The following is a 108,959-nucleotide window of genomic DNA, read 5'->3' as shown; positions in this document are numbered from 1 at the left end:
CATGTCCGCGACCGCCACCGTGACCCCGCCGACAGGATCGGTGATGATCTGCCATTGGCCCTTTTCGCCCGTCATGATCCGGCGCACCACGCCTTCGGTCGGACCGGTCCCGCAGCGCCGGAACAACGGCATCAGGTCCATCGGCGAGAGGACCACCCGACCGGCGACGATCTCCTCGCCACAACGCACCAGGCCGATGCCGGTCATGATGCGGAATTTGCCCGCCGCTGCCCAGCCAGCGACGTCGGCGATGTTGCAGCCCCAACGGGCCGTGACTTCTTGAAGGGTGTAGAAAACGCGCGGCGGCAGAGCCATGACAAATCATCCTCACATGAACCGAGGACGGGCCGAACTCATACCGCCTGCAGCCCGTGCCGGGGCGGCACGGGTTAAGTGATCGGGCGCAACGACACGAGAGGCGCCAAGGCACCTTCGGTCAGAGCGACTGGTGTTCCGATAGACCTGTTATGCTTTTGGTTGAGGGCTGCTCTCCTCAAGGATGCACCGTGACGCGGGCTTCGATTCGGAGCAAGGGGGTGGCCAGCACGATACTGTGGACAAACGAGGTGAAGTAGATGGACGGTCGTGCTGGCTACCTTGGAACGTTCGGCCTCAGTGCTCCTGCCGCGGATTCCAGCCATCGCCCCATCGACAAATCCGCCTTGCTGCTGTCGTTTGCGGTCGGCTTGCTGACAGCTGCTCACGGCTCGGCTCCTGCGTCAGCCATTCCATGGGCGCAAGAACCTTCGCCCCACTCAGATGCGCTTCGACGGTTTCTGCGCCTAGGAGGAACCGCTTTTGCCTTTCCGGCATGTTCATTTGTCCTATGGCGGATCTGGACTCATCTGATGCATGTCTGTTGCCCGCAGAAGGTGCCGGCGCCTTGGCTATGCCGATCCCCTGCAAGGCATAGGTCCGCTCGAGCCATGGTACGAGGGTCGGACTTTCACGCATAATCGCAGACCGCTGCAATTCCAGCATCTGCTCCCAGGAGACCACTGGGGCGTTTCTTGAAAGCGCGGTAGCCTCGTTCACCATGGTCGATCCGACAAGGAAACAACCGACCTTGCGCTCGATGGCGCGCATGGAGCCGAGACGGGTGTAGGCCCGAAGCTTGCTCGCATCCTTTTCGGTCGGACGAACCTTGGGGCGCTTCACTTCGAATGCTACAAGTCCGGGTCCCAGATCATCTTCAAAATGCAGAATGATGTCCGGGATGAGGAATCGACCATCAACGCCCGGGAAAGAGCCGACTGTGATAGCTTCCTCACAGGCGTATGCCCACCTGACCCGGCGGAGGTTCCTCACCTTGTGCCCGCACGCTGCAAGGAGCGGGGCGAAGCTCTCGGGAGACTCGAGAACTGCCCAGTTCTGGAACAGAACTGGCGTCATGTTGTCTTCCGTTCCCCACCAGTAAAACCCGCGGCCGCGTTTGGTCGTGTTCATCGTGTGGTCGGCCCAGATGCGGCGCAGCGCGTAGTATTCTTGGCTGGCGCGCTCGGGCAGGGCGGGAAGGAATTGCCACCAGTAGGTCGCTTCGGGGATCAACTTGGCATTATTCGGTGTCATTTCTTGTCCCTTGGTCCTGTGTTTCCCCGAGCGACTGAGGATGCTGAGCGGATTTCCAGGAAGCCATCAGCCGTTCCTGCGCCGCGATTGCTTCAATACGGCGTTGTTCCACCAGATGGACGGCTTGCCGCCGAAGTGCTGCGGCCTGGTTGAGCAAGGCCTTGTGGATCCGACCCTTGTGAAGGGCGGCTTCCACATTGAATGCGTTTGTGCGAACTGGACTCAGGAGTGGTAAAGCCTTCCCGTCCGCATCGTGAAATGCGTCTTCCCAGAGGTTGCCGGTCGGCGGGAGCACGAGCCCGGGACGCTCAGTCCACGGTTCCCCATCAAACGGGGACCACGGGCAGATCGCCCCTTCGCCGTCAAGTGCGTGATCGCCAATCAGCCAGTGGTGCAAGTGATCGACCGACATGCGGTAATAGACCACGTAGTCACCCCCGGAATTGAGAACTCCTGGGTATTCGACGGGATCGCATTCCCAGGAGTAATCGTCGCCAGGACCGGCTATTTGATGATCCAGTCGATCCTGATCAGGATCGAACTCCAGCTTGATCCGTCGCCAGCCGCCGTCATGCAGAACTTCCTGCTGGACTGCCAATGTATCCAACCAGTGGAGTGTGCCGAACACCATTGACACGTGCGGCGACGATGACGGGATGCGCAGCCCCACAAGGCCCCGCGACATCAGGACTGGACCAACTTCGCGGTCGTTCAGCGGAGCGATGGTCAGATGGATGTCTCGGTATTGGATTATCCGCGCCTCACGACGCATGAAGATGCCGTCCCGACGAGCGGCGCCAGGCTCCGCCGCGATGCAGGCTCTGCCTTCTTCGATTCCGACGGCGAGGTCGCCCCATGCGAGAGGAATGCGCAACAGCGGTACCGACGGAAAAGGAAAGGTCTCGTCGATATTGATGTCGAACAGTGGGGATCGATCGACTGGACTAAAGTCGCGAGCGAAATTGCTGGTCGTGCCAAGTTGCAAGCGCTGCTCGAGGTATCGCCACGTTAGCGGCATAGAATAGAGACGGCGGAAGACATCCATCATGCCGGTTTGTACTGCGACCCCCTGACAGACTGCTGTGAGCATATGGTGCAGTCGGCTGATCGCATCCCAGTTGTCCTCAGCGCTATCGGGAAGCGGCTCGTCTTTCCACATCCGGGCGGCCTTCAGAAATGAGATGAGTGAGTTCTCAATATCTTCACCAGCGAACTCGGCGAGCGCTTGAATGGCGGAGAGATAGTGGATCAACGACTTCTGAGGGATTGACCGATATTTCGGATTTGACCTGACGGTGGTGTCGACCTGTTCAACTCCCTTCGGCAACTTCCACTTCGCCACATCAAACGTCTCGGTCCTGTGGCCGTATTCATCCAGGATTTCTATCACGCGGCCTTCAAAGGCACTCCGCCCACCTTTCACTTCCCGAATGATCGCATTGTATCGCTTGCCGAGCTCGAACGCTGCGTCGAACCGCTGGCGTTCCCGGAGCGTGAAGCCTTGCCGGGCATCTCCGAGCACCGCGCGGAGGCGTTGCCGGTCGTGGTGATGCACCTGCTCGGAAATGCCTCGCTTGGCTTCGCTCATTTCATGCCCTCTTGGATCGGGCGATGGCCGCCCTGGACCGCACGGGATAGGCAGTGACGACAGATTGGCTGTCATCGCTGACGATGACCGCGTAGCGTGAAAGTCGCTGGTCAAGACGCTCGCGGGCGGCATGGGACCGGCTCACTCTGATCAGGCGGCAATTGTTGCCAACGTGAAATTCAAGATCGGCATGGAACAGAAGGTCACGAAGCAAGTCGTGCCTGATGCCGCGTTGCTGGCATCGCACTGAGGCATGGTGGCTGAGCATGTTGGTTCTCCCGACGTTTCCTCAGTGATACCGGCGGATGGCCGTTCGCAGGAGTCTTGGCAGCATCAAAAGCCAAACTTCTCAAAAGTAAATCGGAGAGTCTTGCAGACTCACTGATAGCATCGTGCTATCTTGTGACCGTCCGTCTGTCTCTTGCTTTATGTGCTGCGGTGCTCGCTGGCCAAGTGATGGTTGCTCGGTGCCTGCCTCGGTCTGGCCTGACGGCTGAATATCCGTATAGGAAGAGGTGATCCGTGGCTGCGAGGATTGATGGCTGAACGCAACGATATTTCCGGCCTTTTGGCCTTCATCGGCCGAGAAGGTGACTGGCGCGAGCGGCTGCAGGATGTTGTCGCCGAACACCTGATGCCCGCGCTGGAGGAATTCGAGATCGATCAGGAAGGCTTGGCCGACCTGCTAGGCGAGCAGTGGTCAGGCGTCCTCTGGGGCTGCGGGTTCGAGGATTTCCTTGGCCAGCACTATGAGGACGGCAACATCGTCGATCTCTACCTGAAGCGGCGCGGCTGGAAGGAAACGGCCTTGAACCGGGCATATTTCACTGCCCTGCGGGATGCGCCGGTCAGCCTGTACGAAGTGAGCGAGGTCCAGCCGGGCACATCGATGGTGCTGCGCGATCTTCTGTCGGATGCCGCCCCGGTCACGGTGCGCGAGAAGTCCGCCACGCGCACGTTGAAGCAATGGGACCGGATTGCCGTGCGGGTGGTGCCCGAACGCGATCACCATGTCATCTCAGGAGCGCTGTTGCCCTTCCGCACTGAAGCGGTGGATTTCCTGTTTGCCGGGTTGCGCGACGCCCTGAAGCTGAAGAAGCCGGATGCGCTGCGGCTCACCCGCGACCAGCTGCTGGGCTGTGCACCCATCTTCACCTCCGCCTGGCTGTTCATCGAGATCGACCGCGCCCTCACCCCGGCGCAACCGCGGTTCACCAATTCGGACGGCGATGATGTGCTGTTCCACGACCTGCGCTACCCGCTTGCCAGCGGCGTCACGCAGATGGCTGTGGCCGAGCGGCTGGACCGGGTGAAGGGCTTCCTGCCCGAGGGACCGAAGTTCTGGAACTGGCTTGCCGCGCGAAAGGCGCGCGGCGGCAAGGCAGGCGGCGGCATCATGCTGGACACGCAGATGGAGGGGGCCACTGTTCTGGGTTCCGTCGAACTGAAGGGCAAGACGCTGCTCGTGACCGTCAATTCGGCCGAGCGGGCGGCGAAGGTCCAAACGTTGATCAGCGCGGCCACCGGGGATCTGCTGAGACCGCCTTTGACGACGATCCGGACGGTGGATCAGATGCGGGCCGACCAGCGGCGTGATGCGTCACGCGAGGCGACCGACGAAATCCCGCCAGAGATCGCGCGCCAGCTGATGCGAGATCATCTTGACAAGCACTACCGCGAGACCCTGGATGCGCCGATCCCCGCCTTGGGCGGCAAGTCGCCACGCCAGGCGGTGCGGACGGCGGCGGGACGCGACAAGGTGATCGACTGGCTCAAGATGCTGGAAAACCGCAGCGCCGGGCAGGGGGAAGGCCCGATTGCCGAGTACGATTTCGGCTGGATGTGGGGTGAACTTGGGCTCGAGGGACACCGAAAATGATGCCTGAGGCATGGAGAAATGTTTATACTCGGCCAGTGATCCGTGCGGGCTACATCAACACCACATCAACCTGCGACTGCGTTCTTCGCGCTGTTTTTGCGCGTCTATGCACGCGAATGCTGACGGATGCGAGGGAAAAAATCACGCGGAAACAAAGGCTTGCGCCGTAAGTGGCTGGAATTGCTGACTATTCGGTTTTGCCCGTCCATGGGCTCATAACCTGAAGGTCGCAGGTTCAAATCCTGCTCCCGCAACCAACGATCCCTGCGATAGCAGGTTGTCCAGAGCCTCGGCCTCCGAAAGGAAGTCGGGGTTTTTCTTTCCTGCAGCAAAGCGCAGGATGGCACCCAGATCTCCACGCAGCACAATGGCAAGTTCGCCGTCCTCCGGGATAAGGGTCACCTGATCCACAAGGGAACGAAACACCTCGGCAGCTTGTGCTCTCTCTTCTTCGCGCTGGAGATTCTCATAGAGCTGTCTAATTCGATCCTGGTAGATCTGCGCCATGTTCGGGTGCAGCAACGGCGGTGGCTCGTCGGCATTGGCCAAGAGTTCGGTTAGTTCGGCTTTGCGCGCCTCAAGCTTCTCGGCCTTGTCCTTCAGCTTGGCAGGCGGAAATCCCTGCAAAATGGCATCCACCATTTTGTCCAGCTCCCGATCAGTGCGCTCCAGCTCGCTCTTCCATACTTCCAGATCAGCTCCGCGTTCCATGCGAAGGCGGTTTACCTCCTTTGTGAACTCGGCACAGAATTCCTTGAACAGTTCAGGTTCCATCAGATGCTTCCTGAGGCCGTTCAGAATGGAAGCTTCCAGTGCATCGCGTCGGATGTTCACTCGGTTGTCACAAGTGCCCTTGTTGCGGGCTGTTGAGCACCCCATGAGGTCTTTCGAGATCATCGAGTACCCCCCTCCGCAGCAGCCGCACTTTATCAGCCCCCCGAACAGGTGCTTTGGGCGACGCCGGTTGTTCATAGGGTTTGAACTCTTCTCGGATTTGTCAAAGGCAAGGCTGGCTTGCCGCGCCTTCACGGCATCCCATAGGGACCGGTCAATGAATGCGAGCTCCGGCACCTCCTGAATGACCCATTCGCTCTCCGGGTTTGGGCGCGAGACGCGCTTGCCGGTATCCGGATCCTTCATGTAGCGCAGGCGATTCCAGACCAGCTTGCCGATATAGAGCTCATTGTTCAGGATACCTGTGCCACGCTTGGGGTTTCCGTGGATTGTGGAGGGCCCCCATTCTTTGCCTTGCGGCCCAGGGACGCCCTCACGATTCAGCGTCATGGCAATGGTGCGGGAGGACTTGCCTTCAAGATAATCCTTGAAGATGCGCTGGATGGTGCTTGCCTCGGCGGTGTTGATCTCCCGGTGACCGCGCTCGTCCGGATCGGCGGTGCGTACGACGTTATATCCGTAGCAGAGACCGCCTCCGGATTTTCCGCTCTCAACCCGGCCGCGCAGGCCACGGCGAGTCTTGTCGGCGAGATCCTTGAGGAACAGCGCGTTCATTGTACCCTTAAGGCCGACATGCAGATGCGTGACCTCGCCTTCTGAAAGGGTAACGAGCTTCACATCAGCATAGGACATGCGCTTGAAGATACCGGCGATATCTTCTTGGTCCCGGGAGAGTCGGTCCATCGCCTCTGCGAGGATCACGTTGAAGCGGCCGTGTGCGGCATCGGAGATTAGGGCTTGAATGCCTGGTCGGAGCAGTGAGGCGCCCGAGATTGCATGGTCCGAGTATTCCTCGACGATCTGCCAGCCCTGCTTCTCGGCGTAGAGCCGACACATCCGGAACTGATCTGCGATCGAGGCATCGCGCTGATTGTCAGACGAATAACGAGCGTAGAGCGCGACCTTCATACGGCGGCCTCCTTACTTGGGGAGGCGGTCCTGTTCATGATGAGCCGTCTCGGCGTTGACAAAGTCGCGGGCGGCCTGGCGGGCCAAGAGGCGGACCAGATCGCGGAGGCGGGCATCAGGCTCGGCGCCCGCGAGACACGCGGCGTCGGTGTCCGCCGCTTCGACGGAGAGATGCAGTGTCTCCGCTTTGGTTTGTCGCTGTCGTGCCAAGAGGTCGCCATCCGTTTCTCGCGCGTTGAGGTGCGCAAGACAAAGAATGACATTTCGAAGTGATTGCTCAAGGGAAAATAGTATGTAAAAACAGCGTGTTGCCTGTGTTTCTGGCGCATTGCGTCGTGCCGGATCGTAGAAACGGATATAGCCTCGTCGTGAATAACGGCGGGCAAAATCTCTATTGTCTGTTTGATCGCGATGTACATCTAACCCATGCTGCCTTGACGCCGGACCCTGTGGCACATTTCGGGCACGCGTCCAACTTGGCGCGACTGCTTGCTCTTCGGCACGGCAGTTGAAAAGCCAATGTTTCTTGGTATATATATCCTGATATAGCATGGAGATCGGCGATGAGCAACGCTGCACAGAAACGAGCGATCAAGAATTACCGCGCGCGCCTGACACAGCGCGGCTTCAAACGTTTCGAAGTCATGGCTCTCGAAACCGACCGCGAACTGATCCGCTCGCTTGCTCGCCGTTTGGCCGAAGAGGGGCCAGAAGCGGAAGAGGCGCGCGCCGCAGTGAAGGCTGTCGTGGCGGAGGAGCCGCCGAAGTCCGGTAGTATTCTGACCGCCTTGCGCCGTTCGCCCCTGGTTGGAGCCGAAGTCGAGTTCTCGCGCTCGCGCGATGAAGGGCGAAGGGTCGATCTGTGAGCCGTTACCTTCTAGACACCAACATCATCAGCAATATCGTCAAGCCGAAGCCATCTGAACCTCTGATGAAATGGATGGCAGCTCAGCGGGATGAGGACCTCTTCATCGCATCGCTGACCATAGCCGAAATACGACGCGGCATTCTGGAAAAACCACGTGGCAAGAAGCGCGATGCACTTGATGCTTGGTTTTCAGGGCCGGAGGGCCCGCAGGAGTTGTTCATGGACCGAATCTTGGCCTTTGATGACAAGGCTGCCTTGATATGGGCACGACTTATGGCGGACGGGACATCTGCGGGCCGCCCACGGAGCACGTTGGATGTGATTATCGCCGCCGTCGCGGGAGCCAACGATTGCGTGGTGGCAACAGAAAACGAAAGAGATTTCTCCGATATCCAGTTCATCAACCCGTTACGCGGTACTGACTGATGTGCTGCCGGAACGATGAATGCGCGGGAGGCCGACATGGCTGAAACACAGATTGAATGGACAGATGCCACGTGGAATCCGGTAGCGGGGTGTTCGATCGTTACAGCCGGCTGCACCCATTGTTACGCGATGGAAATGGCCAAGCGGCTCGAAGCGATGGGTGTCCAGAAATATGCAGGACTAACTCGCAAGACGGGTCGGAGGACCGTTTGGAATGGAGTCGTGCGTGAGGATCGGCAGGCACTGACGATTCCCCACAGATGGCGCAAGCCCCGAAAGATCTTCGTTAACTCGATGAGTGACCTCTTCCATGACCAGGTGACTGATGAATTCATATTGGACGTTTGGCAAGTCATGCGTGAAACGCCACGCCATAACTACCAGATTCTGACCAAGCGTCCCGAGCGTATGGCAGAGTTGGTCAGCGGCCGCATCGGAGAGGTCCTGCCCAACGTTTGGCTTGGTACGAGCATCGAAAACGCTGAAGTCGTTGATCGCATCGAAGACCTCCGCCGGTCACCTGCAGCGATCCGCTTCATTTCTTTTGAGCCGCTGATTGGTGCCGTTGGTGCAATTGATCTTCAGGATATTCACTGGGCGATTGTGGGCGGCGAAAGCGGAAAGTCCGCCCGTCCAATTCGCGAAGAATGGATTGATGAAATACATGCCCAATGCCTTACGGCAGGGACGGCATTTTTCTTCAAACAGTGGGGAACTTGGGGCAAGGACAACAAGAAACGCTCGAAGAAGGCCAACGGGCGAGAATATCGTGGACGCACCTGGGACGAAATGCCTGCCGCCCCGCAAGCGGTTGTGTAAGAGTTTAGAGATAGGCGGGGAGGCAACATGGTCGAAAAAAGATACGAATGGGCAGATGGCGCGAAGCTCGAAGAGCATTCGCGGCGCAAACACAAGATTCTTCGTGAGTACGTCTTTGATTATCTTACCGTTCGCTGCAAATTACCCCAACAGGAACGTTTCAGGCTTGCAATAGTCGATGGGTTTGCTGGTGGGGGACGTTACCAGTGCGGAACGCCCGGGTCCCCGCTGATTTTCATTGAAGAACTCAGGCGCGCGACTGAAGCGGTCAACACACAGCGGGCGGCGCAAGGTTTGGGCGCTATTGAGGTCGAGTGTCTTCTCATTTTTAATGATGCCAGTCGGGATGCGATCGAACTATTGAAGACCCATGTCGCGCCACTGCAGGCAGATATCGCGGAAACATGCCCGAAGCTGCATCTTCGCGTGGAGTACCTGAATGAGTTCTTCGAGAAAGCTTACCCGAAAACCAGGGCGTTGCTGGAGCAGGGCCGTTATCGAAGCGTATTGTTCAACTTAGACCAATGCGGGGATAGCCACGTCGAGCGTGACACGATCGTCGACATCATGCGGACCTATCCAGCGGCTGAGATCTTCTACACGTTCATGATCAGTTCTCTGTTGGCCTTTTTGAAAAAGGACCAACCAGATCAACTCACTGCCCGATTGGACTATCTTGGGCTCAAGACCGCCGATATCGGTGAACTGAACGGGGTCATGAGCAAGAATGACTGGCTCGGCACGGCTGAAAAAATCGTTTTTGACGTGTTCCGGAGATGCGCTCCCTATGTAAGCCCGTTCTCGATTAATAACCCTGGTGGCTGGCGGTATTGGCTCATTCACTTCGCCAACGCTTGCCGTGCGCGGCAGGTCTACAACAACATCCTGCATGACAATGCAACGATGCAGGCACATTTCGGTCGGTCCGGCCTCAACATGCTGTCTTATGATCCGCGGCATGACGAAGGCATGCTCTATCTGTTCGACAGTGATGCCCGTGCGTCCGCGAAGAGCCAACTCCTGGGAGATATTCCGCGTCTTGTGACTGAGACAGGTGATGCGATGCCCGTTATGGATTTTTACGAGAGCATCTACAACGTCACACCTGCTCACGCCGATGACATTCATACGGCGATTATAGAGAACCCGGATCTTGAAGTCATTACACCTGCAGGCGGTGAGCGACGGAAAGCAAACACGATTGGGGTCAATGACGTCATCAAGGTGAAGACACAGCGCAGCTTTTTCCCGATGTTCCTCGATGCCGGTGCGGACGGAAAGCGTCGCAAAAGATGAGCGCCAGCGAAGCCCAAGATCCTGAATGGCGTGAATTCGAGCGTCTGGTTGCGAGAATAGAGGCTGATGCAGACCCCGGAAATGTGACTGTTACCTCTCCTGATCGTATCAGATGCAAGATTACAGGTCAGCTGCGAGAGGTCGATGCAAGTATCCGTACGTGGATTGGCTCCGCCGAAGTCCTTTTGACGATCGAGTGTCGGCGAAGGACTGCAATTCAGGATGTCACCTGGATCGAGCAACTGGCCGCGAAGAAAAAGGCGATTGGTGCAGATCGTACAATCGCGGTGAGTGCGTCAGGCTTCACCGACAGTGCCCAGAAGGTCGCCGAGCAATGTGGTGTTTCTCTTCGAAAGCTCTCGGAGATCGGGATTGAGGATGTCAATTCATTGCTGCAGGTAGACTTCGTGCTCTTCTGGCACAAAGTGTGCGTCATCTCACGAGTCGGAATTCGAAAATTTCGCTCGCTAGATTGGAATATGCCAGAACCGTCGGATGTTGACTGTACGCTACCCGAGGATACGGACCCTTTTGCATCCATCTTTCGTAACGAGGAGACCGGCGCGACCTGGTCTTTGAACGATCTTTGGCTCCAGCTTCAGGAGGCAACTGATCCGTTTGAAGGCATAGAAAAGGCCCAGTCACCCGTTTTCCGAACGGTGTGCTTTCCCTATCCCGGCGAGGTGACCGTCACGACTTCCGACGGACCCGTTCGGTTGGGAGACGTGATACTCACCGTTGCTCTCTGGGTAGAGGCGGAACACATTCCTTTCGATGAGGCCAACAGGGTCGAGTATTCATCCGGCGATATCGATGCCATCCAGCGCGTAGAATTTTCTTCGCAGCGGCGGATGGGAAAGAATCAGCGCATCTCCTTGCAGCTGCCTAAGCACTCGGAAAGTAATCGTGACCTAAGAGCAGGATTTTTTCAGCCTTCCAACGAAAAATAGCGGAAATTATCTCGTAGGTTCTCCTCTACGTGTTGGCCCGTGGCCAGCGCAGTTTCCCACGGCCGACGCGCAACGCTTCCACCAACCTAGTATTGCCCTGCAGCCGCCCCGAGAACAGGCTGGGCTTCGGATCAAGTGCCGATTTCTTGAATGCCGCCACCCGCTGATAGTCAGGCGTCGCCATCCAGGTCCGCCCATCTCCATCGTCTGTGACAATCCGATAGAGGCCGGCAGGGGGGGCGGTCGCGGTGTCGAGCAGGCGCTTGTAGTGTTCGACCGACCATTTCTGAATGCCGCCACTCAGGGCCTCCGTTCGGAACCGCGCCCATAGCGCTGCCGTGTCGGGGGTCGGCCAATCACCAGCATCGGTGTAAGCTGTGATCTCGTCGGATTCGAGCCAGGCCCTCATCTCCGCGGGCGTGACGAAGGCTGGCTCGGCATCCTCGATTGCCGCCATGGCTGCGCGCCGTGATGGAAGGCCCGCGCGGATCAGCATCGACATCATGAATTGTGGAACGCCGGTTTCGACCGCTGCTGCGGCGCCCCCCACCACTGTTTCTGGAGACCAGCCGAGGGACATGCGGCGGGTACGAACAGCTTCCAAGGCCCAGACCAAACGATAGGTGAAGGCCTCTTCGACAGCCCGCATATTCTGAGGCCCAATATTGGCGACATCGTCGCCAGACACCCAACGGCGCAGGATGTCCTTCCAATTGGTCGGTAGCGCGTTCGTCTTGTCGGGAATGAAAGGCCGCATGAACAACAAGCGTTCCCCGAGACCACAGAGGGCGTCGACAAGTTCGTCTACATCGCCACTCAGCGCAGCAGCGTCGGCTTGATCGAGGAGATCGGCCAATTCGTCTGCCATGGCATCAATGGCGAGCCCAGCCTCGAGCCCGACACCCATCGCGAAATGTCCACGCCGCGCATCCATTGTAGTGGACTTCCATATGAGTTCAGCGCGCGCCTCGAACACCTTCTTGTGCAATGGCGCGATGTCCTCGTCCTCTCGGGCTATCTGGCGGGCCCAGAGCGACCCTTTGAGCGCCTCGTCCAAGAGCGTTGGCAGATCCGCCCGGTCGGCGTCCAGCGCTTCGATCAATCCGAAAACAGTCGCATCGAGGCGTTCAACGATTTGCGAAAGCGGTTCCTCGTCGATGGTCTCCCCCTCGTCATCACCGCCTTCATCTTCACCGCCATCTGCGTCATATTCCGCGCCGGCCGCCAAGCGCTCGGCGACTGCGGCTTCCTCCGCTGGCGATCTCCAGGCTTCGCGGGCGTTGGCGAGATATTCCCATGCGTCATCGCGCTCCAGAACGCCTTCACGAGCCAGGCGCTCAAGGATCTCTGCGACGATTTGGATGAGGCCGCTCTTCAGTGTGCGGGCCTTGGCGGAGGCAACCAACTCACGCCACTCTCTTTCTCGCCATCTGATCTTGTCGAACATCACGTGAATGATGAGGCCTTCGACGTCCACGAAAGCGCGACCGGCTCGCCCGGCGACATTTGCGAACTCCTCGCCTTTGATCTTCTCGCCTCTGCGGACCAGATACGGCACCAGCATAACTGCAGCGTTGAGATTGAGGCCTTGGGAGAGCGTCGGCGATGCAACGATGACCTTCAAGACGCCCTCGGACAGCAGCGTTTCCAATTCGCGCAGGAATGGGCTCGGAAGCCGACCGTGATGGATCGCGATGCCTACCTTCAGACTGGCAACGGCGGGGTGGTCTTCTCCCAACCACTCCTTGCCGACCTCAAGAGCGCGGGCAATCGGTGCCTCATCCTCCAGCAGTGAGCCCAAATATCCACGCTTGCAGAGGTCCACGACTTGTTTGCCGAAGCCTTCGACCCAATTGGCTTGGGTTGAAAAGATCAGCGTCCTCTTTCCTTGGCCGGCGAACTCCCATGCAGCGAACAAGGTGAGATGCGACGTCTTGCGTGGGTAGGGTAGTTTTTCTTTGCCTCTAGCCGGTTTCTGCACGACAAATTTATCGATGAACGGACCATTGCGATTCAGATCGAGGCGAAGCAGTGCGTCTTGGCCCCGCCAAGTAAGCGTGCCAAATCGTTGTCGGGTCGGACGCCAGTCTGAGAGCACCGGCGCGCCGGGTTCGTCGGAGCGTATCCATGCCGTAAGATCGTCTAGCTCTTCGCCGCTTGGCAGGATGGCGGACAGACAGACAATCCTACGGCTCTCCGCGTCTGTGCGCCGAAGCAGGCGTTGGACCAGCGTCTCATAACGGATTTCACGCTCGCTCGGACCAATCATGTGGCCTTCGTCGAGGACGATGAGACCGACATCGTCTATCAGCGATGGGTCGCTTCGCAATGCGAAGTCGAGCTTCTCAGGTGTCGCGATGATGATTTCGCGAGTGCGCAATGCGTCTTCATCGCCTGCCGAAAGGCCGCTGGCACCGTAAAGTGAGGAGACGCTGAAGCCGAGAGGCGCGAAGGTTTTTCTGAAGGATCGCTCGGTTTGTGCGGACAGCGCGCGCAGCGGCGTGACAATCAGTACCCGGCGCGCCGACGAAAGGGTCATCAACGCTGCAATCTCGGCCACTCGCGTTTTACCTGCGCTGGTTGGTAAGGCGACAACCAGATCGTCCGTGACGTCGGTGGAGCGCCGGGCTGCTTCGCGCTGCGATGGCCACAACTCCACCTCGGAAGTTTTGCGAGCATAGAGCGATGAGATGAATAGCCTGCGCAGGTCCGGGTATTTTTCCTCCGTTCCTTCCGGTGGCTCGGTCGGCAGATTTTCGTGCAGGGAATGCTGCCACAGGTCATCGATAAGGTGACGACAGAGGTTCGAGATCCACCACAGGGGGACATTCTCCGCATTGTCTGCAAGACTGACCGCGACGTCGAGCAATGCCCTTGCTGTCTCGATCGGCTCGGTTTCGCCCGTCTCAAGCGCGAAATCAAAATACGCCAGCGCCCGGCAGATCGTCGTGTTGAGGATGGTCGACAGAGCTTCATCGACATCGGGCTCTTCACCCCGCAGAGCCTCCGCGATCTGCTCATCCTTGTGATCGTCGTTGTCCAGCCAATCGCGAACGAAGCCGCGCAATTGGCCGAGATCGCGCAGGATCAGATGTTGGATCGCTGTTTCGCCGGGTGAGGTGTTCAGGTCGCCCGCGGTCTCGTTGAAGAGCGAATAGGCAACGGCTGAAAATCCGGCGAGATGATAGGCTGCGGCAGCGATGGTGCGGCGGAAGCCTCGATCATGCGATTCCAGATCACCATTGCGAACAAGAGCTTCGAAGGCATTGGCGGAGCGCTCGAACGCCTTGCTGGTCAGGTCCGAGGTGCCGACCTGAGCACGAAGCGCCATTGCGCCCCTAAGCAGGGCGAAGCCGTGTTCCGCAAGATCCGTTTCGATCGTCGCGCCGAGCGGCGGCGCATTCGGCGGCAGTACACCGTTTTCGCGCATCAGCGACCATGCCGCGCCGCGATACAGGAGGCGTCCGAGGATGCCATCGACGGTCGCGTCCGTCAGGAAAGTTGTCAACTCGTCAATCGTCTCCAAGATCTTCCGCCTCCTGATACATGGCCGCGATGAAGTCCTGGTGGTCTTTGACGTGAATGTTCACGACATACTGGTCTCGATTGGTGCCGGTCGCCTCGAGATCCTGTTTCAACGAAGCGTGTGGACCGTTGCCCGATATAGTGAAAAGCATGTGATCGATGCGATCCGCCCGGAGAGACTTCAGGCCCACCTCGTCGCGAAGGCTGCGGCCCAGTGCGTTGTCGTCCGGGTCGTTGCTTTCCAGCAGGCGGTTTGCAACGAACAGCAGCGAGTCCGGCGTACACCGACCGCTATCGCGGTTGAGCACCTTGCGTGCGCTCGTGACCGTGGCCTTACCGAGCACCTTGTTGCTTTTGGCTTCGCCTTTCAGGAGCCAGAGCTTCTCGCCTTTACTGTCATACCCGGCACCGATGAAATCATCTCCGCGCATGGCCATGTTGCGCCCGTCCTTGTAGCGGAGACGGCGCACAGGGACACGCAGGCCAATCTCCTCCTCGACGAGCTCAGTCGCGAGAATTTCGCCGAGATCGCCGGAACGACCCTTGGACGTCTGAGGCATCGCCTCGCAGAGGATCTCGGCGGCGACCTTGTATCCGAGCCGGTCCACGTCCTCCGCAATGCGTTCCAGTCGGTCGTAATGCGAACGGATCGTTTCAGCCAAGTCCCCTTGGATTTCATCGCGGCCACCATGCTTCTCGACATAGGTCCAGTAGTACTTGCGTTTGTCTTTTTCTCTCGTGGCGTCGCACCACCTCTCATACAGGCTCACGGAGGCCTCCCACGATCATTGCATCGCGAAGGTTGATCAGTCGGCAATCTTTGCACATCCGCTCAACTCCACAGACAGGACAATGGCGCCGCAGCCAGCCGGTCACCAAATGGCACAATATCCGTGCTGTCATACAGCACGGTGCCAAAAGCAAAGCGGTCTCCGCAGGCTTCGGCCAAGGCGCGCAGCCCAGCGAAATCGCCGGACTTGACCGTGGCGCTCGCTTTCACCTCGATGCCGGCGATCATGCCGTCGTCACGCTCCAGCACGATGTCGACCTCGCGCATGTCGCGATCGCGGAAGTGATAGGGTGTCAGTCGCAGGTCCGAGGCTGTCGTCAGCTTGAGCACTTCCGAGAACACGAAGCTTTCCAGCAGGGCGCCGAACGTCCCGCGATCCGCCTTCACCCTGTCGAAGGTCAGGCCCCGCGTGCTCGCCAGCAGGCCGGAATCGAGGAAATGTAGCTTCGGTGTTTTGACGATGCGCTTCAGCGCGTTGGTGAACCAGGGCTGCAGCGTCGCGATCAGAAAGACCTGTTCGAGCAGCCCGACATAGCGCTGTCCCGTCTTGTGGCTGACATTGATGCTGGCTCCGAACTGCGAATAGTTGACCAATTGGCTGGAATGCTCGGCCAGCAACCGCACGAATTTCGGGAGCTCGGTCAGCTTCTCGACCTCTGCGATGTCCCTGAGATCGCGGGTGAGAACCGACGTGAGATAGGATCGCGCCCAGTCCTGCCGGCGCCGCTCGCTCTCACGGGCGATCGCCTCGGGAAAGCCGCCGAGCAGGACGGAGTGGACGAGATCGTCGCCGACGATCGCTTTGCTTGGCTTTTGCAGCTTTCCCTCGAAGAGACGCTCCAGAAAGGTCGGCGTCCTGCCCTCGATCTCGGCCCGTGCCAGCGGCAGCATCTCGAGCGTTTCCATCCGGCCGGCGAGACTATCGGCGACCCGTGGCAAGGTCAGCACATTCGCTGAGCCCGTGAGGAGAAATCGGCCCGGACGATAGTCCTCGTCGACCGTCTTCTTGATCGCCAACAGCAGGTCGGGCGCGCGCTGAATCTCGTCGATGATGGCCCGATCCAGTCCCCGGATGAATCCGGCCGGATCGGACCGCGCAGCCTCCAGCACGGTCTGGTCGTCCAGCGTGATATAGGTGCGGCCGGCTTCCCCCATCTTCTTGACGAGCGTGGTTTTGCCAGCCCGCCGTGGCCCTACAATGAGAACCACGGGCGTATCTGAAAGGGCTTCCTCCGCCCGGCGCTCTACAAACCGCTTGAACATCCCGTCCCCTAGTCTCCGATAATTGGAACTATCTACCTCGGCTGATTGGGAGTCAATGGGCCGCTAATTGGAACCAAGAGGGTCGCGATCTGGGAGGGGGTAGGAGGGGAAAGCCTTCCCCCTGGTCGGCACTGGCGTTGCCGACGCACCCCCATCAGCGGGGAGACCCCCAGGCTGTGCAGAAACTCAGCGAGCACGCAATGCGGCAGCGATGACTAGAACCGAATAGAGCGGGGTTCTCAGCCACGCGACATCAGCGCTCCGGTTCCGAAGGCGTTCGAAGCGCGGATAATGTTGAATGCCAGGACCGACAGGGCCGCTTCGGCTTTCACCCGTCGCAAACCGCGGGTCAGGAAGCGGCCTCCGCCAGACATTCGCTTGATGGTGCCGAAGGGATGCTCGACCGTGCAGCGCCGGATCGTCATAAGATCAGGGTTCTCGTGAACCCGACGTTCCATCCGATCGAGCGCGCCCTGATCCACGAGCCTGTGAATGGTGCGCTGATATCCCGGCGTACACTGCTGTTTGATCTGGCAAGTCTGGCAGGCGGGCGTTCTGTAGCGGATCGCCCGATTTCGGGTATGCTTGCCCTTGGGATACATGGTTTCACCAGCAGGGCAGCGGATCGTGTCGGTCTGCTCGTCATGGACGAATTGCACGGGGCGGAAGTATTGCGCGCTCATGGCTCCGCGCTTGATCGGGGCCGCCACGCGGACACCGTCCTGTTCGCAACGCGCGACTTCCTGCGCGTTCGAGTAGCCTCCGTCCGCCAGCACTTCGAGCTGGTCGACGTCGAGCACTTCTTTTGCCGCTATCGCCATTGGATGCAGCAACTGGCTGTCGTTGGCTTCGTTGGCGACATCGTTGTGAATGATCAGGCCGCTTTCAATATCGACGACACTCTGGAGATTATAGGCTGGGAACTTCGGCGCCCGGCCATATCCCATTGGTCGTGCATCCGGTTCTCCGAAGACCACGACGTTGGTATCATGCTCACCAAGTTCGGCTTGTCGCTTTTCCAAGCGCTGCTTACGGCGTTCGAGTGACGCGATTGCGCTGGCAAACGCCGCGCGATTGACCGTCTGATCGCGCGCGCCCGCCGAGTGTTGATCTGCTATGTTGAGGCGGTCGAGATAGTAGGCGATTTCTGTTGCGGTATGAGCGATGTCGCGTGCCAGACGATCCGCTCCTGCAATATTCTTCGCACTGGCAACCGCCCGCATCTTTGTTCCGTCCAGCGCCACCTTGCCAGGAGTGACCAAGCCGTTCTCGCGACAGAAGCTGATGAATGCGGCCCCCGTGCGGATGATCGCTTCGGGATTGTCATGCCGGAACGCTGCAATGGTCCGATAATCCGGGGTCATTCGCCGCATCAGCCAGATGGCCTCCAGGTCGCGTTGGCAGGCGCGCTCCAATTGTCGCGATGAACGCAACTGGTTCAGGTAGCCCCAGATGTAGAGCCGCAGCATGTCGCCGGGGTGATAGCCTGGTCTTCCCGTTGCGGCGGAGACAGTGCGCTCAAATCCAAGCGCCGTGAGATCGAGCGTTTCGACGAAGGCATCAACGACGCGGACGAGAGATTCCTGCGACACGTAATCTTCAACATAGGCGGGCAGCAGTGAGGTGGTCCCCGGAAACCGGACATCTTGCTAAGCTTGCCACCAACGATGACGAGGACGAACAGCGTGGCTGGCAAAAGAAAGAACTACGGCGCGGAGTTCAAGGCGAAGGTGGCCCTTGAGGCCATCCGTGGCGATCTGACGGTCGCCGAGCTGGTGGCGAAGCATGGCGTGCATCAGACCCTGATCAGCACTTGGAAGCGCCAGGCACTCGAGGGCATGTCCGGGATCTTCTCCGGCAAGGCCGAGGCGAAGTCGGCCGAGAAGGAGGGCGAGATCGAGAAGCTGCACGCGAAGATCGGTCAGCTCGTGGTGGAGCGGGATTTTTTAGCGAAAGCCTCCGGCCGGTGAGCGTGTCGCGGAGGCGAGAGATGATCGAGCCGAGGCATCCGGTGCTGTCGATCACGCGGCAATGCGCGTTGATCGGGATCAGCCGGTCCGCATGGTATGGTCCGGCCAAGGCAGAAAGCCCGCTGAACCTCGCGCTCATGAAGCTGATCGATGCGCAATTCATGGAGACGCCGTTCTACGGCAGCCGCCAGATGGCGCGGCACTTGCGCAACCAAGGCTACTGCGTCGGGCGCAAGCGTGTCCGACGGCTGATGGCGAGGATGGGTTTGCGCGCGGTCTATCAGCGACCTCGCACGACGGTGCCCCATCCGGAGCACCGCAAGTATCCCTATCTGCTCAGGGATCTGGTGATCGAGCGCCCGGACCATGTTTGGTGCGCGGACATCACCTACATTCCGATGCGACGCGGCTTTCTCTACCTCGTCGCGATCATGGACTGGGCGACGCGCCGGGTGCTGTCCTGGCGACTATCGAACACAATGGACACAGAATTCTGCATCGAGGCGCTGGAGGAAGCTTTCCGCCGGCATGGGCGGCCCGAGATCTTCAATACGGACCAAGGCAGCCAGTTCACCAGCCCCCGGTTCACACAGCTCTTGCTGGATGCGGCGGTGAAGGTCTCGATGGACGGTCGGGGGCGCTGGATGGATAATGTCATGATCGAACGTCTATGGCGGTCCCTGAAATACGAATGCGTCTACCTCCAGGCCTTCGAGACCGGGTCAGAAGCCCGAGCAGGCATCGGCAGGTGGATCGACTTCTACAACACCGAGCGCCCGCATTCGGCACTCGGCGGCAGAACACCGGTCGAGGCCCATCAAGGCCCTGACCTTCAGGCGGCAGCATGATCAACAGGCAAGCTTAGCAGCGCCGCAAATCTGTCCGGGAAATGGGGACCACCTCAGCAGTAACGGCTGGCTGCGATCATATCCCTCAATAAAACGTCCCATTTTGCCCCCGTCCAGCAAGTAATGGAGTATAGCATTGGCGGGCGAATAACCCCAGTAAATGCTTGGCAATACGGGCGATTTCTACTGTGGCAAGCTTCAGAACATATTGCTCGCACCAGTCTGGTGATAGACAAGGAGGCTTCGGGGAACGCCCACGCTGTCGCACGCTCGGGGTGCGGACTATGATGAGGTTCAGGCAAGGTGGAATTGGATGCGCTCTGGCTCGCGGTAGCCATCTTCCTCATCGCGCTGATCTATGCGTCGGTCGGTCAGGCCGGGGCATCCGGCTACATCGCGATCATGGCGCTGCTCGGCTTTGCGCCGCTAGCGATGAAGACGACTGCGCTCGCCCTCAATCTTCTAGTGGCGGCAATTGGGACAGCCATGTTCCTGAAGGCTGGAAGGCTGTCATGGCGAAGCGTGTGGCCTTTTGCGATCCTTGGCTTCCCATTCTCTCTGCTCGGCGGCGCTGTCCAGCTACCAGCGGATATCTATTACCCGGTCGTTGGGGTGGTTCTCGTCCTGTCGGCCGCTCAGATGGCGAGGACGGCCCTTCGTAGATCTGGAGTATCTGCGGACCTGCCAACCGATCCGCCGTTCATACCGGCGCTGGCCACGGGTGCGATCATCGGCTTCATATCCGGCACGACAGGGACCGGAGGGGGTGTATTTCTTGCGCCGGTGATCCTCGCGATGAACTGGGGAACAGCACGCCAGACTGCCGCGACAACCGCCGTCTATAACCTGATGAACTCGGCGGCCGCGCTGCTCGGAGCCTATGCCTGGTGGGATCAGATTCCGAGTGCGCTACCGGCCTGGCTGATCGACGTCGCTGTTGGCGGCTCGCTCGGGGCCTTCATCGGCAGCCGTTACCTGCCCGAACTATGGCTGCGCATTATTCTGGCTGTAATCCTTTTTGCCTCAGGGGTAAGGCTGTTGTTCGGGTGACAGCCAGCTTGCCTGTCGCAGCCGAGCTTCAGTGACCCCCCGCCGTCACGCGATTATCACGTTTACCCGACGAGGCGGAAACTACGGACCATTGCCACCTAGACTCCCGCCCATATGTCGATTAGTCTCGACATATGGAATCAGATGACGCCATCCTCGCTTTCGCCGCGCTCGCGCAACCGACCCGCCTCGACGTGTTCCGTCTCCTGATGGAGCATGAGCCGGATGGGTTGCCCGCAGGCGAGGTCGCCCGCAAATTAGATGTCCCCCACAATACCATGTCCACACATCTGGCGACGCTGACGCGCGCCGGCCTGATCGAGGCGGAGCGGCACAGTCGGTCTATCATCTATCGGGCAAGGCTCGACGCCGTGCGGGCGCTCGCCAGCTTTCTCGTCAAGGATTGCTGCGGCGGTCGACCCGAGATCTGCGCGCCGCTGATCGCCGACTTTTCCCCTTGCTGCCCGCCGCAAACCCTCGCCACCAAAGAGGCCGCCCATGACTGACCGCATCTACAATGTTCTGTTCCTATGCATCGGCAACTCGGCGCGCTCGATCCTCGCGGAGAGCATCCTAAACAAGGATGGCGAAGGTCGTTTTCGCGCCTTCTCTGCTGGGTCGCAGCCCAAGGGGACGGTCAATCCCTTCGCGCTGAAAGTCCTGAAGAGCTTCGACTATCCCTTTGAAGGTTTCCGCTCGAAGAGCTGGGAAGAGTTCGCCGACCCCGACGCGCCTGTCATGGATTTCGTCTTTACCGTCTGCGACAACGCCACTGGCGAAGCCTGCCCGGTCTGGCCCGGCCAGCCCATGACCGCCCATTGGGGTATCGAAGATCCGGCGGCCGTCGATGGACCGGATATCCAGAAGGAAGCCGCCTTCGTTGCGGCCTTCCGCTACATGAAGAACCGCATCTCGGCCTTCACGGCCCTGCCGATGGCCAGTCTCGACAAGGCGTCACTGCGCACGAAGCTGACCGAGATCGGCCAATCCAATGGCGCTTCGTCTCCTCGCAACAGTGCAGCGTGAGGCAGGCCATGGACGTCATCATCTATCACAATCCCGATTGCGGCACCTCGCGCAATACGCTGGCGATGATCCGCAATGCAGGCGTCGAGCCACATGTCATCGAGTATCTCAAGACACCGCCGTCTCGGGACATGCTCACCCAGCTCATCGCGCGCATGAGTATCCCCGTCCGCGCCCTGCTGCGCGAGAAGGGCACGCCCTATGCAGAGCTTGGTCTGGGCACCACGGCACTGAGCGACGAGGAGTTGCTTGATGCGATGATGGCCCATCCCATCCTGATCAACCGGCCCATCGTCGTCAGCCCGAAGGGCGTTCGGCTTTGCCGACCGTCCGAGGATGTGCTCGACCTCCTGCCGCCGCAGCACGGCGCGTTCGTCAAGGAAGACGGCGAGCGCGTGATCGATGAACACGGCCGGCGCGTCGCAACGGCCTGAGGGGATCCTATGTCTACCTTCGAACGCTACCTGACCCTCTGGGTCGCCCTGTGCATTGTCGTCGGTATCGCACTCGGCCATTTTCTGCCCGGTGTGTTCCACGCCATCGGTGCGGCAGAGATCGCCAGCGTCAACCTGCCGGTTGCCGTGCTGATCTGGCTGATGGTCATCCCCATGCTGCTCAAGATCGACTTCGCAGCATTGGGCGAGGTCGGGCACCACTGGCGCGGTATCGGCGTGACGCTGTTCATCAACTGGGCCGTAAAGCCCTTCTCGATGGCGCTGCTGGGCTGGTTGTTCATCGGCTGGCTGTTCCGGCCATATCTGCCGGCGGACCAGATCGACAGCTATATTGCCGGCCTCATCATTCTTGCCGCAGCACCTTGCACGGCCATGGTGTTCGTCTGGTCGAACCTGACCAAGGGCGAGCCGCATTTCACGTTGAGCCAGGTCGCGCTCAACGACGCCATCATGGTCGTTGCCTTCGCGCCCATCGTCGGCCTGCTGCTGGGCCTGTCAGCCATCACCGTGCCATGGGGCACGCTGGTGCTTTCGGTCGTGCTCTACATCGTCATTCCCGTCATCATCGCACAGATCATTCGTCGCCGGCTTCTGGCGAGCGGCGGGCAGACCGCGCTTGACAGGCTTCTTGCAAAGCTCGGTCCGGCGTCTCTCGTTGCGCTGCTGGCGACACTCGTTCTCCTGTTCGGGTTTCAGGGCGAGCAGATCATCGCGCAGCCGGCAATCATCGGTCTGCTGGCCGTGCCGATCCTGATTCAGGTCTATTTCAACTCCGGCCTTGCCTATCTGCTGAACCGATTGGCCGGCGAACAGCATTGCGTTGCCGGTCCCTCGGCGCTGATCGGCGCATCGAACTTCTTCGAACTGGCGGTCGCCGCCGCCATCAGCCTGTTCGGCTTTCATTCGGGTGCGGCGCTCGCCACGGTTGTCGGCGTGCTGATCGAGGTGCCGGTGATGCTCTCGGTCGTCTGGATCGTGAACCGCTCCAAAGGCTGGTATGAACGCGGCGGCAAAGTCTCCAGACTGGCGGAGGCGCATCGCTGATGCCGGACGAGCTTCCCAATCTTGATGCCGGTTGCGCTGATATTCCCGGCATTGACCGGCTGCGCGCAGCAACGCCCTCGACCCATCCACCGCGTATCCTGCTGCTTTACGGCTCGCTCCGGGAGCGATCTTACAGTCGCTTCCTGACATTCGAAGCCGAGCGTCTGCTGAAACATTTCGGGGCGGAAACACGCATTTTCGATCCGCACGGCCTTCCGCTGCCCGATGGGGCTGACATCAAACATCCCAAGGTTCAGGAACTGCGTGAACTCTCGCTCTGGTCGGAAGGTCAGGTCTGGACCAGCCCCGAACGGCATGGCGCGGTGAGCGCGGTCATGAAGGCGCAGATCGACTGGATTCCCCTCTCGGTCGGCGCGGTAAGGCCGACGCAGGGCCGGACACTCGCCGTCATGCAGGTCTCCGGCGGCTCGCAGAGCTTCAATGCCGTCAACCAGATGCGTGTGCTCGGCCGCTGGATGCGGATGGTCACGATCCCCAATCAGTCCTCCGTGGCCAAAGCCTTTCAGGAGTTCGATGAAGCTGGCCGGATGAGACCATCGTCATATTATGATCGAGTGGTCGATGTGATGGAGGAACTGGTGAAGTTCACGTTGCTGACACGCAACGTCTCTACCTACCTCACCGACCGCTATTCCGAACGCAAGGAGAGCGGCGAGGCCCTCATGCAGCGGGTCAATCTGACGGCTGCAACCTGAGAATCAATTCCGCGCCGATCACACGTCATCGCTCGCAAGAATGCCCAAACCAACAAGGTCTCATGAATGGATGATAGCCCGCAACAGTCGCAAGGAAGCGTCTCCGAAGTATTCAGCGCGTTCCTGAAGCTGGGACTCACCTCATTCGGTGGACCGATCGCGCATCTGGGCTATTTCCGGGACGAGCTGGTGACGCGGCGAAAATGGCTGAGCGAAAGCGCCTATGCCGATCTGGTGGCGCTATGCCAGTTCCTGCCCGGTCCGGCCTCAAGCCAGGTTGGCTTTGCGCTTGGTTTGACGCGAGCGGGATGGCTCGGCGCGCTTGCCGCTTTCCTCGCCTTCACGCTGCCATCGGCTCTGGTCCTTCTCGCGCTCGCCATGACGGCTACGCGGCTGGAAAGCCCGCTTGCGCTCGGTGTCCTGCATGGTCTGAAGATCGTGGCCGTCGCCATTGTGGCGCAAGCTGTGTGGGGCATGGCGAAAAACCTCTGCCCCGATAAGGAGCGCGCTACGATCGCGGTCGTCGCCGTGCTTCTGCTTGCCTGGGCGCCGGGCGCCATTGGAATGATGGCCGCCATACTACTTGGCGCAATCGCCGGGCTGGTTCTCAGCAAGGGACAGGTCGCGGTCGGCGACCATCTGCCGGTCCCGGTTTCACGGACAGCCGGACTGACGGCCTTTGCGCTGTTCGCTGCCTTGCTGATCGGTCTCCCGCTCCTCGCCGGACAGGCGCAGGGATGGGCGCTGGCCGATAGCTTCTACCGCGCCGGCTCGTTGGTTTTCGGCGGCGGGCATGTGGTGCTGCCGCTTTTGCAGGCCGAAACCGTCACGCCGGGATGGGTGTCGGATGACGCCTTTCTCGCGGGCTATGGCGCGGCGCAGGCAGTGCCGGGGCCACTGTTCACCTTCGCGGCCTGGCTCGGGGCGGTCATGGGACCGCAGCCGAACGGCGTAGCCGGTGCCGCAATCGCTCTTGCCGCACTTTTCCTGCCGGGCTTCCTGATCCTGATCGGGGCGCTGCCCTTCTGGGATCAGTTGCGCCGCACGACATGGGCGCAGTCGGCCATGCAGGGCGCCAATGCTGCGGTCGTCGGCATTCTCGGAGCGGCCCTCTATACGCCGGTCTTCACCAGCGCGATCGGCAGCATGCCGGACTTCGCCCTGGCCTTGATTTGTTTCGTGGCGCTGATCGCCTGGAAAGCTCCGCCATGGGTTGTCGTATTGTTGGCGGCCGTGGGCGGAGTTGCCCTTGGCTTGGTGACGTAAGGCGGTTTCGAAAAACTATCGGGCTCACTCTGTCAAACCCGAGTTAGCACGAAGCTGAATCGAGTCGCGCCGCGCCACCGCTAGCGGGCGAGATCCAAGCCCAGCGACATCAGAGCGAGTTTCTGCACAGCCTGCCCCGCAACGCCCCCTGAGAGTGAAAGTGCGGGCGGGTTTTTCCGTGACGGGTTGAGGGCTGGAGGAGAGGCCTCCGGCGCCCGTCGCGGAGATCATCCCGATGACTAGTGAGCATCACGCGGCCCGCAAAAGCGGCCCGCGCACCAACTTTTATGACGACATCACCGACAAGATCATCGCCGAGCTGGAGGACGGCCGGCTGCCCTGGGTCCAGCCCTGGGGGACGGCGGCGGTGCAGGCGCCGCTCGCCATGCCGCGCAACGCCAGCACGGGTCGGCAATATTCCGGGATCAATGTCCTGATCCTCTGGGGCGCGGTCATCCAGCAGGGCTATCCAACGCAGCACTGGCTGACCTTCCGCCAGGCGCTGTCACTCGGAGGCAATGTCCGCAAGGGCGAGCGGGGCACGACCGTCGTCTATGCTGATCGTTTCACGCCTGAAGACGAGAAGCGCCGCGCCCGGGAGGCCGGGGAAGACGCCAACAGCATCCCGTTCCTGAAGCGCTTTACCGTGTTCAACGCGGCGCAATGCGAGGGTTTACCCGACGACATCGCCGTCGAGGCACCGCCACCGCCGCCCGGGCTGATCGAGCCGCGGGTCGAGGAACTGATCGCCGCGACTGGTATCGACTTCCGGATCGGCGGCAACCGCGCCTTCTATGTCCCCGCGCTCGATCATGTTCAGGTGCCACCTCCGCAGGCCTATTTCGAGCCGATCAACTGGCACCGGACCGCCCTGCACGAGATGGGGCACGCGACAGGACATGCCTCACGGTTGGGGCGGGATTTCTCGGGCGGTTTCGGCACGAAAAAATATGCCTTCGAGGAACTGATCGCCGAGATTTCGAGCGCGTTTTGTTGCGCCTCGCTCGGGATCATGCCGACCGTGCGCCACGCCGATTATATCGGCTCCTGGCTGGAGGTGATGCGCGAAGATTCTCGCGCCATCGTGCGTGCAGCCTCGCAGGCCAGCAAGGCGGCCGATTGGCTGCTGGCTCATCTGCCCGACGACAGCACCGATGTTGATCGGCAAACTTCGACGGCAGGGAGGGCTGCGGCATGATCCTCCTGACCGGCACACAACGTAACCGTTTGCTGGCGAATGGCCGCGATCGCGATCAGGATCACATCCCGGTCGTGAAGTTCTTCAATCCCTTTGGCGCCGGTGTCTGGCTCGCGACCGCGCTCGATGAGGACGGCGACATCATGTTTGGCCTGGCCGACATCGGCTACCCCGAACTTGGCTCATGGAGCCTCAACGAACTGCGTTCCATTCGGCTGCCCTTCGGCATGGGCATCGAGCGGGATCTGCTATTCACGGGGGACTTCCCGATCTCGGTCTGGGCCGAGACCGCCCGCGAAACCGGCAGCATTCGCGATGCCGAGCGCTTGCTTTATCGCTCGGGCCGCCTGCCAGGCGGGACACGCCTCGACACGGAGTCCCCCCGTTCCTGAGGGGTTCTGCAGCTTCCACGCCGCGCTCTTCGAAGGAAGAGGGCGGCGCTTCTCCTCGTGACGCGGTGAAAGTTCGGCGCCCGGCCGGCTGCCCGTCGGAGAACAGCACCATGACACGAAACACGAGAACACCCGCCATCGAACCGCAGCCGCTGCGGTTCTCCGCCCAAGAGCAAGCCGTGGTCTACGAGGCCCGGCAGATCCTGCTGCGCCACCTCAATCAAAACCCTGTCCTGTCGTCCTGGCAATCGGTGCTCGATTATTGTGCCCTCACCATCAGGGGCGATGTGGAGCGCTTCCATGCCCTCTATCTCGACCGGAGGAATCGGCTGATCTCAGACGAGTGCCTCGCCATCGGCACCATCGATCACGTCCCGGTCTATCCCCGGGAGGTGCTGCGGCGCTGCCTGGCGCTCAATGCCTCGGCGCTGATCATCGTCCACAATCATCCGGCCGGCGATCCCGAGCCCTCGGCGGCCGACCTCGCGATGACCAAGGAAATCCGAAACGCCTCTGCGTGCCTGGGGGTGATACTGCACGACCACATCATCACCGGTGCTGGCCGGGAGACCAGCCTGCGCGCCCGCGGCGAGCTCTGATGGGGCCGCGCGTTACGCCGGCCCATAAGAGGGAAAGGTGGGTGGGGGTTTCGTGACGGGCTGGTTGCCGGAGAGAGAGGCTCCCCGGCGTCCGTCATGGAGACCCTGACATGGCCACTGCCACGCAGAAAATCACCCTGTCGTCCTCGCGCGACATCCCCTTCAACAAGCTGGTGCTCAGCCAGTCCAACGTCCGGCGGGTGAAAGCCGGGATCTCGGTCGAGGAACTGGCCGAGTCCATCGCCCGCCGGGGGCTGATCCAGTCCCTGCATGTCCGCCCCGAGCTCGACGCGGAGGGCAAGGAGACCGGCCTCTTCGAGGTGCCGGCTGGCGGCCGCCGCTACCGTGCGCTGGAACTGTTGGTCAAACAGAAGCGCCTCAACAAGACCGCGCCGGTGCCCTGTGTCGTTTCGGAGGCCGGAGACGATATCCTGATCGACGAGGTGTCGCTGGCCGAGAATATCGAGCGTGCGCCGCTGCATCCGCTCGACCAGTTCCGCGCCTTCCAGGTCCTTCGTGAGAAGGGCATGAGCGAAGAGGAGATCGCCGCCGCCTTTTTTGTCGACGCCAAGGTGGTGAAGCAGCGTCTGCGCCTGGTCTCGGTCTCGCCGTCGCTGCTCGAGACCTATGCCGAGGACGGCATGACACTGGAACAGCTCATGGCCTTCACCGTCTCCGACGACCATGCCCGGCAGGAACAGGTCTGGGAGGCGATCAAGGATAGCTGGCAGAAGGAGCCCTATACCATCCGTCGCATGCTGACGGAGACCACGGTGCGCGCTTCCGACAAGCGGGTGCTCTTCGTCGGCATCGAGGCTTACGAGGCGGCGGGCGGCTATGTGCTGCGCGATCTCTTCCAGCAGGACGATGGCGGCTGGCTCCAGGATCCGGTGCTGCTCGACCGGCTGGCGGCCGAGAAGCTGAAGGCCGAAGCGGAGACCATCGCCGCCGAGGGCTGGAAGTGGATCGAGGTCGCGGTGGATTTCCCCTATGGCCATACCAGCGGCTTGCGCCGTCTGGCCGGCACCACCATCGACCTGACTGACGAGGAGCGTGCCGAGCGCGAGAAGCTCCGCGACGAGTTCGACGCGCTGGAGGCGGAATATGCCGAGGCCGACGAGTTCCCCGACGAGGTCGATGCGCGCCTCGGCGAGATCGAGGAGGCGCTGGAGGCCTTCGAGGCCCGGCCGATGGTCTACGACGCGGCCCAGATGGCCCGTGCCGGTGTCTTCGTCAGCATCCGCCATGACGGCCAGCTTGCCGTCGAGCGCGGTTATGTCCGTGCCGACGACGAGGCGATGGAAGGTCAGGTAGGGCAGGGGGTCGATGGTTGTTCTCCAGAGGGCGGCGAGTCCGGTGGTGTACAGCGCGCTGTCATCATGGTGGGTGGCACGGCAACCGAACCCGAGGAGGACGATGAGGTCGAGACCATCCGGCCTCTGCCCGATCGCCTCGTCAGCGAGCTGACCGCGCATCGCACGCTGGCGCTCCGCGATGCCGTGGCGGCGAACCCGCATGTCGCCATGACGGCGCTGCTGCATCGGCTGGTCACCGATTGCTTCCTGCCGCACTCAACAAGGGGGTGCCTGGAGGCCCATGTCCGGGAGGTTCACTTCCCGGCACAGGCCGACGACCTCGGCGAAAGCGTCTCGGCGCGCGCCATCGCCGACCGCCACGAACGCTGGGGCGATCATATCCCGGCCGACGATGCGGCACTCTGGGACTGGCTGGTCGATCAGGACGACGACACCCGCATGGACTTGCTCGCCCATTGCATCAGTTTCGGCGTCAACGCGCTCTATGAAAAGCCCAACCCTTACAGCGGCACGGGCGTCAGCCAGCACGGGCTCGACATTCGCCTGTCGCAGGCTGACCGGCTGGCGCAGGCGACGGGCCTCGACATGGTGGCCGTGGGGTGGCGGCCGACCGTCGGCAACTATCTCGGTCGCGTGACCAAGCCGCGGATCATCGAGGCAGTGCGCGAGGGCGCAGGCGAGCGGGCCGCCCAGCTCATCGACCATATGAAGAAGAGCGACATGGCCAAGGAGGCCGAGCGGCTGCTCGCCGAAACCGGCTGGCTTCCGGAGCCGCTGCGCCTGGTCGATCCCGATGCCGTGGTCGATGCGGATGCCGGAATCGACGCGGAGGCCAACGATCTGCCCGAGTTCCTCGCCGGAGACGGCGAAGAGGACGAAGCCGCCGGGGACGAAGACCCGCAGAGCATGGTCGCCGCGGAATGATCCTCACGCGGGGCGGTCCCGATCGCCCCGCAGTTCTTTCCTCAGCTTCAGGACGTCCCCATGACTTTCAAACGCGACACGTCCACTCGGCGCATCGTCTTTTCCTATCTCGTCCCTGTGCATGTCGAGGTCGAGGACGGCATCGTCGCCGATGTTGTCGTCATCGACGAAACCCCGATCCGCGATCCCACGCTGATCGAAGGTGACGGCGACCTGCTTGCCAAGGCCGTCACCGACGCCAATGACGGACAGGCATGGCCGTCCTGGCGCTTCGGCTACTGATCCCGCTTTCCGTTTCCGCAACTTGCCGGTCCCCGTGACCGGGCTTTTTCTTTGGAGTAACCCGATGCCCGCAACGATCGATATCGACCGGATATTCCGTGAGAACCTCGCCAGTCCGCCATCCGAACGCACGCTGCCCTGGGAGGAAACCCGCGACGGCATCACAGTGGTCGTGGAGCCGAAACCGCATTGGGCGGATGACATGCGCGCCTTCCGTCTCGAAGCCCGCGCCTATTGCCGTTACGCCGATTGGACAGCGAACGGAGGTCATGTCCGGTTCTACGGTCATATCGGCACCTCCGGCGATGAGGTGATGATGAAAGCGCGCGCCATGATCGCCCGCGAGATCGCCGATGGGCTCTGGGGCTGAAGGCACGTTCACGTCTGACGATATTCGCCACCGTCGTCCTGTCATCGGCCTCCATGGCTCCAGTTCCAGCTTCACCACGGTGCCGCTCATCATGTTCGGTATTGGATTCCGTCCCCCGCCTGGAACACGCTTCTGATGCCGGCGTGCCGGCAAGGCTGGCAGGGCGAAGCATCTGCAAGGGGGTATCCGGCGCCTGTCGGATGCAAGACACCACCCCGCTTCCATTCGCTAACCTTGGTCTGATCCGTCTCTTTGACATTCAACCCCGGAGGGGTCGGCTTACGCGCGCGTGCCGCCCTCGGGGATTCGGAGCTAGTCCGAACGCCCGAGGGTGAGTGCAGATCCGGTCAGACACGTCGGGCGCCTGTCGCGCGGGGGATGGTCCCCCGCCTCCAGAGACAGGAGCCAATCCCGATGTCCTATGCAGATGCCACCGCTTTCGCCGCCACCCTCGCCACCACTCTGATGGTCGTGATCGTCGTGTTCCAGGCCGGGGACGGAACCCACGGCGCCATGCCCGCCGACGAGTTTGACGGCGATGAGGACATGGTGAAGCTGGAACTGGATCCATGGGAGTAAAGCGCGAAAGCGCCTCATCCCCGACGGCCCGAGCGCGGTAGCCCGCGCTTCGGGCCTTCAGCCTTGCGATGATCCCCATCGTCGGCAGCGGAACTGGGAACAAGCCCGGTCAGAGAGGAAGAGTGCGGGCCTTTCGGCCGTGACGGGTTGAGGGCCGGAGAGAGAGGCTCACCGGCGCCCGTCATGGAGTGATCCCGATGACCTTTGCCCGTTCCGAAACCTTCCGCTCCATCGGCCAGAGTCTGGCGGCCGATGTTCTGCCCGCGCTTTTTCGGTCGCAAAAGCTGCCGCTGCGCATCTCTTGCCTCGGCGTCGCCAGCTATGACGCCAGTGACGCGGCGAATAGCTTTGATCGCGTGATCCCGCTTGGGGAATGCCCGTCACCGGAGGAGGCCATCGAGGCCGCAGCCTTGCGCGTGTCGCGCGGTGATATTTGCACGGGGCCGAATAGCTTTCCGTATTTCCAGCCGCGCATCATGCTCATTCAGGACCGCGATCAGCGCCTGGTCCTCGCCGGCACAATCCGCGGCGGCATTATCCTCTGGCAACAGCCGGTCGCATCCGATGCCGAGGCACGCAGGATCGTGACCAAGGCCAGCCGACTGCGCGGCATGGCATTCCGAGCCTCCGAGCCAGGTGATGCGAGACGGCTGCGTTACCGCGCCGCTGCGCTGGAGGCACGGTTGGTCGATCCCTTCTGGCGCGAGATCGCGGCCGATCTGCTCCGCCTGCCGCAGGCCGCCTGAGTTTCACCCTTTCCATCCCATTTGGCTCGGTTCCGCGCCGGGCCATGTCATGCCCGGAGACCATCATGGCCGACTATTTCACCCATTTCTCCTGCTTGCTCGATGTGGGCACCCCCGAGCAGGCCGCCCGCGCGCTCGATCTCTACAATGCGCTCTCGGATGAGAATGCCGCTGGGGATCCGCCTTCGGACGGGTTTCTGCTTTCCATTCAACCCGAGCATGGCGGAACCCAGCTCTGGATGCGCGATGATGGCACCGGCGATCCTGAGCATGTCATCCAATTCGTCAAACGCTGCGCGAAGGAGTTCGGGCTGACCGGCCTTTGGGGGATGCAATACGCCAATACCTGCTCGAAGCCGCGTGTGGACGGGTTCGGCGGCGGGGCGCACGTCCTTGATCTCGCTACCGGCGAGACGGTGGACTGGATCAATACCGATGGTTGGCTTTCCATCGTTCTGGAGGGAGGCAATCCCTATGAGTGAGGTTATCGAGATCACTGTCTATCACCTCGAAGAACTTTCCGATGCAGCCAGGGACAAAGCCCGCGCCTGGTATCGCGAAGGTGGCTTCGACGATGACTGGTACGATGCCGTCTATGAGGATTTCCAGCGCGTCGCCGAAATCCTCGGGCTGAACCTCAAGACCCGCACCGTCCGGTTGATGGGCGGTGGCACACGGCAGGAACCCTGCATCTGGTTCCGGGGCTTTTCCTCTCAGGGGGACGGTGCCTGCTTTGAATCGTGGTATTCCTACCAGAAACACGCTCCGCGCCGGATCAGGGAATACGCCCCCCAGGACACCGCGCTTCACCGCATCGCCGACGCCCTTCAGGCGATCCAGCGGCGCAATTTCTACCAGCTTCGCGCAGAGGCCGGCCATCGCGGCCATTATTGTCACGAATATTGCATGGGGATCTCGGTCGAGCGCGACAGCCCGTCGTATCAGGGCATGACCGCCGATGCCGAGGACATCATGATTGAGGCGCTGCGCGATCTCGCCCGCTGGCTCTACCGTCAGCTCGAGCGCGAATACGACTATTTGTCCTCGGATGAAGTCGTCGATGAGACCATCATCGCCAACGACTATACCTTCACTGAGGCCGGACGCCGCTTCGGCTGATCCTGACAAGCGCCCCACCATCCGGTCGGGGCACTTTTTTATATCACCGCTTCCAGAGTCAGAGAGGGGCCGGGACGGGTTGAGTCCCGGCGGTTGAGAGAGAGAGCGCTGTCCGGGCTTGTCCCTCCCGCTCTCCGAGGATCCCCGACATGAACATCTCGTCTCCCGTGACCGATCCGGTCACGCCGCTGGCGGCCGCGCCCGCGATTCTGGCTGCCGCCAATCTCATCCTTCCCCATCTCGAACGGGGTCAGCGCGTCGATGCTGCGATCCTGCGCGGTGCGATGGAAACCGCTTTCGGTGCATCCGACGCCAGCGGCGCCTGGGACTGGAAGCTCGCCTATGAGGCCTGCGAGGTCGCCACGGTTCTGTTCCTGCGCAAGTACGGAAAGGCGCTGTTCCGCAATGCCGGTTCTCCGGTTTCCCGGCTCGATCCTCTGGCGAAGATCGCGGGGTTGCTGCCCACGCAGACCCGCCGCTCCGAGGAAAGCCAAAGCTTCCAGCAGTTTTCGACGCCTCTGCCTCTCGGCCTTGCCGCCCTGACGGCGGCCGCGATCAGGCCTGATGACGTGGTGCTGGAACCTTCGGCGGGCACCGGCCTTATGGCGATCCTCGCCCAGAGCGTCGGCGGTTCGCTGATCCTCAACGAACTCGCCGAGACCCGCGCCGATCTTCTCTCTTCCCTTTTTCCGGCCTTTCCCGTCACCCGGTTCGACGCCGCCCAGATCGACGATCATCTGGCCCCGGATGCTGTGCCGTCCGTCGTGCTGATGAATCCGCCATTCTCGGTCATGGCCAATGTCGAGGGACGGATGGCGGATGCAGCCTGGCGCCATGTCGCCTCGGCGTTGGCTCGCCTTACTCCCGGCGGACGGCTGGTCACGATCACCGGGGCAAACTTCGGACCGGAAGCGCCGGCCTGGCGCGACGCCTTCATCCGCCTGCAGGACCGCGGCCGCGTGGTCTTCACTGCGGCCATCGACGGGGCGGTCTTCGCCAGACATGGCACCCGCATCGACACGCGGCTGACGGTGATCGACAAGCTGCCCGCCGACGATCCGTCCCGCTTCCCGGGCTCTCCGGGGATCGCGCCTGATGTTACCACGCTGATGGGTTGGATCGAGGCGCATGTCCCGAAGCGTTCGCCGGTATCATTGCCGAAGATCGTCGTGCCCGCTTCGACCATCGCACCGAAAACCGTGCGAGGCTATTTGGCCCGCGCGACAGCGGCGCGGCCTGCCGCTGCTCCTGCCAACGATCCCGAGGGCGTCGAACTCGCCTATGAGACCGTGGACTGGACGCCACCGGAGGGCGCTCGCCTGTCCGATGCCATCTATGAGGAATATGCGCTGCAATCGCTTCGCATTCCCGGCGCCGCGCCGCACCCGACCAAGCTGGTGCAGTCCGCCGCCATGGCCTCCGTCGCACCTCCGAAGCCCTCCTACCGGCCGATGCTGCCCGCCGACATCCGTACCCGACTCTCCAACGCCCAACTTGAAACGGTGATCTATGCCGGTGAAGCCCATGTCGATCATCTCGCGGGTGCCTGGATGGTGGATGAGCATCTCGACAACGTGAGCGCCGCCGCCGAGGATGCTGCCAGCGCTGTCCGTTTCCGCCGGGGCTTCATGCTCGGTGACGGCACCGGTGCCGGCAAGGGCCGCCAGTCGGCCGGCATCATCCTCGACAACTGGCTGCGCGGGCGGCGCAAGGCGGTCTGGATCTCCAAATCCGATAAGCTGATCGAGGACGCGCAACGCGACTGGTCGGCGCTCGGCATGGAGAGGCTGCTGGTCACGCCGCTCTCGCGCTTTCCTCAAGGCGCAAAGATCACGCTCACGGAAGGCATCCTTTTTACCACCTATGCCACGCTACGCTCCGACGACCGGGGCGAGAAGGTTTCCCGCGTCAAGCAGATCGTCGAATGGTTGGGGTCCGATTTCGATGGAGCCATTATATTCGACGAAAGCCATTCCATGCAGAATGCCGGTGGCGGAAAAGGCGAACGCGGTGATGTCGCCGCCTCGCAGCAGGGACGTGCGGGCCTGCGGCTTCAGCACGCGCTGCCCGATGCCCGTGTGGTCTATGTCTCTGCGACCGGCGCCACCACGGTCCACAATCTCGCCTATGCGCAGCGCCTCGGCCTCTGGGGCGGTGAGGATTTTCCGTTCCAGACCCGCGCAGAGTTCGTCGAGGCGATTGAGGCCGGCGGTGTGGCGGCCATGGAAGTGCTGGCCCGCGATCTGCGATCTCTCGGCCTCTATACCGCCCGCTCACTCTCCTATGATGGCGTCGAGTATGAACTGATCGAGCATCAGCTCACGGATGAACAGCGGCGCATTTATGATGCCTATGCCGGAGCTTTCGCCGTCATTCACAACAATCTCAATGCGGCAATGCAGGCCGCCAATATCACCGGCAGTGAAGGCACGCTAAACCGGCAGGCCAAATCCGCCGCGCGGTCGGCCTTCGAGAGCACCAAGCAGCGCTTCTTCGGCCATCTGCTAACATCCATGAAAACCCCGACGCTGATCCGGTCCATCGATGCCGATCTGGAAGCGGGCCATGCGGCCGTCATCCAGATCGTCTCGACCGGCGAAGCCCTGATGGAACGACGGCTGTCCGAAATCCCGACCGAGGAATGGAACGATATTTCCGTCGATGTTACGCCGAGGGAGTACGTCGGCTCGTATTTGCAGCATTCCTTCCCGGTGCAGCTTTATGAGCCGTTTACCGATGGCGAGGGCAACCTGTCGTCACGCCCAGTCTTCCGCGACGGTCAGCCGGTGGAATGCCGCGAGGCGGTAGCGCGGCGCGACGAGATGCTGGAGCAGTTGGGTTCGCTTCCACCAGTGCCGGGGGCGCTCGACCAGATCGTCCAGCGTTTCGGCACAGATATGGTGGCGGAGGTCACAGGCCGTTCGCGTCGGATCGTGCGCAAGGGCAACGGGGCATCGGCCCGCCTTGCGGTCGAGAACCGAGCGCCTTCCGCCAACCTTGCCGAGACTTCGGCCTTCATGGATGATCAGAAGCGCATTCTGGTCTTCTCTGATGCCGGTGGCACCGGCCGCAGCTACCACGCCGAACTCTCAGCGCGAAACCAGCGACTGCGCGTGCATTACCTCCTGGAGCCAGGCTGGAAGGCCGATGCCGCCATTCAGGGGCTGGGGCGCACCAACCGGACCAATCAGGCACAGCCTCCGCTGTTCCGACCCATCGCCACGGATGTCAAAGCCGAAAAGCGCTTCCTCTCGACCATCGCCCGCCGCCTCGACACGCTGGGCGCGATCACCCGCGGCCAGCGCCAGACCGGCGGTCAGGGGCTGTTCCGTCCGGAGGACAATCTTGAATCCGCCTATGCTCGCGACGCGCTGCGCCAGCTCTATTTGGCTGTAGTGCGCGGCAAGGTCGAGGGATGCTCGCTCGAGCGGTTTGAATCGGCCACCGGCCTGAAGCTGATGGATTCTACCGGCATCAAGGACGAACTGCCGCCGATCACCACCTTCCTCAACCGCCTGCTGGCGCTGACCATCGAATTGCAGGGCATCCTGTTCTCCGCCTTCGAGCAGCTTCTGCAGGCGCGGATCGACGGGGCGATTGCATCCGGCACCTATGACATGGGGCTGGAAACACTGAAGGCCGAAAGCTTCATCGTCACCGACCGGCAGGTCATCCACACCCATCCGGGCACCGGCGCGGAAACCCGGCTCCTGGCGCTCACTGAGCGCAAACGCAATCAGCCGGTCACGCTCGATGCAGCCCTGGCGGAACTGGATGATCCCCGCGCAAGATTGCTCATCAACGAGCGATCGGGACGTGCCGCCGTTCAGATCCCGACCACCAGCGTCATGCTGGATGATGGCGAGATCGAACGGCGCGTGCGGCTGATCCGGCCCATGGAGGCGATGAACATTCCGGTTCGGGCGATGGGCGAAACCCACTGGATCGAGGCCGATCGTTCCGCCTTCACCGTGGCCTGGAAGGCGGAACTGGCCGAGGTGCCGGAGTTCACCGACAGCATCCTGCATATGGTGACAGGGCTGCTTTTGCCAATCTGGAAGCACCTGCCGCAGGAATCCTCCCGCGTCTATCGGCTCCAGACCGACGAGGGCGAGCGCATCATCGGTCGCCGGGTCTCGCCGGCATGGGCCGCCAATGCCTCTACCAGTGGCGTTACCAGCAGCCTGACACCGGATGCCGCCTATGCCGCGCTGATCGAAAGCCGCACGATCCTTGATCTGGCTGAGGGACTGCAACTGCGCTGCGTCCGGGTCATGGGCGCCAACCGGATCGAACTGACCGGCTTTACTGACGCAATGCGCGACCGGTTGCGGGCCTATGGCCTCTTCAGCGAGATCATCTCCTGGAAGTTGCGCTTCTTCGTGCCGGTGGGTGCAACGGGACCGGAGATCATCGGCAAATTGCTTGACCGCTTCCCGGTTGAGCGTATTGGTGAGCGGGAGGCCGCATAATGGCGCGTCTCAACGCTTCCGAACTGGCGCAGCGTCTCGGCCGACAGGCCGAGGCGGTGTGCCGCCACTATCTGTCGAATGGTCGCAAACAGGGCAATTACTGGCAGGTCGGCGATGTGCAGAACACTCCCGGCCGCTCCATGTTCGTCCGTCTGACCGGGCCGGAGTCTGGCAAGGGCGCTGCCGGCAAATGGGCCGATGCGCAGAGCGGGGAACATGGCGATCTGCTCGACGTGATCGGCGAAAGCCTCGGCCTCATCGATTTTGCCGACGTTGCCGAGGAAGCCCGCCGCTTCCTCAGCCTGCCGCATCCCGATCCGGAGCGACAGCCGCGCACGTCCCGAACACCGCCGGCACCATCCGGATCGTCCGAAGCCGCACGCCGCCTCTGGCACATGACCCGGCCATTGATCGGCAGCCTCGCGGAGACGTATTTGCGCGGACGCGGCATTACGGATTTACGCGGAACCGCAAATCTGCGTTTCCATCCGAGCTGCTACTGGCGACCCGAGGGCGATGGGCCGACAGAGGCATGGCCCGCCATGATCGCCGCGGCGACCGACCTCGATGGCAAGATCACCGGCGCGCATCGCACCTGGCTCCTCCGCGACGGCTCCGGCAAGGCACCGCTCGATCCGCCGAGGAAGGCGATGGGCGACCTGCTCGGACACGCCGTCCGGCTCGATGAGGTGCAGGATGTCATGGCCGCAGGGGAAGGCATCGAGACCACCCTGTCGCTCCGGCAGGCATTGCCCAGGATGCCAATGGTCTCGGCACTTTCCGCCGGGCATCTCGCCGCCATCCTGTTCCCGCCGCATCTGCGCAGGCTCTATATCGTTCGCGACAACGATCCGGCAGGCAACGGCGCGCGCGATGGCCTGGTGGACCGGGCGCACGGGGCCGGGATCGAGGCGATCACGCTCTCGCCCATTCTGGGGGACTTCAACGACGATCTCGTCAGCCTCGGACTGGAGGCGCTTCGGGCCGGGATCCGGGTGCAGGTCGCCCCCGAGGACGTCGGCCGCTTCATGGCCCTGACGCCATAGCCGGCACGGGATCGGGATCGGGAAACTCTGATCCAGTCATGCGCGGAGGGCTACATCCTGTCATCGGCAGGAGGACCGCGCCTTGGCCTTCTGAGAGGGCGAGCGGCCCACAAACGCTCCGGCCCGGCAATGGCGGCGCCCGACTGATTTCCGTCGGCGGCCCGCCACCCCACGCGACAGGTCGCGCGGGGACCCCGTCTCCCCCGCCTTTACAGCGCGAAGCATATGTGGACACCCCCTTCGTCAAGTCTTTCCTCAAAGCGCGTCGAATCCGGTTGGGTGCTTGCATATGTCCGGCCTCGTAGTGCGGCCGGTTGGCCGCGGGCCCTGATGATATCCGCGGATCATGGTCCCTATCAAATCATCGCGCTTTCGGGCGCTGTCTCGCGAACGGGTTTTCCTGATCCCCGGCAAAACCGGTAGTCATCACGCTTCTTGGGCAGACCCTCCGAACTGTTGTGACGCCAGTGCGTCGGAATTTATGCGGCTGTTTCCCCGTAGATGGTCTTGCGTGCCATCACCGCCCAGCAGATCCGTGCCATCTTGTTGGCCAAAGCCACGGTGGTCAGGCGTGCTGATTTTGCCTGCAGGAGCTTTCTGACCCAACTCAACAATGGCCCCTCGTTTGAGCGCCTCGAGAAGCCGACGACAGCGGTCGCCCCGATGACCAGCAGGGTTCTCAGATATCGATTGCCGGCCTTTGTGATCCGTCCAAGTCGCTCTTTGCCTCCAGATGAGTTGGATCGGGGTGTCAGGCCGAGCCATGCGGCAAGATCTCGTCCCGATCTGAAGGCAGCAGGGTCCACTACACTGGCCGCCATTGCGGATGCGGTGATCACGCCGACGCCGGGGATCGTCGCCAGCCGTTGGCTGGCTTCGCTCGTGCGGTGCCATTCCAGGATTTTCCTCTCGAGCTCCTTTATCTCGGCATTCAAGGAGTCGATCTGTCGGGCAGAGGAAAACACGATGTCACGCACGAGTGGCGGCAAGTCAATCTCGTCAGCGCCGTGTGCAAGCACCCGCTCGACGAGATCGGCATGCCGTCTGATCCCCTTTGGCGCTACGACGCCCATCTCGGTGAGATGGCCTCGCAGGGCGTTCACAAGCATTGTTCTTTGGCGGACCAAAAGAGCGCGGGTTTTGTGGACCATGAGAATGGCCTGCTGCGATTCAGATTTGATCGGGACGAACCGCATGGTCGGCCTCGTCACCGCCTCGCAGATAGCTTCGGCGTCGACCATGTCGTTTTTCTGGCGCTTGACGTAGGGTTTCACATAGGACGCGACCATCAACCGGACTTCGTGGCCTAGGGCAGAAAGCTCTCGCGCCCAATGGTGCGCGGAAGGGCACGCCTCCATTCCAACCAGACACGGATCCAACCTCGCAAAGAACTCGAGCATCTGGGAGCGCCGCACCTTTCGTGTGATGACGACTTTTCCGTCTGCATCGACTGCGTGGACCTGGAAAACGCTCTTCGCGAGATCGAGGCCAATGATCATTCCGGACATATCCAACCACTCCTTCTTCCCGGAGAACCGTTGAAACCAGATTCGACGGTTGGGGTGGGGGTGTCCACATCATCAAATCAGCCGCCCCCCGTCCTCCTCCACATGCGTTCCGGCCCCGAAGGCGGGGTGAAGGGGCGTCCCCCGTGACGGCTTCCGCAGCCCATGAAGGCCGCGCGGGATGACGCGCGGACGAGATAGGCCCGGAGGCAAGAACCGATGACGATCCACACCCACGACGACGCGTTTGAACCCGCCCACACCGCATCCCAGACCGCCCATGCGCTCGACGAGCTGCAGCTCTATGGCTACCGCCCCTTCGACGAGCCCGATCCGCGCCCGATGCCAGATGGGCAGCGCCTTGCCGTCGCCGTCGCCGACATCTTCGATGCCCTCGTCGCGACCCTGGAAGACACCCGCATGGAACCCGACCTCGAAGAGGTGCTCTGGGGCCAGGTCAACCTCTTCCACCGCGCCACGGCCCGGATCGAGCGGTCGCTCGATGAGAACGAGCAGGCGCAGCGCCGCCTCCAGCGTGAGCAGGACGGCTCCGAGGTGAAATCCACCGAGCTCGAGCGCCTGACGGCCGAAGGCCTGACGCTGATCGAACGTCGGAACTGCATGGACATGATGCGCGATCACGCCGCGACCGAGTTCGTCCATCACACGGGCTCCACCTGGCGCCCCCGCACCGGCTCGATGGTGAACCGCCAGCACATGACCGCAGCCCTCATCGACAGCCGCGATTTCCTGGCCGCCAAGCGCCGCGCGGAAACCGAGGTGATGCTCCCCGCAGGCCCCAAGGTCGCCCTCACCGGCGGGACCGACTTCAACGATCACCGTCTGATCTGGGGCAAGCTCGACCAGGTCCGGACCAAGTATCCCGACATGGTCCTCTTGCACGGGGGAAGCCCCAAGGGCGCAGAACTCATCGCCTCCAAATGGGCTGAGGCTAGGGGCGTGACGCAGGTCGCCTTCAAGCCTGACTGGACCAAGGACGCCAAGGCCGCCCCCTTCAAGCGCAACGACGCCATGCTCGATGTGCTGCCCGTGGGCGTCCTCGTCTTCCCGGGCAATGGCATCCAGGAGAACCTCGCCGACAAGGCCAAGAAGCTGGGCATCCCGGTCATGAAGTTTGAGAAGGGGGCGTGAGCCCCCAACTAGTTCAGACACGTCTTCAGTCAGTCGGTTGGCTGCACTTAATCGAAAAGTTGGGCTCTTCTATTCAGTGCTGCCTCCTGAACCCACGAAGCATGATCCGGACTGTAACATCCCCGACATCGGATGGAACACTTGGCAGCGGCACTACGACCTGCGCAATAGGTCCCTGTAGCTTAGTGTAGCGCCCGAGGCGTTTGTAAGGATAGCCTGTTAGTACTGCGACAAGGGTCGGAAGCGCCCGGTCCAATTCCTCCCTGTCGACCAGCCATCGCGAAGCAAGGTTGGCCTTGAACCGTGCCACATCCCCGTCGGCTTCCCCGAAGCAGTCCGCTGCCTCCTTCCACATAGAAAGGAAGTCTTCACGAACATGGACGCCAGCGATGGCGAGGTTGCCCCCGATCAGGACTTCGTTGAGGAACTGGAGCAATTCGGTTTCTGCCCGCTTCACGGTTGGCCCATGCGTATTGAGCTCCCGTGCAAGGCCTTCGGTCGTGATGCGGACTTCCACCGGGTGGGACGTTCGGCGCGCGAAGATGATCGGTGATCTGCCTACCGGATTTCCGATCTCAAGCAACTGGGTCAATGCGGGATTGAGCATCTGAAGGAATGTCTGGGGCGTGCCGTTCCTTTCATCGGGCAACACGGTGGTTCCCGTTTTGGCGAGGTAGTTGTCCCAATCAAGTCCTGTGACATCGTCAAGCCCACCTTCAAGGCATGTCAAATGATCGATGGCGGCACGGAAGTGACTTCCGCTTGCCCGGGAGATCGAACCTGTCCGGATCGCGTCGACAAATTGTCCGAGGGTTGCAATCCCATGGCCTTCGAGCGTTCTGACCGCCTTGCCGATCTGAAGCCTTCGCAGGGGCAAGGTGGCCGTCGTAACCGGGAGGTTCAGGAACTCCTTTCCGAGGCGGACACCGTCCCCGAGTGATCTTCCGGACGGAACATCGCCGGTCATGATCGTGATGATGAAGGGAAGGTGATCAGTCAGAAGAGCTGCGTCGACCTGCCATACCTCCGCTAGGCCATCGAGAAGGGCCGAGTTGGAAATCTCGTCCGCTCCCGAGAACCTGTCCGCCGCCGCGCGCCAAAAGCTTGCAAAGGAGGGCCGGAAGTGGACATCGAAGTTGCTGTAGTCATCGTCCAGCAGGGCGGCGACCATCCACTTCAAAAAACGGCTCTCTATCTGCCGCACCCGCTCCCTCGTCAAATTGACCCCGTCGGTGGTGCCCACTTCCTCAAGCGTCGCGCGCAGATGCGGAAGGCGTGACAGTCTTCGGTCGATGATGAGTTTCAGCACGTCGTCATCGAGCTTTTGCCCGATCTCCGCGATCACATCCGAGAGGCCGGCGACAAACGAGTTTCCGTCGGCGGGATCGCCTGCCTCGGGCAGCAGCGGGATTCCTGCGCCATAGCAGTATCGCCCCCAGTCGACATCACCATTTTCCACCTGTGCCCCGGCAAGAAGGTGGATTCGTGTTTCCATCATGTTAACCGTCGCACGACCGATCCCGGAGAGGGACAGGAGTGACTGGAACGCGTCTGCTGCCTGCCCGATTGTCCGGATGCCATGGGCTTCGAGAGTCGAGGTCTTCGACCCGAGATGAAGGACACCGAGATGAAGCGCGCGCGCTCTCTCTCCAATGTCAAAAGTTGGCTGAAATTCTACTTCGGAAATTGGCACCTGCCCTGCAAGAGGAAAGCGGGCCGAAAGGATCTCAGCGGAAACCCGACCCTCCCGGAGGTCCCTTATCAGTTTAACGATTGTCTCAAATAGTTCGGACCACTTCTTGGCCCCCATCCCCGGCACTTCCGGAAGGCCCTCCCGCAGACCCTTCGCCAGACACCCGAGTGTCGCGTATCCGGCCCGTTGCAGCATGGCGCCGGCGTTCCCGAAGTTCGACTTCCCTATCCCGCAGACAGGGTTTTCCGGTGTGAATTCCTCGAGTTCTGGACAGGTGAGGAACCGGTGATGGAACTGATGGTCATTCCCCGCCCAATAGGTCAGCCAGTCGACGTCCCGGGGGCCGCAAACTGTGGCCAAGCCCTCGAGGGCTGCGATCGCCGCAAGGCCCTCCTTGGTCGGGTAACGTTCCTTTCCCAGTTCAGCGACCAACAAGGTGATGCTCATGGCTCCGCGCCGCCGGAGCGCGTCCGTTGTCAGCTCGTCCAGTTGGAGGTGTTCGATCTTGAGTTCACCAAGCCGAGTAAGCAAGTAGGGGAAAGACATCCGCCTTTGTCCTCAGTGAACGCGGCGCCAGCCACGAAGCTGAATCCGCGCCGAAAGCTCGCGGTCATCCGGACGCCCATACTCTGCCTTAATGACCGACACCGTGTAAACTGAGCTACCAGTCTCCTTCGCGATTTCGAATACGTCCCCTTCCTTCGCACGTGCGTTCCGGAACCACGCTGTCATGTATGTGATGCGGTATTCATTCCTTGTGCCCCTCGGGTCATGGAGCTTGTTGTTGTAATAGACGAACCTGAATCTGTGCGTGCCACCATGAGGATCCGTGCAGCTGAGCCAAGCATCGGGGTTTTTCACAGAAGGATCGAGATGCGGCAGGAAATCGAGCAGGTCCCTTTCGCCCTTCGGGATAAGGACGCCACCTTGGTGGCCGCCGGTCGTCCCGACGTCGTTGGCGCTGAGTGTCTTGCGGAATGCGGTTCTCGTCATCTGCTCACCGGTTCAATGCTGAGGGCACGCCTCAGGTCTTCCCCGTCGCGAGTCGAGACGGGGGTGATCTCGTTTCCAAGCTCTTGTTTCCATTTCGATCTGTCCAGCATGACCCGCTCGACGGTATCTTCGTAGAAGAGCCGGTAGACGGTCACGGGCAACGTCTGACCCCGCCGGTGCGCCCGTGCACTGGCCTGGTCCTCGAGGGCGGGGTTCCAAACAGGTGTGAAGTGGATGACGACTGTTGCAGCCGTGATGTTAAGGCCGGCCCCCGCCGCTTTGGGGTTCAGGACAAGACAGCCAGGCCCGTCATGTTCCGAGAACCTGTCAATGATGGCTTGCCGTTCCGCTTGCGGTGTCGAGCCGTTGATGGCGTCCCAAAATACACGATTGCCTGGTGCGCAGGCCTCGCGGAACAGGTCGCCGAGACGGTTGAACAGCGCGAAGACGATGACTTTTCTGTCATTTTCGAAGGCTTCCCTGAGGATGCTCACAAGCCGTTCGATCTTCGGTGTCACAAGAGGTGTGTGCTCCCCGCGTTCTAGATCTGCGTCCTCACCGTCCCCATCCGATGGATCCCTGAGGCGGAGCCACGGGTGGGCACAGAACAACTGAAGCTGGAGGGTGGCGACCAGTGCACCGGCGACCGGGTAGCGCGCCATCGTGTCTGCGCGCACTTGGCGATACTGCTGGACGAGAGTCTCATCGAGCTCGATCGGGAGATCAATGTCGATGCGCTCGGGCAGATCCCCGGCGACGTCCGCCACGCGGCGCCTGAGGATGATCGGATCGGCGATCGCGTTCAGTGCCCTGGCGGCCTCGACAGTATCCGGATAGGCGGCCTCGAACTGGCTGCGGGTTCCGAGCAGCCCCGGAACCGCGAAGTCCACGAGTGACCAGAGATCAAGGAGAGAGTTTTCCACCGGCGTCCCGGTCATGGGGATCGACTTCCGGCGCGGGATCGTGCCGATTTCCTTTCGGCGGTTCGAGTCCGGATTCTTGATCGACTGCGCCTCGTCGCAAATGACCCATGACCATTCGAAGGCGCTAAAGAGGGCTACGTCATTCACCATGGTGTCGTAAGTCGTGACAACCACGTCCGCCGTCTGCAACCCGCGGAAGACGCCGGTCCTATGCGGCCCCCTGTGGACGAGCACCGAGAGCGAGGGGGCGAACTTTTCGATCTCGCGGACCCAGTTCGCAATCAGGCTCGTCGGGCAGATGATCAAGGCGGGAGAGGCCGTTCCGGGAGGATCGAGAAGCAGCAGTGCGATGACCTGCAAGGTTTTTCCCAAGCCCATCTGGTCGGCGAGGATCAGGCCTCCCGTCCGGGATGCCGTCCGGTGCATCCATTGGATGCCGCGCGCCTGATAGGGGAAGAGGGTCGCGTTCAGACCGGGGATGTCGATCACCTCAGGGAGGCCCTCGGCCGCATCCTTGCCGGCTTGCCGGAAGCGATCGGTCGCGAAGACCGGAAGTGGTCCGGTGGAAGACAGGAGTGATATCGCCTTGCCATAGGGCAAGTCGGCCGGATCATCGCCACCGAGCAGCTCGGCAAAGATGTCCGGGACATCTCTCGAGACCGGCCGCAGCACGGAGCCGTCTGCCACCCATGCATGCCGCGGGGAAGGGGTCGGCAGGATCCTTCTCTGCCCCCTCAAGACCCGGACACCCACGGTTTCGGCTACGATCCGACCTTCGACCCGGTCCAGCCTGACCTCACAGTCAATCACCTCGTCAGCCCGCGTGTAACCCGCTAGGGGCATGTTCGACAGTTCTTGGAAGCTGGCCGGGAGCGAGACGAATTCATCCATCCTTCCGCCTCATGATCTCTGCCAACTCCTCCGGGGTATGCGGAACCGGGCGCTTTGTATGGACAGCCCTGTGGCAACAGGGGCAGAGCGGGACAAGATCGCTGACAGGGTCGTATGGTCGCGGGGAGGAGAGCAGCGCAAGCGGCTCAAGATGGTGGACCTCGATGATGCTGCCCGCATCACCATAGACATCATGTGGATCGGCGCGGCAAACCGCACATCTATGCCCATGCAACCTGATGCAAAGAAGCCGGTTGCGGAGGTTCCGTTCCCGCCGGTTTACAACCACCCGGCTGAGCATGCCCTCGAATTCCGGTGCGGTATCCGGCACGGGGTCATTGACCGGATCGTAGCCGATGAGTTCCGCCATGGCCGCCATCATCGGGACGATGACTTCCCGGCAAGTGGCGACGATCGCCTCCTCGGTGTCAGGCTTGTGCCTGTCGTGACGGTAGAGGGCTGTCGCCTCGAAACCTCCGTCAAGGACCAGCCAAGACAAGGGATCCTGCCCCCTGATCTCCACCTTGCGGTCCGGGGATATGGAACGGAACAGGGCACGGGCCAAGGCGGTCTCCTCCTTGCCGGCCATGCGGATCTTGGACAGGGTGCTCCCCGAAAAAGAACCGAAGAACAGGCGGACAGAGTGTGACTTCAAGCCATGAGGAAGGATTTCTGCGACCGGACCATGCTTCTCGCCAAGTTCCGAGAACCATATCCGGATTCCCTGCCGGAGTTCACCCGCCACGAGGCCGACCGCGATTCCCGCCCCTGTGCCTTCGAGCAGTTCCCGTGCGATGAGTTCACGTTGGCGGGCAAGCACGTCACTGATCCCTTGGTTCTTCAGCCTCTTCGAGGTCGGCATCGGTCGGCATCGGAACCGTCCGCAGGAGCTTCTTGAGGTTCGACGAGACAACGTCCCTGATGTCCGCGAAGATCGGCTGCATCTCGGGGTTGGAGAAGTCGACCTCAGCTGTGGCGAACGCCCATAGCAAGAGGTCCATTCCCTGGACCGAGTAGCCGCTGGCGCCTGCCCTCAGGTAGATCTTCTGATAGAAATCATGGTTCTTGTTGATCCGCACGCCTGGCACATGCCCGACCTCGCCTGTGCTGCGGAAGGCAGGTTCCCACAGTTCGCCGGAAGTGATGTCGTCGACCGCGTCTACATATACCTTGTCCGCAGCGACGTTGTTCTGAACCGGCTGATGCAGCTTGATCCTCGCGCCTTGGGTGTTGCGCACAACAGCCGTCTGGTTGGCCACGTCGACCTCTAGAACCACAGGCTTCTTGGCATTGGGGGCACTCGAAATGCTGACATTGGCGGAGCCATGATCGAGCGTTACCTGTGCGGCCCTCTCCTTCTCCTTGCGGCGATAGCGGTTCTCGGCCTCACGCCGGGCGTTGCCGAGCAACTTCTGCAGGTGCTCCTCGATCGCAGGGTCGAACAGGATCCGGGACTTCTTCACGTCGACATAGAATGCCTCGTCGAGGTCGTGGCCGAAATCGAACTCGATCCTCAGGAGGGACATGTGGGGTTCGAACGAGCCGTGCGCACCGAACACCCCGAGCCATCCACCTTGGTTAATAAGGCGACCTTCGCGGTAGATGTAGAAGCCTTGCCCCCTGTTCGTGATGTTTGCCCTTTTCCGTTCCTCTTCGGTCAAGGTGTTCGAGTTGGGAAGGATCCAAGCCTTTACGGTGGCGACGCCGGATCCCTCGCCATCCGCGAGGTCCATCTCGATCCGCTGCTGCTTTTCCGACAGCACCTGTTCCGCACGTTCGGGGAAGAACGGGTTCCACGGCCCGACGGTCTCATTGTTGACAGTGATCAAGACGTTGCGCTGACGCGCATCCGTAGGGTCGAGGAAACGGTGGTAGATGAGAGCGATGTGTTCCTTGAGGCTAGACCGCAACCGCTTTATCGCCGCCTGCTCGTTGGCTCCGCCCGGTTCGTCGTAGTTTTTCGTCAGCAGACGGTCGCATTTGGACCAAACAACAAGCGTGCCTTTGTCTCCGCAGAGCTCGTCGAAGGCATCCGCCTCGTGCTGCTCGATGGGGTCCGCCCGCATCTCCCATTTTCCGGTCTCCTCGACATGGTCGAGATCCCACGCCAGCTTCGCGAGCGGGGCGTCTGGTGATTTCCGGGAAATCAGGGCGAAGCGGCGGCAGACGGAACTGGATGCGGTCTTGAGGCCGAGGCCGAATTTCCCGAGGCTGGCGAGATTGGCCCTCACCGGGGCGCCATACCGCATGGCCTTGTGGACGCCATCCTCGTCCATGCCATCCCCGTTGTCACCGAAGTAGACGAACTTGCGTCCGTCTGATGTCATCGCGATGCGGACATGAACCTCGTCCGCGTTCGCGGCGATCGAGTTGTCGATGATGTCTGCCGAAGCGGTCCGGAAATTGTAGCCGGTGTCGCGAAGCCCGAAGATCAGGCGCGAGGCATCCGGTTCGTTGATCAGGTCACGCACTTCCACCATCCTTCATTCCTGCCGAGGGAGCCAGTTTCGGGATCTCGCCGGCAACCTCTTGTTCTTGCAACCAAGATGCGATCTCGGATGCTGTCTTTTCAACCCTTTTCGCCCCGGTTGCGCACTCCCAGACGACGAGAACCCGCCAGCCGAGCAACTTGAGCGATACCAGAGCCCCCCTGTCCCGCTCGATGTTCCGGGCGATCTTTTCCTTCCAGAATGCCGAGTTGGTCTTGGGTATCCGGAAATCCCGGCAACCTTCGTGACCGTGCCAGAAGCAACCATGGATGAAGATGACGGCCCGATGCTTCGGCAGGGTCAGATCCGGTCGACCGGGAAGATCCTTCCTGTGGAGCCGGAAGCGGTAGCCGGCCCTGTGCAACGTCCTCCGGATTGCCATTTCCGGTGCCGTGTCCCGTGGACCGATCCGGGACATCATCTCGGATCGGCTCATCGGGACCTTGTCAGGCAATTTTTCTCCTCCGGGGCTGGAGCGCGACCGTATTGGTGATCCACGGCGCCATCGCCTCTGCGATCGCGATGGCGACCGGTGCCGCCACCGCATTGCCGAACTGGCGATAGGCCTGCGTGTCGGACACCACGATCTTCCATGGCTGGTTGGAACCTTTGCGGTCGAAGCCCATCAGACGCGCGCATTCCCTCGGTGTCAGCCGGCGCGGGATCCCGTTGCCCTGCCGGATCAGGATCTCGGAGCCGTCCTTGAAGTAGCGTGCGCTCAGGGTTCGCGCGATGCCGTCCGGACCGTTCAGGCCGAAGCCGAAACCGTTGCCTGCCGCTTTGTGCTTTGCTGCGTAGTTCTGTAGATACTTCCAGAGATTCGGCGTCAGCGTATATTTCGACGCGACCTGCGCCCGCTTGCCGGTGGTAAACGGCTCCTCGGCTGTCTCCGTTCCGTCTTCGGGATGAAGGATGTCCTTCAGCGTCGGCCTCGTGCCTGCCGGGATGATGACGTCATCCAGAGAAAACCGGGTCGGCACATCGCGCCGGAAACCGACGATGAAAATCCGTTCACGATGCTGAGGCACCCAGTGACGGGCGTCGATCACCTTGTGATCGACATCGTAGCCCAGTTCGTCCAGCGCGTGCTGGATCACCCTGAAGGTGTTCCCCTTGTCGTGTGACAACAGGTTCTTGACATTCTCAAGGAGGAACGCCTTCGGCTGGTGATGGCGGAGGATCCGCACCACGTCGAAGAAAAGGGTGCCCTGCGTCTCGTCAGCAAAGCCATGGGCGCGGCCGAGCGAATTCTTCTTGCTGACACCGGCGATCGAGAAGGGCTGGCAGGGAAACCCGGCTAGAAGCACGTCATGCCCGGGGATGTCCGCCTCATCGATCTTGGTGATGTCCCCGTTAATCTCATGGTCATCCTCGAAGTTCGCCCGGTAAGTCTGCTGCGAGAACTTGTTCCACTCGCTGGTGAAGACACATTGTCCGCCGATGCTCTCGAAGCCGACGCGTAGGCCACCGATGCCCGCGAACAGGTCGATGAACTTGAAGGCGGGGCGCGCGACTGTCATAACAGCTCCTATGGCTCGCAAAATATAGTTAGAACGCCGTCATCAAGGCCTGGATACCGTAAACAGACTCTGAATTTCCCTGTCGGAAAAGTCCACGCAGAAATCACTCTTGTAATGATTTGACCCCAAGTCCCGGACCAGCCTTCGGGTCAAGTTGTGGCTATAGGATCGATGCACTGATCTGGCTGGAGTGTGCATCGCCTCATTCATTGGTCGGGAGCTTGGAAAGACGATGGTTAACGACGTGGGACCGCAAGTCTAGGCGTCCGATAGTTTGACATAATCAAAATTATGCGACACCTTCTTGTAGCCGCAAAGTAGAACTGTCGCACCTGAGCAAAGTTAGAATGTCTGCGGCTCAAGGCTGGTCCAGCCAGTTCTCGACATGCAGGCCCCTCACCCGGGAAAACTCGCCCATGTTGGCTGTGACCAGAACCGCCCCGAGCGCATAGGCATGGGCCGCGATCAGGAGATCGTTGGGACCGATCGGTTTGCCAGCGGCTTCAAGTTCGACCCGTATCTTACCATACTCAGCATCGGCCGGCACGTCGAAGGCCAAGACCTGGATGCTGCCGAGAATTGCTTCGACATTTTCGAGCAGCTTGGCTGATCCCTTCCGCGCGCAGCCGTATCGCAGTTCTGCGGCGGTGATGATGCTGATGCAGATGGCCTCGGACCCGACCTTGATGATGTGCTGCGTGACCGGACCCTGCGGGTTGCGCACCAGATCGGACACGATGTTGGTGTCCAGCATGTACAGTCGGCTCAAAAGTCGACCTCGCGCGGAGGCAAGAGTGTGTCGTCGATATCGGGAAACTGGTCTTCCGGACCGAGTGGCTCAAGATCGGCCAACACGGCCAGAAGGCTCCGACGCCGAACCGGCTCGAGGATAAGGCGGTCCCCGTCGCGATGGATCATCACACGATCACCTGGCAATTCGAAGTCGGCCGGGATGCGCACGGCCTGGCTCTTGTTGTTGCGGAAGAGCTTGGCTTCCCGGCCTGGCACGTGGTCGTGGGAGTAAGCTTGCGGCATGGTGGCCTCCATTGCATATGCACAAACATATACATGCGCGTGAACGTGATTTCAAGCCGGCGCTCGGCGACACCCGTTTCCGCACCCAATTACACCCAATTGGCAGAGCGACCACGGCCTTGAGGATCACCATGATTGATGACGCAGTCTATACAGCTCGTAAGGGAGGACCGGCGACGACCGTTGCCGGACGAGTTATGTGGTACCGAGGGCTCTGCGTCTCTTCGCCGATCACGGCGCCGCGTGTTGCCCTTTCGTTTCGCTTCTGGTCCAGTCATGCAGCACGACGTTGAGCTAAGGCGGCACCAAGATGAATACCCCAAATGGCGACCTCGACCGTTGGCCGGACCCGGCCGTCGCAAACGCTCGCCGCAGCGTCTTCGCGCAGGACCTTGTCGTCGAAGGTGATGCCACCTCCAATGGACCGATCGAGGTCCAAGGCAATGTCGTTGGCTCACTGCGGGCGCCGGAGATCACCGTGGCTGGTTCAGGTCGTGTTGAAGGTTCCGTGGTCGCCCACGACCTCGTCGTGCTCGGGGTGGTTTCCGGCAGGGTCTCAGCGCGAAACGTTCAGCTCGCGCCGAGTGCGGTCGTGCAGGCCGACGTCACCCATGAGCAGATCGCCATCGAGGCCGGTGCCGAGCTGGAGGGCAGGCTTCAGCGTAAGGCCTGACAGATCTCACACCACAAGGTCTGGCGGCAGCATTTGGCCAGCAGGCAGATAGCCCCGCCGCATCTTCTGTCGAAGAGTTTGAGATGCCGCCCTCTCCGCTTCTTCCACGGTGGCGCAAGTCTCGAGTCTTGTCCGTCCGTGCGTTCCGATCCGGCCCCAGGTCCGCAAGACGGAGACGTCTCCGAACAGCGTCGCCGCAACATCGATGCAGTAGAATCGCGCCATCTTGTGCTCAGGGTCGATGCGGTGCAGATGTGCCAGAGCCAAGGCGGTCCTCCTCTGCACAGACTCCGCCTTATTGCTCTCCAAGTCTAATTGCATTTCTGAATCGATCCGGGCGGTCCGATTCAGAAAGCTGATGGGTCATGGTGACGGATCGCCCGGTGTTCCCTCGACAACCTCGACCCAGAGGACGCCACGCAGGCTTTCTTCCGGGACCAGCCACACGGTCCTGAACCGGCCATTCACGGTGCGGTGCCGTTCTGCAACGAGTTCCCGGTCTCCGCGGTCGATCCGCCACAGGCGACGATCGATGGTCGGGCTTTTGGAGCTGCTTCTAGCGACCTCTTCCATACCGGCCTCCTGTCATCCGTTGACGGCTAGCGGTCATGGACATGAACTCTGTCAGAACATATCTAACGACATCAGAAGTGGTGCTTTGCTGTCGCCACGCGAACCACGAAAGGCTTTCCTGTCGATGCATGTTCTGTCCCCCGTTCTGGCTGTTTCCGCGCTTGCGGCGATGTCTGTTCCCGTCCACGCGCTCGACGCCTGGACGATAGGTGTCGAACGTGGCCTGCCGACCTACGCGCTCACCAGCGAAGCGGGTGAGGTGCGGCTTGTCTGCGATCCGGATCGCGTCTTTGGGCCAACGCCCAACGGCGCGTTCGTGGTTCGCTTTGTCAAAGACGCCGCACCGGACATGGTCGTCGTTCTCGCAAAGTCGGGCGAACAGGCCCGCCTGCCGGTCAACAACGGCATCGCCGCACAGGCATCGGTTGACGCAGCGGACTGGTCGAAAATGGTGGCTACCTTCCGCTCGGGCGGCGAGTTCGCGCTCGTTACAAGCGCCGACAGTCTGACCTTCGAGACAGCGCCGCTGCCCGATCTTGCCTGCGAGTAACCGGAGGCAGTTCATCGAATTCTGTTGCATTGTCCGGGTCTATCTGACGCGTCGCGCCTCGATCAGCAGCGACGCAATCGCGGCGAGGAAGGCACCAACGATCGTCGCCCGGGCCTCGATCAGCCAAGGGTCATCAAGTGCCGCATGCATAGCCCGGATAGCGGAGCTTTGGGCGTAGACGGTCATCGGTTCGCCGACCGCCATGTCCGATGCTGCCATGGCAAAGATGCGCCTCGCCTCATCGACATGCGGCGCAAGATCATCTTCCGCCAAGAGCCGCCGCAGTTCGGCCCGGGCTTCCTTGGCAAAGGCGCGCAGCATGTAGGCTGGGGTCACGTCGCCCGCGCCAGGGATCTGCTCAAGCTGCTTCTCGATTGCCAGCGGCAGCCGAAAGAGGACCACCAGCTTCTCTTTCCGGGGCCTCGCCAACCCACTGGCAGCACATTCGGGCGGCGAAGCGGGGGACTGCGGCCGACCACTCTCCCCTTCCCTCTTCCCGGCAAACTCCGGGTCGGCCAAGTGCTCCGTCGTCATGTCGGGAAGCTGGGCCTTGCCGCACTCGACATTTCCTCCCTGCTCCGGCGCACGCCGTTCGGCAAGAATGCGCGACTGCACCTCGCGCGATGACCGCAACCGTGCGGCGGAGTTCTGCAGACCTGGTTCTTCCGCTGCCGGGGAGGGTGCGACACGTGCAGGAAGGCGGAAACGGCTCATGCAGGGATCACCTCGTCGATCCCGGTCAGGACAAGTTCCGCAACTACAAGCTGGCGTGTGATGGCATCCGCCACCAGCCGACCGCCGGGTGCTTTGGCGTTGGCGCGGGCCGCCGGTCCAAGGGGGCCGTGATAGCCCAGTTGTTCGAGGATTCTCGAATGCGGAACGATCACGTCGAGATGGTCGAGACGCAGGATCTCTTGCAGCACGTCTTGGTCGCGCTTTGGCAGTTGAGCCATCCCCCCTTCCCGGGTTGCGGCGTCGATGATCTTCGGCCCCGCGTCCATGACGAGGACCCGGACCGCGGGGAACCGCTCGCCCTCGGCAATCGAGGCGCGGAGGTCGTCCATCCAGAGGACGGCGCGATGGGTCATTTCCCATTCGGCGTAGACGGGGCGGGCTGGGATCAGCACCAGATCGGAGATCAGGCAGAAGTCCTCGGTGTCGGTGTGGGTGCCAGGCCGGGTGTCGATCACGACGAGATCGACGCCGCGCGCTTCCTCGGCCTCGAGGAGCGACAGAAGCCCTTCAACACTTTCCGGTGGCGAGAGGATCGCCAGGCTCTCCGGCCAGTCGGGCTTTTGCGCACTCTCCCACGTGGCCAGTTCGAAACTGTCGCGCCAACGGCCGAGTTGAGCGTTCACATCACCGTCGATCAGGGTGACGCTGCGCCCGAGGTTCAGTGCTGCAGATGCGAGAAGCATGGCGGTCGTGGTCTTGCCCGAGCCGCCCTTGGTCTGCACGATGGTAATGACTTGCATGAAATGACGCCTCCACAAACGGTACTCGATACACCTTGCACCGACGCCCGGCGTTCTTTCATGACGCTGCGGAAGGCAGTGCACCGCGGGCAAGCCAAGATCCAGCGAAGCCGTTGTAAAGGCGTCACTAATCCGACCGACGTGCGGTGCGCCGTTTAGGCATAAGGTTGCAGAAACGTCAAATGGCATGTGCTGGAAGTTGTAACACACCGCCGAAGCCTTCATGTTTCCTAAGGATTCCCGCAGCCGTGATGCTGCGGCGCGGCGTCCGAGCACTCCTTCGGCCTAGCCGCAATCGAGGCTATCTGCCTTCCGGCCCGTATGACGGTTTGCATGTCTGCATGCCTGCATAGGTGACAGGCCGCATGCCTGCGTTGGAACCTGTCCGCACGGCTGATCCGAAGGCAGGGTGACATCAGGCCTCTGTCTAGGGACGATCCCGAATATGACCCGCCAACCGGATGCATGCCGGACAATCTGCCTGCTTGCCTGTCGGCCTGCTTGCCAGTTCGCCTAGTGACGGGTTGACGCTACGCCGATCCAGCCTGTGGCTTCATGCCCAAAGCCATTCATCGTCGGCCATCTTCCGCAATGGGCAGGCCTTGAAGCATCTTGAGGCCCCTTCCCCGGCCCCCCTTCTCTTCCCGGGCAGCCCTTCCTTCAGACTGTCGTGCCCGTCCCAACAGCCCTCATGGAGGGACCGCACACTTCTGCAAAGCCCAAGGTTTCAAGGCGCTCGACCACTTTGGTCTCGCGTTGCACGGAGGCCTGACGGCCGGGGCGCAGGGACGCAGTCGGCGGGCAAGCCGCCGACCCCTGACGCCATATTGAGTCCTCACCGGCTGTCCGGTTTCCGCACGCGGGCTCCTCTTCAGAGGAGCGGAAACCGGCCGGTGAGGACGGTTGGCAGGAACGGTGGTGTGTGGTACATGATGCGCAATGACTGCAAAACACATTTAATGATGCAATGCCACGCTCACGCCTGACCTCAACTGAGACTGCAGCCATCACGGCGCGGCTCCTCGCTGGCGAGAGCGTCGCGGCCGTGGCGAGGTCGATGGGCCGTTCCCGCCAGGCGCTGTCACGGATCAAGGGCAGCCTTGATCGGAAGGAGGTGCGGCGGCTTTCGGTAAAGTTGAACATCCGCATCACGGAAGACGAGCATGCAGCCTTTCAGGCGGTTGCCGAAGCAAACGGTCTGACGGTTTCCGAGGCAGTCAGGCATCTGGTCAGACAGGCAAGCGATCGTCTGGCCATCCAGGCAGACGAGCTTGATGCCATCGCTGCAGCCAGGCGGGAATTGTCCGCTGTCGGCAACAACCTCAACCAGATCGCCCGACTGGGGGCGGTCGGTCGTCTGACCTGGAATGCCCGTGATGCCGCCCTGGTGCGCAAGGTCGGAGCGCGGGTCGATGACCTTGTCGAAGAGGTGGTCCACCTCCTCTCGGCGCTGAGGGCCAAGCAGGGACTTGGTGATCAAACCTCTCCTTTCGTTCTTGCCACTGATACTTCTGCCGAGGCGCCGAAATGACCCGGTCGCCTTCCGTCGAGGATCTGGTTCTCGGTCATGTTCTCGACGACCGTCGTCGTGGGCGGGGTGGTGGCGACGGCTCATCGTCCCGTCTCGGCACGCGCAAGGAACGCCAGACCCGGGCGCTTCTGCGAAACGCTGGTGGGCCCCGTGGCTGGCAGTCGGTCGTCAAACGCATCGCCGGCGGCAGCGCCCGCACCCCACAGGAGCTGAAGCGCCTTCTCGACTATGTGGCCCGGGAAGAGGGGGTGCAGAGCACTTGGTGCAACCTGGCGGGCTATGAGCGTGATTTCGATCCTGCCCGAACGGAGCGGACGGCCGATATCTGGTCTTCGACCTGGACAGGTGCGCCGCGTCGGGGGCATGCCGATCACATCGTCCTGAGTTTTCCGCGGGGGGTGGACGCCGAACGTGCTGAGGTCATCGCCCGGGAATGGGGGCAAGCTGTGTTCGGGTCCGGTGAGTATGGGGATGTCTGGCGATACGTTGCTGCCCTGCACAAGGACACTGACCATCTGCATGCGCATTTCGTGGTCGATAAGCATGGCATCGAGGAAGGCCGATTCCTATCGATCTGTCGTCATGCCGCGCTGAACTTCGATGTGATGCGCGAGCTTCACGCCGAGATCAGTCAGTCGCATGGGCTGAACATCCTCGCCTCGTCGCGCCTTTCCCGCGGCATTGTCGAGAACCCGCCGCGCCAATCCGAGCTGCGTGCATCGCGAGAGGGCGGGAAGGCCACGCCACCTCCCCCGCCGCCGCTGTCTGACGGGGAGCGGAGCCGACGGCTCGCCGCGATGCAGGGCTTCGCCCGTGAATACAAGACCCTTGGCGACCTCGCCGACCTTGCCGCCGCAACCGGCACCGAGGCAAGTGCCGCTTCCTACCTTTCCCGGCTGGCCCGGGCGCTTGGCGCGTCTGCCGCCGCTCTCAGACAAGGAGTTCCCCTGATGCCCGATCACTCGCTTCATGCCGAAGGCGACCCCGCCACACGGGTTGAGGCAGCGCGCAACGAGATGATCGCTTCGGCCACAGAGGCCTGGGAGGCAATTCGCGCCATGGAACCCTCTGCCGAGCGGGTCGACCTGGAGCGCAGCTTTGCCGAGCAGGCCCGCGCCTCGCTGAAACTCGCACCCGACAGCATCCTCCTCGCAGAGCATGCCCAAGTTGCCGACCGGAACACCGATCCCTATCACAACCCGACCCTCGCCTCACTTGAGCGGTTGGACCAAGGCCAGACCGAGGGGGTTTCCCTCGACGAAGGTCTTCGCGCGACCCTTGCACATGTTCGCGACGAGATCGGCGAACGGCTGACGGCGCTGTTCTCGATCCGGGAAGATGAGCTTCGCATAGCCGGCACGTCCGTCGAGGAAATGGTCGCCCGCTTCAGTTTGGCCGAGCGCAGTGAGGGCCAGCGGGCGAGCTGGATTACTGAGCAGCCGAACACAATGCAAAAGGTGTTCTGGATGGAAACGGAGCGCGCTTTGGGACAGGAGGTTCAGGCGGAAGTCGCGGCTTTCAACCTAGCGCCGGAGTTGACCGAGGCCATTGCGCGCGACCAGTTGCTCACCGTCGATCGCCATATGAGGCTCTCTGATGTGCCCGCGCTGGAAGCCATCGTCGACCGCCTGCACGACACCCTGAAACCCGAGGATCTCGACCGCGTCCGGTCCGGCGATCTCGCCCCGCTCAACGAGCAGGTCCGAGATCCGGCACTCAGGGCGGCCGTTGCGCATGAACTGAAAAATGAGGGCGACCTTGGCGCGACGAGCGAGGTTGGACCCTGGGCAGACCTGGCACGTGCGCAGCATCGCGCTGCCGAACTGGGGCAGCGCGATCGTGCTGTCGAGCGCGACACCGGCCACGAACTCTGAGGACAGACCCATGCTTTCGAATCTCGACACCGCCTGGCGGTATCCGCTGGCGCTGCTCCTTGGACTGCTGACGGGTCTCTACATCGGCGGCATGCTGGCGACGATCTATGTGATCACAGCCTTCCGGGAGAGCCTCGATACGCTTAGCCCAACAGGCCCCTGGTTCTTGCGCTACGAATGGGCCGACCTCGCCGCGCGGCCTTCAGTCCTGCAGGGCGCATTGATCATCACCGGTGCTGTGACGGTCGCGCTGACGCTCGTCGGATTAGCTGGGGTACATCGCGGCCGCCTCAACCAGTATGACGACGCGCATTTCCAGTCGCGTCGCGAGTTGAAGCGAAACCACATGGTCGGAACCCTCGATCAGAACGGTTTCATCTTCGGCAAGCTCGGCCTTCCGAAGTCCGACGCGCCCTTCGTGATGGCGCCGCCAGACCGCTTCCCGCATGCGATGATGATCGCCCCCACGGGCCGGGGGAAAGGAGTCGGCTTCGTCATCCCGAACCTCCTCCATTTCTCAGGCTCGGCGATCATCCTCGACGTGAAAGGTGAGAACTTCGCCAAGACCTCCATCCACCGCAAGCATGGGCTGAAGAACGGCATTTGGTACTTCTCGCCCTTCGATGAGGACCGGAGCTCGCACCGGTTCAACCCGCTTGCCCGGATCGCCGCCCTGCCCTCCGCTGAGCGTCAGTACACCGCGCTGAACTCGATGGCCGACCTCTTCCTCATCCCGGAAGGCGAAAGCGCCCAGAGCTTCTTCAATGCCGGCAAGCGGCTCTTCATCGCCTCGTGCCTCTACGCCATCGAACAGCGCCGCCCGACTTTGGGCTTTGCCGGTGAGATCATGGCCGGGGGTGGCGACAAGAAGAAGAGCTATACGGCCATTGCCGAGACCACGAACATCCCGATCATCTCCCGCACCTTCCTAGAGATGGCCGACGTCCCGGAGAAGACCCTCGGCGCCTATGTGTCCGTCATCCAAGGCTCCGGTCTCGAGCTTTGGAACGACCCCGCGGTCGACCGCGTGACCTCCGCCAGCGACTTCGACTTCTCGACCTTCCGCCGCGATCCCCAAAGCCTCTACATCGTCGTCCAGCCCGAGCACCTGAAAACTCTCGCCCCCCTCGTCCGTCTGCTCTTCGCGGATGCCATCGCCTCCCTCCAGCGCCGTGAGCCTGGTCAGGACGAACCCCATGCGGTCATGTTCCTGATGGACGAATTCGACCAGCTGGGCCGACAGCCCCTTGTTCTTTCTTCTATCAAGACCATACGCAGCTTCGGCGGGCGCTTCTTCATCATCTCCCAGACCATTCCCGGCCTAGATGACATCTATGGCGAAACCGGGCGGCGCTCTCTGCAAGGTGGGGCCGGGGTGCAGATCTACATGACGCCACAAGATGATCGGACCGCCGAGGTGCTCTCGAATGCCTTGGGGCGCTCCACCATAACGGCAGTGACCGAGAGCCAGTCGCGGGTTCGCGCCCTGGAGGACAGTGCCAATGTCAGCAGGCGGTCGGAAGAGCGGCCGTTGATTTCGGCAAACGAAGTGCTGCGGTTTCCGCTGAATCAGGTGCTGGTGCTGCCCGAGGGGCAGTATCCGATCCGGGCGCGGCACATCCGGTACTTCGAGGATCGGCACTTTGCCCCGATTGATCGAGCGCGGAAAGGTAAGGGATTGCCGAGTATACCGGGAAGCGGAGCGGTTGGCAGGCAAATCGCCGTTGGAAAACTGTCGGGGTTGGCTGCGTCCGCCGGACAGGCAGATGCCGAGGTCTTCGGGGAGGCGGCGCGGGTGTTTCGGGCAATTGCGGAGAGCGCCAAGCACACACGGAAAGTGCCGACTCGGGTCTAACCGATGCTTGGTCGCTGAACCTCACCTCATGCTCCTACAGGCAAACTTCGGCCTATTTCGGTCCGCCGACCCTGTTTACGTGCTTCTATCGGATTTCCCTAACCAGTCATTCTTTCCTGCCGCAGCAATTCCTAGTCGAACCAAAAGCGACGGTGTGGTGAGCGGGAGTTCTTCGCCACATGGCGCGGGCATCACCTAGCCGGACCAAGAAGATCCGCAGCGGCACGTCTATGCAGACCTGCCGTTGCAAAGTGATCTTCGCGAAGGGATCTTTGAACAAAGCTTCGGCATCTCTGTCCCCAACCGAAACGGCCGCTAATGTCGGAGAATATCCAGCACCGGGCATTCGGGACGATCCCCGCCGCTGCAAAGCGCGGCGGTGCGGGACAGGAGAGCTTCGATCCTTTGCAGGTCGGCGATCTTTGCCCTGACATCCGTCAGATGTGCCTCGGTTTTTTCTTTGACCTCGGCGCAGGACTGCAGCGCGCCATCGCCAAGGCCAAGCAATCCGCGAATGTCGTCTAGCGAAAACCCCAGCTCGCGGGCGCGCATGACGAAGCGCAGGCGCTGCACATCCGTGGCCTCATAGGTCCGATGACCTGCATCCGTCCGGGCGGGTGGTGGCAGGATGCCCGCCGTCTCGTAATAGCGGATCGTCTCCAGATTGCAGCCGGTCGCGCGGGCCAGATCGGCCCGGCGCAATACCCCTGCCTTGAGGCTTTCTTTGCGGGTCGCAGCTTCGTGAACGACAGTCATGGTGATTTCCCTTGCACCTGTAGTCACTACAGACCGTAGGCAGGTTGCAACGGGATGACAAGGAACCCTGCGATGAGTGACATTCACGATGCCGAAACCGCGCCGCGAAGCGCCGATCACAAGGGCCTGTTTGCCACACTTGGGCTGGCGGGGGCGTTTCTGGCCTCGGCCTGCTGCATCGTGCCGCTGGTGCTGGTGACGCTGGGAATATCCGGTGCATGGATCGGAAATCTGACAGCCCTTGAACCCTACAAGCCGCTGACCTCGGGCATCGCCATTGTCTTTATCGGGCTGGGGTTCTGGCACGTTTATTTTCGGACAAAACCCGTATGCGTGGAGGGGTCGTACTGCGCCCGCCCGCAATCGTCGCGCCTCACCAAAACGGTGCTTTGGGCGGCAACAGTGCTGGTCCTGCTGTCCGTGACGCTCAACTGGTGGGCACCTCTGCTTTACTGAAACCAAAAGGAAACCTTATGAAACGTTTTGCAATTCTGGCTCTCGGCGCGGCGATGCTCGGCCTGCCCGCCACAGCGTCATTCGTCTTCGCCCAATCGGCTCCGGCGACCGCATCCACACTGACCGAGGTCACTTTCGATGTGCCGGACATGACTTGCGGACTCTGCCCGGTGACGGTCAAGGCCGCGATGAGCGGGGTCGAAGGGGTGCAATCGGTCGAGGTGGACTTTGACAGCCGCAGCGCGATGGTGATCTTCGATCCGGCCCTGACCAATGCGGCAACGATTGCGGAAGCCTCGGCACAGGCGGGCTATCCGGCCAATGTGAAGGGCTAAAGCCAATGCGCGACGACATTCAGGGCGGGGTGTTGGCGACGCTGATCGCCGCCCCGCTGGTGGTTGTCTGTTGCGGTGGTGGCGGCATCGCCCTGGCCGCGATCATCGGTGCGGTTGGCGGATGGATCAGCGGCGCTGGCGGCCTGGTAGCAGTCATGATGGCAGCCGTTGCGGCACTGACTTGGCGCAGCCGTCGGCGCGCGCAGTTGGGAAGCTGCGAGCCGGGCGTTTCGGAAAGGCAGCACGGGCCATGAGCGGCGATCCATCCGAACGCCGTCTACTGATCACCGGCATTGTCGGCACCGTCATCGCCGCGCTGTGCTGCTTCACGCCGGTTCTGGCCGTGCTCCTCGGTTTTGTCGGCCTGTCAGCCCTGCTGGGTTGGCTTGATGTCGTGCTCTTGCCTGCCCTCGCCGTCTTCATCGGCCTTACGATTTATGCCCTCTGGCGACGCCAGCGGAACGCCAGAAACTCCTAAAGGAATACAATCATGAACGATTGCTGCACCATTCCCCGTCCAGACCAAAATTCTTTCGACATGGCTGTAATCGGGGCGGGATCGGCGGGGTTTTCCGCCTCGATCACGGCGGCCGGGGCGGGCAAGCGTGTAGCGCTGATCGGACACGGGCTGATCGGCGGCACCTGTGTGAACGTGGGCTGCGTGCCGTCAAAGGCCTTGATCCGTGCGGCGGAAGCGATCCACGGCGCGAAGGCGGCGAAACGGTTTCCGGGACTATCCGGGGCTGCACAGGTCGATGATTGGGCGGCGCTGATGGCCGGGAAGGACGCCTTGGTTTCTAGTCTGCGTCAAAAGAAATATGCCGATCTGCTGCCCGGCTATGAGGGGATTACCTACATTGACGAAGGGGCGGCCCGGCTTGTCCCCGGTGGCGTGCAGGTCGGCGCGCGCCTGATCCGTGCGCCCAAAGTCATCATAGCCACGGGTGGCCGCCCCGCCCTGCCGCCCATTCCGGGAATCAGGCAAGTGCCCACGCTGGACAGCACGTCCCTTCTTGCGCTGGAAACGCTGCCGGAAAGCCTAGTCTTCCTTGGCGGTGGCTATATCGGTGCGGAACTGGCACAGATGATGGCGCGGATGGGCGTCAAGGTTACCATGGTCTGCCGCTCGCGCCTTCTGCCGCAGGCCGAACCCGAAGTGTCGGAAGCTCTGACAGAGGTGTTCCGGGGCGAAGGCATCACAATGCACTGCGGCGTGACCTATGATACTTGCAATCGGGATGGCAAGCGCGCCGTGCTGTGCATCGAAGAACGCGGCAAGCGACTGGAACTGACAGCAGATCATCTGGTGCTGACCACCGGACGCAGCCCCAATACCGAAGGCCTGGGGCTTTCCGAAATGGGGATCGAGACCGACCGGCGAGGGGCAATCGTGGTGGGCGACGACATGCAGACCACCCGCCCCGGCATTTATGCCGCAGGGGATGTGACCAACCGTGACCAGTTTGTCTATATGGCCGCCTATGGAGCAAAGCTGGCCGCAAGGAATGCCATGGGCGGTGCAGAGTGCTATGACAATAGAGCGATGCCTTGGGTGGTGTTCACTGATCCGCAGGTGGCGGGCGTAGGGTTGACTGTGGAACAGGCCGTTGCAGCCGGCTATGACGTGAAAACCAGCGTTCTGACGCTCGACAACGTGCCTCGAGCGCTCGCGGCCCGTGACACGCGCGGTGTCATCAAACTGGTGGCGGATGCAAAGACCGATAGACTTTTGGGCGGTGTGATCGCCGCGCCTGAAGGTTCCGACAGCGCCCAGACGCTGGCCATGGCCCTGAAGTTCGGGATGACCACCAAGGCACTCGGGGAGACCATTTTCCCTTATCTGACCACGGTCGAAGGCCTGAGGCTCGCGGCTCAGACCTTCGATAAGGACGTGGCGATGCTTTCGTGCTGTGCGGGATGAAGCCGTGCCCGCCGCCCGTGAGGTGGCGGACATTGCAGCCGACAGCTCCCAGCCCAGATCCCGGCCCAGTTCGCGCTGCCTTTCCAATTCAAGCTGACGCCGCCGCTTGCGCTCTTCGTCGAACTCATGCTGCTGCTTTTGACGCGGTTTTAACGTGCTGCGCCCAGCGGCTTGATTGAAGCGGTCGCAGATCGCCTCTGCCTCGTGGGCATCTGCTATTGTTGCATGTTGCAACTGAAACGCCTCACCTGCATCAGGCCGCTTACCGCCCTTCGCGACCCTCACAGGCACAGTATCTCCGCCACCCCACGCCGCCCAGCCTGCCGCGAAAGTTGCACCACCAGATCCACACTTCCCTCGCAGTACCGCTTCACCTCCTCGAACCCCATGCCCAGCCCGGCGGCCATGACCATGATCGCCAACCGATCTATGGCTTTCCGGGCGGTGTCGGCATGGATGGTTGTGAACGAACCACCGTGCCCGGTGTTGATCGCTTCCAGGAAGGTCCGGCTTTCCTCACCCCGCAACTCACCAAGAATGATCCGGTCTGGACGCATCCGAAGCGAGGCTTCCAGTAGCCGCGCAGGCGTCCGTTCGCCTTGGGCACTGCGATCAGCCTTAAGCGATACCGCGTTCTCCTGACGGGGGAACAGCTCATAGGCATCCTCGATGGTCAGGATCCTCTCGCCCGGGTCCACCATCGACAACAAAGACCGAGCAAATGTCGTCTTGCCGGTCGAGGTGCCGCCAGAGATCAGGATGTTCATGCGCTCCTCGACGCAAAGCCGCATGGCCTCGACGACCTGCCCCGCCTCAGCAAGCTTCATTGCCTCCCCTGCCCTTGCCCGACGCTTGGCGTCGAGATCGACAAGACCACCGTGTAGGAGGCGCGGCTCGATCAGCTGATCGGCCGAAACCTTGAATGGCCGGAACGTGATAGCCATCCCGCCTTCCACTATGGGCGGCGCCACAACCTGCGCCCGGATCGCCATATCGCCCAAGACGATCTTTCCCGAAACGGTCGGCTTCTTGTCGGAGAACTGCACACCAACGGCAGAAGCTATTGCCTGCCCAAGGTTGTTAGACAGGACCCGATCGATGGACAGATGCGAGACCCGCTCCATGTGGGTTGCACCCTTTCGCTCGATCCAGACTTTTCCATCCGGGTTGATCGCCACCTCGACCAGATCGTCCCGTAAGAACAGCGGCGCAATTGGCGTCAGGTAGGACCCGAGGAAGCTCGGCCGATCATCCATCACCAGATTTCCAAGTCGCGATCGACCATGACCGTGATTGCGGCTCCGGGGGCGACGGTGATGATCTGCGGCAGGCTCGTATAGGCCTCGACCGCTGAGCCCGTGGCAGCGCTCAGGTCCTCGCCCATGCTCTCGGCCGTGTCGGAACTGATCTCGTCAGTGTATTTCGCGGCGGCAACGGCTGGGGCAGCCCCGAGAAGAGAGATCAGCGCAGCCGACCCGAACCGTGCGCCGAAGCGCGTGTTGACCTTGCCGGTGATGCCGGAACGACCTTGGGCGTCGCCACCGAAGGCCTCCATCTGCACGGATTGCCCATCCGGGGTGACGAGCCGCGTCCAGGCGACAAGAATGCGACCTTGGCCGATGGCCACGTCCGAAGAATAATCGCCGAAGAGGCGCGCGCCGGCGGGGATCAGGATCTGGGCCTGATCGAAGGACCAAACCGGTCGGGTCACGATCGCTGTGATCTGGCCAGGCAAGCTCGAGTCGACCGCATTCTCCAGGGTCGCTTCGATCATCGTACCCTGAAGGACGGTGTTCGAAGGATTGGCGATCACCTGGCTCACTTCGGTGGCGGTGGCTTCCCGTCCCGACTGCACAAAATCCCGACCTGTCGCATCTCGGCCCTCGGCAGGGGCCTCGGGCATCCCCATACCGACATCCCCTGCCCCACCCTTTTGACCATCATCGAACACGACCGAAGGCGAGGCCACACGCGCCGCAAGCTGCGCCTCGCGCTCGGCACGTTTGGCGGCCAGTTCGGCTTCTCGCGCGGCATCGGCGGCACCCGCGGTGTCGGCGCTTGCCTTCAGGACGGCGATCTCCTGATCGAACTGCCGCCGCATATCCTCCATGAGAGCAAGGTTCTGGGACTGTGCCTCTTCGAGCGCAAGCGCCAGTTCCTTGGCTGTCTGGCCCTTCTCGGCATCGGCCCTGTCGGCAAGATCACCCAACTCGCGCTGCAACCGTTCGACCTCAGACTGGAGTGTGGCGTTCCGCGCTTCGAGGTCTTCCCGCTGTGAGGCCAGTTCGCCTTCGATGTCGGAAAAGCCATCTCCGGCGGGTTTCGCTTCCGGTTTGGGCTCAATCGCTCCGAAGGGCGAGCCACCAGCCTGATCCTGGAATTCCTCTACGGCGGAGGTTTCCACATCGGGGATTGTGCGGCTGGAAGGCCAGACCGTCCAGAGCGCGGCAAGGCTGGCTCCGGCCAAGAGTGCGCCCATGCCAAGTCGCTGCTGCCGGGTCATTTTCGGCTTGGGTCGCTCGACCTTGTATTCTGGCTCGGCGCCCTTCTGCGGATCGGTCATCTCAGGATCAGCCATGTCAGAACTCCCAACCCTGAAGCTTGGCGAGCAGGGCCGGATCGGTGGTCACGCCGCCATCTACCCGCTCGATGCACAGAACCTGCGTCCCGATCCGGATCGAATAGGCGGAGCGCAGGCCCGAGACGCGGACGATGCTGCCGCGCGTGCCGGAGTTCAGCGTCACTTCGCGGCCCGTCGCATCGACGCCGAAGATCGAGGGTCGGACACCCGGTGCGAAGGCAAAGTAGGTCGCTTGCCCATCATTCCAGATATGGACGGGTTTCAAGGTCTCGTCGCCCGACCAGGCATAGCCGATGTCGCGCGACCCTGCGGCCACGGTACTGCGGGCCGTCCTGCCCGTGCCGGTCTCGGGATAGCGCAGGACCAGCCGATAGGTCGGATTGCGGGACCGACCCTCGCTGATCGAAAGTGAGATCGTGCGCCGCCCGGTGTAGATCGTCATGTTGGTCTCCGCCCCGGCGATCAGGGGTTTCACGGAGACCGTGGTCCGGTTGGAGAGCACCTCGACCTCGAAGGCTTCGCTGTCGCCGAGAAGGACGGAATCGATCCGCTCGCCGGCACCGAGTTCGATGGCGGTGTTCACGCGCAGATGCGTGTCGAGCCGGATGACGTCGACGGGGTTGTAAAGGACCGACCGGACACGGGCATCCGCGCCCATCGACGCGGGGGCGACTTCGGCGCTGGCAACGGCTCCAAAGCCGAGGGCGCAGGCGAAGGCAAGTCCCGGGAGGAGAAGAGAACGGGTCATGGATTGGTCTCCAGGGTTTCGGCGTCAACGCGGTAGGCCGAGACGGTGAAGCCGAGCGGGTTTTCCCAGACATGGGCGAGGGAGCGCTCGGTCTTGGGCTCGAAGGCGAACTCGACCGTCGCGACGAAGGGCTGGGTCACCGGCTCCTGTTTCGTCTTGCGCAGGGTTTTCAGGAAGCGGATCTGGGCGACGTTCGGCGAAAGGAAGGTGATCCGGCGCACGGTCACCGTGACTTCCGCACCGGGGCCGTAGACATCGGGCGGATAGGCCGTGTTGCCGCCGCCCTTCGACCAGAGAAGCCGCAGACTTTCCTCGGCACGCCCCGTCGAGCGCCGCTGGACACTTTCAAGCCGGGCTTGAATGCCCGCGAGGAAATAGCCTTCGCGATCTGAGACGTAAGCCACGAGGAGGCTTTGCTTCAGCGCTTCCTGGTCCTCGATCCCGGTCGGGGCGACCTGCAGGATGTTTTCGGCGTCACCCGTCTGCCGATCGACGAGGACGGTGAAGACCTGGGTTTCCCGCAAAGGCAGGACGAGGACCAGTGCGGTTGCAAGGATCAGGCTCAGCCCGCCCGCGGCACTCGCGACAATCCAGGCGCGCCGGGCCGAGAGGCGGGGCTCCAGCACGAGATCGACATCAAATCCATGCGCCTCCATGGGCGGTCCTCCACTTCTCGAATTCTGGGGCATCAGCTTTTGTCCGATGTCCGGCTGGCGAGCCGCATCGCCGTCTGCACGGCGGACCTGCCGATCTGTCCGGCGGTATTGCCGTTCAGACGTGCATCCGATGGTCGGCGGCCGCCGGCATCCAATCCAGCCGCTCCCCGCCCTGCGCCGATCCCGGACGCGATGCCGGTGCGTCCGTAACCCTTGACGCTGTCGGCGGTACGGAAGGTCGAGGCTGCGACGCTGCCAAGACCGGTCGCGGTCGACGCGAGCGACTGCGCGATCGTCGGCACCATGGCCATGAGGCCAGTTCCGAGCATCATGACGACCACGAAGCTCAGGACATCGCCGATGGTTTCGACCGAGGCGAGCGAGGCCGGGGTGAGGTCCTCCGCGATGTAGATCGTGAAGGCCGCCATGCCGGACGTCAGCATCGGATAAAGAGCAAAGCCGAGGGCAAGGTTCACCCACCGGTCAAAGAGCGGGGCGGTGACCTTGAAAAGTGTGCAGCCGATTGCGACGGGTGCGAAGATGACGAGAACGCCGATCATGATCTTCGCGGCCGAGATCACGATGATCGACACCGTCGCCATCAGGGCCGCGACCAAGAACATCAGGAGGCCCGCAAGGGCACCAGTGATGTAGCTGCCATTCTGGCTGATCGCCTGACCTACATCGAGGGCTTGAAGGTAGAGGGCATCCAAACCCTCGTAGAGATTGCCCGATCCATCTCCAAACGCGTTCATCACGACAGCCCCGATCTCACTCGGGGCATTGGTCAGGACACCGTAGACCGAATTGAAGTTCGTCCAGGACGACAAGAAGGCCGACGCGACTGCGATCCGCACCATCAGACCGAGCCCGTTGCGAAGTGTCATTGGCACGGCTTGTGCCATCAGGTTGATCCCGACCAGCGCCACCACCAGAACAGACCCGACCCGGAAGACCGGCACGATCTCGGCGGCCACGGCATCAAATGCCGTAGCGCCAACCGCTGTTGCGGCGGCATCGACCTGGGTCAGGATGTCGGCAATGATTGCCATGGATCACTTGGCCCGGCAGCTTTGTTCGAGGTCTCGAAATCGCGCTTCGGTCGCGCGCCGATCTTGATCTCGTATGCTTTCCAGCGTTGGACGGTCAGCATCGGTCAGTTCCGATGCTGACTTTCCCAACTCGGCCGCGACGAAGGCGTCGAAGGTGAAGCCCTCGAAGAGGCAAGCGCAGGAGCCTTCTTCAAGCCGCCGCGACATGGCCACGCGGAAATAGGCTTGCCGAGCCACTGCGCGGAACTTCCAATCGGTGATCCCATCGGGCAGATCGATCACCTCTTCGCAGGCAGGCCTGTCTGCGGCGGCAAAGATCCCGGTCCCGCGCCGCTGCATTTCGGTCAGGAGGTCCAGAGCGGCGTCTGCATCCTGCGCCACCACCGCTTCCCGGGTTCTTTCGGCCAGCTGGACATCGCTCAATGAGGCGAGGTCCTCCGCTGCGGCGAAGTTGGCAAGGCAGACGAGGACAGCAACCGCCGCGATCTGGTGAGACGCCCGCCGCATCATTCGGCCCCCGAATAGTCGAAGAAGCTCTTTTCCTTGGCCTGTTCTGCGGCCCAGTTCACACCCGTCTGCCCGGCAGCGAGCCCGGCAGCCGCGTTCAGGCGCCACATCTGGCCGAGCATGTAGTTGGTCTCGGCGGCCATACGGGTGTTGAGATCTATGCTTTCCTTGAGAGTTTCCTGGTTCGCGATCTCGTCAACGAGCCCGTCGATCCGCGCGAGGCTTTGGGCAGCTTCCTCGTAGGAAAGCTGCGCCACGCCCATGGCCGTGGCGCTCGTAGCAGCGGTCGTCGCGATGAGCTTGTCCTGCGGGTTCTCCGATGACGACAACCCGGCCAGGGTTTCCGAGGTCAGGCCGGCCCTTTCCAGCGTGTCGCGCATATACTCGGCGGCCATCTTGTCGCCCATGGTCACATCGCCATCGAGAAGGCTTTCAAAAAGCCCGTCGAAATCCCCGATGGTGAGCGCATCCTGGAAGCCGGAAAGGTCAGTGATTTTGGCCGCGCGCGAGCGCAGGTCCTCCACCGAATTGTAGAGGCTTGCGATCTCGTTCAGGCCCGAGATTGATCCGAGGATGCCTTCGAGGTTGGTCAGCTGCTCGAGACCGGTCTCGACCTGCTTCTTCAATTCTTCGATCTGCGCGATCTGGTTTTCGGCATCGCGAAGTGCCGCCTGCAGCTGCTCGATGTTCTTGGCAAGGTTGGTGCCGTCGATGACGGGCACGCCTTGGGCCAGAAGAGGTGATGCCAGGATCGATGCACAGACGGCGAGCGCGAGGCGCGCCCTCGTTCGAAGGACGGCAGGTCTCACGGAGTGTACTCCCAGAAGGTGGTGTATTGCAGGGATTGCGCGGCGTCCGAGAGCCCACGGGCCGCCTCGACTTTGACGGCACCCGCGCGCAGCCGCAGCGTCAGGGCCGTAAGGCGCGCGCGTTCGGCGAGCATGTAGGTGTTCTGATCGACCGCTTCTTTCGGGGTCTGGGGCTTGGCCTCTTCAAGGAACCCCTTGATCCGCGCCATGGCCGCCTCGATCTGCCCCGACTGCTGGCCGGAATAGCCGATGAAGGCTGAGGACATGTTGCCCCATTCGGCACTCGCACCCTCCACCCCCGCCAACGTGCCCGTCACGTCCGCGCCGGTGATCACCGAAAGATAGGCGTCATAGTAGCCCGAGATCCGGCGGACGTAGTTCTGGGTTTCCTCGAAAGGAGGGATGCCACCGTATTTCTGGACGTTGCCGGGCCCTGCGTTGTAGGCCGCAAGCGCGAAGTCGATCCGGCCGAAGCTGTTGAGCTGGGTCGCGAGATAGCGGGCGCCACCATCGAGGTTCTGCAGCGGGTCGGTCGGATCAACGCCGAGATCGGCGGCAGTGCCCGGCATCAACTGGCAGAATCCCATGGCCCCGACCGGGCTGATCGCCGCGTTGGAAAACCCGCTTTCCTGCTTCACCAGCGACTGGAAAAGAATGCGCCAGGTCGTCGGAGTGAGCCCAACCTTCACGACGCCGGGATGCGTCTCATAGCGCGCCGCCGTCGCGATGATCATCGCCTCAACCGTCTCACCTTCCCCGAAGAGCCGCTGGCTTTCCGGGCTTGTCTCCTCAAGGGGATATACCTCGTCGGCAGGAGGGAAGGTTCCCGTCCCCATCTCGAAGCCGCTGAGGTCGGTCACGCCGGTCGTATCCGCGAGGAAACGCTCATAGGCGGCCAGCTGGTCGTCTTCGATCTCGCTGAGTTCCGTGCGCGTGGCGAGTTTCTCCCCCTGCTTCACCGCATCCTCAGCCTGTTCGACAAGACGCGAGATGAAGTTCGACAAGCGCGAGCCATCGATGATCGGCACGCCCTGGGCCAGGAGGCCCATAGGCACCGCAGTGCCGAGAAGAAGCCCGAGAAGGAGCGGTGCGCGACTCATGCGGTGTCTCAGTTCGCGCAAGTCGTGTCGGGTGCGTTCATCGTCGAGACGACGACCGTCGTGCCGTCACTTTGCTCGTGCGCTGCGAAGTATTTGCCCTCGGCCCGGAACTGACCGTGGCAGGGGGAGACGGCCCCCGTCTCGACACCGGCGCAGGCGGAGAGGAGGGTGAGCCCGACAAGGGAAGCGGGGATCAAGCGGTTGCGTCTGGTCACGTCATGTCCTTCCAGAAGTCGGGGTTGTCGCGCCAGCTATAGGGCGCGCGGTCTTCACCGGATCGGCCGCCGCCAAGCACGGCGAGCGCGGGTCCGAGGGCCGCGAGATCCATGTTCACGAAGACCGAGTCTCCGGCCGAGCGCAGGAGGGCGAGGCGCAGGCCGCCCGTGGGCGTGCAGAGGAACTCGGCCTCTTTCTCGTTCAGCCGCAGGATCCGGTAATCCTCGGGGTTTGCGCGCGGGTTCGGGTAGAGAAGCTGGGTCACTACGCTTTCCGCGATGATTTGTCCGACCTTGACCCGTGTCAGATGGGTCGGAGTCTGGGTCAGCATCATCACCACGGCATTCTTCTTCCGCATCGTGACGAGCCAATCGTGCAGGCGCTTCTCGAAGATCGGATCGTCGAGCATCTTCCAGGCTTCATCGATGACGATGAGGGTCGGACGGCGATCCTCGATCACCCGTTCGATGCGCCGGAAGAGGTAGGCCAGAAGCGCTGAGCGCTCGGTCCCGAGATCGAGGATCTCCGACATGTCGATGCCGACCACATCTTCGGACAGGCTGATCTGGGATGTGGCCCCGGGCCCGAAGAGCCAGCCATGCCGACCCCCCTGCCCCCATTCCCGGACCCTTCCCACCAGATCGCCCTCGTCGTCTGTCGAGGCGACGAGGGTTGCGAGGCCGTCGAAAGTCCTGAGCCGCGGATCGGCCGAAACGATCTGACGGACGGCGGCGTTCAGGCTGACGGTTTGAGCGGTCTCGAAGGGGCGCGACCCTGCAAGGATGTCACCAAGCCAGTCGGTGAGCCAGGCCGCCCCGCGCTCGTCGACCTCGGTCTGAAACGGATTGAAGCCTGTCGCCTCGCCGATCCGGATCGCAGAATAGCTGCCACCCAAGGCGCGCACGGCCATCTCGAGGCCCCGGTCCTTGTCGATGACGAGGATGCGGGCATGCACTCGCCGCGCCTGCGCCATCAGAAAGGCCGTGCCAAGGGTCTTGCCCGATCCGGTGCGGCCCAAGACCAGCGTGTGGCCGGCGCTCGGCTCGGCACCGCGCTCGCCCTTATCGTGGAAATTGAAGCGGTAGAGGCTCGAGGTCACCGTCGGCAGCGCCGTGATCGTCTCGCCCCAGGGCGACTGTGCCTTGGAGCGACCTTCCGTCACCCGGTGCAGCGCTGCGAGGTGGGCGAAGTTCTGGGCTGACAGAAGTGCGGTGCGCGGGCGGTAGGCCCAGTTGCCCGGGGCCTGGGCGAACCAGGCCGCGCGGGCGGCGAAACTCTCACGAACGAGGGTCGCCCCGCAATCCTGTCCGGCGCGCCAGACTTCGGAGGCGGCTTCCTCCAGCTGTTCCGGGGTCTCGGCCGTGACCATGACCGTCAGGTGATGTTTGCCGAAGACTTGTCGGCCCGAGGCGACATTGTCGGCGGCCTCATACAGTTCCTGACGCAGGGTTTCAGCGGCATCCTCAGAGGCACGCATCTGGCGTGCCGTGCGCTTGATGCGCTCTTCGATTTCGTTGTTGCGCGCGGGGGTGAAGCTGTTGGTGATGACGATGTCGTAGGGCAGTTCCAGCGCGTCGAGCATCCGCGCCCAGGTGCGGGCCGGATAGGATTTCACGCCGAAAATCGTCCCGAAACGCATCCCTTCGCTGGTTTCGATTTCCACCCGTTTGCCAGCAAAGATCATCTGCGATGACGCGACAGCCTCGGCAAGAAATTGGCCGCGCATCGGAAGCACCTTGGCCATCGGCTGCCCAAGAAGGACGCCAAGGAGACCCAGCCATTCCCCGGAGGAAACGGTCAGCCGCCGGAAGCCCAGACCCTGGCAGGCCCCGGCCAAAAGACCCATCGCTTCATTCAGGCGCTCGATCCTCTGGCCGAGGTCGCCTGTGAAGGCTGCCTTGAAGAGTGCGCCGATCAAAGGGACACGTTTTAGTACTGTGGGGCGAAGGATGAGCGAGACCACCAGCACTCGCCGCTTCAGGGTGCGGGCGCGAAGATGTCCCTGCCATCGGGCATCGACCATTGCCGCGAATTCGGCCCCGATGCCCTCACCATCGAAGGGCTTCAGCTGGGGTGCGTCCGGCAGGGTCAGCTTGGAGACATGGAACCCGAAGCCTTCGCCCAACTGGCCGATCAGCCGCGCAAGCGAAGTGGTCGCGAGTGAGAGGTCCCCTTCTTCCGTCGTGAAACTGTCCTGCCCCTCGACCACGGCAGAGGCGATCAGGTCACCCTGCCGGGTCAGGATCAGATTGTCCGCAGGTGCGGACAGCCAGGGCAAGTGCCGGGCGAAGGTCTCGGCTGCGAGATCCTCAGGCCGCAAGACAGATCGAAGCGCCGGGGTGGCCGGGAAGAGGGATTTGAGGTCAGCTGACATGGCGATCTCCGCCAAAGGCCGACTTGCCCCGTGTGCGCGGGGTGCGGGAAAAGACCACCGCAACGGTCTCGAAGAGGTTCGGGTTGCGATCCGCGACGAACCACAAGACCGGATATCCGATGACGCCGATCAGCAGAAACCGCCAGTCGTTCGCCCCAACGAAGGGGATGACCGAGCCCAGCATCAGGCTCACGAAGTAGCCGATGGGAAGGCCGAAGATCTTCGGCGGCCGGGTGAGGCCGAGAAACAGGGGCGCGTCATGCATGGGGAACATCCGAGGGAGCGGCCAAGCCGAGTGGGCGATGCCACCCGGCCTGTCGCCGATCCCGCCTTAGGGGGCCGCAAAGCCGTCGATGATGGTCGCGGCCGAGAAGACGAGGACCACACCGAAGAAGATCGCAAGGAAGAGGGGCCAGTTCAGGCGGCCGGTGAACATCATGTAGCCGGCAGCCACGACAGCAAGGATGGCGATCAGCCGTCCGATCGGGCCGGTCAGCCCGTCCACCACGACCTGCAGCATGTTCTCCAAGGGGTCGAGGTTCTGCGCGAGAGCGGGCTCCGCGAGGATTGCCGCGAAGGGCAGCGCCAGCAAAAGGGTGTGCAAAGCCAGGCGCGGCAATCGCACGCCAAAAAGATTGCGGAACATGGGGGTTACTCCGAACTGAGGGTTGCGTTGGTCAGCCGCAAAACCTTGGCCACATGGCCCTCGGTCTCGGCATAAGGGGGAATGCCGCCATAGTCGCGGACCGCTTCGGGTCCGGCATTGTAGGCGGCCAGAGCAAGATCTGCAGCGCCGAAGTCTTCAAGCTGGGCGAGGAGATAGCGGGCTGAGCCGTGCAGATTGTCTTCCGGATCATGGGGATCGACCCCGAGGAGATCGGCGGTTCCTGGCATCAGCTGACCCAAGCCGATGGCACCGACAGACGACCGCGCATCTGGATTGAAGGCAGATTCCACGGCGATGTTGGCCCGAAAGAGTGCGAGCCATTCCGTCCCGGAGAGCCCCGCCGCATTCAGCGCAGGATGGCGGAGGTAGTCGTCGCCGACGTCGAGTACGAGATCCTCGATTTCGGCTGTGCCACGCGGACCCCTGCCCTTCGGGGTTGTGCCATAGGACGCGAGCACAACGAGACCATCATCAGCTGCATCGGTCTTAGCATCATCTGTGAACTCGGCGTTGTTCGGATCGCCGCGTTTGGGAAGCTTTTTGCCAAGATCGAGAACGCTGGCCCGAACCCGCAAGTCCTCTGCCCCTGTCCCCAGATCAATGACCTCGGCCAGGGCACCTTGTGCGGCAATGAGCCAAAGCGCCAGCCCTGCGCCGAGGGTCAGATCAGGGAATGGGCTCCACCGCTGCGTCATGGGTCCAGGTCGCCTTCTCGCCCTTCTTCAAAGGAACGGGGACCGTGGTCAGACCCAACTCGACCGCGAAAGAGATCAGACCGGTGACGGTCTTGAACTCCCGTGGTTCGAGCCCGCGCGAGATCACCAGAAGGGCCGTCTGGTCGCCAAGGCGCAACTGGATGCGCCAGGTGCCTTGCCAGACATTGAGAACCTTCTTTGCGTCCTCGACACAGAGGGCTTCGACGATGCCGCCTTCGGTCAGGGCCTCCTTAAGTCCGGCCTGCAAGATCACCGGGGTCAAGTTCCTCATGGGTTGGCACCTTCCGAAGCAACACGCTTTCGGCAGAACATAGTGCATGTTGCGCTGATGAGAAACATGTCGTCGCACAACATGGCGCTCACCTAGCGGTAGAATCCTATTGCGTCAATAGCGGTGTTTTGCAATTCATGCACATGTTTTGAAACCGCGGACCGTGCATGCCCCTTCTCCGCTCCAGACACGCTTGCCTCGCCGCCGCCGCCCTGTTCACGATGCCTGTCTGCGGCGTCGCTCAAGGTGCGACGGCGTTGGACTGCTTGCCGCCGGTCCCGCCTGCACCGGTGACCGATGCTGCCACGCGCGCGGAATATCGCGTGGAGATCGGGCAGGAGTTCACGGCCTATTTCGATGAGGCGCAGACCTATCTGCGCTGTCTGGATGCCGCGCGAGCCCAGGTGTCCGAAGAGATCAACCGCGCGATCCACGACTACCAGGCTCTTGGCGAGGACCCGGACGGATGACCGCGTGAGATCAGGTCCCCCTACCCTTCCCCTCCCGGCATCTTCACAAGGAAACTCCCATGACAAGACTACGAGCTGCGGCCGCCCTGGCAGCGACCGCCATGTCACTTTCTGTTGCGGCTCCGGCACAAGCCTACCCCGTCGATTGCGCGATCCTTCTCTGCCTCGCAGGCGGCTGGCCAGCCTCGACCGAATGCGCCCATGCCCGCACCGTCTTCATTGCCCGGATCACGCCATGGCCGGTCGAGCCACCGCTGCAAATCTGGAACTGCCCGATGCGGGCGAGTTTCCGCGGCGAGGCCAAACCGATCGAGCGCCTGTTCGACATCGCCGTTCGCGGAGAGACTGCCCCGCTCATCTCTGTCCCGAAAACGCCGTGGGCACCTCAGCTCGTCCAGGATCGGGCAGATGTCGATATCTCCGATCCGGCGTTTGACTTTGTCCGCTCGATCCGCGTGTTCGAGATCACCTACCAGCAGAGACGCAACTCTGACGGCGACTGCAACAGCTGGGGCGCCGTGTACATGGGCACCTATGGCGCTCAGGGCGACTACAGCCGTCGTCGGAGCAGCATTTCTGCGGTGCCGACCGCCTCAGACCTCACCGTGCCGGCAGACTGTCGCAGCTATTGGCACCGGTCTGTTTTCGTCGAATGGCGCGACTATGAAGGGAGCTACGGACACGAAGAGGTTCATTACTGAGAACATGAACGACCGCCCTCCCACGAAACGATCGAGTGACCGGATCCCCAGAAACAGAAACGACGCCAGACCATAGGCCCGACGCCGCACTGATTTCCTCGTGGTGATGGAAATCTAGCGCGAGCTTTGGGTCCGTTCAACCGGCAAATGCCTTTGCCGGAACGAAATTTTGCACGGCTCACGGTCTGGTGTCGCCCCAAGACGGAACGACACATCATGGAACTCACGACCGGCGCCATCCTGCGCCGCATCACCGAAACACCACTCTCCACTGCGGCCCATAAGCTCGCGACGATCATCCTCGACGGCATCGCCTGGAAGGATGGCTACAACGGGCTTGAACGCGGAACGGCCGCGTTCACGCTGGCGCACCTCGCCGAAAAGATGGGGGTTTCCCGGCAGCATCTGACGGCGCTCCTGGTCGAGCTCGCGGCGTCCGGCTTGGCGCTGGCCCGGTGGAAGCCCAATGGCAAGTTTGCGCCCTGGCTGTTCCGGTTCGGGGGGCATATCGCAACTGGAACAGCGCCAGATGTCGTGTCATCTGCAGGCGACACATCACTATCTGGAGACTCTAAGAACAAAACTATCTTTGCAGGAAAGATCGAGATCGGCGCAGTAGCCAGCGTCTACCACACGCCTTGGGCAGAATTGATCAAGTCAGCGAAGGTGTCGCTTGCCTGCTGGAACGTCGATACGCAGATCATCTGGGAACGTTTCCTGACTTTCAACCAGTCGCGCGGCAATGCCCATGTCCCGGCTGGCTACTTGCTCGGCTTCATGCGGCGCTGGCGGACCAGTTCGTCAAGCCGGGCTCCAACGTTTTCATCGGAGCCGGAGCTGCTGGCCAAAGAAGATCCGAAAACGCTCGAGCTCCATCAGCAGATTCGGGCTGCTCCTAGTGCCAACCGACAGTTTCACGCATCGGATTTGTGCAGCCTGATTGGCCAAGCCGCCTACGATGCTCGTGTCCTAGATGTCGTCCGACAGTTCGGCTGTCCAAGGTTCACTGCAATCCTTGCCGTGCACGGACGCGCCGTTTTGGCAGGAGAAATCTCGCGATGAGATGGCTTGATGCGGAAGAGAGACCTCGGACATGCTTGCTCCAATCATTTCTGCCGGGGTTTCTCCGACCACTTTCAAACCAGGGATTGACCCATTGGCTTCACGACGGCACCACCGTTGGCAAGGTCTCCTGCCTTCGCCAGCCCGCGCCCCTTGATCAGTGCGTAGACAGCCGGAATCACGACCAACGTCAGGATGGTGGACGACACCATCCCACCGATCATCGGCACGGCGATACGGCTCATAACCTCAGACCCGGTGCCATGCGCCCAAAGGATCGGCATCAGGCCCGCCATGATCGCCACCACCGTCATCATCTTGGGCCGCACCCGTTCGACAGCGCCGACCATGATCGCGGCATCCAGATCGGCGCGGGTGAATGGGCGTCCTGCGCGGGCGACCTCGGCCCTGCGTTCCGCCAATGCATGGTCGAGGTAGATCAGCATGATTACCCCGGTTTCTGCGGCGACACCGGCCAACGCGATGAACCCGACCGCGACAGCCACCGACGTGTTAAAGCCCATCCACCACATCAGCCAGACGCCGCCAACCAGCGCGAAGGGCAGGGACAGCATCACGATCAGGGTTTCGGTCAGGCGGCGGAAGTTGAGAAACAGCAACAGGAAGATCACCGCCAGTGTGATCGGCACGACGATTGCCAGCCGAGCCTTGGCACGTTCGAGGTATTCGAACTGACCGCTCCAGCCCAGCGAATAGCCGGGCGGCAGGATCACTTCGCCAGCCACTGCCGCTTGTGCCTCGGCGACATAGCCGCCCAGATCGCGGCCCGCGATGTCCACGAAGATGTAGACGGCAAGCTGACCGTTCTCAGTGCGGATCGACGTCGCACCCCGTGTACGCTCGACAGCGGCGACCTCGCCCAGGGGCACAGTGCCACCACCCGGAAGCGCGACCTGAACCTCTTGCGCGATGGCCTCGGGATCCTGGCGCAGCGCTGCGGGATAGCGCAGTGCCACGTTGTAGCGCTCGCGTCCCTCGACGGTCTGAGTGATCGCCTCGGCCCCAAGCGCCATGGCGATAACCTCCTGCACGTCCTGGATCGACAGGCCGTAACGCGCCAGCCGTTCCCGGTCGGGCACGATGTCGAGGTAATAGCCGCCGATCACCCGTTCGGCATAGGCGCTGGTGGTGCCGGGAACATTCCGCAGCACCGCCTCGACCTGCCGCGCGACTGCCTCCATTTCTGTAAGGTCAGTGCCGAAGACTTTCACCCCCACAGGAGTGCGGATGCCGGTGGCCAGCATATCGATGCGGGCGCGGATCGGCTGGGTCCAGGCGTTCGAGACGCCGGGGAATTGCAGGGCGGCGTCCATTTCCAGCCGCAGACTTTCCATCGTGACGCCCTCGCGCCACTCATCCTTCGGCTTCAGCTGAATGATCGTCTCGAACATCTCGGTAGGGGCCGGGTCGGTTGCCGTCAGCGCACGTCCCGCCTTGCCGAAGACGGTCTCGACTTCCGGGAAGCTGCGGATGATGCGGTCCTGCATCTGAATCAACTCCGCTGCTTTGGTGACGGACAAGCCCGGCAGGGTGGTGGGCATGTACATCATCGTGCCCTCGTCCAGAGCGGGCATGAATTCGGACCCCAACTGCCGCGCGGGCCAGATTGTGGCGACCAGTGCCACCAGCGCGAGCGTGATTGTGAACACCCGCGCCCGCAGCACCCATTGGATGACGGGTCGGTAGATCGCGATCAGGGCGCGGTTCACCGGGTTGCGGTGTTCCGGCACGATCCGCCCGCGCACGAAGATCACCATCAGCGCGGGCACCAGCGTCACTGACAAGAGCGCTGCGGCCGCCATGGCGAAAGTTTTGGTTGCAGCCAAGGGGCCGAATAGGCGGCCCTCTTGCCCTTCCAGCGCGAAGATCGGCAGGAAGGAGACGGTGATAATCAGCAGGCTGAAGAACAGCGCCGGGCCAACCTCGGACGCGGCTTCGATCAGCACTTCCACCCGTGGCTTGCCGGGTTCCGCCCGTTCCAGATGCTTGTGGGCGTTTTCAATCATCACGATGGCGGCGTCGATCATCGCGCCAATGGCGATAGCGATGCCGCCAAGGCTCATGATATTGGCCCCGATGCCAAGCGCGCGCATGGCGGTGAAGGCCATCAAGAGGCCCACCGGCAGCATGATGATGGCGACCAGCGACGAGCGGACATGCAGCAGGAAGACAAATGTGACCAGCGCCACGACGATGCTTTCCTCAAGAAGTGTCGTCCGCAAGGTTTCAATGGCTGACAGGATCAAGTTGGATCGGTCATAGACGGTGACGATCTCCACCCCCTCGGGCAGGCTTCGCGCGATGGTCTCGATCTCGACCTTGGCGTTATCGATCACGTCGAGTGCATTGGCCCCCACTCGTTGTAGCACGATGCCGCTGGCGACCTCTCCCTCGCCATCAAGCTCTGCGATGCCCCGACGCTCATCGGGCACGATCTCGACCCGCGCTACGTCGCGCAGCAGAACCGGCACGCCCCCCTCAGCACGGATCGGGACCATTTCCAGATCGGCTATGCCGTCCAGATAGCCGCGCCCGCGCACCATGAACTCGAATTCCGACAGCTCGACCGTGCGCCCGCCGGTGTCCATGTTGCTGGCCGCAACTGCCTCACCGATCTCGGACAGGGTGATGCCAAGCGCCCGCATCCGCACCGGATCGACGGTGATCGAGTATTGTTTCACAAACCCGCCGACGCTGGCGACTTCCGACACGCCGTCGGCACCGCTGATGGCAAAACGCATTACCCAATCTTGCAAGGACCGCAGCTCGGCCAGGCTCAGGTTCTCGCCCTTCAGCGCGTATTGATAGACCCAGCCCACGCCCGTCGCATCTGGCCCAAGCGCGGGCGTCACTCCATCCGGCAAACGTGCTGCGGCGGCGTTGAGGTATTCCAGCACGCGCGAGCGGGCCCAGTAGGGGTCCACGCCATCTTCGAAGATGATGTAGACGAAAGAGATGCCGAAGAACGAGAACCCGCGCACCACGCGTGACTGTGGCACGGTCAGCATGGCCGAAGTGAGGGGATAGGTCACCTGATCTTCGACCACCTGCGGCGCTTGCCCAGGATATTCGGTCAGCACGATCACCTGCACATCCGACAGATCGGGGATGGCGTCGATCGGCAGTGTGCGCAGGGACCAAAGGCCCGCAGCCACGGTAAAGACGGTGGCAAAGAGCACAAGCAGCACGTTGCGGGCCGACCATTCGATAATGCGGGCGATCATGGGTTGGCCTCCGGGGTGGATCCGGGCGCTGCAAGGGCAGCCAAAGCCGCATTGAGGTTGCTTTCGGCGTCGATCAAGAAGGTGGCAGAGCTGACCACTATGTCGCCCGCGCCCACGCCGCTGACGATCTCGATCATGCCGTCGCCCTTGCGCCCCACGGTCACAGGTTCGGGCCGGAACCGCCCTTCACCCAGATCAAGGATCACCACCTGCCTGTCGCCGGTGTCGATCACAGCACCCTCTGGTACCTGCACCACGGGTGCACCGCCGAGCATGATTTCGACCTCGGCGAACATGTTGGCGCGTAGGCGCCCGTCCGGGTTCGGCAATTCAATCCGCAGCTTTCCAGTGCGGGTCATCATATCGATCTCGGGGTAAATGGTGTCGATACGGCCCGGAATCGGGCCATCCGTGAGGCCACGAAAGCTCACCCGAACCTCTGTTCCTACTGCAATCTCCATCAGCGCCGCTTCAGGCACTTCGGCGATGACCCAGACGGTCGAGGTGTCAGCGATGCGGAACAGGGTATCGCCCGCTTCCGACATCATGCCTTCGACCGCCATCCGCTCCAGCACCACGCCGCTGCGCGGGGCCATGATCGGAATACTCACTGTCGTCTGGCCCTCGGTCGCGATGCGGTCGATCACCTCTCCCGGCACGCCGAGGTTTTCCAATCGTTGCCGCGCGCCCTCCCTCAACCGCCCTTCCGACCGCACGTCGGTCAGGAACTGTGCAAGAGCGGCAGCGATCTCGGGTGAATAAAGCGTCACGAGCGGTGCGCCTTCGGCGATCGTGCTGCCCGTGGTCACATCGGCAACGGTTTCTATGAAGGCGTCGGCGCGCAACGAAATTACGCTGATCCGGCGTTCGTCCAGTTCCACGATGCCCGGCGCCCGTAATGTGGCCGCCAGAGGTGCCAACACTGCTTCGGCCGTCCGCACCCCGGTGCGCTGCAACTTGCCAGGGCTGACAGTGACCGAGCCGTCATCACTGTTTTCACCGTCATAGACGGGGATGTAATCCATCCCCATTGAGTCCTGCTTCGGCACTGGCGAGGTGTCTGGCAGGCCCATCGGGTTGCGGTAGTAGAGGATGGTCCGCTCACCTGTTTCAGCCATTGCCATTTCTGAACTGGGCTCGGGCGCAGGGCCCAGCGAGAGATCCTCGCTGGCGAGAACAGGCAGGAAGGCGCGCCCATCTGCCGTTTGCCGCTCGGATACCGACCATTCGGGCAACCCATCCGGGTGCCTCCAGTAGATCACCGGGCCGGTCGGCTCTGCTTCAGGGGCGTCAGCACCCGGCATGGCGACTGCGTCATTGCCCATCAAGACGGCAAGCTGCATCTCAGCCATGCCTATCAGGCTGGCCACGGTGATTCCCTTTTCGCCTGCGGTCAGCCCGATCCATCCGGCACTGCCTGCAACAAGGACTGCGGCAGTCAGCTTGCCAACCGCGCTCATGGCTCGGCTCGCAATTCCAGTTCTGCCTTCACGGTTTCCGGTTCACCCTGCACCTTGGCCGCCACCGAAAACCGCCATCCCCCCGCCATGGTGAGATCCGTGCTGAACAGGTAAGTGCCCGGGCCTTCGGCCGGCAATGCGGTGACAGCGGAGGTCATCGCCTCCATCCCGTCGGGGGCCATGTCCATGCGCGTGGCATAAATGACCGCGCCCTCGACCGGCTGGCCGGTGCGAAGATCGGTCAGACGAAGTTCAATCGTTACCCCAGAACCGACACGATGGTCGGTCGAGACGATCTCGAAACGGTAGTCGTCTGCACCTGCCCAGAGGGCAGATACGCCGATGAGAAGTGCCAGAACGGAGCCGCAAATGCGGCGGAACATGTTTGTCATGAGGAAGACCCTTTGATTGCAGCGACAGCGCACCCGCGAAGCCAATTGGCGCAGGTGCAAACGGCATCATCCGCGCGCTGACGCACGCGGCGGGGTCAAATGCGGGGAGGTCGTCTCAAGCCATCCGGCGGAAGCCCGGATGGTGGATGCAGGTCAGGAAGCATCAGGACTGCAGCAGATGCCTCCTCGGTAACAGAAAGCCCGGGGACTTGTACCAGGGCGAGCAATGTCATCCCGCCACGCGCCATCATTTCGCAGGCGACGCTGCATGCCTGGTCATCAGGGCAATCGCCTTCGCAGCACGGATCGGCTGCTGCCGCGATCTCCGCTGCAAGTCCGGCCGATACCTCACTGACTGTGGCCGCGAACAGGGACACAGCCAAAAGCACTGCTAAAAAGGGTCGGACCATCCACGACATCCAGAATGCATGACATGAGAAGAAAAATTCGGCAACGCACATCCGGTTGAACGGAGTACCGTTGATGCTCGAGCGGCCCGGGGCGGCGTTTTCGGAAAAGGCGGTGCTGGCTTAAATGGCGAGTGTTGCGGGTGCGGTTATTGCGTCGCCTCTATCTCCGGATGCCGATGATCGGTCGCGCAAAGCGAATGGTCGCCCAGAACTTCGATAACGCGGCAATCGGCGATCTTGCCGCCTGCACATTGCACGACCATTCGTTCAAGTTCGGCCTTCAGCGCTGTCAATCGCGCAAGGCGGCTTTCAACCTCTGCCAGCTGAGCCTTCGCGATGGCATCGGCAGCAGCGCAGGACTGATCCGGTCGGTCCGACAGGCTCAGCAGGTCGCGGATCGCTTCGAGCGTGAAGCCCAGATCGCGGGCGTGCCGGATGAAGGCCAGACGCTCCATCGCTTTGCGGCTGTAGAGTCTCTGGTTGCCCGCGCTGCGCTCGGCTTCGGGAAGCAGGCCGATCTGCTCGTAATAGCGGATCGTCGGTACCTTCACCCCGGCGGCCTCGCCCAACTTTCCGATAGTCAGCATCAGATTCCCCTTGAAGCTATAGTTGCTAGAGACATTAGGTTGCTGATTCGATGAAAGCAACTGCCCGCTCAGCGGCAGGAGGAATGACGATGTCGGAAGCTGCACGCGAAACATCCTGTGACTGGACGGTGACGGGCATGGACTGCGGGTCCTGCGCGACCAAGATCAAGGATGCGGTGACGCGCCTGCCGGGGGTAAGCGGCGTCGAGGTTGGCATCATGTCGGAACGCCTGCGCTTGACGCTGGATGAGGGACAAACCGGGCGGGACAAGATCGAGAAGACCGTCCGTGCGCTTGGCTATGAGATTGCGCCGCGCGCCGCCGGTGCGAAGAAGGACTTCGTTTTGCCGGGGGCTCAATCCGCACCTGAGCAGAGCGACATGCATCAAGATCATGATCACTCCGCCCACGCTCCCGCTGGCCACGATCATTCTGGTCACGACCAAGGCCCTAAGGCGGCCAGCACCAAGCGCGACGATAGCGGTCACGGCAGCCCCGGCCACGTTCATGACGACCCCGCCGACCGGGGCAAGCGCTGGTATCAGACCGCCAAGGGCAAGCTGGTCATCTTTACCGCCCTGCTGCTGGGTGCCGCCTGGGTCATCGAGTATCTTGCCCCCGAGATCGGTAAGTGGGCCTTCGTTGCCGCTTGCTTGATCGGCGTGGCCCCGGTAGCGCAGCGCGCCTTTGCGGCGCTGCGGATGGGACAGCCCTTCACCATCGAAAGCCTGATGACGATTGCCGCCGTCGGCGCGCTGTTCATCAACGCAGCGGAAGAGGCGGCACTGGTGGTGTTTCTGTTCGCCGTGGGCGAGGTGTTGGAAGGCGTGGCCGCCGGCAAGGCGCGAGACGGGATCCGGGCGCTGGCCAATCTTGTGCCGAAGACGGCGCAACTCGTTACAGGTGACAGCACGCGCGAGGTTCCAGCCGCAAGCCTGTCTGTGGGCCAGACAGTCCTTGTCCGCCCCGGTGACCGGATTCCGGCCGATGGCGAGATCGTGGATGGCACTTCGGGCGTGGACGAAAGCCCGGTCACCGGGGAAAGCGTGCCCAAGACGCGCGGCCCCGGGGACGCGGTTTTTGCAGGCGCAATCAACACCGAGGCGGCCCTGCGGGTCAAAGTGACCAAAGGTCGCGAGGACAACACCATCGCCCGCATCATCCGTCTGGTTGAAGAGGCCGAAGAGGCGCGTGCCCCGACCGAACGCTTCATCGACCGGTTCAGCCGCTGGTACATGCCTGCCATCGTCGCCGTCGCGGCGCTGGTCATCGTGGTGCCACCGCTGGTCTTCGGCCAGCCCTGGGACACTTGGGTTTACCGCGGCCTTGCCCTCCTGCTGATCGGCTGCCCTTGTGCGCTGGTCATCTCGGTCCCCGCCTCCATCGCTTCGGCCATGTCCACCGGGGCGCGGCGTGGGCTGTTGATGAAGGGCGGTGCCGTGATCGAAGCGGCGGCGAAGGTGGATGTTGTGACCTTCGACAAGACCGGGACGCTGACGCATGGTCGCCCGCAGGTGACGGATCTGGTGCCGTTCGGGACGACCACCGAAGCTGAACTTCTGGCCGTGGCGGCAGGCGTCGAGACCGGCTCGAGCCACCCGCTGGCGATTGCGATCCTGAACAAGGCCAAGGACGCTGGCGTTTCTGCGCTGCCCTCGCAAGACGCAAAGGCGCTGATGGGCAAGGGCGTTGTTGCAACCGTGGGCGGCGCTGCGGCCTATGTGGCCTCGCCCCGCTACGCGATGGAGCATGGCGGGCTGGATGGCCTTGGCCTTCGGCAGGCGACGATTTTTGAGGAGGACGGCAAGACCGCGGTCGCCGTGTTTCGCGAAAAGGCCCCGCTCGGACTGATCGCCATGCGGGACGAGCCGCGTGCGGATGCGAAAGACGCGGTGCGCCAGTTGACGGCCATGGGGGTGACTGCGGTCATCCTGACCGGCGACAACCCGCGCACGGCCGCTGCCATCGGCGGAGGCCTCGGCCTGAAGTTCGAGGCAGACATGATGCCGGAGGACAAGCTTGCCTACATCCGCGAGATCGGAAGTAAAGGTGGCGTGATGATGATCGGCGACGGCATCAACGACGCCCCCGCGCTCAAACAGGCAAGCGTTGGCGTGGCGATGGGATCGGGCACTGATGTGGCGCTGGAAACGGCCGATGCGGCCATTCTTCGTGACCGGGTGACCGACATTCCCGCCACGATCCGTCTGTCGCGCGCAGCAATGGCCAACATCCGCCAGAATGTGACCATAGCGCTCGGGCTGAAAGCCGTCTTCCTCGTGACCTCGGTCTTTGGTCTGACCGGCCTCTGGATCGCGATCCTCGCCGACACGGGTGCAACCGTGCTTGTGACGCTAAACGCCCTGCGTCTGCTGCGGTTTAACCCGGAACGCGAGGGCTGAGCAGATGATCTCCGGTTTTGGCTGGGCCGCGCTGGCCCTTCTTTTCGGTTATCTGGCGCTGTTCTTCTGGGGCAGCGCCCTGGCCGCACAAGCGGCGGGGCGTCCGGTCTGGCTGTTTGCCCGTGCCACCGGGCGCGACCGGCTGGCGGCAATCGGTTTCCGCGCGGCCTTTGCATTCGCCTTCTTCGGGCCGCTCCTCTGGCTCGCCGTTCCCGCGCTCCACAAGGTTGACCCGCTCTGGACCGAGGGGCGTGCTGTCCTTCTAGGCTTGGTCGGGGTCTTTGTCGCAGGGCTTGGCGCGATGGTGGCCTTTGCCGCTCAGATGTCGATGGGATCATCCTGGCGCGTCGGCGTGGTCGGCGGCGAAACCGGCGATCTGGTCTCCGGCGGGCTTTACCGGTTCAGCCGCAACCCGACCTTTGTGGGACAAGCGGCACTGCTGGCAGGTGTTGCGATGGCGGTTCCCTCTCTCCCTACAGTACTTGCCCCGGTCCTGTTTCTCTGGTCGGCCAGCACACAAGTGCGGTCCGAAGAGGCCGCCCTGCGCATGGCAATCGGGCCGGACTATGATCGTTACGCCGCGTCGGTCCCACGCTGGATCGGCAGGAAGAGCAAGGCAGCAGAATGACAAGGGTGATGCTGATTTCTCTGATTGCTGCCGCAGTGGTGGGAGACCAGTTGACCAAGACCGCAGCGCTGTCGCTGCTGTCGCAGGGGACTGCGGTCCCGGTCTTGCCGGGCTTCAACCTTTCCCTCGGGTTCAATACGGGCGCGAGCTTTGGCATGATGGGCGGGTTCATGGCAGGTAAGCCCCTCCTGATGGCGGCGCTGACGGGCGCGCTGACCTTCGCCTTCGCCGTCATGGCATTCCGGGCGCAAAATGCTTTGGAAAGGGCAGGCTTTGCATTGGTCGTGGGCGGGGCGCTTGGCAACATCATCGACCGGCTTCGGCAGGGTGCCGTGACTGATTTCCTTGATTTCTATTGGCGTGACTGGCACTGGCCCACGTTCAACGTTGCGGATATCTGCATCACCTTGGGCGCGGTCCTGATCCTTTTCGCCTCGCTTCCCCCTCGCCGCCGCAAGGAGCCGGTTCTTGACCAAAGCTGATCCGCAATCCATGTCGCGCGACGACCTTTCCTTGACTGCGGCCTTCCTGATCGCTCTGGCGGCCACGCTTGGTGCGCTCTTCATCGGAGAGGTGCTGGGTCAGATGCCCTGCACGCTCTGCTGGTATCAGCGTATCGCCATGTTCCCCTTGGTGCCGATCCTTGGCCTGTCGCTCTGGCCGGGGGGACGCGATGGCGCGCACCTACGGCTTGCCGTTGACCCTCGCCGGGCTCGCACTTGCGGCATGGCATTCGGGCCTGTACGCAGGGATCCTGCCCGCGCCGATCGTGCCCTGCACTGAAAATGGCCCATCCTGCACCGGCGAGGCGCAGATGATCCTTGGCCTGCCGATCCCCTATCTTTCTGCGGTCGCCTTCGCGGCGATCCTTGCCTGTCTCATCCTGCCGAAAGGACACCGCCCATGAACCGCCGCACCCTTATCCTTGGAGCCTCCGCACTTGGTGTTGCTGCCTTCGCGGGTGGCGCCTTCGTGCTGAAACAGCGCCGCGACGCCGAGGCAGAAGCGGTGGCCGCCGCCACGCCAACCGAGGATCAGGCCCTCTTGGTCCGTGACTACTCCCCCAGCTTCGGCCCCGCCGACGCACCATTCACTCTTGTCGAGTTCTTTGACCCTTCTTGCGAGGCCTGCCGTGCATACCACCCCGTGGTGCAGGAAATCCGGCGGCAGTTTCCGACGCAGGTCCGCGTCGTGCTGCGCTACACCGTTTTCCACGAAGGCTCGGACGAGGCTGTGCGCATCCTCGAGGCTGCGCGGATGCAAGACAAGTTCGAGCCTGTCCTCGATGCACTTCTTGAGCAGCAGCCTGGCTGGGCTGTTCATGGCTCGCCTGAGATGGATGTGGCATGGGAGATTGCCGGGGCTGCGGGCCTTGATCCCGAAAAGGCCGAGACGGACCAGTTCTTCCCGGGGATCACTGGTATCCTGAATCAGGATGCGGCCGACGTGGAAGCCTTGGCTATCCGCCAAACGCCAACCTTCTTCCTTAATGGCAAACGGCTGGAGAATTTCAGTGCCGATAGCTTGATGGCCGATGTGCGGTTCGCAGTCGAGAATAGCTGACGACCGTCAGGACCGGTTGGCGAAAGCCGAAAACAGAGCCAGTGTCCGTTCGCTGACATGGTGCTCGATGCCTTCGGCATCGCGTTCCGCCGTCTCGGCGTCAAGCCCGAGGCTAAGCAGGAACCGCAGCACGATCTCGTGCCGGTGCCTACATTCCTTGGCCAGCGCCCTGCCCTGTTCCGTCAGGAAGATTGAACGATACTTGGCCCGGGTGATCAGGCCGTCGCGGGCGAGACGGTCCAGCGTCTTGGCCACCGTCGGCGCCGTGACACCCATTCGGGTAGCGATGTCGACCGGCCTCGCCTCGCCGTGGCTGTGGATCAGTTCGGCAATCAGCTCCACGTAATCTTCTGCCAGCTCGTTTCGCCGCGCTGCGCGCACGCCCTGAAATGCCTCCGCGCGCAAGTCGGGAGAGCGGTCGTCACTGGCAGCATGGAGAACTTCATGAGGATCATCGTGCATCGTGGTCACAGTCTCGCACGATCTGGGTTGACAGGTAAACCCTGCGGGCAGATTGTTAGCCTTGTCTAACATTTCGCGCCAAGACTTTGGTGCCCAGTTCGGGAAGTCCCATCCATGCCTGCCGACGAGAACACATCGGTTGATCCGTCACGGCGCGCCTTGCTCGTTGGGGGCTTGGCCGCCGCCGGTGGCGCAGCCGTTGCCGTCGGCACGGCACGGTCGCAAACAGCACCTGACCCGATGGCTGGACACGACATGTCTGCGATGTCGGCCGATCCCTACGCAGCACCGATGTCCGGCATGGCGCATGGCAACATGACAACGGTCGGGCGCGTCGACCACGACGCGAACGGTTTCGATCCTTCGACAATGTTGACGGACTGGGATACTGGAACAACCGAGCTTCTGCCCGATGGCCGAACCCTGCGCACATTCGAAGTCACTGCCATCGACCGGGAGATCGAGATCGCCCCCGGTGTTCTCTTTCCGGCATGGACGTTCAACGGCCGCGTCCCTGGCCCGGCCCTGCGAGCCAAGGAAGGTGAGCGGCTTAAGATCATCTTCCGTAACCATGGCTCGCACCCGCATTCGATGCACTTCCACGGTATCCATTCGGCGCGGATGGACGGAGTTCCAGGGGCTGGGCTGATTGGTCCCGGGGAAGAGTTCATCTACGAGTTCGATGCCAAGCCTTTCGGCTGCCATCTCTACCACTGCCACGCGCTGCCGCTGAAGCGCCACATGCACAAGGGTATGTACGGCCTCTTCGTGATCGACCCCGACCCAACCCGTCAATCCGACCCGGCGCTTTCCGCCGTTGCCGCCTCGCGTATGCTTGGCAGTCCCGAGAATGGCAACTGGCAGGAACTGGCGATGGTCATGAATGCCTTCGACACCAATTTCGACGGCGGCAACGAGGTTTATGCCGTCAACACGGTCGGCCAAGCCTACATGAACGTGCCGATCCGCATCGACAAGACACGGCCTGTGCGGGTCTATCTGGTAAACGTGACCGAGTTCGACCCGATCAACTCGTTCCATCTACACGCGAATTTCTTCGATTACTTCGACACTGGAACGACACTGACGCCGACCCTGCGCACAGTCGACCTGATCATGCAGTGCCAGGCGCAGCGCGGCATTCTCGAGTTCAGCTTTGCCGACCACGAGGACGGGATGTACATGTTCCACGCGCATCAATCCGAATTCACCGAACTTGGCTGGGTGGGCATGTTCGACGTGCGGGGGCCGGGCGCATGAGCGACCAGAGCCAGCCCACCCGCCCCACTGCCATACGGCTTCTGCTGGTACTTTTGCCGCTGGCTGCCATTCTTGGGTCTTTCGTCTGGATCGCGTCACTCGATCCACTTCGCAGCTTCAACAACGGCGCGCCGCCGGTCGAGTCCCTGACGGTAGAGCGAACCGTTCTCGACCAGACCGGCATCCAGATTCTGGTGCGAGCGGGCGGCTCGGAGGCGATGCAGATCGCCCAGATTGCCGTCGATGACGCCTATTGGACCTTCACGCAGAATCCGCCAGGGCCAATCGCACGCGGCAGCGCCGTGTGGCTCCAGATCCCATACCCTTGGGTTCTGGGAGAGGCGCATCATGTGGCCCTGGTGTCGAACACCGGCACCGTATTCGGGCACGAGATTGCCGTGGCGGTGCCTACGCCGCAGGCCACTGCGGGACAGTTCCGCATGCAGGCGCTGGTGGGAGCGCTGGTCGGATTGCTGCCGGTGGCGCTCGGTCTGATGTTCTACCCAGCCATGCGCGGCTTTGGCACCGCTGGCATGAACTTCGTGCTCGCGTTGACGGTGGGCATGCTGGCCTTCCTGCTTCTGGATATGATTGCCGAGGCCACGGAACTGGCCGCCGAAGCGGCGGCAATGTTCCAGGGCTCGGCGATGGTCTGGCTGTCGGCGCTGGCCAGTTTCCTGTTGCTGATGGCCATTGGGCGCTGGCGCGGGCGACCCGAGGGGCTGGCCCTGGCCTTCTACATCGCGCTCGGCATCGGGCTGCACAACTTCGGCGAGGGTCTGGCCATCGGCGGCGCCTTTGCCGCCGGTGCGGCGGGGCTTGGCACCTTCCTTGTCCTCGGCTTCGCACTGCACAACGTCACCGAAGGCATCGGCATCGCAGCCCCCATGCTGCGCATCCGCCCGCCGCTCTGGAGCTTTGCTGCGCTGACTTTGCTGGCAGGTGCACCAGCTGTGCTTGGCATCTGGGTTGGCAGCCTTGCCTACGCGCCACAATGGTCAGCCTTGGCACTTGCGGTCGGTGCCGGTGCCATCCTGCAGGTGATGGTCGAGGTCTCGGCCTATCTGCAGCGGCAGAATAGTGATCGACAGGCGATCCTGTTCTCTCCGGCCGTTCTCGGTGGCTTCCTTGGGGGTATCGCCTTCATGTATGTGACAGCGGCGCTGATCAAAGTATGACTCATTTGATAGCTGGCCAAAGACCTTTGGCCAAGATCACGCTCGCGATCGACACAAGAAGCAGGGAAGTTCGATGTCAAGGATTGATAATTGTGGGACAGAAATACCAAGCGAATCCTCAAAGCCGATAGGCACCACCACGACCGGCGTGGTGAAAAAGTGTCGGCGAGTCTTTGTTGCTGTCGCTCTTCTCGCGCTCGGAGCCTGCACTGTCCCGATCGATCAGGCCACCGACAAGTCAACCGGCTTTCTCAAGGAACTGCCCGAAGGTGTCGCGCTGATTGCGGCTCCCTACCAGAATCTTGAGGAGGTGATCTTCAAGCCTGAGGACGGCTGCTATTGGTACCGCCATGTCGGGCCGGTTGAAACGACAATGTTGCCGTTGCGAACGGTCGAAGGAAGGCCAATCTGCACACAGCTTTCCGCCAAACCCACTGTTTCGAGCTGACAGTACTGCTGCCTAAGCCGCGCGCCGGCAGCGAGGACAAGAAACCGCATGTCAGCGACCCGCTTGTGGGTAGGTCGAACTTGCGCATCTAGCGTTCCATGAAACGAAGCCCCATGCGATTCCTTTTAGCTGGTGGTCGCCACGTTCCCCTCTTCTGCGGGATAGAGATACGCGGTAACGCCAGTCTCAACCTTGTCGAACAGATCGTTGATATGTGGCATGACCATGCGCACGCAGCCCGAACTTGCTCGGCTACCAATCGAACGTGGAAGCGGTGTCCCGTGGATCCGCAAGTAAGTGTCGCGGCCGCCGACGAAAAGATAAAGAGCCCGCGATCCCAGGGCGTTGGCTGGGCCAGGGTCCATGCCATCTGCGAACTTCGCATAGATTTCCGGCTCGCGTTCGATCATGGCTGGCGTGGGGGTCCAACTCGGCCACTTTGCCTTGCGCCGGATCGTATATGTTCCAGGCTCGTAGAGACCGTCCCGGCCAATGGCGACGCCGTAGCGCATCGCCGTGCCGTCAGCCTGAATGTGATAGAGATACCGCGCAATCGCGTCGACATGGACATCGCCTGGCACCAACCCGGCACGCGCTTCGACGCGGGTCGGAAGGAGGCGAGGATGCAATCCCCATGGGTTGGTCGTGGCAGGGTCATAGCCTGACGGGGTGACCTCGGCATCCCAGGCTGCCCATTGGTCTTGCAAGTGCGATGAAGCGAAAGCCGGGGCGGAAATCGGTGCCGAAAACAATGCGGCTGTCGTGGCAATGAAGTGGCGTCGTGTGAACATGAGCTTGGCTTTCTTCTGGATGCTGCAGCGCGGAGCCGTCGAATACACCTGCACCGTTCAATATGCCGTTGAGAAAAGCGCGCCTCGTGTCCAGTCAAGTCTGTGTGACCGGACACCTGTTGTTAAGGTCGAGCTGTTTCGCAGCCTGCATGGGCAAGGAAATCATGCGATGTGCCCCTTCGACCTGACAATGCCGTGATGCATCAAACCACTTGTTGCACCTCTAGTTGCTAGAGCAGCTAGCCCTCTCGATGAAATCGGGAGGCGGTGTCAAGTTTGGTCAAATCGGAGGAACAAAGGATTTCGAGCAGGACGAACCTGCGTGGCATGGCGGGTCTGGTATCCTCTGTCCTGGCAGGAGCCTGCATTGTCTTCGCCTTGCCGCCGTACTCAATCCTGCCGCTCGGAATGGTTGCTTTCGCAGTACTGTCGTTATTGCTGCGAGATGCAGCCCCCATGAGGGCGCTCGGCCTCGGATACCTGTTCGGTCTGGGACAGTTCGTGCCGGGGCTGTTCTGGGTCACCGAGAGTTTCCAGGTGGATGCTGATCGCTTCGGCTGGCTGGCATTGCCGGCCGTTCTGGGCCTTGCGGCCGTCCTGTCGGTTTTTCCTGCGTTGGCCTGCACCTTATCGGCCAGGATGGCGCGCGCCGGATTGCCGCTGGCGCTTTCGCTCGCGACAAGCTGGACCGGCCTTGAATGGCTGCGGGGGCATGTTCTGACGGGGTTTCCTTGGAACCTTGCTGCCTACACGCTGGCCGATTGGTTGCCCTTCGCGCAGGTGGCCTCCCTGGTCGGCAGCTATGGGCTGGGGTTCCTCTTGGTGCTTTGTTCAGCACTGGTCGGGCTAGCTTTCCCCGCGCCCGCTCGCAGGTTGCAGGTCATCTGTTTCGCCAGCGCCACCGCAATTGCGGTGATCGTGGCTGGTTTCGGCGCTGCGCGCCTGACTTTGTCAGATCCCCCGTCGGAGCGCGGCGCACATATCCGCGTCGTGCAACCGAACATCGCGCAAAGCGCCAAATGGGACGAAGGATCCCGGAAGGCCAACATCCTCCGACTTCTCTCGCTTTCTGCACGACCGGGCGATTACGATATCCTGCTTTGGCCCGAAACCGCATGGCCGGGGTTTCTCGCCGAAGACACTGGGGCCCGTGTCATGCTTGGGTGGCTCTTGCCGAACACTGCCGTCCTTTTGGCTGGCAGTCCTGAGCGGGAGGTCACCGCTGACGGGACGGTGTACCGAAACTCAGTGCTCGCCATCGCGCCGGATGGCTCTGTCCTGACGCGCTACGCCAAGCATCACCTTGTTCCCTTTGGTGAATACGTTCCGTGGCGGAGTGTCCTGCCATTCCAGCGATTGGTCGAATCTCTAGGTGATTTCCTCCCCGGTCCGGGTCCCCGCACCCTTGCATTCGGCCCACATCCCTATGCGGGTATCGCTATCTGCTACGAGATCATCTTTCCCGGGCATGTGGTCGATGATGCCATCCGACCGGACTGGATTTTCAACGCGACCAATGACGCCTGGTTCGGTGCGTCCATTGGTCCAAAGCAACATCTGGCCTCGGCTCGGATGCGGGCCATCGAGGAGGGACTTCCTCTCGTGCGTGCCGCAAATACGGGCATCTCGGCAGTGATAGACGCCTACGGAAAGACACTGGCGATGCTGGACATCGAGACTTCTGGCGTAATCGACATGCGCTTGCCGAGGCCCCTGCAACCGACGCTCTACGCCCGTATTGGCGACTGGTCCGTACTCCTCCTTATCCTTTGCTTTTGGGGAGGCTTCGCCTTCTGGAGTTGGCGGAACAAGAGTATCCTGAAAGGAGAGTTTTCATGATCGGACCAGTTTTCGGGATCGTCGGATTTCTGTGGGGCTACTATCTCGCCCGACAGCGCGGCGGCAAGACGCTTGACCGCCTGCAGTATGGCGCAGGCTTCGCCATCGCTTTCGGGCTGTTCGGCACCCTCCTCGGCATTGCCCTCGCCAGATTTCTTGGGGCGGCCTGATCGGCGAAACCTCGCCGGTGCTTAACTCTTCACCTCTTTGTCGGTTGAACCTCTAGTTGCTCGAGGTTTTAGACCGCACGCCGTTCTCATTGTCTGGACTGGTCATGCGTCTTCGTTCTCTTCAGATCATCCTTTGGGTCGCCGCGACGGCGGCGGTCCTCGCTTTCGCGGCGGTGCGGTGGTGGCCCGCAACGGACGACACCCAAGCAGCAGCTTCTGTCTTCACGCCCGCCTTCGCGCTTGCTGACAGCGAAGGTCGCATCCGCACGACGGAGGAATTCCGTGGAAAATTCCTTTTGGTGTTCTTCGGCTTCACAAGCTGCCCGGATGTCTGTCCGACTACGCTCTCCGAAGTCGCGCAAGTCATGGATGACCTTGGATCTGACGCAGGATCGGCGCAGCCAGTTTTCATCTCGATCGATCCTGAACGGGACAGACGGCTTGGGCTGGCTGATTACACCAAAGCCTTCCATCCAGCGATCCTCGGCTTGGCCGGCAGCGAGGCCGAAACGCAGGCTGCGGCCGCAAGCTTCAAGATCTTCTATGAGCGGGAGGCCGATACCGCTTCGCAAGGCGGGTACACGATGGCGCACAGTCCCGGCCTCTATCTCATCGGCCCGGATGGCGCGTGGCTGCGTCAATTCACCTACGGCACACCGGCGGCCGAAATCCTTTCCGACCTTCAATCGAGACTTTGACCCATGAATCACTTTCTTCTTGCTGCAGCCCTGATCCTCTCTGCATCTGCAGCGATGGCCTGCGAGACCGTGACCATCGGCGATCTGACGGTTGAGCACGCCTGGTCCAAGGCGACAATCGGCGCGGGGCGTCCCGGCGTCTTCTATGTGGAGATCACGAACACCGGATCGACCGACAACGCGCTGGTTGGCATCGCGACGCCTGCAGCCGGTATGCCGATGCTGCACGAGACTGTTGTTCAGGACGGCATCGCATCGATGCCGCATGCGATGTCCATCCCCGTGCCGGCTGGCCAGAGCGTGCAACTTTCTCCGGGGGGGTATCACGGCATGCTGATGGGGCTGACGAATGCCCTGAAGGAAGGCGACAGCTTTCCGGTCACCCTCAGCTTTGAAAAGGCTGGTGAGGTCACGGTAAACGTCGACGTCCTGTCCTTGCGTGCGGAGGGGCCGGATTGCGCCGACGCAGGGCAGTAATCCTCGGCGCTGTAGGTGCCATCGGAGCCGTCGCCTTCATGCTGGGCGTCGGCGCCTATCGCACGCGCAATCGGCCAGCCCGCAACGAGCTCCTGCCCTTGCCAATTGGCGAGATGTCCTGGGCATTGACCGATCACCAAGGCCGCTCAGTCCGACCGAAAGACTGGGCCGGCCGCCCGGTCATGGTGTTCTTCGGCTTCACCTGGTGCCCCGACGTCTGCCCGACCACATTGAGCGACATATCGCTCTGGCTCGAAGACCTGGGTGCCGACGCGAACCGTTTGATCGTGGCGCTGATTTCGGTCGATCCGGAACGCGACACGCCCGTCGTCCTTGCGGACTACGTCAGCAACTTCGACCCGCGTATCATCGGGTTGACGGGTCCCGCCGAGGAGGTCGCGCAGGCCGCCGCAGATTTCCGCGTAACCTATCGCCGTGTCGACAAGGATGGCGGCGACTACACGATGGACCACACCGCCGGTGTGTTCCTGTTCCACCCCGATGGGCGCTTCGTCAGCATCATCGACTTTCACGAGGACCGGCGATTCGCCGTTCCCAAAATCCGCCGAACCCTCAGTTGAAAGGTCATTCTGCCAGATGATCCGCTCTGCATTTCTCATCCTTGCTGTCGCGTCCTTCGCCCCGCTCCAGGCAATGGCCGATCCTCCGACGGCGCATTTGCCAGCGGCCTTCGAAACCACGATCGCCCCCGGTGACACTTTGGACAGCGTCCTTGGTCACGCAGGAATCCCCGCGACGATCCGGGCAGAAGCCGCACTGGCACTTTCTGGGGTCTATGACCTGACCGACCTGCGACCTGGTCACCGGATCAAATGGACGGCAGCGTCCGGGGATCCGGCATCGCTGACACGCCTTTCACTGTTCGTGGAAGATGGAGTAGAAATTGCCCTCACCTTCGACGGGCCGATCGCAGCACAACGGCTTGACCCACCGGTTCATGTGACGGACCGGGGTGAGACCTTAACCTTAGACGGAACCCTTTACGACGCTTTGACGGCCCGGAATGCACCGGAACGCTTTGCGGTTGACCTGACAGCACTTCTTGCGGGCCAGGTCGATTTCAGGCGCGACCTCAAAGGTGGAGAGACTTTCGCGCTGGTCTGGCAAGAAGATCAGCTTCCCGATGGCAGCATCGCGGGAGAGCCGCGCCTGAGTTACGCACGGCTGGAGCTTACTGATCGCGTCCTCGAACTTGTTGCGACCGAAGCCGCTGGTCCGGTCATCGTCTTTGAAGATGGCGAAGCCGTGCAGCGTTCCGCGGCCCCCATCCTTGGTGCCCGCCTGTCGTCCGTCTTTGGCCGCCGGAACCATCCCGTGCTGGGCGGAGTTCGAATGCATACCGGGATCGATTACGCGGCCCCCGTGGGGACCGAGGTTTCGGCGACTGGTGCCGGTCGGGTGATCTTTGCGGGCTCGATCCGCGGTTATGGCATCACGATCGACATCGACCACGGCGGTGGGGTCGTCACGCGATATGCGCATCTCTCTGAGATTGCTGAAGACGTTCGCGTCGGAACGCGGGTCAAGGCGGGCGACGAGATTGGCGCGGTCGGCGCGACAGGGCTCGTGAGCGGCCCGAACCTCCATTACGAAGTGCGTGTCGATGGCCGACCGGTCGACCCGAAAGACCAGGACGCCCTGCCGGAGCAAGAGATTGCTACTGCTGCTGACCTTGATGCACTTGCCACTTGGCGCAGCGAAACCGGCTTCATGCCAACAACCGACGGGGAACGTGGATGAAAAGGTATTTTATCGGTCGCCGTGAACTCATGCTTGCATCAGCAGCCTTCGCCCTGGCCCCTGCCGCCAGGGCAGAGGAAGAACCACCGATCCATGTCGTCAAAGGGCGCGGTTGCGAGTGCTGCGAGGCATGGGTGGATTACTTGCGCGAAAAAGGGTTCACAGTAACGGATGAGGTGTCGATGGGAACCTTGCTGATCCGCTTCAAGATGGATCAGGGCATTCCGGCAAAGGCCTTTTCCTGCCACACAGGAACCGTTGACGGCTATGCGCTCGAAGGCCATGTCCCGGCTGCAGATATCCGCAGGCTGCTCGACGAGCGTCCTGACGCAGTCGGCCTCGCAGTACCCGGCATGCCCTACGGCTCCCCCGGCATGGGATCAGAAGACAGTCGAGACGCCTATGACGTTCTGCTGGTTCGCCGGGATGGAAGTCTCGAAATCTTCACCAGCTATCAGGCAGCCTGATCTGTCCATTTCCGAACTCAACGTGCTAGGCAGGGATTTAATCAAGGGAATGGCGACCGATCAAAGCAGATCCGATATCTGACGGACAGCCTCGTCGCTTCCCCAGTCGAAGGGGCCCTGAAGCCGCCCGATTTCACGCGTCTCGCGGTCGATCAGAAGCGTCGTCGGCAGTCCGATGAAGGCCAAAGCCAGTTGAACCCGCAACGGTTCCGCCCAGTAGAGCGGCAGGTTTACAAGCCCGATCTCATCATAGAAACCTCGGCCCCTTTCGATCCCGCCCTCGTCGATGCAAAGGGGTAGCACGGCAAAATCCGGGCCTCCAAGCAGCCCTTCCAAACGTTCGAGTGCCGGCATCTCTTCCCGGCAGGGCGGGCACCAAGTCGCCCAGATGTTCAGAAGGATCACACGCCCGGCAAAGTCCCCAAGAACCCTGGTGGTTCCTGCTTCATCCTGGATAGGCGGGGAAAGCAGAGGCTGCGGGTCCTTTCGCAGCCGGAAAGGCGGTCGCGCTTGGGCGGGCCCCGCAATGAAGCTCGCTGCAAGACCGGCAAGGAGAGGTCGACGACCCATCTGAACAGGCATTGGTTTTCCCATCGCGGAAGGCCGGACCCGCAGGCAATCTGCGGGTCCGGATCGTCGTCAGGCCGAAACCGCGAACTCAGTCATCATGCCTGTCGAGAGATGCGGCATGTGATGGCAATGCAGCATCCACCGCGCCGCTTCACCCGCATCCACCGCGACCGTCACCATCCCCATCGGCGGCACATGAACGGTGTCACGAACAGCACCCGCGATCCGGTTCTGGCCCACGCCGACCACCTGGAAAGCGTGGCCATGCAGGTGCATGGGATGTGCCATCATTGACATGTTGTGGAACATGATCTCGACACGCTCGCCGGTTTTCGCGGTCACCGGGGAATGTTTGCCCCAGGTCTGCCCGTTGATGGTCCATACGTAGGGCATCATCGAGCCGCCCAGCATCAACATCGGCTGCGACGATGCCGCGCGCTCCGGCAGCGGGGTGACGGCGCGCAGGGCCGCTTCCTGCGTCAGATCGGCGCTGAAGGCAGGATGGTCGGCGTCGGACATGTTGGCGACCTTCGTCACCGTGGCCCCCGGGGTGGCAAGGACGAGACCCGTCCGTTCTCTTGCACCCTCGCGCAGGGCGAGGACCGGGAAGGCCCCGCCTTCGGCTGGAACATTAAGCTCGATGTCAAGCCGTTGGCCCATCGCGATTCCGAAACGGTTGCCAGGAAGGGGCTGCACCGGCTCTCCGTCCACAGTAACCAGCCGCCCGGTCAGTGCGCCGGTGTCGATCCAGAACACCGTCGCGGCGGCCGCGTTGATCACCCGAACAAGGACCTTGCTGCCCTTGTCCACCTGCACGACTTCGGGGTCGTCCAGCGTCCGGTCATTGGCAAGGTAGGCGTCAAAGTTGTAGTCGTTCAGGTCCATCGCCATGCCGTCCATGCCCGGCATGGCCATCATGTCCCCCTGACCCATTGCGCCCATGTCCATGCCGGCCATGCCGTCCTGACCCATCTGGCTGTGGTCCATCCCGGCCATGGACGCGCCGCCGGTAATCTCTGCCAGCACCTCCGCAGGCGGCTTGAACGAAAAGTCGTGCAGGAACAGCGTCACGTCCTGCCGATCGGCCGCAACATCCTCGGGCCGCCGCACGACCAGGGGGGCGGCCAGCAGCAGCATCTCATGCGCGGGGATATGGGCATGCATCCAGTGCGTGCCCGGGCGCGCGGCAAAGTCATAGGCGCGGCTTTCGCCGGGTTGCAGCGTGGCCATGGGCATGTCCGGCACGCCGTCTTGAGCGTTTGGCGGGATCTGTCCGTGCCAGTGGATGATGGTCGGCTCGGTCAGGGTATTCGTCAGATCGACGGCGAATGCCTGACCCGGGTCGAGGACCAATCCAGACCGGCCGTTGCCGTCCATCAGCCCCCAGACGGTGGCGGCCCTGCCCCGGATATCGAGCGTCCGGGTCGTCGCCGTCAGCGACATGCGGGCTGATTGTGCTCTAGCACGAGCAGGCAGAATAAGTGAGGCGGCAGCAGCCGCAGAAGCGCCCAGAAAGCCGCGGCGAGAGAGAGCGATCATGCGAATTCTCCTGTATCGCAATGTGAAAAGACTGAAGGCCCCGGCGAACCGGAGCTATAGGGTCAGATCAGTGTGCGTTTCGGAGGTGGGCCAGGTGGCGGGAGCGCAAGCGATGCAGCCAGCAGGTCATTGTTCAGGTTGATTTCAACCGAACGCGCGATGGCGACGACGCCCGGGCTTGGGGCGGGAAGAGCCGCAGCCGCAAAAAGACAATGTTGCTGGCAAAGCAGCCGTTGTGCATCGTCAATCGGGCTGCCTGCGGATGACATATGCGCGCCATGGCCAGCCATCGCCATCATCTGCTCATGGTCGGCCTGAGACTGTTGCCGACCTTCGGAGAAGGCAAGCATTGGCAGGATCGCCGCCAGAAGATAGGCGGCGAGGATCAGTGCACGCATAGGAAACAACGAGCGGGTCATGACGTCATGTGTATCAGTGTGGTCTGGTGCCGTCATCTGACAGTTTGGTGTCTGGGCAATATGGCGATGACATCGACTGCAGCAGAATTGCCGCGTTTTCCCTCGTCTTGACTTGATAGCGCAGAGTTTACTGGCAACCGAACGCGGGTCGCGAAAACTTCAATGATCTGACGGTACACACCATGAAACGATTGGTCTTCGCCCTTTTCGCAACTCTGTTGCTGTCCGCCTGCGGCGCCGAACCGATCTGGGCGCCGGATGAAGCCGTGGCCGACGCGCGCTATGAACATGTCGGCCCGACCTCGGTCACGCTCTATACCGTCCTGTCGACCCGCAGCGGCGCCGGTGCGCACGCCGGGCTTTTGATCAATGGCTCAGAGCGTGTTCTCTTTGACCCGGCGGGAACCTGGCGACATCCGAAGCTTCCAGAGCGCAACGACGTCCATTTCGGGATCACGCCGAAGATGGTCGACTTCTACATCGACTACCATGCTCGCGAAACTTACGACGTTGTCGAGCAGACAATCATGGTTTCACCAGAAGTTGCGGACCTGATCATGGCGCGTGCCAAAGCGTACGGCGCGGTGCCCAAGGCGAACTGCACAATTGCAATATCGCGCGTACTGGAAGGCGTTCCCGGCTTCGAAAGCCTGCGAATGACCTGGTTCCCGAAACGGATGATGGAAGGTTTCGCAGATCTGCCGGGCGTTCAGACCCGTCGGATTACGGACGATGACGCAGATGAGAATCACGGCGTCCTTCTGGTGCAGGCCGGGGACGCGCGTCTTCGGTAGTTTCTTGGTGATCAGGCCTATTGGGAGCCATACTGCGCTCGCCACGCCCGGCCTTTGGCAGTATTTTGCGGTGACACATAAAATGGGGCTTTTGATGATCCTTGCGCGCCGTACTCTTCTTCTTGCCGGACCGGCCATCCTTGCCATGAGCACTGTGCCTTTGCTGGCCGAAGGGGACGAACGGATCCATGTGGTGAAGGACCCTGGCTGTCCGTGTTGTAACGCCTGGATCGGCCACCTACGCGAAAGCGGCTTCAACGTCAGCTTTGAAGAGCGCAGTGTCGAAGACCTCGCGACCTATAAGCGGGAGCGCGGTATCCCGGAGAACCTGTCGTCCTGCCACACGGCGACCATCGGCGACTACACCATCGAAGGGCACGTTCCAGCAGCGGATATCCGCAGGTTGATGGCCGAACGCCCCTTGGCAGTGGGACTTTCCGTTCCGGGCATGCCATTCGGCTCACCGGGAATGGGACCAGAGACAGAGCGTCAGGCTTATGATGTCGTTATGGTCGGTCTGGACGGAAGCAGTACGGTCTTCACCAGCTATCCGGCGGCGTGAGATCCCCACCCGGTGCGCGCCGCGCGAGAGACCATAGGCTCATCTTTGCAAGCCGACCTCGGATGCTTGCCAGGCTTCCAGAAGCACATCCCGCGGCCCCGCTCCGTCAAGCGGTCTGATCGCGACATCCAACCTGCGCGCCGCGTGGTAGGCTGAGGCGGCCAAAAGACCGGGCTCCTTGCCGTAGGCGAGCCGGTAGCGTGTGACGAAACCGTCCATGCGGTCATCACCATTCCAGCCCTCCGCAAGGAGTGCTTGCACCAGAACGGTGCTCGCACGGCTGTACTTGCTCGCCGCGTCGTCGGCGGCAGGCTTCGGTCCAAGGACGATGACGACATCAGCCGGCTCGTCTGGTGAGCCAGTCAACTTCTGGACAAGTCTGGTGGCTTCGGCCGGAAGCGGAAGAACATGCACGTCAACGCCGCCCAGATGCCCGTCGGAGGTTTCGTTTGGGTGCCCGTCCCGCTCGTCGGCAGCCAACACGAATCCTCGGACAGCCTCCGCAAGGTCTTGCTCAACATTCTCACTGACGACGAGAATTGCTGCAATGAACGAATGCGCTGCCGCAATTCCAGACAGAGCGATCCATAGTACCGCCGCGAGGGCCGGGACGGCCGGGATCGTCCTGCGAGCAGGGAAGGCGGTGCAACAGGAGCATTCCGAAGCGACTCGTTTCGAACCACTCATTCTGATGCCCGAACAGAAGCCACGATTTCGGAAAGCTGCGCCTTTTCAACAAAACCGGGGACCAGCTGATCGCCTACGACAAAGGATGGCGTCCCGTTGAAACCGAGCGCCTCGGCCAGACGCATCGAGGTTGCAATGTGCTCGTCGATCTCTGGCGCCTGCATGTCTGCCTTGAGTCTGTCCAAGTCCAAGCCGATTTCGCCGGCGACACGCAGCACCGTGTCGGCTTCTACCTTGCCGCGCATACCCATCAGAGCATTGTGGAGCTCAGCATATTTGCCCTGCTTCCGGGATGCGAGCGCGGCGCGTGCGGCAAAGGCAGATCCCTCGCTGAGGATTGGCCATTCGCGCATCACCAACCGGATGTTGCCGTCTTCGGCCAGAAGAGCGTCGACTTCCGGCATGGCGCGCTTGCAGTAGGGGCAGTTGTAGTCAAAGAACTCGACTACCGTGATATCGCCCTTCGGATTGCCTAGAACCGGTGCGTTAGGGTCACGTTCCAATGTGTCGCGTTCATTGGCCAATACTGCGGTTGCGGCGGCTGCCTGCGCTTCCGCCTGCCGCTCTTCGAGGGCCTGGAGCGCTTCGAGGATCAGTTCGGGGTTTTCGCGCAGGGCCTCGGCGACGAGAGCCTTGATGCGTTCATCCGAGACCTCCTGCGCGAAGGACGGCATAGCGACTTGGAAACAGAAGACACTGGCAAGCAGCAGGGATTTCATTCGCATCGGGCGGACCTTTCATTTCGTACATTTTTTGAGGGTTGATGCTTCCTCAAGTAACTCGAGAGGCAAGTCCAAACTTGGACCGACAGACTATCGTTCGGGTCAGGCATCATGGGGCGAGTGCCTCGACGGCGCTCCGCTCTGCTTGCGTGGCGCGGATGCCGTCGGGCCAAGTCGATTTGATGTAATCGAGAACAGCTTCGATATCCTCGTCCGTCAGACGGTCGCCGAAAGTCGGCATGCCGGATGTGAAGGCAACGCCCATTTCGTCAAGGACCGCCTGCCCGCCGCGTTTGATGTAGTCGCGCAGCATGATGTCGCCGTGATGCCAGGTGTGGCCGCTCGCGTCATGCGGCGGGGCGGGATACGTCCCGTCCTCATTGGCCGTTCGCCAGTCGGGATGTCCTTCCAGATCGGCGCCGTGGCACGACGCGCATTCCGCCTCATAGATGGCGCGACCTTGTTCGAAATCGGGGCTATTGTGGAAGAACGCGTTTGCTTGCGGCGCAAACAGCAGAAAGATTGCGGCGGGCGCAACAACCGCAACGCCTCTGAACCTGCCATTTCTTGGCTTGGTGGCCTTCATGTCCGGCTCACGGTGATCGGTGTCACCCCATCCGGCGGGAGAATCCGTTCGGACAGTTGAGCCAGATCCTCCCGAATTCGGGCCCGCTGCGCAGTAGGATAGGCATCTTCGGGCGGCAGGCCGCCGTGTTGGGCAAAGAGCATGATGTCGCGCGCGATCGGTGCCGCCGCCGTTGAGCCGCCGCCGCCATGCTCCACTACAACAGTCACGGCATATCGAGGCGCATCAAACGGTGCGAAGGCCACGAACAGCCCATGGTCCCGCCTGTTCCATGGGAGTTCGTCCTGCGATCGGACACCGGCTGCGCGCTCGGCCGCTGTGATCGAAAACACCTGGCTCGTTCCGGTCTTCCCGGCCATGGCTTTGGTCACATCCGCGATCCGTGACCCGTATGCGGTGCCACGCTCGTGGTTCGACACCTCGAACATCCCTTGTCGCACGATCGCAAGCGCTTCTGCCGAAAGTCCAAGTGAGACAGGCGCAGGTTCACCCGGGCTGGCCCCACCGAGCGGGCGCACGAGACGCGGGAGGACTGCCGTTCCTGAGGCCAGGCGCGCGGTCATCGTGGCTAGCTGAATTGGCGAGGTCAACGTGAAGCCCTGGCCAATGGACGCGTTGATCGTGTCGCCAATCAACCAATCCTGACCGTAACGCTCTTGCTTCCAGGCGCGCGAGGGATTGTTGCCGTGAACCATTCCCGACAGCGGAAGGTCGTATTTCTGGCCCAGTCCGAGACGGTCATTCATCGCAAAGATGCCATCGATCCCGATCCGTTGCGCAACTTCGTAGAAGTAGACGTCGCAGGACTGCCGCAACGCACCGACCATGTCGACCCGCCCATGGCCGCCGCTTTTCCAGCAATGGAACCTGCGACCAGAGATTTCCACGTACCCGTTGCAGGTCACGGTTTCTGCTGGATCCATGACCCCGCTTTCCAGAGCCGCGAGCGCATTCGACATTTTGATCGTGGACCCCGGCGGATAGGCCCCTTGAACGGTCTTGTCGGCAAGCGGGCGAAACTCGCTGTCGCGCAGTCCGCTGTAGTCCTTGCTCGATATCCCCCGCACGAAGAGGTTCGGGTCAAATGCAGGGGCAGACGTGCAGCCGAGGAGATCACCGTTCGTGACATCCATTACGATTGCCGCCGCGCTTTGTCCTTCGAGGCGCACACGCATGAAGTTCTGCAAATGATGATCCAGTGTGATCTGCATGTCCGAGCCGGGGGTCGGCGGATCTAGTGCCAGCTCGCGCATGGTCCTGCCGCCGGCGTTGACCTCCACCCGCTGAGCTCCCGGCTCACCGCGCAACGCACGCTCGTGGATCCGCTCAAGCGCCGTCTTGCCGATCTGGTAGTCCGGCGAGCGCAAAAGCGGATCGGGTTCCCCGTCCTTGGCTGTGAGATCGCTGTCGCTGACGGGTCCCACATAGCCGACCTGATGGGCAAAGTCCGGCCCGAAGGGATAGACCCGGGACAGGACCATCTCCGGGTGGACACCCGGAAGAGCCGGGGTGTTCAAGGCGATGATTGACAACTCTTCCCAGGTGACCCTGTCCTTAACGGTCACCGGGACAAAGCCCCGAACGCGGTCAAGTTGCTCCCGAATCCGGTCGATGACCTCACCCGTCAGACCAAGAAGCCGCTGCAGTTTCGCAAGGACGTCATCGACGTCCCGGGCCTCTTCCTTCACGAGCGTGATCCGGTAGGTGTGTTCGTTGTCCGCGACGATCTTGCCCGCGCGGTCGAAGATGCGGCCCCGGTCGGGGCGCACCAGCCGCAAATTGATCCGGTTTTCCTCGGCCAGGAGGTAATATTCCTCAGCATCGCGTACACCTAGTTGCCACATCCGGAAACCAAGCACGCCGACCACCGAGGTCATCACACCGCCAAGCAACAGTGACCGACGCGTCGTTACCCGTGCGGCTTGGGCAAGATCCCGTTCAGATCGGCGCATGCTTGGCCCTCTCGTCCTGAGACTCCGGTATGCGTCTGCCGCCGATGGTTTTCAGGTAAGCGGCAAGTCGCAGTCCCAGGACCAAGACCACCAGTCCGACGAACCAATACTGCAGCGGGTTCGGCTCGGGCGTCGCCCGGTGAAAGCTGAGGAAGTGCATGAACAGGAAGTAGGCGACATGCGCTACAGACAGCCACCAGAGCGGCAGGACACCCATTTGCAGGAACTTCCAGCCGGAAACGCCCAGGCGGCGCATTGCGACATCGCTTGAGGTTGTGGCCAGGAGGACGCCGAGGAGCAAGGCGGCGATCCCGATCGCATTGGCCAGACCAAAGCCATGCTGAAACATGACATAGCTGAGGAGTTCGGGATGCCATTCGAAGCCGAAGAGCCGCATCAGGTCCCATTCGACCCAGCCGACAAGAATGATTCCAGCATGCACAAGCGCCAGAAGGCAGCCGTAGATGCCCGACTCACGGCGGTAGGGCAGCACCAACACTGCGGGTCTGAGGAGCCGGGCCAGAGGCCCCAGGCCCATCGAAAGCGCAACCAGCACCAGCGAGGCGTCGGCAAGTGCCCGGTTCCAGCGGTGCATCGGACTCCACTCGCCATGGATAGCCGCAAAAATCAGAACGAGGCCAGCAGAGAGGAGGGCCATCAGCCCGTGCCGCAAAAGTACATTCCGGCTCAGCCGTCGGAACATTGGGTCATGGACCGTGACTGTCTTCATTTCACGTTACCCCGATCAAGGCCCCGCAGTCCCAGCACCACCCTGTTGCCAGTGCGGACAGCGCGAAACCGGCGCCATGTTGTCAACGCGGCGATACCCATGATGACGAGCCCGGCAGTCGCAAGCCACGGCCGGAGCGGATCAAACCAGGCAAGAAGTGCCGGTCCACCGAAGACCAGCATGAGCACCTTGTTGCAGGTTGGGCAGGCGATTCCGAGAAAGCTGGCAAGCCCACCCGTCCCGGAAGCGCGCAAGTTGCACTGAGGGACCCACAACGCCGCTGTCACACCTCCGAGGAAGGCCGTCAGAACGGTCGCGACGAACTCCCAAGGCCCGACTGGAGTCATCCGGACAAAAAGTGGGTTCGCCCATACGGCAGTGACCGTGCCGAGGACCACAAACAGTGTGATGCCAACAGCTAGGCCGCGCAGGTTGCGGCGAAGGCTGTCATCATTCAGAAAAGTTGCCGGACCTAGGTTATCGCGCATCAAACTCGACCTCTGCAAACTCTTCACCAAAGCCCACACTGACGACCCAACGACCGGCCATGGGCAGCTTCACGTCGGCGCGCCAGACGCCTGCCTCGACCAGCTGAAGCGGAGGCGCTACGCCGTCCATGTGCATGTCGACCATCGCAAAGTTCACATCTGGCCGCATGCCGGCAGCTGCGCCGGCGTCGGTATCGGGCATGAACTGGATTTCCACCCGAACGTCACGACCACCGAGCGCGTAGACCTGGACGTCCATCCGTCCGTCCGAAAGCGCCTCGGACACTTCGGCTGTCGCCGATGGATCAGCGGAGATCGTGTCGCGCGGATCGAGGGTCCAGACGGTGGTCCAGATGAAGACACCGACGAAGACGGCAACGCCCAAAGCCAGAATGACGGCAAGCGCTCTAGTTCCCATTTCCCATATCCATCTGTGAATGATCCATTCCAGCCATCGGGGTCTCGACCGGCGTCGGTGCGGGCGCAGGAATGTCGCCCGTGCCTTCGGGGTCGAGGAGATAGGTGGCAATGGCCTCGCGGTCGGCAGCGCTCAGGAAAGACGTGCCCTCAGCGACGACCTCGGCCATGCTGCCGCCGAAAGCATCACCGTTAGGCAGAATCCCGGACTGAAGCGCGTAAGCCAGGTTCGCAACGCCCCAACCTTTTGCAAGGAGAACGTCACTCAGAATTGGCGGTGCTTTGCTGCCCCCTGGAAGGCTGTCGTTCCCGGCAAAGCGGGCGCCGTCATCAAGGCCCCCTGCCAGGGTTCGGCCCGTGTGACAGGCAGCGCAATGTGCAGCCCCTTCGACCAGCACCCGCCCGCGGTTCCACGGGGAAGACGTGCCCATAAGTGCGTCCGTCTTGGGCGTCTCAAGGTAAGCCGCGCGCCAGAGCTTCAGCCCCGATCTGAAACTGAAGGGAAAGCCGACGTCGTGGGGTGGGGCTGCATCGCCAACAGCCGGGACGGTGCGGAACGCCTCCCAGAGGTCGGCAATGTCCTGATCGGTAAAACCGGCGTAGAAAGAGTAGGTGAAGACGGGGTAGTAGGGGTCGCCGTCAGGCGACACCCCTTGGCGCACCGCCTTGGCGAAATCCTGCACAGTCCAGCGCCCGATCCCGGCCTCCCGATGCGGTGTGATGTTCGGTGGCACGAAGGTGCCGAATGGTGTGTCCAGAGGCGCACCTCCCGCGAGCGCCAGACCCTTGGCGTCTGAGTTGGTATGGCAGGACACGCAGCCACTTGCGCGCGCGAGATAGGCCCCGCGTTCGGCATCGCCGGGAGGAAAGCTCGCGGGCTCGACCTCCCCGATCGGCCAAAGTGCCAACACCCCGGCACCTATACCTGCCACAATGGCTGGGAAGACAAAGGAAAGCCGGATCAAACCTCGCATGGTCAGTTCCGGCCCGCTCGAAACTGCGCATGACAGGAAGAGCAGGTCGCACTGATCCGGTTGAAGAGGTCGTCGGCCGCCAGTGTCGTCAGATCAAGCTCCAAAACTGTCGGGTCCGATGTCCCTCGTGCCACCGCGATCTCTTCCGGAGCCGCTCCGTATCCCATCAATTCCGCGATCGTGAAGCCTTGCGCCGGTTGCGGTGTTCCGGTCATGCCCATGGCCGAGTGATCCATGCCAGCCATCTCGCCATCTGGCGAACTCGCAGGCTCGAGACCGTTCGGGGCTGCTTCGGCCAAGGCGTCAGCATAGGCCTTCAGTTCTTCGGAGAGAGCCGCGAACTCCTGCCAGTCGGACCAGATATCCGGCTTAGCATAGGTGACGCCTTCAAGGCTGTTTTCAGGGAAGAGCGACAGCATCGTCCCGCCCGCATGACTTGCAATGACGCTGGCGCCTTCAGACACAATGAAGGTGTCGTAGGGCACGGTGCCCTGCATCATCGGTGCCAATTCCGCGATGGTATCGCGCATTGCCGTCATTCCGTTCATGCGGTCCAGGACGACGCCCGTCGCCCCCGTATGTGCCAGCGCCACTGCCGCGACGGCGGAAGCGGCAAGCGCGATCGCGCCCGTCCATTGAGATTTCATCTGCCTGACTGCCCTTGGGTTTTTGTTGTTGCTCATTGGCTGCGCCCTGCCGGTCAGGCGGGTCGCACCTTGGGACGACTTCTGGAGTCAGGCTGAGAAAGGGTCGAACCTGAGCCAGTCTTTCAAACCGGCTCTTCTGGTCATCGAACAATCGTTCGGCCTGACTGTCAGGTCAGGGTTCGCGGGGGAGGAAGTGTGATGGCCGGACCGCCAAAACGGCGTTGCGACTGCTCAGCATCGGGCTGAAGCACAGCCGGAACGGCCTTGGGCTGTATCGATGCCAGAGCATCCGGCAAAACGAACGCAGTGCAAGTGACGCCGGGATGGCAGGCAGGCGTAACCGAAGATTGCTGTTCGGGGGTATCAGCAGCCTCGACGGTGAGGCCGGAATGATGCTCGTTGCCAGGCGCTGCTTCTGCAGATTGTCCCAACACCAAGCCCATGACCAGAGCGACAGTCAGAAGCCACATCGATACGAAACGCAACAACCTGCGTGCAAGCAGGTTCTGCGTTGGGGCCAATGGGTATGCTGTCGCTCTCATCCGTTCAGATCAGCTTGACTTTCGTTCCGACCGGAGTGCGGTCGAACACTTCTTCGATGTGCTCATTGTAAAGCCCGATGCAGCCGTTCGACGAACGACGCCCGATCTTACGCGTGTCGTGAGTACCATGAATCCGGTAGTACTGCCACGATAGATACAGGGCGCGGGTGCCAAGCGGATTGGTTGGATCGCCTCCTGGCACGAAGGCTGGCCACTCCGGGTTGCGCTCCCGCATCGAGGGCGTCGGAGCCCAACTTGGGTTAACCCGCTTCTCGACGACCTCGGTGTATCCCCGCCGGGTCAATTCATCCGATAGCGGAACCGAAGTGGGATAGAGAAACATCTGACCGTCGCTCGTCCAGTGCTGGAGAACCTTGCCCGTGGTGTCAGAGATGATGACCCCGACCCCAAGCGAGTCGAAGTGGTCCTGCCACTCATGGATGCGGAACGCCGAGATGTTGTTCCGGACTGGTCCCTGATTGTCCTCGGTCGCAAAGGCTGCCCGGCCCGTCAGGAAAGGCGCGGCAAGGGCTCCGGCAACGAAAAGTCGTCGACTGAATCGCATGGTCTGCTCCTCTTTTTTGTTACCTGTGCCGGCTTCCAATGTGGGAAGGTCAAATCGCTTTGCATCGCACAGGGGTCACAAAGAGGTGAAGCCGTGGCGCTTTCGCCGCTTTTTGTTGGGAAATTCTCTGCTCACTTCGATGT

The 108,959-nt window shown here is 62.0% G+C and carries 115 protein-coding genes (1 of these 115 running past the window's edge); 59 read left to right on the top strand and 56 right to left on the bottom strand.

Annotated features, from left to right (window positions below; all coding sequences use genetic code 11):
• The 3 genes from EEY80_RS09525 to EEY80_RS09515 form a co-directional block, all read right to left on the bottom strand.
• On the bottom strand, positions 1-315 hold the 5' portion of the coding sequence (locus EEY80_RS09525) for a hypothetical protein (protein ID WP_205749073.1). 222 nt of this gene lie to the left of the window's left edge; the window shows 315 of its 537 coding nt (coding positions 1-315); the start codon lies at positions 313-315; its stop codon lies beyond the left edge, outside the window.
• A gap of 297 nt (positions 316-612) precedes the next feature.
• Positions 613-1,569, bottom strand: a complete 957-nt coding sequence (locus tag EEY80_RS09520; protein ID WP_126976324.1) for a hypothetical protein — start codon at positions 1,567-1,569, stop codon at positions 613-615.
• Positions 1,556-3,157 carry a hypothetical protein gene (locus tag EEY80_RS09515; RefSeq protein ID WP_126976323.1) on the bottom strand — a complete coding sequence of 534 codons (1,602 nt, stop codon included), beginning with the start codon at positions 3,155-3,157 and terminating at the stop codon, positions 1,556-1,558. The genes EEY80_RS09520 and EEY80_RS09515 overlap by 14 nt, the downstream gene beginning before the upstream one ends.
• Positions 3,158-3,695: 538 nt before the next feature.
• On the opposite strand from EEY80_RS09515, the gene EEY80_RS09510 reads away from it, so the two are divergent.
• Positions 3,696-5,036, top strand: a complete 1,341-nt coding sequence (locus tag EEY80_RS09510) for a DUF2384 domain-containing protein (protein ID WP_126976322.1) — start codon at positions 3,696-3,698, stop codon at positions 5,034-5,036.
• 213 nt (positions 5,037-5,249) lie between these two features.
• Here EEY80_RS09510 and EEY80_RS09505 read toward each other — a convergent pair whose 3' ends face one another.
• Entirely contained in the window at positions 5,250-6,899 is a 1,650-nt protein-coding gene (locus tag EEY80_RS09505; RefSeq protein WP_126976321.1) for a recombinase family protein, read from the bottom strand.
• 36 nt (positions 6,900-6,935) lie between these two features.
• On the opposite strand from EEY80_RS09505, the gene EEY80_RS20270 reads away from it, so the two are divergent.
• From EEY80_RS20270 to EEY80_RS09475, 6 genes are all read left to right on the top strand, one after another.
• Positions 6,936-7,172, top strand: a complete 237-nt coding sequence (locus tag EEY80_RS20270; RefSeq protein ID WP_205749072.1) for a hypothetical protein — start codon at positions 6,936-6,938, stop codon at positions 7,170-7,172.
• Between the two features lie 290 nt (positions 7,173-7,462).
• Complete coding sequence (locus EEY80_RS09495; RefSeq protein ID WP_126976320.1) at positions 7,463-7,765, top strand: hypothetical protein; 303 nt, start codon at positions 7,463-7,465, stop codon at positions 7,763-7,765.
• On the top strand, positions 7,762-8,193 hold the full coding sequence (locus tag EEY80_RS09490) for a PIN domain-containing protein (protein ID WP_126976319.1): 432 nt from the start codon (positions 7,762-7,764) through the stop codon (positions 8,191-8,193). The genes EEY80_RS09495 and EEY80_RS09490 overlap by 4 nt, the downstream gene beginning before the upstream one ends.
• 36 nt (positions 8,194-8,229) lie before the next feature.
• Positions 8,230-9,012: a DUF5131 family protein gene (locus tag EEY80_RS09485; RefSeq protein ID WP_036638519.1), complete on the top strand. Its 783-nt coding sequence runs from the start codon at positions 8,230-8,232 to the stop codon at positions 9,010-9,012.
• 27 nt (positions 9,013-9,039) lie between these two features.
• Complete coding sequence (locus tag EEY80_RS09480) at positions 9,040-10,308, top strand: three-Cys-motif partner protein TcmP (RefSeq protein WP_126976318.1); 1,269 nt, start codon at positions 9,040-9,042, stop codon at positions 10,306-10,308.
• On the top strand, positions 10,305-11,258 hold the full coding sequence (locus EEY80_RS09475) for a restriction endonuclease (protein WP_126976317.1): 954 nt from the start codon (positions 10,305-10,307) through the stop codon (positions 11,256-11,258). Before EEY80_RS09480 ends, EEY80_RS09475 begins: the two co-directional genes overlap by 4 nt.
• Positions 11,259-11,283: 25 nt before the next feature.
• Here EEY80_RS09475 and EEY80_RS09470 read toward each other — a convergent pair whose 3' ends face one another.
• The 4 genes from EEY80_RS09470 to EEY80_RS09455 form a co-directional block, all read right to left on the bottom strand.
• The gene (locus EEY80_RS09470) at positions 11,284-14,784 is read right to left on the bottom strand and encodes a DEAD/DEAH box helicase (protein WP_126976316.1); all 3,501 of its coding nucleotides are present in this window, start codon (positions 14,782-14,784) and stop codon (positions 11,284-11,286) included.
• A complete protein-coding gene (locus tag EEY80_RS09465) occupies positions 14,771-15,553 on the bottom strand; it encodes a HamA C-terminal domain-containing protein (RefSeq protein ID WP_126976315.1) in 783 nt (260 codons plus the stop codon). The genes EEY80_RS09470 and EEY80_RS09465 overlap by 14 nt, the downstream gene beginning before the upstream one ends.
• A 62-nt stretch (positions 15,554-15,615) precedes the next feature.
• Positions 15,616-16,836 carry an ATP-binding protein gene (locus tag EEY80_RS09460; RefSeq protein WP_126976314.1) on the bottom strand — a complete coding sequence of 407 codons (1,221 nt, stop codon included), beginning with the start codon at positions 16,834-16,836 and terminating at the stop codon, positions 15,616-15,618.
• A 239-nt stretch (positions 16,837-17,075) separates the two neighbouring features.
• Complete coding sequence (locus tag EEY80_RS09455) at positions 17,076-18,455, bottom strand: IS1182 family transposase (protein ID WP_126976313.1); 1,380 nt, start codon at positions 18,453-18,455, stop codon at positions 17,076-17,078.
• A gap of 48 nt (positions 18,456-18,503) precedes the next feature.
• On the opposite strand from EEY80_RS09455, the gene EEY80_RS09450 reads away from it, so the two are divergent.
• The 20 genes from EEY80_RS09450 (at position 18,504) to EEY80_RS09355 (ending at position 38,254) form a co-directional block, all read left to right on the top strand.
• Positions 18,504-19,654, top strand: a protein-coding gene (locus tag EEY80_RS09450; protein WP_407920728.1) for an IS3 family transposase whose coding sequence is annotated in 2 segments (ribosomal slippage) — positions 18,504-18,777 and positions 18,777-19,654 — 1,152 coding nt in all. Because the reading frame shifts where the segments join, the coding sequence is not laid out codon by codon here.
• Between the two features lie 303 nt (positions 19,655-19,957).
• Positions 19,958-20,704, top strand: coding sequence for a sulfite exporter TauE/SafE family protein (locus EEY80_RS09445; protein ID WP_126976311.1), 747 nt, complete (start codon positions 19,958-19,960; stop codon positions 20,702-20,704).
• Positions 20,705-20,838: 134 nt separating this feature from the next.
• The gene (locus tag EEY80_RS09440; protein ID WP_126976310.1) at positions 20,839-21,210 is read left to right on the top strand and encodes an ArsR/SmtB family transcription factor; all 372 of its coding nucleotides are present in this window, start codon (positions 20,839-20,841) and stop codon (positions 21,208-21,210) included.
• Entirely contained in the window at positions 21,203-21,730 is a 528-nt protein-coding gene (locus tag EEY80_RS09435; RefSeq protein ID WP_126976309.1) for an arsenate reductase ArsC, read from the top strand. The genes EEY80_RS09440 and EEY80_RS09435 overlap by 8 nt, the downstream gene beginning before the upstream one ends.
• Before the next feature lie 8 nt (positions 21,731-21,738).
• Positions 21,739-22,164, top strand: coding sequence for an arsenate reductase (glutaredoxin) (arsC, locus tag EEY80_RS09430; protein ID WP_126976308.1), 426 nt, complete (start codon positions 21,739-21,741; stop codon positions 22,162-22,164).
• Between the two features lie 9 nt (positions 22,165-22,173).
• Complete coding sequence (gene arsB, locus EEY80_RS09425; RefSeq protein ID WP_126976307.1) at positions 22,174-23,229, top strand: ACR3 family arsenite efflux transporter; 1,056 nt, start codon at positions 22,174-22,176, stop codon at positions 23,227-23,229.
• Positions 23,229-23,945: an arsenical resistance protein ArsH gene (arsH, locus tag EEY80_RS09420; protein ID WP_126976306.1), complete on the top strand. Its 717-nt coding sequence runs from the start codon at positions 23,229-23,231 to the stop codon at positions 23,943-23,945. The genes arsB and arsH overlap by 1 nt, the downstream gene beginning before the upstream one ends.
• A 66-nt stretch (positions 23,946-24,011) precedes the next feature.
• Positions 24,012-25,211 (top strand): chromate efflux transporter, encoded by a 1,200-nt coding sequence (chrA, locus tag EEY80_RS09415; protein WP_126976305.1) that lies wholly within the window; start codon positions 24,012-24,014, stop codon positions 25,209-25,211.
• Between the two features lie 235 nt (positions 25,212-25,446).
• Positions 25,447-26,409, top strand: coding sequence for an ArdC family protein (locus EEY80_RS09410; protein WP_126976304.1), 963 nt, complete (start codon positions 25,447-25,449; stop codon positions 26,407-26,409).
• The gene (locus EEY80_RS09405; protein ID WP_126976303.1) at positions 26,406-26,801 is read left to right on the top strand and encodes a DUF2958 domain-containing protein; all 396 of its coding nucleotides are present in this window, start codon (positions 26,406-26,408) and stop codon (positions 26,799-26,801) included. Before EEY80_RS09410 ends, EEY80_RS09405 begins: the two co-directional genes overlap by 4 nt.
• 110 nt (positions 26,802-26,911) lie before the next feature.
• Complete coding sequence (radC, locus tag EEY80_RS09400; RefSeq protein WP_126976302.1) at positions 26,912-27,400, top strand: RadC family protein; 489 nt, start codon at positions 26,912-26,914, stop codon at positions 27,398-27,400.
• Positions 27,401-27,510: 110 nt separating this feature from the next.
• The gene (locus tag EEY80_RS09395) at positions 27,511-29,640 is read left to right on the top strand and encodes a ParB/RepB/Spo0J family partition protein (RefSeq protein WP_126976301.1); all 2,130 of its coding nucleotides are present in this window, start codon (positions 27,511-27,513) and stop codon (positions 29,638-29,640) included.
• A gap of 60 nt (positions 29,641-29,700) precedes the next feature.
• Positions 29,701-29,922, top strand: coding sequence for a hypothetical protein (locus tag EEY80_RS09390; RefSeq protein WP_126976300.1), 222 nt, complete (start codon positions 29,701-29,703; stop codon positions 29,920-29,922).
• A 64-nt stretch (positions 29,923-29,986) separates the two neighbouring features.
• Positions 29,987-30,292: a hypothetical protein gene (locus EEY80_RS09385; RefSeq protein WP_126976299.1), complete on the top strand. Its 306-nt coding sequence runs from the start codon at positions 29,987-29,989 to the stop codon at positions 30,290-30,292.
• A gap of 414 nt (positions 30,293-30,706) precedes the next feature.
• Positions 30,707-30,871 (top strand): hypothetical protein, encoded by a 165-nt coding sequence (locus EEY80_RS09380; protein ID WP_164738211.1) that lies wholly within the window; start codon positions 30,707-30,709, stop codon positions 30,869-30,871.
• A gap of 197 nt (positions 30,872-31,068) precedes the next feature.
• Complete coding sequence (locus EEY80_RS09375; protein ID WP_078527684.1) at positions 31,069-31,617, top strand: hypothetical protein; 549 nt, start codon at positions 31,069-31,071, stop codon at positions 31,615-31,617.
• A 65-nt stretch (positions 31,618-31,682) separates the two neighbouring features.
• On the top strand, positions 31,683-32,099 hold the full coding sequence (locus EEY80_RS09370; protein WP_078527682.1) for a hypothetical protein: 417 nt from the start codon (positions 31,683-31,685) through the stop codon (positions 32,097-32,099).
• Positions 32,092-32,736, top strand: a complete 645-nt coding sequence (locus tag EEY80_RS09365) for an antitoxin of toxin-antitoxin stability system (RefSeq protein ID WP_126976296.1) — start codon at positions 32,092-32,094, stop codon at positions 32,734-32,736. Before EEY80_RS09370 ends, EEY80_RS09365 begins: the two co-directional genes overlap by 8 nt.
• Before the next feature lie 149 nt (positions 32,737-32,885).
• The gene (locus EEY80_RS09360) at positions 32,886-37,208 is read left to right on the top strand and encodes a strawberry notch family protein (RefSeq protein ID WP_126976295.1); all 4,323 of its coding nucleotides are present in this window, start codon (positions 32,886-32,888) and stop codon (positions 37,206-37,208) included.
• The gene (locus tag EEY80_RS09355) at positions 37,208-38,254 is read left to right on the top strand and encodes a DUF7146 domain-containing protein (RefSeq protein ID WP_126976294.1); all 1,047 of its coding nucleotides are present in this window, start codon (positions 37,208-37,210) and stop codon (positions 38,252-38,254) included. Before EEY80_RS09360 ends, EEY80_RS09355 begins: the two co-directional genes overlap by 1 nt.
• A 479-nt stretch (positions 38,255-38,733) precedes the next feature.
• Here the strand turns inward: EEY80_RS09355 and EEY80_RS09350 are convergent, their stop codons facing one another.
• Positions 38,734-39,762: an IS110 family RNA-guided transposase gene (locus EEY80_RS09350; protein ID WP_010400842.1), complete on the bottom strand. Its 1,029-nt coding sequence runs from the start codon at positions 39,760-39,762 to the stop codon at positions 38,734-38,736.
• Between the two features lie 216 nt (positions 39,763-39,978).
• On the opposite strand from EEY80_RS09350, the gene EEY80_RS09345 reads away from it, so the two are divergent.
• Positions 39,979-40,911, top strand: coding sequence for a DUF2493 domain-containing protein (locus EEY80_RS09345; protein WP_126976293.1), 933 nt, complete (start codon positions 39,979-39,981; stop codon positions 40,909-40,911).
• 73 nt (positions 40,912-40,984) lie between these two features.
• Here the strand turns inward: EEY80_RS09345 and EEY80_RS09340 are convergent, their stop codons facing one another.
• From EEY80_RS09340 to EEY80_RS09300, 9 genes are all read right to left on the bottom strand, one after another.
• Positions 40,985-43,150: a sigma factor-like helix-turn-helix DNA-binding protein gene (locus EEY80_RS09340; RefSeq protein WP_126976292.1), complete on the bottom strand. Its 2,166-nt coding sequence runs from the start codon at positions 43,148-43,150 to the stop codon at positions 40,985-40,987.
• Positions 43,151-43,162: 12 nt separating this feature from the next.
• Positions 43,163-43,597: an EcoRII N-terminal effector-binding domain-containing protein gene (locus EEY80_RS09335; RefSeq protein WP_126976291.1), complete on the bottom strand. Its 435-nt coding sequence runs from the start codon at positions 43,595-43,597 to the stop codon at positions 43,163-43,165.
• Entirely contained in the window at positions 43,594-45,411 is a 1,818-nt protein-coding gene (locus EEY80_RS09330; protein WP_126976290.1) for a DEAD/DEAH box helicase, read from the bottom strand. Before EEY80_RS09330 ends, EEY80_RS09335 begins: the two co-directional genes overlap by 4 nt.
• A complete protein-coding gene (locus tag EEY80_RS09325; protein WP_235829769.1) occupies positions 45,404-46,273 on the bottom strand; it encodes an HNH endonuclease in 870 nt (289 codons plus the stop codon). Before EEY80_RS09325 ends, EEY80_RS09330 begins: the two co-directional genes overlap by 8 nt.
• On the bottom strand, positions 46,233-47,891 hold the full coding sequence (locus EEY80_RS09320; protein WP_205749071.1) for an ATP-binding protein: 1,659 nt from the start codon (positions 47,889-47,891) through the stop codon (positions 46,233-46,235). The genes EEY80_RS09325 and EEY80_RS09320 overlap by 41 nt, the downstream gene beginning before the upstream one ends.
• Entirely contained in the window at positions 47,875-48,354 is a 480-nt protein-coding gene (locus tag EEY80_RS09315) for a very short patch repair endonuclease (protein ID WP_126976289.1), read from the bottom strand. Before EEY80_RS09315 ends, EEY80_RS09320 begins: the two co-directional genes overlap by 17 nt.
• On the bottom strand, positions 48,347-49,420 hold the full coding sequence (gene dcm, locus EEY80_RS09310; RefSeq protein ID WP_126976288.1) for a DNA (cytosine-5-)-methyltransferase: 1,074 nt from the start codon (positions 49,418-49,420) through the stop codon (positions 48,347-48,349). The genes EEY80_RS09315 and dcm overlap by 8 nt, the downstream gene beginning before the upstream one ends.
• 358 nt (positions 49,421-49,778) lie before the next feature.
• A complete protein-coding gene (locus tag EEY80_RS09305; protein WP_198672328.1) occupies positions 49,779-50,174 on the bottom strand; it encodes a type II toxin-antitoxin system VapC family toxin in 396 nt (131 codons plus the stop codon).
• 11 nt (positions 50,175-50,185) lie between these two features.
• Positions 50,186-50,455 (bottom strand): antitoxin, encoded by a 270-nt coding sequence (locus tag EEY80_RS09300; RefSeq protein ID WP_112312978.1) that lies wholly within the window; start codon positions 50,453-50,455, stop codon positions 50,186-50,188.
• A 310-nt stretch (positions 50,456-50,765) separates the two neighbouring features.
• Between EEY80_RS09300 and EEY80_RS09295 the strand changes: the two genes are divergently transcribed.
• Positions 50,766-51,128, top strand: a complete 363-nt coding sequence (locus EEY80_RS09295; protein ID WP_112312858.1) for a bactofilin family protein — start codon at positions 50,766-50,768, stop codon at positions 51,126-51,128.
• 6 nt (positions 51,129-51,134) lie between these two features.
• On the opposite strand, the gene EEY80_RS09290 is transcribed toward EEY80_RS09295, so the two are convergent.
• Complete coding sequence (locus EEY80_RS09290) at positions 51,135-51,449, bottom strand: WGR domain-containing protein (protein ID WP_112312860.1); 315 nt, start codon at positions 51,447-51,449, stop codon at positions 51,135-51,137.
• A gap of 42 nt (positions 51,450-51,491) precedes the next feature.
• On the bottom strand, positions 51,492-51,701 hold the full coding sequence (locus EEY80_RS09285) for a hypothetical protein (protein ID WP_126976287.1): 210 nt from the start codon (positions 51,699-51,701) through the stop codon (positions 51,492-51,494).
• Positions 51,702-51,786: 85 nt separating this feature from the next.
• On the opposite strand from EEY80_RS09285, the gene EEY80_RS09280 reads away from it, so the two are divergent.
• Complete coding sequence (locus EEY80_RS09280) at positions 51,787-52,251, top strand: hypothetical protein (protein WP_126976286.1); 465 nt, start codon at positions 51,787-51,789, stop codon at positions 52,249-52,251.
• Between the two features lie 39 nt (positions 52,252-52,290).
• Here EEY80_RS09280 and EEY80_RS09275 read toward each other — a convergent pair whose 3' ends face one another.
• A complete protein-coding gene (locus EEY80_RS09275) occupies positions 52,291-52,965 on the bottom strand; it encodes a hypothetical protein (protein WP_126976285.1) in 675 nt (224 codons plus the stop codon).
• Entirely contained in the window at positions 52,962-53,726 is a 765-nt protein-coding gene (locus EEY80_RS09270; RefSeq protein ID WP_161763816.1) for a ParA family protein, read from the bottom strand. Before EEY80_RS09270 ends, EEY80_RS09275 begins: the two co-directional genes overlap by 4 nt.
• 1,057 nt (positions 53,727-54,783) lie before the next feature.
• Here EEY80_RS09270 and EEY80_RS09265 point away from each other — a divergent pair.
• From EEY80_RS09265 to EEY80_RS09255, 3 genes are read left to right on the top strand one after another with little or no spacing between them, the layout of a single operon-like run.
• Positions 54,784-55,257 (top strand): plasmid mobilization protein, encoded by a 474-nt coding sequence (locus EEY80_RS09265; RefSeq protein ID WP_164738210.1) that lies wholly within the window; start codon positions 54,784-54,786, stop codon positions 55,255-55,257.
• Positions 55,254-57,131, top strand: a complete 1,878-nt coding sequence (locus EEY80_RS09260; protein ID WP_126976282.1) for a relaxase/mobilization nuclease domain-containing protein — start codon at positions 55,254-55,256, stop codon at positions 57,129-57,131. Before EEY80_RS09265 ends, EEY80_RS09260 begins: the two co-directional genes overlap by 4 nt.
• Positions 57,058-58,986 (top strand): type IV secretory system conjugative DNA transfer family protein, encoded by a 1,929-nt coding sequence (locus EEY80_RS09255; RefSeq protein WP_164738209.1) that lies wholly within the window; start codon positions 57,058-57,060, stop codon positions 58,984-58,986. The genes EEY80_RS09260 and EEY80_RS09255 overlap by 74 nt, the downstream gene beginning before the upstream one ends.
• A gap of 315 nt (positions 58,987-59,301) precedes the next feature.
• Here EEY80_RS09255 and EEY80_RS09250 read toward each other — a convergent pair whose 3' ends face one another.
• Positions 59,302-59,742, bottom strand: coding sequence for a MerR family transcriptional regulator (locus EEY80_RS09250; protein ID WP_126976280.1), 441 nt, complete (start codon positions 59,740-59,742; stop codon positions 59,302-59,304).
• 72 nt (positions 59,743-59,814) lie between these two features.
• Here EEY80_RS09250 and EEY80_RS09245 point away from each other — a divergent pair, with 72 nt between their 5' ends.
• From EEY80_RS09245 to merA, 5 genes are read left to right on the top strand one after another with little or no spacing between them, the layout of a single operon-like run.
• The gene (locus EEY80_RS09245; protein ID WP_126976279.1) at positions 59,815-60,198 is read left to right on the top strand and encodes a mercuric transporter MerT family protein; all 384 of its coding nucleotides are present in this window, start codon (positions 59,815-59,817) and stop codon (positions 60,196-60,198) included.
• Between the two features lie 17 nt (positions 60,199-60,215).
• Complete coding sequence (locus EEY80_RS09240; RefSeq protein WP_126976278.1) at positions 60,216-60,533, top strand: heavy-metal-associated domain-containing protein; 318 nt, start codon at positions 60,216-60,218, stop codon at positions 60,531-60,533.
• 5 nt (positions 60,534-60,538) lie between these two features.
• Complete coding sequence (locus EEY80_RS09235) at positions 60,539-60,787, top strand: hypothetical protein (RefSeq protein ID WP_126976277.1); 249 nt, start codon at positions 60,539-60,541, stop codon at positions 60,785-60,787.
• A complete protein-coding gene (gene merF / locus EEY80_RS09230; protein WP_126976276.1) occupies positions 60,784-61,011 on the top strand; it encodes a mercury resistance system transport protein MerF in 228 nt (75 codons plus the stop codon). Before EEY80_RS09235 ends, merF begins: the two co-directional genes overlap by 4 nt.
• A 12-nt stretch (positions 61,012-61,023) precedes the next feature.
• Positions 61,024-62,454 carry a mercury(II) reductase gene (gene merA, locus EEY80_RS09225; protein WP_126976275.1) on the top strand — a complete coding sequence of 477 codons (1,431 nt, stop codon included), beginning with the start codon at positions 61,024-61,026 and terminating at the stop codon, positions 62,452-62,454.
• Between the two features lie 281 nt (positions 62,455-62,735).
• On the opposite strand, the gene EEY80_RS09220 is transcribed toward merA, so the two are convergent.
• From EEY80_RS09220 to EEY80_RS09155, 14 genes are all read right to left on the bottom strand, one after another.
• The gene (locus tag EEY80_RS09220) at positions 62,736-63,710 is read right to left on the bottom strand and encodes an ATPase, T2SS/T4P/T4SS family (RefSeq protein ID WP_126976274.1); all 975 of its coding nucleotides are present in this window, start codon (positions 63,708-63,710) and stop codon (positions 62,736-62,738) included.
• Positions 63,710-65,032 (bottom strand): TrbI/VirB10 family protein, encoded by a 1,323-nt coding sequence (locus EEY80_RS09215; RefSeq protein WP_126976273.1) that lies wholly within the window; start codon positions 65,030-65,032, stop codon positions 63,710-63,712. The genes EEY80_RS09220 and EEY80_RS09215 overlap by 1 nt, the downstream gene beginning before the upstream one ends.
• A gap of 1 nt (position 65,033) precedes the next feature.
• Entirely contained in the window at positions 65,034-65,783 is a 750-nt protein-coding gene (locus EEY80_RS09210) for a TrbG/VirB9 family P-type conjugative transfer protein (RefSeq protein WP_126976272.1), read from the bottom strand.
• Positions 65,780-66,439, bottom strand: coding sequence for a virB8 family protein (locus EEY80_RS09205; protein ID WP_164738208.1), 660 nt, complete (start codon positions 66,437-66,439; stop codon positions 65,780-65,782). The genes EEY80_RS09210 and EEY80_RS09205 overlap by 4 nt, the downstream gene beginning before the upstream one ends.
• Positions 66,440-66,471: 32 nt before the next feature.
• A complete protein-coding gene (locus tag EEY80_RS09200) occupies positions 66,472-67,491 on the bottom strand; it encodes a type IV secretion system protein (RefSeq protein WP_126976270.1) in 1,020 nt (339 codons plus the stop codon).
• A gap of 3 nt (positions 67,492-67,494) precedes the next feature.
• Entirely contained in the window at positions 67,495-68,001 is a 507-nt protein-coding gene (locus EEY80_RS09195; protein ID WP_126976269.1) for a hypothetical protein, read from the bottom strand.
• Positions 67,998-68,807: a type IV secretion system protein gene (locus EEY80_RS09190; protein ID WP_164738207.1), complete on the bottom strand. Its 810-nt coding sequence runs from the start codon at positions 68,805-68,807 to the stop codon at positions 67,998-68,000. The genes EEY80_RS09195 and EEY80_RS09190 overlap by 4 nt, the downstream gene beginning before the upstream one ends.
• Positions 68,804-69,907: a lytic transglycosylase domain-containing protein gene (locus tag EEY80_RS09185; protein ID WP_125327836.1), complete on the bottom strand. Its 1,104-nt coding sequence runs from the start codon at positions 69,905-69,907 to the stop codon at positions 68,804-68,806. The genes EEY80_RS09190 and EEY80_RS09185 overlap by 4 nt, the downstream gene beginning before the upstream one ends.
• Before the next feature lie 8 nt (positions 69,908-69,915).
• On the bottom strand, positions 69,916-70,122 hold the full coding sequence (locus tag EEY80_RS09180; protein ID WP_126976267.1) for a hypothetical protein: 207 nt from the start codon (positions 70,120-70,122) through the stop codon (positions 69,916-69,918).
• A complete protein-coding gene (locus EEY80_RS09175; RefSeq protein ID WP_126976266.1) occupies positions 70,119-72,497 on the bottom strand; it encodes a VirB4 family type IV secretion/conjugal transfer ATPase in 2,379 nt (792 codons plus the stop codon). The genes EEY80_RS09180 and EEY80_RS09175 overlap by 4 nt, the downstream gene beginning before the upstream one ends.
• Positions 72,487-72,762: a type IV secretion system protein VirB3 gene (locus EEY80_RS09170; RefSeq protein WP_125327833.1), complete on the bottom strand. Its 276-nt coding sequence runs from the start codon at positions 72,760-72,762 to the stop codon at positions 72,487-72,489. The genes EEY80_RS09175 and EEY80_RS09170 overlap by 11 nt, the downstream gene beginning before the upstream one ends.
• A gap of 66 nt (positions 72,763-72,828) precedes the next feature.
• Entirely contained in the window at positions 72,829-73,143 is a 315-nt protein-coding gene (locus tag EEY80_RS09165; protein WP_125327832.1) for a TrbC/VirB2 family protein, read from the bottom strand.
• A gap of 5 nt (positions 73,144-73,148) precedes the next feature.
• Positions 73,149-73,859 (bottom strand): lytic transglycosylase domain-containing protein, encoded by a 711-nt coding sequence (locus EEY80_RS09160; RefSeq protein ID WP_125327831.1) that lies wholly within the window; start codon positions 73,857-73,859, stop codon positions 73,149-73,151.
• Positions 73,831-74,151, bottom strand: coding sequence for a hypothetical protein (locus tag EEY80_RS09155; protein ID WP_125327830.1), 321 nt, complete (start codon positions 74,149-74,151; stop codon positions 73,831-73,833). The genes EEY80_RS09160 and EEY80_RS09155 overlap by 29 nt, the downstream gene beginning before the upstream one ends.
• A 167-nt stretch (positions 74,152-74,318) precedes the next feature.
• On the opposite strand from EEY80_RS09155, the gene EEY80_RS09150 reads away from it, so the two are divergent.
• From EEY80_RS09150 to EEY80_RS09140, 3 genes are all read left to right on the top strand, one after another.
• Positions 74,319-74,621 (top strand): hypothetical protein, encoded by a 303-nt coding sequence (locus tag EEY80_RS09150; protein WP_125327829.1) that lies wholly within the window; start codon positions 74,319-74,321, stop codon positions 74,619-74,621.
• 59 nt (positions 74,622-74,680) lie between these two features.
• Positions 74,681-75,322, top strand: coding sequence for a hypothetical protein (locus EEY80_RS09145; RefSeq protein WP_164517409.1), 642 nt, complete (start codon positions 74,681-74,683; stop codon positions 75,320-75,322).
• Between the two features lie 216 nt (positions 75,323-75,538).
• Complete coding sequence (locus EEY80_RS09140; RefSeq protein ID WP_126976264.1) at positions 75,539-76,384, top strand: hypothetical protein; 846 nt, start codon at positions 75,539-75,541, stop codon at positions 76,382-76,384.
• A gap of 74 nt (positions 76,385-76,458) precedes the next feature.
• On the opposite strand, the gene EEY80_RS09135 is transcribed toward EEY80_RS09140, so the two are convergent.
• The 4 genes from EEY80_RS09135 to EEY80_RS09120 form a co-directional block, all read right to left on the bottom strand.
• Positions 76,459-79,629 (bottom strand): efflux RND transporter permease subunit, encoded by a 3,171-nt coding sequence (locus tag EEY80_RS09135; protein WP_126976263.1) that lies wholly within the window; start codon positions 79,627-79,629, stop codon positions 76,459-76,461.
• Positions 79,626-81,089 (bottom strand): efflux RND transporter periplasmic adaptor subunit, encoded by a 1,464-nt coding sequence (locus EEY80_RS09130; RefSeq protein ID WP_108437568.1) that lies wholly within the window; start codon positions 81,087-81,089, stop codon positions 79,626-79,628. Before EEY80_RS09130 ends, EEY80_RS09135 begins: the two co-directional genes overlap by 4 nt.
• Positions 81,086-81,481, bottom strand: coding sequence for a FixH family protein (locus EEY80_RS09125; protein ID WP_126976262.1), 396 nt, complete (start codon positions 81,479-81,481; stop codon positions 81,086-81,088). Before EEY80_RS09125 ends, EEY80_RS09130 begins: the two co-directional genes overlap by 4 nt.
• A 556-nt stretch (positions 81,482-82,037) precedes the next feature.
• Positions 82,038-82,478: a MerR family transcriptional regulator gene (locus tag EEY80_RS09120; protein WP_126976261.1), complete on the bottom strand. Its 441-nt coding sequence runs from the start codon at positions 82,476-82,478 to the stop codon at positions 82,038-82,040.
• Between the two features lie 83 nt (positions 82,479-82,561).
• Here EEY80_RS09120 and EEY80_RS09115 point away from each other — a divergent pair, with 83 nt between their 5' ends.
• The 6 genes from EEY80_RS09115 to EEY80_RS09095 are packed head-to-tail and all read left to right on the top strand — an operon-like array spanning position 82,562 to position 87,071.
• Complete coding sequence (locus tag EEY80_RS09115) at positions 82,562-84,880, top strand: heavy metal translocating P-type ATPase (RefSeq protein ID WP_126976260.1); 2,319 nt, start codon at positions 82,562-82,564, stop codon at positions 84,878-84,880.
• Positions 84,881-84,884: 4 nt separating this feature from the next.
• Positions 84,885-85,508, top strand: coding sequence for a methyltransferase family protein (locus tag EEY80_RS09110; RefSeq protein WP_126976259.1), 624 nt, complete (start codon positions 84,885-84,887; stop codon positions 85,506-85,508).
• Between the two features lie 8 nt (positions 85,509-85,516).
• Entirely contained in the window at positions 85,517-85,990 is a 474-nt protein-coding gene (lspA, locus tag EEY80_RS09105; RefSeq protein WP_235829768.1) for a signal peptidase II, read from the top strand.
• A 10-nt stretch (positions 85,991-86,000) separates the two neighbouring features.
• Positions 86,001-86,291, top strand: coding sequence for a disulfide bond formation protein B (locus EEY80_RS09100; protein ID WP_235829774.1), 291 nt, complete (start codon positions 86,001-86,003; stop codon positions 86,289-86,291).
• Positions 86,182-86,415, top strand: a complete 234-nt coding sequence (locus tag EEY80_RS20760; RefSeq protein ID WP_235829777.1) for a hypothetical protein — start codon at positions 86,182-86,184, stop codon at positions 86,413-86,415. Before EEY80_RS09100 ends, EEY80_RS20760 begins: the two co-directional genes overlap by 110 nt.
• Positions 86,412-87,071, top strand: coding sequence for a DsbA family protein (locus tag EEY80_RS09095; protein WP_126976257.1), 660 nt, complete (start codon positions 86,412-86,414; stop codon positions 87,069-87,071). The genes EEY80_RS20760 and EEY80_RS09095 overlap by 4 nt, the downstream gene beginning before the upstream one ends.
• A gap of 6 nt (positions 87,072-87,077) precedes the next feature.
• Here the strand turns inward: EEY80_RS09095 and mntR are convergent, their stop codons facing one another.
• Positions 87,078-87,533 carry a manganese-binding transcriptional regulator MntR gene (gene mntR, locus EEY80_RS09090; protein WP_126976356.1) on the bottom strand — a complete coding sequence of 152 codons (456 nt, stop codon included), beginning with the start codon at positions 87,531-87,533 and terminating at the stop codon, positions 87,078-87,080.
• A 114-nt stretch (positions 87,534-87,647) separates the two neighbouring features.
• Here mntR and EEY80_RS09085 point away from each other — a divergent pair, with 114 nt between their 5' ends.
• The 3 genes from EEY80_RS09085 (at position 87,648) to EEY80_RS09075 (ending at position 90,419) form a co-directional block, all read left to right on the top strand.
• Positions 87,648-88,793: a multicopper oxidase domain-containing protein gene (locus EEY80_RS09085; protein ID WP_126976256.1), complete on the top strand. Its 1,146-nt coding sequence runs from the start codon at positions 87,648-87,650 to the stop codon at positions 88,791-88,793.
• Positions 88,790-89,971, top strand: a complete 1,182-nt coding sequence (locus EEY80_RS09080) for a ZIP family metal transporter (RefSeq protein ID WP_126976255.1) — start codon at positions 88,790-88,792, stop codon at positions 89,969-89,971. Before EEY80_RS09085 ends, EEY80_RS09080 begins: the two co-directional genes overlap by 4 nt.
• A gap of 73 nt (positions 89,972-90,044) precedes the next feature.
• Positions 90,045-90,419, top strand: coding sequence for a hypothetical protein (locus tag EEY80_RS09075; RefSeq protein WP_328590519.1), 375 nt, complete (start codon positions 90,045-90,047; stop codon positions 90,417-90,419).
• Between the two features lie 125 nt (positions 90,420-90,544).
• On the opposite strand, the gene EEY80_RS09070 is transcribed toward EEY80_RS09075, so the two are convergent.
• Complete coding sequence (locus EEY80_RS09070; protein ID WP_126976354.1) at positions 90,545-91,210, bottom strand: L,D-transpeptidase; 666 nt, start codon at positions 91,208-91,210, stop codon at positions 90,545-90,547.
• A gap of 327 nt (positions 91,211-91,537) precedes the next feature.
• Here EEY80_RS09070 and lnt point away from each other — a divergent pair, with 327 nt between their 5' ends.
• From lnt to EEY80_RS09040, 7 genes are all read left to right on the top strand, one after another.
• Positions 91,538-93,049, top strand: a complete 1,512-nt coding sequence (lnt, locus tag EEY80_RS09065; protein ID WP_126976254.1) for an apolipoprotein N-acyltransferase — start codon at positions 91,538-91,540, stop codon at positions 93,047-93,049.
• The gene (locus EEY80_RS20080) at positions 93,046-93,219 is read left to right on the top strand and encodes a hypothetical protein (protein WP_164738206.1); all 174 of its coding nucleotides are present in this window, start codon (positions 93,046-93,048) and stop codon (positions 93,217-93,219) included. The genes lnt and EEY80_RS20080 overlap by 4 nt, the downstream gene beginning before the upstream one ends.
• 104 nt (positions 93,220-93,323) lie before the next feature.
• A complete protein-coding gene (locus EEY80_RS09060) occupies positions 93,324-93,917 on the top strand; it encodes an SCO family protein (protein ID WP_126976253.1) in 594 nt (197 codons plus the stop codon).
• A 3-nt stretch (positions 93,918-93,920) separates the two neighbouring features.
• A complete protein-coding gene (locus EEY80_RS09055) occupies positions 93,921-94,394 on the top strand; it encodes a copper chaperone PCu(A)C (protein ID WP_126976252.1) in 474 nt (157 codons plus the stop codon).
• 38 nt (positions 94,395-94,432) lie between these two features.
• Positions 94,433-94,975 (top strand): SCO family protein, encoded by a 543-nt coding sequence (locus EEY80_RS09050; protein ID WP_205749070.1) that lies wholly within the window; start codon positions 94,433-94,435, stop codon positions 94,973-94,975.
• 16 nt (positions 94,976-94,991) lie between these two features.
• Positions 94,992-96,155 carry a M23 family metallopeptidase gene (locus EEY80_RS09045; RefSeq protein ID WP_164738205.1) on the top strand — a complete coding sequence of 388 codons (1,164 nt, stop codon included), beginning with the start codon at positions 94,992-94,994 and terminating at the stop codon, positions 96,153-96,155.
• Positions 96,152-96,622: a DUF411 domain-containing protein gene (locus EEY80_RS09040; RefSeq protein ID WP_112312868.1), complete on the top strand. Its 471-nt coding sequence runs from the start codon at positions 96,152-96,154 to the stop codon at positions 96,620-96,622. The genes EEY80_RS09045 and EEY80_RS09040 overlap by 4 nt, the downstream gene beginning before the upstream one ends.
• A 60-nt stretch (positions 96,623-96,682) precedes the next feature.
• On the opposite strand, the gene EEY80_RS20585 is transcribed toward EEY80_RS09040, so the two are convergent.
• From EEY80_RS20585 to EEY80_RS09025, 3 genes are all read right to left on the bottom strand, one after another.
• Positions 96,683-97,192: a TlpA family protein disulfide reductase gene (locus EEY80_RS20585; protein ID WP_112312979.1), complete on the bottom strand. Its 510-nt coding sequence runs from the start codon at positions 97,190-97,192 to the stop codon at positions 96,683-96,685.
• Positions 97,193-97,261: 69 nt separating this feature from the next.
• Positions 97,262-98,731, bottom strand: coding sequence for a multicopper oxidase family protein (locus EEY80_RS09030; RefSeq protein WP_112312870.1), 1,470 nt, complete (start codon positions 98,729-98,731; stop codon positions 97,262-97,264).
• A 62-nt stretch (positions 98,732-98,793) separates the two neighbouring features.
• The gene (locus EEY80_RS09025; protein ID WP_126976249.1) at positions 98,794-99,186 is read right to left on the bottom strand and encodes a hypothetical protein; all 393 of its coding nucleotides are present in this window, start codon (positions 99,184-99,186) and stop codon (positions 98,794-98,796) included.
• Between the two features lie 146 nt (positions 99,187-99,332).
• On the opposite strand from EEY80_RS09025, the gene EEY80_RS09020 reads away from it, so the two are divergent.
• The gene (locus tag EEY80_RS09020; protein ID WP_112312873.1) at positions 99,333-99,944 is read left to right on the top strand and encodes a membrane lipoprotein lipid attachment site-containing protein; all 612 of its coding nucleotides are present in this window, start codon (positions 99,333-99,335) and stop codon (positions 99,942-99,944) included.
• A gap of 94 nt (positions 99,945-100,038) precedes the next feature.
• The gene (locus EEY80_RS09015) at positions 100,039-100,506 is read left to right on the top strand and encodes a DUF411 domain-containing protein (protein WP_112312980.1); all 468 of its coding nucleotides are present in this window, start codon (positions 100,039-100,041) and stop codon (positions 100,504-100,506) included.
• A gap of 39 nt (positions 100,507-100,545) precedes the next feature.
• Here the strand turns inward: EEY80_RS09015 and EEY80_RS09010 are convergent, their stop codons facing one another.
• From EEY80_RS09010 to EEY80_RS08965, 10 genes are all read right to left on the bottom strand, one after another.
• A complete protein-coding gene (locus tag EEY80_RS09010; protein WP_126976248.1) occupies positions 100,546-100,986 on the bottom strand; it encodes a hypothetical protein in 441 nt (146 codons plus the stop codon).
• Between the two features lie 203 nt (positions 100,987-101,189).
• Positions 101,190-101,912, bottom strand: coding sequence for a DsbA family protein (locus EEY80_RS09005; protein WP_232831648.1), 723 nt, complete (start codon positions 101,910-101,912; stop codon positions 101,190-101,192).
• Positions 101,913-102,024: 112 nt separating this feature from the next.
• A complete protein-coding gene (locus EEY80_RS09000) occupies positions 102,025-102,501 on the bottom strand; it encodes a c-type cytochrome (RefSeq protein ID WP_126976247.1) in 477 nt (158 codons plus the stop codon).
• A complete protein-coding gene (mrdA, locus tag EEY80_RS08995; protein ID WP_126976246.1) occupies positions 102,498-104,453 on the bottom strand; it encodes a penicillin-binding protein 2 in 1,956 nt (651 codons plus the stop codon). The genes EEY80_RS09000 and mrdA overlap by 4 nt, the downstream gene beginning before the upstream one ends.
• Positions 104,440-105,183 (bottom strand): hypothetical protein, encoded by a 744-nt coding sequence (locus tag EEY80_RS08990; RefSeq protein WP_235829766.1) that lies wholly within the window; start codon positions 105,181-105,183, stop codon positions 104,440-104,442. Before EEY80_RS08990 ends, mrdA begins: the two co-directional genes overlap by 14 nt.
• Positions 105,180-105,671 (bottom strand): hypothetical protein, encoded by a 492-nt coding sequence (locus EEY80_RS08985; protein ID WP_126976245.1) that lies wholly within the window; start codon positions 105,669-105,671, stop codon positions 105,180-105,182. The genes EEY80_RS08990 and EEY80_RS08985 overlap by 4 nt, the downstream gene beginning before the upstream one ends.
• Entirely contained in the window at positions 105,661-106,089 is a 429-nt protein-coding gene (locus EEY80_RS08980; protein ID WP_126976244.1) for a hypothetical protein, read from the bottom strand. The genes EEY80_RS08985 and EEY80_RS08980 overlap by 11 nt, the downstream gene beginning before the upstream one ends.
• Positions 106,079-107,062, bottom strand: coding sequence for a c-type cytochrome (locus EEY80_RS08975; RefSeq protein WP_235829765.1), 984 nt, complete (start codon positions 107,060-107,062; stop codon positions 106,079-106,081). Before EEY80_RS08975 ends, EEY80_RS08980 begins: the two co-directional genes overlap by 11 nt.
• Positions 107,063-107,064: 2 nt before the next feature.
• On the bottom strand, positions 107,065-107,745 hold the full coding sequence (locus EEY80_RS08970; protein WP_126976243.1) for a cytochrome c: 681 nt from the start codon (positions 107,743-107,745) through the stop codon (positions 107,065-107,067).
• A 510-nt stretch (positions 107,746-108,255) separates the two neighbouring features.
• Positions 108,256-108,816, bottom strand: coding sequence for a L,D-transpeptidase (locus EEY80_RS08965; protein WP_112312982.1), 561 nt, complete (start codon positions 108,814-108,816; stop codon positions 108,256-108,258).
• Positions 108,817-108,959 lie beyond the last annotated feature (143 nt).

Origin of the sequence: Frigidibacter oleivorans (genome assembly GCF_003993775.1) — a bacterium.
GTDB lineage: Bacteria > Pseudomonadota > Alphaproteobacteria > Rhodobacterales > Rhodobacteraceae > Frigidibacter > Frigidibacter oleivorans.
Note: the sequence above shows the minus strand (reverse complement) of the source record. Positions and strands in the feature narration are given on the sequence as shown.

What these genes read in the sequence shown, in the direction of transcription:
- EEY80_RS09520 (WP_126976324.1), bottom strand. Translation starts at nt 1,569, where the DNA reads ATGACACCGAATAATGCCAAGTTGATCCCCGAAGCGACCTACTGGTGG.
- mntR (WP_126976356.1), bottom strand. Translation starts at nt 87,533, where the DNA reads ATGCACGATGATCCTCATGAAGTTCTCCATGCTGCCAGTGACGACCGC.
- EEY80_RS09100 (WP_235829774.1), top strand. Translation starts at nt 86,001, where the DNA reads ATGTCGCGCGACGACCTTTCCTTGACTGCGGCCTTCCTGATCGCTCTG.
- EEY80_RS08990 (WP_235829766.1), bottom strand. Translation starts at nt 105,183, where the DNA reads ATGAAGACAGTCACGGTCCATGACCCAATGTTCCGACGGCTGAGCCGG.
- EEY80_RS09220 (WP_126976274.1), bottom strand. Translation starts at nt 63,710, where the DNA reads ATGGATGATCGGCCGAGCTTCCTCGGGTCCTACCTGACGCCAATTGCG.
- EEY80_RS09025 (WP_126976249.1), bottom strand. Translation starts at nt 99,186, where the DNA reads ATGACGGCACCAGACCACACTGATACACATGACGTCATGACCCGCTCG.
- EEY80_RS09390 (WP_126976300.1), top strand. Translation starts at nt 29,701, where the DNA reads ATGACTTTCAAACGCGACACGTCCACTCGGCGCATCGTCTTTTCCTAT.
- EEY80_RS09410 (WP_126976304.1), top strand. Translation starts at nt 25,447, where the DNA reads ATGACTAGTGAGCATCACGCGGCCCGCAAAAGCGGCCCGCGCACCAAC.
- EEY80_RS09080 (WP_126976255.1), top strand. Translation starts at nt 88,790, where the DNA reads ATGAGCGACCAGAGCCAGCCCACCCGCCCCACTGCCATACGGCTTCTG.
- EEY80_RS09515 (WP_126976323.1), bottom strand. Translation starts at nt 3,157, where the DNA reads ATGAGCGAAGCCAAGCGAGGCATTTCCGAGCAGGTGCATCACCACGAC.
- EEY80_RS09345 (WP_126976293.1), top strand. Translation starts at nt 39,979, where the DNA reads ATGACGATCCACACCCACGACGACGCGTTTGAACCCGCCCACACCGCA.
- EEY80_RS09150 (WP_125327829.1), top strand. Translation starts at nt 74,319, where the DNA reads ATGCCCCTTCTCCGCTCCAGACACGCTTGCCTCGCCGCCGCCGCCCTG.
- EEY80_RS09050 (WP_205749070.1), top strand. Translation starts at nt 94,433, where the DNA reads ATGCTGGGCGTCGGCGCCTATCGCACGCGCAATCGGCCAGCCCGCAAC.
- EEY80_RS08985 (WP_126976245.1), bottom strand. Translation starts at nt 105,671, where the DNA reads ATGCGCGATAACCTAGGTCCGGCAACTTTTCTGAATGATGACAGCCTT.
- EEY80_RS09185 (WP_125327836.1), bottom strand. Translation starts at nt 69,907, where the DNA reads ATGAGTCGCGCACCGCTCCTTCTCGGGCTTCTTCTCGGCACTGCGGTG.
- EEY80_RS09510 (WP_126976322.1), top strand. Translation starts at nt 3,696, where the DNA reads ATGGCTGAACGCAACGATATTTCCGGCCTTTTGGCCTTCATCGGCCGA.
- EEY80_RS09125 (WP_126976262.1), bottom strand. Translation starts at nt 81,481, where the DNA reads ATGACAAACATGTTCCGCCGCATTTGCGGCTCCGTTCTGGCACTTCTC.
- EEY80_RS09290 (WP_112312860.1), bottom strand. Translation starts at nt 51,449, where the DNA reads ATGCAATTAGACTTGGAGAGCAATAAGGCGGAGTCTGTGCAGAGGAGG.
- EEY80_RS09275 (WP_126976285.1), bottom strand. Translation starts at nt 52,965, where the DNA reads ATGAGCCGTTTCCGCCTTCCTGCACGTGTCGCACCCTCCCCGGCAGCG.
- EEY80_RS09385 (WP_126976299.1), top strand. Translation starts at nt 29,987, where the DNA reads ATGCCCGCAACGATCGATATCGACCGGATATTCCGTGAGAACCTCGCC.
- radC (WP_126976302.1), top strand. Translation starts at nt 26,912, where the DNA reads ATGACACGAAACACGAGAACACCCGCCATCGAACCGCAGCCGCTGCGG.
- EEY80_RS20585 (WP_112312979.1), bottom strand. Translation starts at nt 97,192, where the DNA reads ATGGGTCGTCGACCTCTCCTTGCCGGTCTTGCAGCGAGCTTCATTGCG.
- EEY80_RS09120 (WP_126976261.1), bottom strand. Translation starts at nt 82,478, where the DNA reads ATGCTGACTATCGGAAAGTTGGGCGAGGCCGCCGGGGTGAAGGTACCG.
- EEY80_RS09365 (WP_126976296.1), top strand. Translation starts at nt 32,092, where the DNA reads ATGAGTGAGGTTATCGAGATCACTGTCTATCACCTCGAAGAACTTTCC.
- chrA (WP_126976305.1), top strand. Translation starts at nt 24,012, where the DNA reads ATGGATGATAGCCCGCAACAGTCGCAAGGAAGCGTCTCCGAAGTATTC.
- EEY80_RS09355 (WP_126976294.1), top strand. Translation starts at nt 37,208, where the DNA reads ATGGCGCGTCTCAACGCTTCCGAACTGGCGCAGCGTCTCGGCCGACAG.
- EEY80_RS09460 (WP_126976314.1), bottom strand. Translation starts at nt 16,836, where the DNA reads ATGTTCAAGCGGTTTGTAGAGCGCCGGGCGGAGGAAGCCCTTTCAGAT.
- EEY80_RS09165 (WP_125327832.1), bottom strand. Translation starts at nt 73,143, where the DNA reads ATGTTCCGCAATCTTTTTGGCGTGCGATTGCCGCGCCTGGCTTTGCAC.
- arsC (WP_126976308.1), top strand. Translation starts at nt 21,739, where the DNA reads ATGGACGTCATCATCTATCACAATCCCGATTGCGGCACCTCGCGCAAT.
- EEY80_RS09320 (WP_205749071.1), bottom strand. Translation starts at nt 47,891, where the DNA reads ATGGTGGAAGTGCGTGACCTGATCAACGAACCGGATGCCTCGCGCCTG.
- EEY80_RS09015 (WP_112312980.1), top strand. Translation starts at nt 100,039, where the DNA reads ATGATCCTTGCGCGCCGTACTCTTCTTCTTGCCGGACCGGCCATCCTT.
- arsH (WP_126976306.1), top strand. Translation starts at nt 23,229, where the DNA reads ATGCCGGACGAGCTTCCCAATCTTGATGCCGGTTGCGCTGATATTCCC.
- EEY80_RS09305 (WP_198672328.1), bottom strand. Translation starts at nt 50,174, where the DNA reads ATGCTGGACACCAACATCGTGTCCGATCTGGTGCGCAACCCGCAGGGT.
- EEY80_RS09495 (WP_126976320.1), top strand. Translation starts at nt 7,463, where the DNA reads ATGAGCAACGCTGCACAGAAACGAGCGATCAAGAATTACCGCGCGCGC.
- EEY80_RS09335 (WP_126976291.1), bottom strand. Translation starts at nt 43,597, where the DNA reads ATGACGAGAACCGCATTCCGCAAGACACTCAGCGCCAACGACGTCGGG.
- EEY80_RS09145 (WP_164517409.1), top strand. Translation starts at nt 74,681, where the DNA reads ATGACAAGACTACGAGCTGCGGCCGCCCTGGCAGCGACCGCCATGTCA.
- mrdA (WP_126976246.1), bottom strand. Translation starts at nt 104,453, where the DNA reads ATGCGCCGATCTGAACGGGATCTTGCCCAAGCCGCACGGGTAACGACG.
- EEY80_RS09005 (WP_232831648.1), bottom strand. Translation starts at nt 101,912, where the DNA reads ATGAAATCCCTGCTGCTTGCCAGTGTCTTCTGTTTCCAAGTCGCTATG.
- EEY80_RS09375 (WP_078527684.1), top strand. Translation starts at nt 31,069, where the DNA reads ATGACCTTTGCCCGTTCCGAAACCTTCCGCTCCATCGGCCAGAGTCTG.
- EEY80_RS08980 (WP_126976244.1), bottom strand. Translation starts at nt 106,089, where the DNA reads ATGGGAACTAGAGCGCTTGCCGTCATTCTGGCTTTGGGCGTTGCCGTC.
- EEY80_RS09485 (WP_036638519.1), top strand. Translation starts at nt 8,230, where the DNA reads ATGGCTGAAACACAGATTGAATGGACAGATGCCACGTGGAATCCGGTA.
- EEY80_RS09350 (WP_010400842.1), bottom strand. Translation starts at nt 39,762, where the DNA reads ATGTCCGGAATGATCATTGGCCTCGATCTCGCGAAGAGCGTTTTCCAG.
- EEY80_RS09300 (WP_112312978.1), bottom strand. Translation starts at nt 50,455, where the DNA reads ATGCCGCAAGCTTACTCCCACGACCACGTGCCAGGCCGGGAAGCCAAG.
- EEY80_RS09170 (WP_125327833.1), bottom strand. Translation starts at nt 72,762, where the DNA reads ATGCATGACGCGCCCCTGTTTCTCGGCCTCACCCGGCCGCCGAAGATC.
- EEY80_RS09260 (WP_126976282.1), top strand. Translation starts at nt 55,254, where the DNA reads ATGACCCGGTCGCCTTCCGTCGAGGATCTGGTTCTCGGTCATGTTCTC.
- dcm (WP_126976288.1), bottom strand. Translation starts at nt 49,420, where the DNA reads ATGACAGTCGCGCGCCCCGCCTTCAAGTTCATCGACCTGTTCGCGGGC.
- EEY80_RS09140 (WP_126976264.1), top strand. Translation starts at nt 75,539, where the DNA reads ATGGAACTCACGACCGGCGCCATCCTGCGCCGCATCACCGAAACACCA.
- EEY80_RS20760 (WP_235829777.1), top strand. Translation starts at nt 86,182, where the DNA reads ATGGCGCGCACCTACGGCTTGCCGTTGACCCTCGCCGGGCTCGCACTT.
- EEY80_RS09215 (WP_126976273.1), bottom strand. Translation starts at nt 65,032, where the DNA reads ATGGCTGATCCTGAGATGACCGATCCGCAGAAGGGCGCCGAGCCAGAA.
- EEY80_RS20270 (WP_205749072.1), top strand. Translation starts at nt 6,936, where the DNA reads ATGATGAGCCGTCTCGGCGTTGACAAAGTCGCGGGCGGCCTGGCGGGC.
- EEY80_RS09160 (WP_125327831.1), bottom strand. Translation starts at nt 73,859, where the DNA reads ATGACGCAGCGGTGGAGCCCATTCCCTGATCTGACCCTCGGCGCAGGG.
- EEY80_RS09480 (WP_126976318.1), top strand. Translation starts at nt 9,040, where the DNA reads ATGGTCGAAAAAAGATACGAATGGGCAGATGGCGCGAAGCTCGAAGAG.
- EEY80_RS09110 (WP_126976259.1), top strand. Translation starts at nt 84,885, where the DNA reads ATGATCTCCGGTTTTGGCTGGGCCGCGCTGGCCCTTCTTTTCGGTTAT.
- EEY80_RS09435 (WP_126976309.1), top strand. Translation starts at nt 21,203, where the DNA reads ATGACTGACCGCATCTACAATGTTCTGTTCCTATGCATCGGCAACTCG.
- EEY80_RS09155 (WP_125327830.1), bottom strand. Translation starts at nt 74,151, where the DNA reads ATGAGGAACTTGACCCCGGTGATCTTGCAGGCCGGACTTAAGGAGGCC.
- EEY80_RS09095 (WP_126976257.1), top strand. Translation starts at nt 86,412, where the DNA reads ATGAACCGCCGCACCCTTATCCTTGGAGCCTCCGCACTTGGTGTTGCT.
- EEY80_RS09505 (WP_126976321.1), bottom strand. Translation starts at nt 6,899, where the DNA reads ATGAAGGTCGCGCTCTACGCTCGTTATTCGTCTGACAATCAGCGCGAT.
- EEY80_RS09340 (WP_126976292.1), bottom strand. Translation starts at nt 43,150, where the DNA reads ATGTCTTTCCCCTACTTGCTTACTCGGCTTGGTGAACTCAAGATCGAA.
- EEY80_RS09070 (WP_126976354.1), bottom strand. Translation starts at nt 91,210, where the DNA reads ATGTTCACACGACGCCACTTCATTGCCACGACAGCCGCATTGTTTTCG.
- EEY80_RS09040 (WP_112312868.1), top strand. Translation starts at nt 96,152, where the DNA reads ATGAAAAGGTATTTTATCGGTCGCCGTGAACTCATGCTTGCATCAGCA.
- merF (WP_126976276.1), top strand. Translation starts at nt 60,784, where the DNA reads ATGAGCGGCGATCCATCCGAACGCCGTCTACTGATCACCGGCATTGTC.
- EEY80_RS09285 (WP_126976287.1), bottom strand. Translation starts at nt 51,701, where the DNA reads ATGGAAGAGGTCGCTAGAAGCAGCTCCAAAAGCCCGACCATCGATCGT.
- EEY80_RS09245 (WP_126976279.1), top strand. Translation starts at nt 59,815, where the DNA reads ATGAGTGACATTCACGATGCCGAAACCGCGCCGCGAAGCGCCGATCAC.
- EEY80_RS08965 (WP_112312982.1), bottom strand. Translation starts at nt 108,816, where the DNA reads ATGCGATTCAGTCGACGACTTTTCGTTGCCGGAGCCCTTGCCGCGCCT.
- EEY80_RS09175 (WP_126976266.1), bottom strand. Translation starts at nt 72,497, where the DNA reads ATGTCAGCTGACCTCAAATCCCTCTTCCCGGCCACCCCGGCGCTTCGA.
- EEY80_RS09020 (WP_112312873.1), top strand. Translation starts at nt 99,333, where the DNA reads ATGAAACGATTGGTCTTCGCCCTTTTCGCAACTCTGTTGCTGTCCGCC.
- EEY80_RS09395 (WP_126976301.1), top strand. Translation starts at nt 27,511, where the DNA reads ATGGCCACTGCCACGCAGAAAATCACCCTGTCGTCCTCGCGCGACATC.
- EEY80_RS09250 (WP_126976280.1), bottom strand. Translation starts at nt 59,742, where the DNA reads ATGACTGTCGTTCACGAAGCTGCGACCCGCAAAGAAAGCCTCAAGGCA.
- EEY80_RS09045 (WP_164738205.1), top strand. Translation starts at nt 94,992, where the DNA reads ATGATCCGCTCTGCATTTCTCATCCTTGCTGTCGCGTCCTTCGCCCCG.
- EEY80_RS08970 (WP_126976243.1), bottom strand. Translation starts at nt 107,745, where the DNA reads ATGAGCAACAACAAAAACCCAAGGGCAGTCAGGCAGATGAAATCTCAA.
- EEY80_RS09325 (WP_235829769.1), bottom strand. Translation starts at nt 46,273, where the DNA reads ATGCCGACCTCGAAGAGGCTGAAGAACCAAGGGATCAGTGACGTGCTT.
- EEY80_RS09330 (WP_126976290.1), bottom strand. Translation starts at nt 45,411, where the DNA reads ATGGATGAATTCGTCTCGCTCCCGGCCAGCTTCCAAGAACTGTCGAAC.
- EEY80_RS09405 (WP_126976303.1), top strand. Translation starts at nt 26,406, where the DNA reads ATGATCCTCCTGACCGGCACACAACGTAACCGTTTGCTGGCGAATGGC.
- EEY80_RS09030 (WP_112312870.1), bottom strand. Translation starts at nt 98,731, where the DNA reads ATGATCGCTCTCTCTCGCCGCGGCTTTCTGGGCGCTTCTGCGGCTGCT.
- EEY80_RS09235 (WP_126976277.1), top strand. Translation starts at nt 60,539, where the DNA reads ATGCGCGACGACATTCAGGGCGGGGTGTTGGCGACGCTGATCGCCGCC.
- EEY80_RS09360 (WP_126976295.1), top strand. Translation starts at nt 32,886, where the DNA reads ATGAACATCTCGTCTCCCGTGACCGATCCGGTCACGCCGCTGGCGGCC.
- EEY80_RS09060 (WP_126976253.1), top strand. Translation starts at nt 93,324, where the DNA reads ATGCGTCTTCGTTCTCTTCAGATCATCCTTTGGGTCGCCGCGACGGCG.
- EEY80_RS09210 (WP_126976272.1), bottom strand. Translation starts at nt 65,783, where the DNA reads ATGACCCGTTCTCTTCTCCTCCCGGGACTTGCCTTCGCCTGCGCCCTC.
- merA (WP_126976275.1), top strand. Translation starts at nt 61,024, where the DNA reads ATGAACGATTGCTGCACCATTCCCCGTCCAGACCAAAATTCTTTCGAC.
- EEY80_RS09270 (WP_161763816.1), bottom strand. Translation starts at nt 53,726, where the DNA reads ATGCAAGTCATTACCATCGTGCAGACCAAGGGCGGCTCGGGCAAGACC.
- EEY80_RS08975 (WP_235829765.1), bottom strand. Translation starts at nt 107,062, where the DNA reads ATGCGAGGTTTGATCCGGCTTTCCTTTGTCTTCCCAGCCATTGTGGCA.
- EEY80_RS09135 (WP_126976263.1), bottom strand. Translation starts at nt 79,629, where the DNA reads ATGATCGCCCGCATTATCGAATGGTCGGCCCGCAACGTGCTGCTTGTG.
- lspA (WP_235829768.1), top strand. Translation starts at nt 85,517, where the DNA reads ATGCTGATTTCTCTGATTGCTGCCGCAGTGGTGGGAGACCAGTTGACC.
- EEY80_RS09205 (WP_164738208.1), bottom strand. Translation starts at nt 66,439, where the DNA reads ATGGAGGCGCATGGATTTGATGTCGATCTCGTGCTGGAGCCCCGCCTC.
- EEY80_RS09195 (WP_126976269.1), bottom strand. Translation starts at nt 68,001, where the DNA reads ATGATGCGGCGGGCGTCTCACCAGATCGCGGCGGTTGCTGTCCTCGTC.
- EEY80_RS09370 (WP_078527682.1), top strand. Translation starts at nt 31,683, where the DNA reads ATGGCCGACTATTTCACCCATTTCTCCTGCTTGCTCGATGTGGGCACC.
- EEY80_RS09380 (WP_164738211.1), top strand. Translation starts at nt 30,707, where the DNA reads ATGTCCTATGCAGATGCCACCGCTTTCGCCGCCACCCTCGCCACCACT.
- EEY80_RS09115 (WP_126976260.1), top strand. Translation starts at nt 82,562, where the DNA reads ATGACGATGTCGGAAGCTGCACGCGAAACATCCTGTGACTGGACGGTG.
- EEY80_RS20080 (WP_164738206.1), top strand. Translation starts at nt 93,046, where the DNA reads ATGATCGGACCAGTTTTCGGGATCGTCGGATTTCTGTGGGGCTACTAT.
- EEY80_RS09085 (WP_126976256.1), top strand. Translation starts at nt 87,648, where the DNA reads ATGCCTGCCGACGAGAACACATCGGTTGATCCGTCACGGCGCGCCTTG.
- EEY80_RS09240 (WP_126976278.1), top strand. Translation starts at nt 60,216, where the DNA reads ATGAAACGTTTTGCAATTCTGGCTCTCGGCGCGGCGATGCTCGGCCTG.
- EEY80_RS09055 (WP_126976252.1), top strand. Translation starts at nt 93,921, where the DNA reads ATGAATCACTTTCTTCTTGCTGCAGCCCTGATCCTCTCTGCATCTGCA.
- EEY80_RS09000 (WP_126976247.1), bottom strand. Translation starts at nt 102,501, where the DNA reads ATGAAGGCCACCAAGCCAAGAAATGGCAGGTTCAGAGGCGTTGCGGTT.
- EEY80_RS09440 (WP_126976310.1), top strand. Translation starts at nt 20,839, where the DNA reads ATGGAATCAGATGACGCCATCCTCGCTTTCGCCGCGCTCGCGCAACCG.
- EEY80_RS09075 (WP_328590519.1), top strand. Translation starts at nt 90,045, where the DNA reads ATGTCAAGGATTGATAATTGTGGGACAGAAATACCAAGCGAATCCTCA.
- EEY80_RS09475 (WP_126976317.1), top strand. Translation starts at nt 10,305, where the DNA reads ATGAGCGCCAGCGAAGCCCAAGATCCTGAATGGCGTGAATTCGAGCGT.
- EEY80_RS09295 (WP_112312858.1), top strand. Translation starts at nt 50,766, where the DNA reads ATGAATACCCCAAATGGCGACCTCGACCGTTGGCCGGACCCGGCCGTC.
- lnt (WP_126976254.1), top strand. Translation starts at nt 91,538, where the DNA reads ATGGCGGGTCTGGTATCCTCTGTCCTGGCAGGAGCCTGCATTGTCTTC.
- EEY80_RS09130 (WP_108437568.1), bottom strand. Translation starts at nt 81,089, where the DNA reads ATGAGCGCGGTTGGCAAGCTGACTGCCGCAGTCCTTGTTGCAGGCAGT.
- EEY80_RS09200 (WP_126976270.1), bottom strand. Translation starts at nt 67,491, where the DNA reads ATGGCAATCATTGCCGACATCCTGACCCAGGTCGATGCCGCCGCAACA.
- EEY80_RS09265 (WP_164738210.1), top strand. Translation starts at nt 54,784, where the DNA reads ATGGGCCGTTCCCGCCAGGCGCTGTCACGGATCAAGGGCAGCCTTGAT.
- arsB (WP_126976307.1), top strand. Translation starts at nt 22,174, where the DNA reads ATGTCTACCTTCGAACGCTACCTGACCCTCTGGGTCGCCCTGTGCATT.